The sequence below is a fragment of the Enterobacter cloacae complex sp. IR5422 genome, assembly GCF_049238165.1.
In the GTDB taxonomy this organism is placed as follows: domain Bacteria; phylum Pseudomonadota; class Gammaproteobacteria; order Enterobacterales; family Enterobacteriaceae; genus Enterobacter; species Enterobacter roggenkampii.
Genome location: NZ_JBMKHT010000017.1, coordinates 1 through 92,710, shown reverse-complemented (window position 1 = coordinate 92,710; position 92,710 = coordinate 1). Strand labels below are relative to the sequence as shown.

Here is a 92,710-nt window from a genome sequence, read left to right as displayed (position 1 = left end):
GTCTGGCGGCGTTTACTGGAAAACTCACTGTCGGCAAAAGTCAGTTGCTGGCTCATCCGGTTACTCATTCTGGGTTCAGGTTACAACACGATGATCTCACATCTCGGACTTATTCGCACCTTCCTTAGAGAAGTGACTTTTCTGCGATTGTTTTTTATTTATAATTAAAGACAGACATTGAATGATAGTCTACAGGAAGTCTTACTCATCAATGTGTGTATTGAGGGATGTCTAAAGCCAGAATACATCTATCGTTAATATAACAGCGCTATAAAACGAAGGCGGTCTTCTTTTCGCAGGATCGTTCTTGCTTTAATCTAAAAGGGATGGTTAGTGGCAACTTCAATAGTGTTAGTGACTCAGGATCGCTACCTTGTCAGGGGGATGCGGATATTTTTTCCGGATATTATCCTGCTCGATTCGATTGACAGAAACATATTTGATAACGGTGCAGATGAATATTCTGTATTGATTGATAGTCGTGCGCCGCTCCGTTTATATGATTACCTGATACGCCATCCGGCCAGAACGAAAAAAACGATTTGCTGCGTTATGCTTGATATGCGCCATCGCGAGGAGAATCTGCTCAGTATGAAGCTGTTTATGAACACGTCGCTGACGGCGCCGGACATGGCCTCGCTGTTTAACCTGGTGCTCAATATGAAGGGCCGTCGCCTGACCACGAAGTGGCTGCTGAATTTACGGCTGAGCACGCATGAAACGATCATGTTGCGGTTGCTGAGAGCAGGGATGTCAATGGAGGAGATTGCAGGCGAGCTGAATACGTCGGTGAAAAGTCTCTATCGCAAACGAATGGCGCTCTCGGAACGGCTGGGGGCGGAGAACTTCAACGAGGCGTGTTTGTTTATCTTCAAAAACAAACTGCTGGGCGCAGGTGGGAACGATCCCTGGGTTGGGGAGAGATCAAAAGCATAATTGCGGGCGGTATTCTGAGGTTTGAGAACGCTGGATGAGGACAACTTCCTGGCCTTGGGTTTGGATTTACTCTGGCTCAAAACGACACAAGGACGTTGTCATGGACACGATTGAAGAGTCTGGTCACCGCCACTGTAAGATATCTTCAACTATTTGATATAAATATAAATTTGACAAATATCGACAGGTAGCGATTTATCCGTCAAATTCAGTTAAACTTCGTCACATGTTTCAGTGAGTTATGGGATGGTTAGTAGAATGACCAGCGAAGAAGCACTTTTAAAATCAGGTTTTAGTAAACGAGATCTTCAAAAGCTAAAAAACAATATCGAGAATTACGGTGGTTCGTTTGATAGCGTAACTCATGATCTGGCCAATCGTTTTAAGGCAATGAAGTGGATAACTATTATTGCCTTTATCATACTGGCTTTAACTCTTTTACTTGCATCCAGGGATACAAGTCTGACACTTGCGCTCACGTTATTGATTGTACTACCTTTTATCTGGTATATAACGCCAGCAAAACTTGGCTACAAATCCTGGCGTTACCGTAAAATGCTGACTAATTCTGAGACGGGTCGCTGACGGACAACAGATCAAAAATAATCTTAGCTTTCACGCCGTAACCTGCTATTTTCATTGTAAGCTGCGGGCGGCTCAATGTGCTCACCTTTCGGTAATAGTCTGTGGGTAGATAACGAAACAGTCGCCAGGTACCAGGTCGCCGTAACAAGCCAAAAATGGTATACGCATTAGCGGCCAGTGAGATTGATTTGTAGACACCTAAACCATTCTCACGACTAAAGCCCATAAACTCAGCTGTAGACATCGCGGCATTCGCGACCAGCCCTTCACTGGTAGTGTTGTTCGTTGCGTAGCGAGCCACTTCTTTACTGATGCTGTTTGCCCCGTCAGTAACCAGAATCGCACCAGCAAGAACTCCGAGAGGGGTCATCGTGCCAATCAGTGTAAATCCTGCGGCTATTTCAGCACCGGCCAGGACAACACTAACTGCCGAGATAACATACCCAACAATTTTGTTATTCTCTCGGATGAACTCGACTTTCGCGTAAAGCTTCGCTGCCTTCGTTCGTAATAAACGAGCTTGTTCCAGGAGGTTATAGTTTTCTTCTCGAAGTATTTTAACGCAGTCCATGCATTCTTTATCTGATTTAGCCTGACGAGCTAGCGTAAACTGTTGTTCTATGAGGTCCCGAATTTCCTGAATGAACTTCATTCGAGTCAGACCATCGCTGAGATGAAAAGCCGACAGAGTGTTGGCTGTATTTACCAGTTTCCTGGCTTCCATATTCACCATCGTTTCCGCCCAGGCTTTATTTCTTCCACCTGATTGCATCATGTTAAGCAATGCTGCATCCATTGTAATTCCTCTCAATTGCTTTACCGGCGTCTGTTTAGACTGATAAACGGCTCCCTCTGACTGCCATGCGTGCCAACGCATGCACAATATAGTAGCAATGTGGTTACGGGGTCTGAAGCAGAAGTCGCTTTTTGCAGCTACACACCTCGGCCTACTAGACGGCTTTCACCGGGCATCACCGAAAGTATCAGGCCAGATTTTTGCTCAATGGCATCAATGAGAAGCCCGTTCTCGCTTGAGTGGCCGCTGTAGTAGGGAAAGGGCAACACCAGCGGAAAGCCAGCCGTTTTTGTCGGGAATTTCACCATCAATCAGGCCGGATGTGCAGCACGACTGGACGTTTTCGGAGGCCCTGGGCAATCCGGCATGTGTCCACTGTATAGTAGGTGCCGTTTCGGTCTTTGGTAGGCTTTATCATAATGCCCATTTTGTACCACCGGGAAGCGGGGCCGGAGGAAAGATAAGAGGGGTAACTACTGATAAACCAACAAGTTGTTGACTCAGAAAGCAAAAACCCGCCACGAGGGCGGGTTTTTTGAATAGTGGTGCCCGGACTCGGAATCGAACCAAGGACACGGGGATTTTCAATCCCCTGCTCTACCGACTGAGCTATCCGGGCAACGGGGCGCATTAAACCCGATCTGCCCGGTGTCGTCAACGAAAAATGTTGTTTTCGTTACGGACTGCGCAATCTCTCACCATTTCGCCGCATCCTTAAGCGAAAAAGTGCGTCCAGAGCGCGGAGAGCGGCATGGCGAGCAGCAGCGCGGGCAGCATGTTCACCACGGCAAACATCTTAATCCCACAGATGCGCAGCCCTGTTGCCAGCAGCAGCAGGCCGCCGACGGCGGTAAAGTCTGCCATCATCGCCGGCGTAGTGAGCGGGAGAATTAACGTGGCGCAGGTAGCCAGTGCCAGCTGGATAAGCAGCATCGGCACGCAAATCGCCGCGACGGCAATGCCGAGCGTGGTGGCAAAAATAGTGGCGGTGAAGAAATCCAGAAACGCTTTTGCAATTAAAATGCTCGGGTCGCCCGTCATCCCTTCCTGCATCGAACCGAAAATCCCGGTGCCGCTGGCGCAAAACAGAATAATGATGGCGACGTAGTTCTGAATAAACGTCTCGTGCGTGCCGTGCTTCGCCTTGCCCGGTCGGGCTATCAGGTTTTTGGCTTTGCCTACCGCATTATTGATGCCTTTTTCCAGATAGCAAAACTCGCCAATCAGCGCGCCGAGCAGGGTGGCCAACACCATCACCGGCAGGTTGGCGCATTTGACCACTAACAGAATACCGATCCCTAACGAGGCCAGGCCGAATATCGAGGGCATGGATGAGCGGATACGCTCCGGCAGCCGCTGGCTCAGCACTGCGCCGAGTACGCCGCCCAGCAATACGGCTCCTGCGTTGATAAATGGCCCGATAACCACGCTTAACTCCTGTTATTTAATCATTGATATTGCATTATTATGGCACGTCAGCGCTGCGCGGGCCTTAGCTTTGGGTGATATACGTGCATACTGATTCCTTCTTGCACCTCAAAATAAAAGGTGACATTATTGCGCGAATTTTCTCCTCCCTGTCTCACCGTTCGGTGAGGGTAATTGCGCTTATGAAAACCATGAAAATCGCCGTCAGCCGCGAGCTGCTCTCAACGGTGTCTACGCATCGCGAAAAGGTGACGCTGGACAGCACGGATTTCACCGATGTGGCAGCCGTCGTCATGACGACGACAGAGAGTCGCAGCGGCATCCTTGCCTTGCTGAAACGCACGGGCTTTCATTTACCGGTGTTTATTTTCTCTCAGGAGCCAACGGAGGTGCCTGACGGCGCCACCGCGGTCATCTCGGGTAAAGCTCAGGAGTTTCTGGAACTGGAGACTGCTGCCAGCCGTTACGAAGAGAACCTGCTGCCGCCGTTTTTCGACACCCTGAGTCAGTATGTGGAGATGGGCAACAGCACTTTCGCCTGTCCGGGCCACCAGCACGGCGCGTTTTTCAAAAAGCATCCGGCAGGGCGGCAGTTCTATGATTTCTTCGGTGAGAACGTGTTCCGCGCGGACATGTGCAACGCCGACGTGAAGCTGGGCGATCTGCTGATCCACGAAGGGTCCGCCAAGCATGCGCAAAAGTTTGCGGCGAAAGTCTTCAACGCGGATAAAACCTACTTCATGCTGAACGGCACGTCGGCGGCCAACAAGGTGGTGACCAACGCGCTGCTCACCCGCGGCGATCTGGTGCTGTTCGACCGCAACAACCATAAATCTAACCACCACGGGGCGCTGATCCAGGCGGGCGCCACGCCGGTTTACCTTGAGGCCGCACGTAACCCGTTTGGCTTTATTGGCGGGATTGACGACCACTGCTTTGACGACGCGTATCTGCGGGACCTGATCCGCGAGGCGGCGCCGGAGAAGGCCGACGAGGCGCGTCCGTTCCGCCTGGCGATCATTCAGCTAGGCACCTACGACGGGACGATCTACAACGCCCGTCAGGTGATCGACAAGATCGGCCATCTGTGCGACTACATTCTCTTTGACTCCGCCTGGGTAGGCTACGAGCAGTTTATTCCGATGATGGCGGAAACGTCCCCGCTCTTGCTGGAACTGAACGAGAACGATCCGGGCATTTTCGTGACCCAGTCGGTGCACAAACAGCAGGCCGGATTCTCGCAAACCTCGCAGATCCATAAAAAGGATAACCATATCCGCGGCCAAGCGCGTTTCTGCCCGCACAAGCGGCTGAACAACGCCTTTATGCTGCATGCCTCCACCAGCCCGTTTTACCCGCTGTTCGCGGCGCTGGATGTCAATGCGAAAATCCACGAAGGGGAAAGCGGGCGCAGGCTGTGGGCCGAGTGTGTGGAGCTGGGCATTGAGGCGCGCAAGGCCATCATCGCCAACTGCCATATGATCAAACCGTTTATCCCACCGGTGGTGGCGGGGCGGCCGTGGCAGGATCATCCGACGCACGCCATTGCCAGCGAGCTGCGCTTCTTCAGCTTCGAGCCGGGGGCCAAATGGCACGGATTTGAGGGCTATGCGAGCGAGCAGTACTTTGTTGACCCGTGCAAGCTGCTGCTGACCACGCCGGGCATTGATGCCGAAACCGGGGAGTACACCGATTTCGGGATCCCGGCGACGATTCTGGCGCACTACCTGCGTGAAAACGGCATCGTGCCGGAAAAATGCGACCTTAACTCGATCCTGTTCCTGCTGACGCCTGCCGAAAGCAGCGAGAAGCTGGCTCAGCTGGTGGCAATGCTGGGGCAGTTTGAACAGCATATTGAAGACGACACCCCGCTGGCCGACGTACTGCCGACGATCTTCCAGAAATACCCGGTGCGCTACCGGGATTATACCCTTCGCCAGCTGTGTCAGGAGATGCACGATCTCTACGTCAGCTTCGACGTGAAGGATTTGCAGAAGGCGATGTTCCGCAAGGAGAGCCTGCCTGAGGTGCTGATGAACCCGCAGGATGCCAATCAGGCGTATATTCGCGGGAACGTGGAGCTGGTTCGCATACGGGATGCCGAAGGGCGTATTGCTGCCGAAGGGGCGCTGCCCTATCCGCCGGGCGTGCTGTGCGTGGTGCCGGGTGAAGTCTGGGGCGGGGCGGTACAGCGTTACTTCCTGGCGCTGGAGGAGGGCATCAACCTGCTGCCGGGCTTCTCGCCGGAGCTGCAGGGCGTGTACAGCGAGAAGGATGCCGACGGGATTAAGCGGCTGTATGGATATGTGTTGAAGTAGACTCTCCCCCGAACGTAGGCCGGGTAAGCGTTAGCGCCACCCGGCGATTTGCCCGGTGGCGCAAGCTTACCGGGCCTACAATACAGCTTCAGGCTTCTGCGCGCCGGTACATCCTCCTCGGGTGCCCAATCTTGCCGTACAGCATCTCCACCGTCAGAAAACCCGCCTCCACGCAGTGCTCCAGATAGCGACGGGTGGTGGTTTTACTCAGTCCCGTCTCGCTCACCACTTCATCCACGGTAAAGCTGTGCGTTGCCTTGTCGTTAAACAGCGACTGCACCCGCGCCAGGGTATTTTCCTCAATGCCCTTGCTGCCGTTGTCCTGGCGGTAGTTTTTCGCCTGAAGCTGATAGAGCGAATCGACGTTCTGCTGGTCGACAATCTTCCAGACGCGCTGCTGTTCGGCAAACTGCACAAACCGCTCCAGCGACTGGCTGAGCCGCTTCCAGGAGACGGGTTTGAGGATGTAGTCGAACGCGCCGTTGCGGATCGCCTGGCTGCAGGTGTCCATATCGCTGGCGGCAGTAATAAAAATGACCGAGCAGTTGGCGCGGGCCAGCATGGGGTTATTGATCAGCGAGATCCCTTTGCCGTCCGGCAGATAGTTATCCAGCAGCACCAGCTGCGGCTGTTTGCTTACAAGCTCTGCCTGGGCCGCAGCCAGCGACGAGGCAATGCCCACCAGCCTCAGACGCGGATGCTTGCTTATCAGCTCCGCGTGCAGTTGCGCCAGCTCGTTCTCGTCTTCAACAATCAGTACGTCGATAAGTTCATGTTGCATAGTCGGTGTCTTCCAGTTGCCGGGCGGTTCCCGTGACCGGGATAAACAGGGAGAAAATGGCGCCGCGCGGGATATTATCGGCAACTTCTATCGCGCCGCCAGCCTGTGTGACATAGCTTTCGATCAGATACAGACCAATCCCATGATCGCCGCGCGTTTTGGTGGTGATGCCGCGCTCAAAGATCCGCTCACGGATCTCCGGCTTGATGCCAACGCCCTGGTCGGCCACTTCAATAATCAGCTCCTGTTCGCTGAGCTTTATCAGCACCTCCACCGGCGCGTGGGGAAGCGGCGACCGCTGCGTCGCTTCGATAGCGTTATCCAGCAGATTGCCAATAATCGAAATCAGCTCTTGTTCCCCCAACGGCAGGAACGGCCTGTCCAGCCGACAGGCCGGGTCGAAACTCAGCTCGACCCCTTTCTCCCGCGCGCGGGCGGCTTTCCCCAGCAGCAGGCCGCACAGGGTCGGGGAGCTGAAGCGCGAAGAGATAAAGTCCAGCAGCTCCTGAGCGTGTTCAGACTGCGCCTGAATGTAGCCAATCGCCTCCTCATAGCGGCCCATATGCAGCAGACCGGAGAGGGTGGTCATCCGGTTTAACTGCTCATGACGCATGATGCGAAGGTTATCGACGTAGCGTTTGACCTGGCTGAGCTGGGCGCTCAGCGAGTCGATCTCGTTGCGATCGCGGAAGGTGATCACCCAGCCCTGCAGCGACCCCTCAAGCATGATGTGGACCCGGCTGGCAATCACCGTGAGATCGTTAAAACGGCAAATCTCATCATGGGTATCTTTCGCCAGCATCGTCTGCGTGTCGAAGAACGGGACCGGATCGATCACCTGGCTTATCAGCTGCCCGCGCAGCTCGCGGGCCGGCTGGCTCAGCCCCAGCAGCTTGCGCGCCGCCTGGTTGATGACTTCAATCCGCCTTTGATCGTCAATGGCAATTACGCCTTCATAAATAGACTCCATCAGCGCCTTCTGCTGGCGCACCAGCAGGCCGATCTCGCGCGGCTCAAGGGAGAAGATCTGCTTCTTAATACTGCGGGTAAAGAACCAGGAGAAGATAAAGAGAGCAATCAGCAGCAGCACCGCGGCAATCAGGATATTGACCACTTTACTGACGGTAATGGTGTCCAGGTAGCTGGTGAGATAGCCGACCGAAACAATGCCGACCACCTGTCCGGCAGCGTTGAAGATGGGGGCCTTACTGCGCAGCGAAATACCCAACCCGCCTTTGCGGATGGTGGTGGTGCTTTTACCCTGCAATACGGCTTCGTTGTCACCGCCTACCAGCGTGGTGCCCACTCTGTCGGCGAAGACGGAGTGAAAAAGATGCTGGCCCTTATTATCACCAATCACAATAAAGCTGGCGTCACTGTGCGCAGAAATCTTCTGCATAAAATCATGGATGGCGGCGATATTCTTTTGTTCAACTTCATGTCGCAATGTTGGAATAAGCGCAATCTCTTCAGCCTGTATTTTGGCGCGCGTGCTCATTTCCTGATAAAGCTGTTTCCCGACATCGGCATAATAATATCCGCCCAGTAACGCAAAAAGCACTGAGAAAAAGGCAACCAGCGAAATAAACAGCTTTATCTGGAAAGAGACTTTCATAACTCTCACGCAAGGTAGCGACAAAGAACGCCAATATATCATCTTTTTTCACGCGGACGTCCGCTTTGCCGAAAACTTGTGATCCCTTGCACAGCGGGCGTTGTAAAAGCGTTATCCCAAAGACGGGTGGCCTCTGGCTGCACGAATAAATGTTATTTGTTTGTTCAATTCAGAAAAGAAACCATAAAAACCACGGCCATAAATAAGGCGTAAATCACATTAAATAAAAGAAACCATTAAAACCATAGCTGCCATTAAAACTTCGCTTTTAATATGCCATTCCTCACATAAAGTAAGCCTTTGTGACTCTAAGCTGAACGCACAAAATAACCAAGGGGCTTATTATGAGCACAACTGACGATTCTTTCTCTGTTACCCACGACCCGATTGAAATTCAGCGGCCTTCGCTTAAAGAGCGCTGGTGGCATATTATGGATACCTGGAAAATCGGGATTATTCCTCTGCCGCTGTTCGTTCTGGCGGGCGCGCTGATCGCCATTGATTGCCTGGGCGGAAAACTGCCGAGCGATATCGTGGTGATGGTGGCGACGCTGGCCTTCTTCGGCTTTGCCTGCGGTGAGTTTGGTAAACGCCTGCCGATTGTCGGCAAGCTCGGCGCGGCGGCGATTTGCGCCACCTTTATCCCTTCCGCGCTGGTCTATTATGGCCTGCTGCCGGACGTGGTGGTCGAGTCTACGACCAAGTTCTACAAATCCACCAACATTCTCTACCTCTATATCTGCTGCATTATTGTCGGCAGCATCATGAGCATGAACCGCACGGTGCTGATTCAGGGCTTCCTGCGCATCTTCTTCCCGATGCTGTGCGGCGAAATCGTCGGCATGCTGGTGGGGATGGGCGTCGGCCTGGCGCTGGGTCTTGAGCCATTCCAGATCTTCTTCTTTATCATCCTGCCGATCATGGCGGGCGGCGTCGGGGAAGGGGCAATCCCGCTTTCCATCGGCTATGCCACCCTGCTGCATATGGACCAGGGCGTGGCGCTCGGACGCGTGCTGCCGATGGTCATGCTCGGCGGTCTGACTGCCATCATCATCTCCGGCTGCCTGAACCAGCTGGGCAAGCGTTATCCGCACCTGACCGGTGAAGGCCAGCTGATGCCTAACCGCGCCAATGCCGATGCCACCGTCTCTCAGCCTGCGTTCTCCGGCAAAGCGGATGTGACCACCATCGCCTCCGGCGCGCTGCTGGCGGTGCTGCTCTACATGCTGGGCATGCTCGGCCACAAGCTGATTGGCCTGCCTGCGCCGGTCGGCATGCTGTTTATGGCGGTGCTGGTGAAGCTTTGCAACGGTGCTTCTCCACGTCTGCTGGAAGGCTCGCAGGTGGTGTACAAATTCTTCCAGACCTCTGTGACCTACCCGATTCTCTTTGCCGTTGGCGTGGCCATCACCCCATGGCATGAACTGGTGGCCGCCTTCACGCTGACCAATCTGCTGGTGATTATCAGCACCGTCTCCGCGCTGGTGGCGACCGGGTTCTTCGTCGGCAAAAAGATTGGCATGCACCCGATTGATGTCGCCATCGTCTCCTGCTGCCAGAGCGGCCAGGGCGGTACCGGCGACGTGGCTATCCTGACCGCAGGCAACCGCATGAGCCTGATGCCGTTCGCCCAGATTGCTACCCGTATCGGCGGGGCGATTAACGTCTCCATCTCTCTGCTGATTCTGGGCAACTTCCTCGTTTAAGTTTTCAGGAAAGAACAATGAAACTCGCAAGCTTTTTATACCAGGGAAAACGCAGCTACGGCATCGTCCAGGCCGACGGCGTGATTGATTTGGGCCGCCGTCTGGGCGACCGCTACAGCGACCTTAAGGCGCTGCTGCAGGGCAACGGGCTGGCGCAGGCCACCCGCTACCTGAACGATGCCGTGGACGTGCCGATGAGCGCCATCACCTTCTTACCGGTGATTGAGCAGCCGGAAAAAATCCTCTGCGTGGGCATGAACTACGCCGACAAGCGCAAGGAGTTTGACCAGCACAACCCGGCCCCGACGCTCTTTGTTCGCTTCCCGGATTCACAGACCGGCCACAACGAGCCGGTGCTGAAGCCGCGCCACTCCAGCGAATTCGACTACGAAGGCGAGCTGGCGGTGATCATCGGTAAAGGCGGGGAGAACATCAGCCGCGACGACGCCCTGCGCCACGTGGCCGGCTACAGCTGCTACATGGACGGCTCCGCCCGCGACTGGCAGCACACCTGGTTTACCGCCGGTAAAAACTGGCGCAAAACCGGCGCGTTTGGCCCGTGGATGGCGACGGTGGACGAGATCCCCGATCCGCACCAACTGGCAATCCGCACCTGGCTGAACGGCCGCATGGTGCAGGAAGACAACACCAGCAGCATGATCCACAAGGTGGCGGAGCTGATCGAATACATCAGCACCTTCACCCGCTTGAGTCCTGGCGATGTGATCATCACCGGATCCCCGGGCGGGGTGGGTAAAAAGCGTAACCCGCCGCTGTTTATGAAAGAGGGGGATCGCATTGAGGTGGAGATCGAGCATATCGGTCATCTGAGCAACGTGATCGTGGAAGCGCCAGCCGTCGGGCTCGCGGCAGCACATTAAGTAAGGCGGCAGCATGCACTCGCAACCCATCGATTTTCGCCACACGCTGGTGGCGAAACACCCGGAACGCTTGAGTCAGATCCGTTACCTGCTGGCAGACAGCGGCCTTGGCCTGGACAACGACATCACGCTGTTCGTCGAAGCCTGGTCCGGCCCGCAGCTGGTGGGTTGCGCAGGGCTTGCCGCCAACGTCGTCAAGTGCGTGGCGGTCAACGAGCAGCTTCGCGGCGAGAACCTCAGCGCGCGGCTGCTGGCGGAGGTGCAAAATGCGGCGCTGGAGCGCGGCCATTTTCACCTCTTCCTCTGCACCCGGCCGTGCAACCGGGAGCGCTTTGCCCGCAGCGGCTTCTGGCCGATTGCCCAGAGCGGGAGCAACGCCGTGCTGATGGAGAACACCCCGCAGGGGATCGCGCGCTACTGCCGTTCTCTGCGCGCGAGCCGCAAATGTGGAGAGAAGATTGGCGCCATCGTGATGAACGCCAATCCGTTTACCCTCGGCCACCGCCATCTGGTGGAGCAGGCGGCGGCGCGGTGTGACGCCCTGCATCTGTTCGTGGTGCGTGAAGACGCGTCGTTCTTCCCGTTCAGCGCGCGTCTCGAGATGGTGCGCGCGGGCGTGGCGCACCTGCCGAACGTGGTGGTGCATGAGGGCTCGCAGTACATCATTTCCCGCGCCACGTTTCCGGCCTACTTCCTGAAGGAGACCGGCAAGGTGCAGCAGGCGTGGAGCGAGATCGACGTGCTGATCTTCCGGGACTTCATCGCCCCGGCGCTCGGCATCACGCACCGCTTCATCGGCTCGGAGCCGTTCTGCGATATCACCCGCCAGTACAACCAGACGCTGCACGATCTGCTGGCCTCGCATATCGAGGTGGTGGAAATGCCGCGCATCAAGGCCACCGGTAACGCCATATCGGCGTCCGAAGTGCGCCGCTTACTGAAGACACAGCAGTTTTCCCGGATCCGGGAGATTGTCCCGGACTCCACCTTCACGCATCTCGAAACGCATTACCGTGCGAGTGCCGAAGTCGCTTAACTACCAGGAATTTATCATGAAAATTGTAAGGGAGGCGCTGGCCGGAACGCAGGAGTCCAGCGACCTGATGGTGAAAATTGCTCCCGCTCACGGCGAGCTGGAGATCGTCATCCACAGCGAAGTGATTAAGCAGTTTGGCGAGCAGATTCGCCAGGTGGTCAACGACACATTGCGCGCCATGAACGTGCACCAGGGACTCATCATTATTGAAGACAAAGGGGCGCTGGACTGTGTGATCCGCGCCCGCCTGCAAAGCGCGCTGATGCGTGCCGCCGATGAACAGGCCATCAACTGGGGGGCGCTGAAATGAGCAAACTCCGCCGCAGCATGCTGTTCCTGCCGGGCGCTAACGCCGCCATGCTCTCCACCGCCTTTATCTACCGTCCCGACTCTATCATGTTTGACCTTGAGGACGCCGTTGCCCTGCGCGAGAAGGATACGGCGCGCATGCTGGTGTTCCACGCGCTGCAGCACCCGATGTATCAGGATATCGAAACCGTGGTGCGCATTAACCCGCTGAGCACGCCGTTTGGTCTGCTGGATCTGGAAGCCGCCGTGCGGGCCGGCGTGGACGTGATCCGTCTGCCGAAAACCGATACCCCGGACGACATTTACGAGCTGGAGGGCCACCTCGAGCGCATCGAGCAGGCGTGCGGCCGCGAGGTCGGCTCCACCCGCGTGATGGCGGCGATTGAATCGGCCATTGGCGTCATCAACGCCGTGGCGATTGCCCGCAGCTCTCCGCGCCTCATCGGCATTGCGCTGGCCGCCTTTGACTACGTGATGGATATGCAGACCGAGCGCGGCGACGGCACCGAGCTGTTCTACGCCCGCTGTGCCGTGCTGCACGCCGCCCGCGCGGCGGGTATCGACGCTTTCGACGTGGTGTGGTCAGACGTTAACGACGAGGCCGGGTTCCTGCGCGAGGTCGATCTGATCCGCAAGATGGGCTTCAACGGCAAATCGCTGATTAACCCGCGCCAGATTGACCTGCTGCACAACGCCTACGCCCCGACGCAGGAAGAGGTGGATCACGCCAGAAGGGTGATTGAGGCGGCAGAAGAGGGCGAGCGTAACGGCCTGGGCGTGGTGTCGCTCAACGGCAAAATGGTGGATGCACCGATTATTAACCACGCGCAGGTGGTGCTGGAGCGCGCGGCGGCCTCCGGCGTGCGTCGGTAAGGATAAGACAATGAATCAGACTGAACTTCTTCACGTGAATTTTCCCCATCTGCGGGGCTTAAAACCGTTTGATACCGCCCACAGCGCCACGCCGTGGCTGGCGGACAGCGACGCGAAGCACAGCCGCAAGCTGTGTGCCTCCATTGAAGAGGCGGTTAAACGCTGCGGCCTGCAGGACGGGATGACCATCTCCTTCCACCACGCGTTTCGCGAAGGCGACCGGGTGATTAACACCGTCGTGGCGCTGCTGGCGCGGATGGGCTTCAAAAACCTGACGCTGGCCTCCAGCTCGCTGATGACCTGTAACGACGCCCTGATCGAGCATATCGAAAGCGGCGTCATCACCCGGATTTACACCTCGGGCATGCGCGGCAGGCTGGCAGACGCCATCTCCCACGGGCTGATGGACGAGCCGGTGCAAATTCACTCCCACGGCGGGCGCGTGAAGCTGCTCCAGGACGGCGAGCTGAATATCGACGTGGCGTTTCTCGGCGTGCCGTGCAGCGATGCGTTTGGCAACGCTAACGGCACGCACGGTAAATCGTGCTGCGGCTCGCTGGGCTACGCCATGGTGGACGCGCACTTTGCCCGAAAGGTGGTGCTGCTGACCGAAGCGCTGGTGCCGTTCCCCAATATGCCCGCCAGCCTGGTGCAGGACCAGGTGGACTACATCGTGCAGGTGGAGAGCGTAGGCGACCCGGCGAAAATCAGCGTCGGCGCGGCGCGCGTCACCAGCAACCCGCGCGAGCTGATGATTGCCCGCTATGCGGCGGATGTGATCGAGCATTCCGGCTACTTCAAACCGGGCTTCTCGATGCAGACCGGCTCCGGCGCGGCGGCCACCGCCTGCACCCGCTTTATGGAAGAGAAGATGGAGCGCAGCGGCGTGAAGGCGCGCTTTGCGCTCGGCGGCATCACCGGCAGCCTGGTGGATCTGCACGAGAAGGGGCTCATCGAAAAGCTGCTCGATACCCAGTGCTTTGACGGTCAGGCGGCGGCCTCGCTGGCGCGTAACCCGAACCACGTGGAGATCTCCACCAACGTCTACGCCAACCCCGGCAGCAAGGCGGCAAGCTGCGACCAGCTCGACGTGGTGATCCTCAGCGCCCTGGAGATCGACGTCGAGTTCAACGTCAACGTCATCACCGGATCCGACGGCGTGATGCGCGGCGCGTCCGGCGGGCACTGCGACGTGGCCGCCGCGGCGAACCTGACCATTGTGGTCGCGCCGCTGCTACGCAGCCGCATTCCGACGGTGGTGAAGCGGGTTACCACGCGCCTTACGCCGGGGGAGAGCATCGATGTCCTGGTTACCGATCACGGCATCGCGGTCAACCCGGCGCGCCCCGAAATCCGCGAGCGGCTGCTGGAAGCCGGGCTGAAGGTTGTGGATATCAACGCGCTGTATGAACGGGCGATCTCCCTGACCGGCGTCCCGAAACCGATTGAGTTCACCGACAAAATCGTCGGGGTGATCCGCTACCGCGACGGCAGCGTGATCGACACCGTGCGACAGGTAAAGGAGGATGTATGACTTTAGCGACACCCGTGCGGGCGGGTGTCAGCCTTGACGAACTGCTGGCGGCGAAAGAGCGCCGCGCAGCGCGCCAGGCTGACATGCTTGAGCACTATCAACAACCGGTGATCTCCCTCACGCTGGTCACGCCAGGGGAAATCAAGGACAGCCTGCGCTACCGCAATACCATGGGCGTGGCGCTGCAGATGTGCGACCAGTTGCTGTGGGAAAACCGCTGGCAGGTGCTGGACCGCCAGGTGCTGTGGCTCCCGACCGGGCCCGAAGCCCTGTGGTGCGTGGCCCATCCGGCGGTGGAAATCAAAGCGCACTGTGCGGATCTGGAGCAGACGCACCCGCTCGGCAGGCTGTGGGATCTGGACGTGATCTGCCCTCAGCACGGCCACGTCGGGCGTCAGTCGCTGGGGGGGAATCTCAGGCGCTGCCTGATCTGCGACGCGCCCGCCCACGCCTGTTCCCGTTCGCGCAATCACCCCGTTGAGCAGGTGGTTTCCCGCGTGGAGAAGACGATCGATGACTGGTTTGCTCGCGACTAAACCGCGCCCGGCTGACGTGCCCGCGCTTGCCGAGGCGGCGCTGTGGCAGGAGCTGGAGCTGACGCCCAAGCCGGGGCTGGTGGACAGGCTCAACAACGGTTCCCATCGCGATATGGACCACGCGCTGTTTGTCCGCAGCATTGCGGCGATTATGCCGTGGTTTTCGCGCTTTGCCGAGCTGGGCAGCGCGCATGCGGATAAACCGGCTGGGGAACAGCTACGACTTCTCCGCCCGATGGGGCTGGCCTGCGAGCAGGCGATGTATGCTGCGACGAACGGAGTAAACACCCACAAGGGCGGCATTTTTGCCCTGGGGTTACTGTGCTTCGCCGCCGGGCGTGTGAAAAATGTCTCCGCAGAGAGCCTCTGCTGTGAGGTGAGTAACATCTGCCGCGGGCTGGTGTCGCGGGAGCTGGCCGCACGCAGCGGACAGGCGACGGCGGGCGAGCGGCAGTTTAAGCAGTACGGCTTAACCGGCGCGCGCGGTGAGGCGGAGAGCGGCTTTGCGACGGTGCGTCAGGCGCTGGCGCAGTGGAATGGACATTCACTTCACGGCCTGCTGTTGCGCCTGATGGCGGTCAATCAGGACAGCAATCTGGTATCTCGCGGCGGCATGAAGGGGCTGCGCTACGTTCAGGGCTACGCGCGTGAATTGCTGGCAAGTGGCTGGGATCGCGAGGCGCTGTTTAAGATGGATAAGGCATTGATTGAACGAAATCTGAGCCCGGGCGGCAGCGCGGATTTGCTGTCGGTGGGGTGGGTGCTTTCTGCAATAAAATAGCCGGGTGGCGGCTTCGCCTTACCCGGCCTACGGTCTGGTTTTGTAGGCCCGGTAAGCGCAGCGCCACCGGGCACAACAATCAATGCGCGATCGGCTGCGCACCGTGCGGCTCACGCACGTGCTTGTACTTGAACAGTGCGATGAACGCGAAGAACAGCACCAGCGAGTACGCCGCGAAGATCAGCCACACCGGCTGCCAGTTGGTGATGCCGTTGGTGGTGTACATCTCAACCACTTTACCGCTCACCACGCCGCCCAGAATACAGCCGAAGCCGTTGGTCATCATCAGGAACATACCCTGCGCGCTGGCGCGGATTTCAGGCTTCACCTCTTTTTCCACGAACACGGAACCCGAGATGTTGAAGAAGTCGAAGGCGCAGCCGTAAACAATCATCGACAGCACCAGCAGCACGGTGCCGAACGGGCTTGGGTCGCCGTAGGCGAACAGGCCGAAGCGCAGCATCCACGCCGCGATACTGATCAGCATGACGTTCTTGATGCCGTAGCGGCTCAGGAAGAACGGGATGGTCAGGATGAACAGCGTCTCAGAGATCTGAGAGATGGACATCATCACCGACGCATGCTCAACGATAAAGCTGCCGGAGAACAGCGGGTTGTTATCGAAGCTGTGCAGGAAGGTGTTGCCGAACATGTTGGTGATCTGCAGCTCCGCGCCCAGCAGCATGGAGAAGATGAAAAAGATCGCCATGCGTTTGTTTTTGAACAGCGCGAAGGCATCCAGGCCGAGCATGGTGCTCCAGCTCTGGTTTTTCTGCTGGTTAGACACCGGAATGGTTGGCAGCGTCAGGGTGAAGATCGCCAGCAATACGGAGAGCGCCGCACCGATATAGAGCTGCATATGGCTCAGTTCGAAGCCCGCGAAGCTTACGCCCCACATCGCCATGATAAAGCCGATGGTGCCCCAGATACGGATTGGCGGGAAATCGGTCACGATATCCATATCCGCGGACTTCAGGCGGTAGTAGGAGATGGTGTTGATCAGCCCAAGCGTTGGCATATAGGCCAGCGAGTTGAGCAGAATCACCATGAACATCGCCCCCGGCGTGGTCACCTGGGCTGCCATAAACAGCGTCCCCGCGCCCACCAGGTGGCAAAGCATGTACAGCCATTTGGCGCTTAACCATTTATCCGCCACGATCCCCAGCAGCGTTGGCATGAAGACAGCCGCAATACCGAGCGAGCTGTAGACGGCACCGATTGACGCACCATCGAACTTGAGCGTCACAAACATATAGGAGCCGAGTGTAGTCAGCCAGCTACCCCACAGGCAGAACTGCAGAAACGACAATATTTTAAGCTGCAGCTTAAGGTTCATGTTACTTTCCTCACAAGTGAGCGGGAGATATGTTGTTATAGAAACATTCAGGGTTGTTATTTGATGCAATTCTATCAGTTGGCAACGATATGTTTTGTTACCTCCCGCAAAAAAATGCAATCCACATTAATTTGCAGTTTGGATTGTGATGCAAATAACATTTTCGTATGGGTGGGGGGAAGCAGAACACCTTCTCCTTGCAGGAGAAGGTGTGCGGATCACCGGCGACGGTAGTTCTTCTGCGCCGTATTCACCTTATACAGATAACGACGGGATTCCGCGGACGGGTGGCGGGTGGTCAGGGTGGCGTAGACATCCCCCGGCGCCATGCTGTTGATGATGTTTGCGGCCTGCACTTTGTCATTTGAGAAGACGCGCAGCACGCTGCCCGCGCCGCCGTTATAGGCGGTGATCACCGCATAGCGACGCGACGTCGGGTTGTCGATGCCGCCGAGGTAGACATTGTTCAGCATCGCCAGATAGGCCGTGCCGGTATCAATGTTGCTCTGCGGGTCGAACAGATAGCTGCGGCTCGGCGTGCCGGATTTGCCCTGCGCGCGGAACACGTCTTTACCGGCGCTGTGCTGCACCACCTGCATCAGCCCCAGGGCGTCGGAACGGCTTACCGCATACGGGTTAAACGAGGATTCGGTCTGCATAATCGCCAGGATCAGCGACTCATCCACGCCGTATTTACGCGAGGCCTGACGCACCATGCCCAGATACTTATGCGCACGCTTGTCGAGGTGGTTCGGGACGAGGTTGATGGTGACGCTGTAGATAATCTTCAGACCGTTAGAGCGGCTCTTCAGGCGCGTCTGCAGCAGGTAATCGGCAAATTTCGTGGCGCGACCTTCCCAGCGGATCGGCTGGCCGGTCTGATCGACGACCTGACCGTACAGGAACGGCTCTTTCGAGATGGTGATATCGTCGGCATCGGAGTAGAGATCGATAGAGCCCGGATCGTCACCCATCAGCAGGGTTTTGATAATGGCCTGACGGAGTCGAGCCGCAGGGTCCGTGCCTGCGATGGTCTCAATCGTGATCGTCCCCTCATCAAAGTTGATGTGGCTACGGGTCAGATAGGCGTCGGTGTACTTAACGTAGTCCTTAGGTCCGGCAATAAGAACTTCGTTAAATCCCCATATGTTCTCGATGTTGTGGGCAAACTGCCCCATCAAAATGTCAAAACCGTTGGTGTCCTTGATCCAGGCTTCGTTGTAATCATCGCCTTTTTTTGACGAACACGAGACAAGCAACGGCGCAACAAGGGCTAGCGCTAAAAGTTTTTTCATCATTCCGGGAGTGCGTGTTGTGTTTGCTTAGTCGTTGCTTTCGCCGGGTGGCGCTGCGCTTACCCGGCCTACAAAACCGTAGGCCCGTGCAAGCGAAGCGCCGCCGGGCAACAGCCGCTCGATGTTATTTTTCCGGTGGCGTATAGCCTTCGATGTGTACGTCTTTACCTTCGAACAGGAAGCTCACCATCTCCTGCTCCAGCAGCTTGCGGTGTTCCGGGTTCATCATGCTGAGTTTCTTCTCGTTGATCAGCATGGTCTGCTTTTTCTGCCACTGTCCCCAGGCTTCTTTGGAGATTTCATTGTAGATGCGTTTACCCAGCTCGCCCGGATAAAGCTGGAAATCCTGGCCCTCAGCGTCACGCTGCAGGAAAGTACAAAAAATCGTTCTGGCCATACTCATTCCTCTTTTTCTTGTCGATGCTAAACCATTGCACCGGCACGTAATTGCTGTAACAGGCGCTCCACGGGAGCCGCCAGCCCGACTGATGGCGGTTGCGCTAAGTTATACCAGAGAGCGGTGCCTTCATCCATGCACGAGGCGACGGAGGACACGGGAAGCCACATCGGCACAATATCCAGATGGAAATGGCTGAAGGTGTGGCGAAACGCGGTCAGCTGCGTCAGGTTATCGGCAGCAATCCCGCGCTGTTTAAGCCATTCACGCAGCAAGTCTTCATCTTCAAACTGTGGGAAGCAGTATAGACCACCCCACAGACCGCTCGGCGGACGCTGGGCGAGGAAGACCTCATCGCCGTGCTGCATCAGCAGCATATAGCCGGTGCGCTCCGGCAGCGTCTGTTTGGGTTTCTTGCCCGGATACTGCGCCCAGGAATGGTTGGCATACGCCACGCAGAGGTTATTCACCGGGCAGAGTTCGCATTTGGGTTTTGAGCGCGTGCAGACCATGGCGCCGAGATCCATCATCGCCTGGTTGAAACGCTCGACGCCGTTGGCTGGGGTAACCGCTTCACTGATTTCCCAAAGGCGTTTTTCAACATCCTTCTTCCCCGGCCAGCCGTCAACGGCATAGCAGCGTGCCAGCACGCGCTTCACGTTGCCGTCGAGGATCGGGAAATGCTTGCCTAAAGACAGGGAGAGAATAGCGCCTGCGGTTGAGCGTCCCACGCCGGGGAGATCGGCCACCTCATCGAAGGTTTCCGGGAATTTCCCGTTGTGGCGCGTCGCGACCTGCTGTGCGGCCTTGTGCAGGTTGCGCGCGCGGGCGTAATAGCCCAGCCCGGTCCACAGGTGCAGGACCTCGTCCAGCGGGGCATTGGCCAGATCGGTCACCGTCGGGAAGCGCGCCATAAAACGCTCGAAGTAAGGGATCACCGTGGCGACCTGCGTTTGTTGCAACATCACCTCGGAGAGCCATACTTTGTACGGCGTTTTTTCAATTTGCCAGGGCAGGGTTTTACGCCCGTATTTGTCGTACCAGTCCAGCACCTGGGCTGAAAATTGAGAGGCTTGCATGGTCATCGATTCGCATAATCAGGGACGCAGATTGCAGCACAGCGTCAATCTGCTGTAAACCGGATCTTTCCCATGCTTGCATAGAAGCCTTAACTTTGGATAATGCCCGTTTCCCGAACATTCTCACAAGCAGACAACTCTTTTATGAAAAACGACGTCATTTCACCGGAATTTGATGAAAACGGTCGCCCGCTGCGCCGTATTCGCAGCTTTGTCCGTCGTCAGGGCCGCCTGACAAAAGGTCAGCAACACGCGCTGGACAACTACTGGCCGGTGATGGGCGTTGAGTTCAGCGAGCAGCCTCTGGATTTTGCCGAGCTGTTTGGCCGCGACGCGCCGGTCACGCTGGAAATTGGCTTCGGTATGGGCGCCTCGCTGGTGACCATGGCGAAAGCGCGCCCGGAGCAGAACTTCCTTGGTATCGAAGTGCATTCGCCGGGCGTGGGCGCATGTCTGGCAACGGCCCATGAAGAGGGCGTTGAGAACCTGCGCGTGATGTGTCACGACGCGGTGGAAGTGCTGCACAAAATGATTCCTGACAATTCTTTAACCATGGTTCAGCTCTTTTTCCCTGACCCGTGGCATAAAGCGCGTCATAATAAACGCCGTATCGTTCAGGCGCCGTTTGCCGAGCTGGTTAAAAGCAAGCTGAAGCTGGGCGGTGTCTTCCATATGGCGACCGACTGGGAACCGTATGCGGAACATATGCTGGAAGTGATGTCGTCGCTCGACGGTTACAAAAACCAGTCTGCGAGCAACGACTATGTACCGCGTCCGGAATCGCGTCCGGTAACGAAATTTGAACAGCGTGGCCATCGTCTTGGTCACGGTGTATGGGACTTAATGTTCGAGAGGGTGAAATAATGGCAAAGAATCGTAGCCGTCGTCTGCGTAAAAAGATGCACATCGAAGAATTCCAGGAAGTGGGCTTCTCCGTTGCGTGGCGTTTCCCGGAAGGCACCAGCGTTGAGCAGATCGATCAGGACGTGGATGCGTTCATCAACGAGGTGATCGAGCCAAACAAACTGGCCTTCGACGGTAGCGGCTATCTGGCCTGGGAAGGTCTGATCTGCACCCAGGAAGTGGGTAAATGCACCGAAGAACATCAGGCTCTGGTCCGTAAATGGCTTGAAGACCACAAGCTCGAAGATGTCCGCGTCAGCGAACTTTTCGACGTTTGGTGGGACTAATTAAGCAGTAAGGGGCCAGCATTAGCTGGCCCGTTTTGTCTGAGGGAGTGTTTAAGATGCGCAAAACGTTGCTGGCAGTTGCTTTGATGGCAACCGGATTCACCGCCCATGCGGATTATCAATGTAGCGTCACCCCGCGTGATGACGTGGTGTTAAGCCCGCAAACCGTGCAGGTCAAAGGCGAGAACGGCAATCTGGTAATTACGCCAGAAGGGAACGTCACCTATAACGGCAAACAGTACAACCTGACTGCCGCACAGCGCGAGCAGGCGAAAGACTACCAGTCCGAATTGCGTACCGCGCTGCCGTGGATTAATGAAGGTGCCCTGACGCGCGTCGAAAAGAGCCGCGTGGCGCTGGATAAGATCATCACCAAAGAGGTGGGGGAGAGCAGCAACATGCGCACCCGCCTGACGAAGCTGGACAAGCAGCTTAAAGAACAGATGAACCGCATTATCGAGACGCGCTCCGACGGCCTGACGTTCCACTATAAGGCGATCGATCAGGTTCGTGCTGACGGGCAGCAGCTGGTGAACCAGGCGATGGGCGGCATCCTGCAGGACAGCATCAACGAGATGGGTGCCAAAGCGGTGCTGAAAGGCGGCGGTAACCCGCTGCAGGGCGTGCTGGGCAGTCTGGGCGGCCTGCAAACCTCCATTCAGAACGAGTGGAAAAACCAGGAAGATGATTTCCAGCAGTTCGGCAAAGACGTGTGTAAGCGCGTGGTGTCGCTGGAAGATAGCCGGAAGGCGCTGGTGGGGACGCTGAAGTAAGGTCCCCTAACCCTAACCCTCTCCCTTTTATTAGGGTGTACGGTCCGGGGACATGGTAGACAGGTGTTCGGGGACATGGTGAACACTTTTTAACATCCTTTACCCATGGTGATCGACTGTTTCTTCAGGTCGATCATCTCCACACTCTGCCAGCCTTTCCCTCAGCCGGCAGAACGGGATGCAAAATCCTGAATCAGCCTTCAGCTTCTTCGGCGAGGAACAGCTCAAGAAGGGAATTGAGGAACAGTTTGCCGTGCTCGGTGATCTGCCAGTATTCCGCACATTCCGTGAGATACCCCTGCGCCAGCGCTTCGTCGATCTGCGGGCGAATCACCGACTCCGGCAGCCCGGTGTACAGCGCAAACTCAGCGCGCGGCGCGGCTTCCAGCAGACGGAAGCGGTTCATAAAGAACTCAAACGGCTTATCCGCCGCCTCGACGTCGTGCTGACGCTCCAGGTAGCGGCCTTCCATATACCCGCGAGGGTGGCGGGTTTTGGCAGTACGCAGAATACGCCCGTCCGGGAAGGTCACCTTGCCGTGCGCGCCGCAGCCGATGCCGAGATAGTCGCCAAAGCGCCAGTAGTTCAGGTTGTGCTGACACTGGTAGCCCGGCTTTGCATATGCCGACGTTTCGTACTGCTGATAGCCCGCCGCGGTTAACAGCTGGTGACCCTGCTCGAAGATATCCCACAGCGCGTCGTCATCCGGCAGCACCGGCGGACGCGAGCCAAACAGGGTGTTGGGCTCGATGGTGAGTTGGTACCACGACAGATGAGGGGGATTCAGCGCAATGGCCTGGCGCAAATCGTCCAGCGCCTCTTCCAGAGACTGATCCGGCAGGCCGTGCATCAGATCCAGGTTAAAGCTGCGCAGGCCCAGGCCGGTCGCCAGGTTTGCCGCGCGCTTCGCCTCTTCCGGGCCGTGAATACGCCCCAGGCGCTTCAGCTTCGGCTCGCTAAAGCTCTGCACGCCGATGGAGATGCGGTTCACGCCCGCGCGCTGATAGTCGACAAAACGGTCGGCTTCAACGGTGCCGGGGTTGGCTTCCATCGTAATTTCAGCATCCGCTGCCAGGTTCAGGCGCACGCGCACGCCGTCCAGCAGCGTTTGCATCGCCGGGCCTGACAGTAGGCTCGGCGTACCGCCACCAATGAAAATGGTCTTAACTTCACGTCCCTGTGCGTAAGGTACATCGGCATCCAGGTCGGCCAGCAGATGCGCAACGTAGTCATCGTGCGGCACTTCGCCCTTAAGCGCGTGCGAGTTGAAATCGCAGTACGGGCATTTTTGCACGCACCACGGGATGTGAATATAAAGACTCAGAGGCGGCAAATTAGCCATTACGCAGTGCTTCCAGTAACAGTTTCAGCGCGCGTCCGCGGTGGGATATCGCGCTTTTTTCTTCGCGGGTCAGTTCCGCAGCGGTTTTGCCCTCGGAAGGGACAAAGAAAATCGGGTCATAGCCAAAGCCGCCTTTGCCCGCCGCTTCACGGGTAATCACGCCCGGCCAGCTGCCGTGGCAGACGATCGGCGTCGGGTCTTCCGCGTGACGCAGATAGACCAGCACGCAGTGGAACTGCGCGGTGCGCTGTTCGTCCGGGACGTCTTTCAGGGCGACAAGCAGCTTTTCCAGATTCTGCTGGTCGGTAGCGTCAACGCCGGAATAGCGGGCAGAGTAGATCCCCGGCGCGCCGCCGAGGGCGTCTACGGCCAGGCCGGAGTCGTCGGCAATCGCGGGGAGGCCAGTTACCTGCGCAGCGTGGCGCGCTTTAATGATCGCGTTTTCGATAAACGTCAGCCCCGTCTCTTCGGCGGAATCCACGCCAAGATCGGTCTGGGCGACCACGTCCAGACCAAAATCATTTAATAGCGAGGCCAGCTCGCGCACTTTACCGGCGTTGCCGGTCGCGAGAACAACTTTCTGCATGGTTTAGTCCTGTTCTGTCAGAGCCGCGACTTCCGTCGGGATAGATTGCGGATTAAGGATTTTTACCTGTTTATGTCGCCCCAGTTCGCCTTTTTCAATGATGACCTGGCTTTTGGCGACGCGAAACTGTTTTGCCAGATATTTGGTCAGATGCGCGTTCGCCTGGCCGTCAACCGGCGGGGCAGTGATGGCGACTTTTAACTCGTCGCCATGCAGTCCAACAATACCGTCACGGCTGGCTTTCGGCTGAATATACAGCCGTAAAACCAGCCCGTCAGCGCAGGTACTTACGGCACTCATAGCGCCATCCACAGCCCCGGCAGCAGCATATCGCCCGTGGACTGCAGCAGTTCAGCGACCCCCATGTTGATCACATAGAGCAGCAGAACCAGGATCATCGGCGAAAAATCGATGCCGCCCATAGACGGAAGCAGGTTACGGATCGGGCGCAGCAGCGGCTCGGTCAGCTGAATCAAGGCGTACTCCACCGGGCTACGGCCCTGGCTCACCCAGCTCATGATCGCCATGACCAGCAGCACCCAGAAGATCAGCAGACCGATGGTTTTGATCAAAATCAGGACGGCGACAATCCAGATAATCGGCTGGAAGGTGAAGACCATAAACAGCACAATCGCTTTGATAACGCTCAGAATAAACGCCACCAGCAGAGACGAACTGTCGATGGGCCCCATGGCCGGGATAATACGGCGCAGCGGTCCGACAACAGGCTGCGTGATTTTCACGACAAACTGCGAGAACGGATTGTAAAAATCACAGCGGGCCCACTGCATCCAGACGCGCAGCAAAAGCGCCATCGTGTACAGCTCAATGACCGTTGAGAGCAGGAAAGTCAACGTCTTCATGGCGTTCCTCAGGTTTCCTTATTATTTTGAGTAGTCGCGCGCACCGAAAATTGCCGTGCCGATGCGCACCATCGTGCTGCCTGCCGCAATGGCGGCTTCCATATCATCCGACATGCCCAGAGAAAGCGTGTCTACCGTGTTATAGCGCGCTTTAAGCGCCTCAAATGCTACAGCCATTTGCTGTGCCACGGCAAACTGCCTTTCATAACTTGACTCAGGCGCCGGGATTGCCATCAAACCACGCAGGCTTAAGCGCGGCAGTTCGGCCACCTCGGCTGCCAGCGCATCCAGCTCGCTCAGCGCAATACCGGACTTGCTGTTTTCATCGCTGATGTTGATTTGAATCAGCACGTTAAGCGCTGGCATCTCTGCCGGACGCTGGTCGTTCAGGCGTGTAGCAATGCGCAGACGGTCAACGGTATGGCACCAGTCGAAGTGCTCCGCCACCAGACGGCTTTTGTTCGACTGCAGTGGGCCGATAAAGTGCCACTGCAGATCCGTCTTCCCCTGTTCCTGGAAGTAGCGAATTTTATCCACGCCTTCCTGGACGTAGTTTTCACCAAACGCCCGCTGGCCTGCGTCAATGGCTTCTGCGATGGCGCTCGCAGGCTTGGTTTTGCTGACTGCAAGCAGCGTAATTTCTTCTGAAGCCCGGCCGCAACGCGTTGCGGCGGCTGAGATTTTGTCCCGGACCTGTGCCAGGTTATGCGCAATGTCGTTCATTTTCCGAGGAGTAGTCTATGGATGTGGAAGAAATTGTGGCCCTTAGTGTAAAGCATAACGTCTCCGATCTACACCTGTGCAGTGATTCGCCACCCCGCTGGCGCAGAACCGGCCGCCTTGAACCGGCACCGTTTCCTCCTCCCGACGTCGGGGCGTTGTTAAAAGCGTGGCTCAACGATGAGCAGCAGGGGATATGGTGGGCCAGCGGGCAGGTGGATTTTGCCGCGACGGTGGCGGGAGGCCAGCGCCTGCGCGGCAGTGCCTTTAAGCAGATGCGCGGAGTCTCTGTGACGCTGCGGCTGTTGCCGCGTACCTGTCCGCAGCTCGCTTCGCTGGGCGCGCCGAGGGTTATCCCGGAACTGTTAACCAATGCGTCCGGGTTGATTCTGGTGACGGGGGCGACCGGCAGCGGCAAATCCACGACGCTGGCGGCGATGGTCGATTTTCTCAACCACCATACTGACGGCCATATTCTCACGCTCGAAGATCCGGTGGAGTTTATCTATCAGAGCGCACGTTGCCTGATCCAGCAGCGGGAGATCGGCCAGCACAGCCCGTCATTTGCCGATGCGCTGCGCAGTGCCTTACGCCAGGATCCGGACGTGATTTTACTGGGAGAGCTGCGCGACAGCGAAACGATCCGCCTGGCGCTAACGGCAGCGGAGACCGGGCACCTGGTGCTGGCGACGCTGCATACGCGCGGGGCATCGCAGGCGATTGAGCGGCTGGTCGATACGTTCCCGGCGCAGGAGAAAGATCCGGTGCGTAACCAGCTGGCCGGCAGCCTGCGGGCGGTGCTGGCGCAGAAGCTGGTTCCTGACTTACAGGACGGGCGCGTCGCGCTGTATGAGCTGCTGGTGAATACCGCGGCGGCGGCAAATCTGATACGAGAAGGAAAAACGTGGCAGCTGCCCGGCATTATTCAAACCGGACAGCAGGCAGGCATGCAGAATTTTGACCAAAGCCTGGCGGAGAGACGGGCGCAGGGGCGGCTGTAGGCCCCTGTGCTTAAAAGCCCTGCTCGAAATAGCTTTCGAGGATGATGACGGCAGAAGCGGAGTCCACGCTGCCTTTATTGAGCGCCCGGAAGCCACCGTGCTCAAACAGACCCGCACGCGCTTCGACGGTGCTGAGACGCTCGTCGTGCAGCTTCACGGAGACACCAAAGCGACCATGGATTTTATTGGCGAACTTACGCGCCCGGGCAGTCAGCGGCTGTTCGGTACCGTCCATGTTGAGCGGTAATCCGACAATCACGTCATCCGGCTGCCACTCTTTGAGCAGACGCTCAATGAGGTTCCAGTCCGGCGTACCGTCGTTGGCCTTCAGGGCGGTAAGCGGACGCGCGGTACCGGTGATGCGCTGCCCCACGGCGACGCCGATGCTTTTGGTGCCAAAATCGAAGGCCAGAAGCGTTCCGCTCATCAGGCGTGCCCCGCTACGCCAGGCATGGTCAGGATATCAATGCCAATCAACTTCGCCGCGTCGCGCCAGCGATCGGCAATCGGCGTTTTAAACAGGATATTCATGTCCGCAGGGGCGGTGAGCCAGGCGTTATCGAGGATCTCCTGCTCAAGCTGGCCTTTCTCCCACGACGAATAGCCCAGCGCCACCAGCACTTCAGAAGGCTGCTCTGCGGTGCCCAGCGTTTCGAGCACGTCACGTGAGGTGGTGATGACGGTGTTATCCGAAATTCGAATACTGGAAGAGAACACCGGCGGCGTATGCAGGATAAAGCCGCGATCTTCTGCAAGAGGTCCACCCAGCATCACGGGCTTATCAAGCCGGATCTCCGGCAGTCGGGCTTCAGCCGGGATTTTCAGCTTGTCCAGAATCCCTTCAACCTGAAGATTTTCCAGCGGTTTATTAATGATAATACCCATCGCGCCGTCTTCATTGTATTCACAAATATAAACCACGGCGCGGCGAAAAATCGGGTCCTGGAGAGCAGGCATGGCAATAAGAAAGTGATGCTGTAAATTCATTGTCAGAGGTACTGTTTCCTGGTTTAAAAAGCGACAGCGACCAGTATGCGGAGAAACCCGGGCGCTGTCACTCATTGGTGGGTTATTTCTGCAGGCGTTTTTCGATGGCGTCCATCAGCATTCCGGTGATCGAGACCGGGAATTCCGCTTCAATTTCACGAATGCAGGTCGGGCTGGTGACGTTCACTTCGGTCAGACGATCGCCGATGATATCCAGTCCGACGAAGATCAGGCCTTTGGCTTTCAGCGTCGGGCCTACGCGGCGGGCAATTTCCCAGTCGCTTTCGGTCAACGGGCGCGGCTCACCGCGACCGCCGGCCGCCAGGTTACCACGGGTTTCGCCACCCTGCGGGATACGCGCCAGGCAGTAAGGGACCGGTTCGCCATCCACCACCAGCACGCGTTTGTCGCCGTCCTTGATCGCCGGAATATAGTTCTGTGCCATGCAGTAACGGGTGCCCAGTTCGGTCAGGGTTTCGGCAATCACGCCAATGTTCGGGTCGCCTTCTTTCACGCGGAAAATCGACGCGCCGCCCATGCCGTCCAGCGGCTTCATGATGATGTCGCCGTGCTTCTGCCAGAATGCTTTCAACTGGGCTTTGCTGCGGGTCACCAGGGTTTCTGGCGTCAGGTCAGAGAACCAGGCGGTATAGAGCTTCTCGTTACAGTCGCGCAGGCTCTGCGGTTTGTTAACGATCAGCGTGCCTTTCTCTTCTGCACGTTCAAGGATATAGGTGCAGTAAATGTACTCGGTGTCGAATGGCGGATCTTTACGCATCAGAATGACGTTGAGATCGGCCAGGGCAATGTCCTGCTCTGTGCCAAATTCATACCATTTGTCGTAGTTCTGCTCGACGTTAACGATGCGGGTGCGGGCGCGGGCTTCACCGTTGATCAGGTAAAGATCGTTCATCTCCATATAGTGGAGTTCATAGCCGCGACGCTGCGCTTCCAGCAGCATGGCGAAGCTGGAATCTTTCTTGATGTTGATGTTTGCGATGGGGTCCATCACGATGCCGAGCTTGATCATCTTTCTCTCCAATAATGCGTCAACCCAGATCGCCAAACCGTACCTGTAGCGCGGTAATGGCCGTGAGTGCCGTTGTCTCAGTGCGCAGAACGCGAGGTCCCAACAGAATATCAGTAAACTGGTAACGTGCCGTCATCGCAATTTCGTCCGCCGACAGGCCGCCTTCAGGGCCAATCAGCAGGCGAACGCGCTCAACGGGCTGCGGCAGCGTATTGATGCTGGCGCTGGCGCGCGGATGAAGATTGAGCTTCAGCCCACTGTCCTCTTCTGCACACCACTCCTCCAGATCCATCGCCGGGCGGATCTCCGGAATACGGTTGCGGCCACTCTGTTCGCAAGCCGCGATGGCAATTTTCTGCCACTGCTGGATCTTTTTGTTCAGACGTTCCGCATCCAGTTTAACGCCACAGCGCTCAGAAAAAAGTGGCGTAATGAGGCTTACACCCAGTTCAATGGATTTCTGAATCGTGAACTCCATTTTCTCGCCGCGCGACATCACCTGGCCCAGATGGATATGCAGCGGTGATTCCCGGTCATCCACTTCACCGCGCAGGACATTCACGTGTACGCTTTTTTTATCCGCCCTCGTGATTTCCGCGTCGAAAACCTGGTTAGAGCCGTCGAACAATTGTATTGCCTGGCCGGCGCCCATGCGCAGCACGCGGCCAACGTGGTTGGCGGCGTCATCAGACAGGGCGATTTCACGGCCTGCGGTAATCAGTTCAGGATGGTAAATGCGGGGAATGCGCATAGTCAGAAATTCCATGTGTCATGCGATATAAGCGAATTGCCGTAGTGTAGGTTAGCTCTTTTGCGCCTGGCAAGCCCGCTGGACATAAGGGTTGTGATTCCCCTGGACTCTGGCGATACGCTCGTCGCGCTGGCATTCCCACTCCGTCACCGGGTACTGCTTGTCCCAGGCGTTGAACAACTGGGTCTGCTGGCGGGAGAGGTTGAGATCGTAACGGTCACGCATATAGAAATAGGTGCGGGCAATGCTGCCGCGCGCGCGGGCAGGGGGCTCGGCGACTTTCTCTTTAAAATCAATCTTCATACCGCACTGGCCGTACTGACCTTCGCCACCGTTCCACTGGCTGTACATGAAGTTGCCGCGATCGCCGTTCACTTCGCCCACCGCGGGCTGCAGGTTATGCATGTCGCTTTCCATCTGGCGGTAAACCGGATCTTTGGCGCAGTTTTTACGTCCACCATCCTGCCAGCACTGGCGCTGGTGGCCAAACTGCCATGCCGGAACGACATGTTCCCATTCAATACGGCTGGCGCGGTTTTCGTTTTTACGCACCTTGTAGCCGCAGGACTCAAGGTCAACGACCCCTTTTTTACCCTGCCAGTTAATTTTACAGCCGCAGTAGAAATCGCCCGGTACGTCAGCGTTGACCTTTACACCGGCCGCTTTGGCCTGAGAGAAACTGTTGATACCGTCGGCCAGGGCGTGGCCTGAGAGCGCCGTCGTCAGAAAGGCGACCGCGAGAGAAAAATTACGGGACATCTTACACTCCGTGTCAAAACGAGCCCGCAACGTAACGAATGTTGTTCCTGTATGCAATCAGTCAGATCAGGAAAGTTCCTGAACGTTCAGATAATTATTCCGCCACCAGCGGCTCGCCGCATTTCACGCAGCGGTAGGTTGCCTCGCCGCGCACCACGCGATTATGGCGGCGGACGGTAAGCTGATGTTGCTGACACTGGCAGCGGTAGGGGAAGGTATTGCGGCGCACCGATTCCAGCTCGAACTGATGGGTTCTGCGCGCCGGAACGCCGAGCACCGCTTCCATCATCCACTTCCACTCCTTGCCGTGGGGGGCGACGCGTCCGAAGTGTTTCCACACCAGCAGGTGCGCCAGCTCGTGCGGCACCACCTCATCAATAAATGCCTGCTGGTTTTCCATCATCAGAACCGGGTTCAGGCGGATCTCATAGGATTCCAGCCAGGCGGTACCGGCCGAGGTGCCACGCTGCTGGTAGACGAGTTTGGGTTCAGGGTAATTGCGACCAAGCTTCAGGTTCGCCTGGGCGAGTTTTTCCCGCAGGCTGCGCATAACGGCTTGCTGAATGGCGATGGGGAGACGGGGAGCTTTCATAGGGGCAGAGCATAAAGCGGGAAGCGGGGAGGCGCAAGAGGCGCCTCCCGCAAGAGGATCAGTCGTGAGCGCCGATTTCGCGCAGCGGGCGACCTTTCATCAGGTTACGTTCAATATGTTCCAGCGAAACGTGTTTGGTTTCCGGAACCAGCCAGATAGTCAGCACAATAAAGAAGATGTTCAGACCGGCGTAGACCCAGAAGGTATTGGCATTACCCAGAGTGTTGAGCATGGTCAGGAACGTTGCGCCGACGATCATGTTGGCAATCCAGTTGGTTGCGGTAGAGCAGGTGATACCAAAATCACGCCCCTTCAGCGGCTGGATCTCAGAGCACAGCACCCAGATCAGCGGCCCGGCGCTCATCGCAAACCCGACGATAAACATCAGCAGCATGCCTACCGCAAAGTACTGGGCGGTTGGGGAGTGAATGCCCAGATGCATCATGGTACCGAGGACGCCCATACCGGCCGCCATCACCAGGAAGCCCAGCGTCAGGGTTGGCTTACGTCCCCAGCGGTCCACCAGACCGATGGCGATAAAGGTCGCCAGCACGTTGGTCAGACCCACGATGACGGTCCCCCACATCTGCTCGGTGGTGTTGGTATAACCCGCCAGCTCAAAGATTTTGGGCGCGTAGTACATGATGACGTTCATCCCGGTGAACTGCTGCATCACCTGGAGCAGCACGCCGAGGAACACCGCCCGGCGGAAGTTGCTGTTCTCTTTAAACAGCGCCCAGCCGGACTGTTTGACCTTCAGGCTTTCGCGGATCTCTTCCAGCTCGTTTTTCGCCTCTGCGCTGGTATCACGCAGGCGCATCAGCACGCGTTCGGCATCGTGGAAGCGACGTTTTGCAGCAAACCAGCGAGGGCTGTCCGGCAGGAAGAAGACGCCAATCAGCAGCAGAACTGCAGGGATGATGATCACGCCGAGCATCCAGCGCCATGCGCCGCTGTAGCTAAACGCGGTATCGGAAAGGTATGCACCGAGAATACCGATGGTGATCATCAGCTGGTACATCGAAATCATACTGCCGCGGATTTTCTCCGGCGCGATTTCAGACAGGTAGAGCGGGGCGGTATAGGACGCCACGCCCACGGCCAGACCGAGCAGCACGCGGGAAACCAGCAGAACCTCAACGTTAGGCGCTGCGGCAGAGAAGAGTGAGCCGGCCACGAACAGGATCGCGCCAATCATCAGGCTCTTTTTACGTCCGAGTTTGAAGGAGAGCCAGCCGCTGCCGACGGCCCCAACGGCCGCACCGAACATCATGGAGCTGACCACCCATTCCTGGGTGTGAGCGCTAATCTGGAACTCGTCAGTGATGAAAGGTAATGCACCGGCAATCACGCCGATATCCAGGCCAAAAAGTAATCCTGCCAGGGCGGCGAGGAAACAGACGAAGAATGTCATCGCCTTGTTGGACGTACGCCCCTGTTTTTTATTGTCAGGCATTATGCCCTCCAGTTGGGTTATCAGTTTTATTGATAGTAAGGGTAGGTGAGCGACCCGTAAAAATATGTGAGATTAATCACATAGGTGTAATCGGTTACACTCGTGTGCAACCGTAAATAAAATTAAAGCTTTGAAAATATAGAGGTAAATGAAGTGAGGCGCATCGCGAAAGGAGATATTTCAGACTTAACTGAAAGGGAATGTAACAGCAGAAGAATGGCGATCATGCAAAGAGAATAGTCTGAAAGCGGAGGGTTACCGGTGCGGTGTAATCGGTTCCAAAGGGTACACCTTTCAGCCGGGTGGCGGCTGCGCCTTACCCGGCCTACAAATGCCCAAAACCCGTAGGCCCGTGCAAGCGAAGCGCCGCCGGGCAAGGATGATCGCACAAATGCAAAAGGCCAGCCCGAAGGCTGGCCTTTTAAAAGCGATGTCAGTCGATTACTTGAGACCGGCAGCTTCACGCAGCAGGGCGGCTTTGTCGGTTTTTTCCCATGGGAAATGTTCACGACCAAAATGACCGTATGCAGCGGTTTCTTTGTAGATTGGGTGCAGCAGATCCAGCATCTGTATCAGGCCGTATGGACGCAGGTCGAAGAACTCGCGCACCAGCAGGGTCAGCTGTTCTGAAGGCACTTTCTCGGTACCAAAGGTTTCCACCATGATGGAGGTGGGTTCAGCCACGCCGATGGCGTAGGAAACCTGAATCTCACAGCGGTCAGCCAGGCCGGCAGCCACGATGTTTTTCGCCACATAACGTGCCGCGTACGCTGCAGAACGGTCCACTTTTGATGGATCTTTACCGGAGAATGCACCGCCACCGTGACGCGCCATGCCGCCGTAGGTATCAACGATGATTTTACGACCGGTCAGGCCGCAGTCACCCATTGGGCCGCCGATAACAAAGCGTCCGGTCGGGTTGATGAAGAATTTGGTGGCGCTGCTCAGCCATTCGGTTGGCAGAACCGGCTTGATGATCTCTTCCATCACTGCTTCCTGCAGGGATTTCTGATCGATATCTTCGGCATGCTGGGTAGACAGAACCACCGCGTCAATACCGACAATTTTACCGTCGTCGTACTGGAAGGTGACCTGACTCTTCGCATCCGGGCGCAGCCACGGCAGGGTGCCGTTTTTACGCACTTCAGCCTGACGCTGCACCAGACGGTGTGCGTAGGTGACCGGCGCTGGCATCAGCACGTCGGTTTCGTTGGTTGCATAGCCGAACATCAGGCCCTGGTCGCCCGCGCCCTGTTCCAGCGGATCGGCACGGTCAACGCCCTGGTTGATGTCTGGAGACTGTTTGCCAATTGCGCTCAGTACCGCGCAGGAGTTGGCATCAAAGCCCATATCAGAATGCACATAACCGATCTCACGCACCGTGTTACGGGTGATCTCTTCGATATCAACCCATGCGCTGGTGGTGATCTCACCGCCAACCAGAACCATGCCGGTTTTGACATAGGTTTCACACGCGACGCGTGCTTTTGGATCCTGCGCGAGGATCGCATCCAGCACCGCATCGGAGATTTGGTCAGCAATTTTATCAGGATGTCCTTCTGATACGGACTCGGACGTAAACAGGTGTTTTGCCATGTTTTATTTCACCTAAGAGGAATTTGGTTAGCTCAAGCTGCTGTGTGGAATAGCCAAAGGAGATAATTCTACCAAGGCCTGCAGGTTTTTGACACTGGCAGTATGAGTGTTAATCAGTATAGATGGATTAACATCTGGATGGCTATTTTAGGTCACTTCTTCACCCGATTTCCAGTTTTTTTTGACTCATCTCTCACTCAGTTGAAATTGGTGCTGGCAAAAATTCCTGACGGTGCTGGCAACACGCGCATTTTTGTTTTGCTTTTTAGCCCCCTTCTCGGTATAAAACGCGGCGCGCGGCTCATATAAAATAAGCGCTCGATGAACTCATCGTGTCGCCACTTCCAGCCGGGTAAAGCAGTGAACTTTTAGCTTTGGCTTGGGGTCCGTTTCAGCAGAGGCGGCCGTGGAGGTGATACGAGATAATGAACCATCGTTTTCCGCTAATTCAGCGCAGCCGTTCTGGCGCGCATTTGATTCCCGCAACCCGCATTTCTAGTCTGCAAACCTGCCGATGTTATACCCATCTCGGCGCTTCTCAGGATTCCAGGGCCGGTCACGCTTTGTGAAAACTGAACAAGGGCGCTCTTGTTAATACAAGAGTTTTCTCGTGGTTTCGCCGAACCTTGTCATACAGAGTTCGGATACGTGTTTTACAATGATATGAATAAGAAACCGGTCGCACGGTCTGGATTTCAGCATACTCTGCTGGGAAACGGAGCCGTTTATGGGTTGTTATCGCCGTATAACGCTGCGATAGTAGTCAACTGTTTTACACTTAATACAAAGAGTTGAGGTTCGCTATGTCTGACGACATGTCTTCTTTTTCGCCTTCGTCAGCGGGCGAACAGGGTGTACTACGTTCTATGCAGGAGGTTGCGATGAGCTCCGAGGAAGCCAGCAAGATGCTGCGCACTTACAATATTGCCTGGTGGGGCAATAACTACTACGACGTCAACGAACTGGGCCACATCAGCGTCTGCCCGGATCCCGACGTCCCTGAAGCGCGCGTGGATCTCGCCAAACTGGTGAAAGCCCGTGAGGCTCAGGGCCAGCGTTTGCCTGCACTGTTCTGCTTCCCGCAGATCCTGCAACATCGCCTGCGTTCGATTAACGCCGCGTTCAAACGCGCGCGTGAATCCTACGGCTATAAAGGCGACTACTTCCTGGTTTACCCGATCAAGGTTAACCAGCACCGCCGCGTGATTGAATCCCTGATCCACTCCGGCGAGCCGCTGGGGCTGGAGGCAGGTTCCAAAGCCGAGCTGATGGCCGTGCTGGCGCATGCGGGGATGACCCGTTCAGTGATCGTCTGTAACGGCTATAAAGACCGTGAATACATTCGTCTGGCGCTGATTGGCGAGAAGATGGGCCACAAGGTCTATCTGGTTATCGAGAAGATGACTGAAATCGCCATCGTGCTGGAAGAGGCCGAGCGTCTGAACGTGGTGCCGCGCCTTGGCGTACGTGCGCGTCTGGCGTCACAGGGTTCCGGAAAATGGCAGTCCTCCGGCGGTGAAAAATCCAAGTTCGGCCTGGCGGCAAACCAGGTGCTGCAGCTGGTAGAAATTCTGCGCGAGCGTGGTCGTCTGGACAGCATTCAGCTGCTGCACTTCCACCTCGGCTCGCAGATGGCCAACATTCGTGATATCGCCACCGGCGTGCGTGAATCGGCGCGTTTCTACGTTGAACTGCACAAGCTTGGCGTGAATATTCAGTGCTTCGACGTGGGCGGCGGCCTGGGCGTGGACTATGAAGGGACTCGCTCGCAGTCCGACTGCTCCGTAAACTACGGCCTGAACGAATACGCGAACAACATCATCTGGGCGATCGGCGACGCCTGTGAAGAGAACGGCCTGCCGCACCCGACGGTGATTACCGAATCCGGTCGCGCGGTGACCGCGCACCATACGGTGCTGGTCTCTAACATTATCGGCGTTGAGCGCAGCGAAACCACCGAAGCGACGCCGCCGGCAGACGATGCCCCGCGTTCCCTGCAAAGCATGTGGGAAACCTGGCAGGAGATGCACGAGCCCGGCACGCGTCGTTCCCTGCGCGAATGGCTGCACGACAGCCAGATGGATCTGCACGATATTCACGTCGGCTACTCTTCAGGCACCTTCAGCCTGCAGGAGCGCGCGTGGGCAGAGCAGCTCTATCTGAATATGTGCCATGAAGTGCAGAAGCAGCTCGACCCGAGCAACCGCGCCCACCGTCCGATAATCGACGAGCTGCAGGAGCGTATGGCGGATAAGATTTACGTCAACTTCTCGCTGTTCCAGTCGATGCCGGATGCCTGGGGTATCGATCAGCTGTTCCCGGTTCTGCCGCTGGAAGGATTGAATCACGCCCCGGAACGTCGCGCGGTGCTGCTGGACATCACCTGCGACTCTGACGGCGCCATCGACCACTACGTGGACGGCGACGGTATCGCCACGACGATGCCAATGCCGGAATACGACCCGGAGAACCCGCCAATGCTGGGCTTCTTTATGGTCGGCGCGTATCAGGAGATCCTCGGCAACATGCACAACCTGTTCGGCGATACCGAGGCGGTTGACGTGTTTGTCTTCCCTGACGGCAGCGTGGAAGTTGAGCTGTCTGACGAAGGGGATACCGTGGCGGACATGCTGGAATACGTTCAGCTGGATCCGAAAACCCTGCTCACGCAGTTCCGCGACCAGGTGAAAAACACCGGGCTGGACGATGCGCTGCAGCAGCAGTTCCTGGAAGAGTTTGAAGCGGGTCTGTACGGATATACGTATCTGGAAGACGAATAACGTTCGAAAGGGGCGTTAAAAAAAGGGTCTGACGAAAGTCAGACCCTTTTGTTTTAGCTGTACTGCTCGTCGGTGAAGGTAATGGTTACCGGAGCATAGATATCAATCGGTCGATCGATTTGCAACGCCTTCCACTGTGGACGCGCGTTCATCGCACCTTTGCTCATGTCGCCATTCCACTTCTTGTGTTCCGGCGTTTTCGGCATGTCCATCCCGGTCTGACCGGTGGACGACCCCGGAGAAAGCTTAACGTCATTCCCTTTGGTGTTGCTGGATGGCGCAACGCCGTTGGTCATGTCGCCATTCCACTGCTTGTGTTCCGGCGTTTTCGGCATATCCATCCCGGTCTGACCGGTGGACGAACCCGGCGAGAGCTTGACGTCATCACCTTTGGTGTTGCTGGATGGCGCAACGCCGTTGGTCATGTCGCCGTTCCACTTCCTGTGGTCCGGTGTTTTCGGCATGTCTTTACCGGTTTTACCCGTTGCAGAGCCCGGAGAGAGCACAGGATAGTTAGTTTCCGGTACGGCCCATTTCTTCACTGGCGTAACCGTTGTGGCTTCTGGTTTCGCTTTTGGTGTAACCGTTGCGGCCTCTGGTTTCGCTTTTGGCGTCAGCGGCTGGGACGTTGACGGCGCAACGTTTGGCACGGCTTCACTGCGTGCGGTTTCAGACGCGACGGCCTCCTTATGGACCACCGAAGAGGCGGACGTGGAGGTCGTTGTCGCCGTCGTTTTCTCAATCGTCATATGCTGAGAATCAGACGTTGTACGCGTCGTGGTTGTCGTCTGCTGCTGCGTTGAGCCTGGCTTAGTCGGCGTACACTTCTGAGGGCAGCCGCCATCGTCCGTATGGCCGTCATCCGGCTTCGCTGGAGTATCGCTGTCTGCGTCAGCGCCGCTTTTCTTCTTCTTACGAATCCCCGGATCGGCAAGCGTGTAGGAAATGTTATTTCCTGCTTCTTTCTCATCACGCGTGACAACCGACATTTCATCTTTATTGGTATTGAGATCGCCATTCACTGCCGCACTGGTGGTGTCACCCACGGCGATAGTGGATTTCTGCGTTTCGTTGTAGTGAATTTCATCCACGGTGTCGACGTAGATGTTACCGGAAGGCACTACGCCATTGCTCAGGCCAATGCCGCCACCGCCGTACAGACAATCCTGCTCAACGTGGTCTTCCAGCGTTTTCGCATTGATATCACCCGCAACGTTCACCGATCCGGTGCCATCCTGAGATACCAGATTAGCCCCGGTCATATTGAGGTCGCCTCCGGTTTTCACATTCAGCTCGCCGCTGGTATTGATACCGGATTGCTTCGCTGTTTTAGACGAATCGTAACTTTCAGAGCCGCCGCCCCCGTTGACGGACGCGTTCGGGATGATGCCCGCTGCCGAGACGGAGATGCCCACAGAAGCGCCCCAGTTACCGCGGCTACTTTCGGTGTGCTCGGTATTCTGCACGGAGGTGATATTCATATCGCCTGCAACGTTAACATCCGCTTTTTCTGCATCGATGTTAGCGCCCTTCATGTTCATATCACCGCCAGCGTTCACTGTCACCGTGTTGCCGTTGATAGTACTGTTCTTATACGACGTAGAGTTACCCGAGCCGTGTTCCGTACTGCCGTTGTAATCGACTGAAATACCGCCGCTTGCGCCGGTTATATCCACTCCCACGCCTGCGGTAAGACCGCCTTTGTGTTTTTCGGTTTCATTGGTGTAAGAGGTTGTTGATTTCGCTGCGTTAATGTCCACATTACCACCCGCATTGATCTCCGTATTCTGCGAGTTCACGTTCACGCCGTTGAGCGTGGTATCGTTGGTCGAATTAATGCTGACGTTTTTAGCATTAATATTGGTGGTATTCTCCGCCGTTGCGGTGCGCGTTTCTTTCGTTTTTGTCGTGTTGCCGCCGAAAGTGACGGAGCCGCCAGCAAGATCGTTTAGCATGATGTTGGACACATCGCCCAGCACTTCCGCCGTCGTGGTTCCGCTGTTAATCGACTGGCCTTGCTGCGATTTATCAATGAGATTCCCGGTTTTGTCGATCGCATCAACTACCGCACTGTGGGCCTCACCTGAAACACCGACAAAGCGGTCTTTATGTGTGACGGTGGTTTTGGTTTCATCCTCGTATTTGGTGCTTGCGACATCCTTCGCGTTAATGCTGAGCTTATCTCCGGCGGAGAGGTCAGCGCCGCCAATATCCGCCGTTTTTCCTGCATTTACGGAACCGGAATCGGTAAAATTAATGGACGCGTTGGTGTTCTGCTTGCTCTGGGTCGACACGGTATCGGTTGTGTCTTCCATACCCACCTTGAAACCGGCAGTATCGGTGATCGGTGCGCGGCCCGGTTTGGCACCAATCGCGGAGGTTTCAGAATTACCGCCTGCGCTGGTGTAGTCGCCAGAGGTGGTATTTTTTGTGGTGCCGTCGTTTTTGCCGTAGGAAGCCGAGGCGGATTTACCGGCGCCGCTGATGCCGGCCTCAGCAACAAACTGGCGAGACTGTGTGGTGTGTTCCTCAGCGGACACGTTTTCAGACGTCTTTATCTCAACGTTTTCTGCCGCGTTGATGGAGCCGCTTTTCGCGTCAATGCTGCCGCCTTCGATGACCACATTCTTGCTGGCATCAATCTGCACATTGCCGCCAGCCTTGACGGTTGCGCCGATAGCTTCGCCGGTCACCGTTTTGGTGTCGGTGGTGGTATAGCTGGACAGACCGTTGATCTCGGTATTGATGGTACGGTTAGAATCAATCTGATGCAGGTCGTTGAAGGTGACGTCACCTTCGCTCGCCTTCATATTCACGTCCTGGCCTGCCGTAATATCAGCCGCGTTGGAAGTGATGGTTTTCGCCTGCATGTTGATACTGCCGCCTGCGGTGACGCCATCATCGTGCGCATGAATCTTCTGCTTGCCGTCTTCGCCGTGTCCGACAGATGCGGTCAGGGTGATGTCGCCCTTTTCAGCCTTCATGTCAATGTCGCCACCGGCGTTCACTGCCGCGCCGTTTGAGGCAATGCTGCCATTTTCCGACGTCATTGAGACGTTACCGCCCGCCGAGATGCCAGCATCTGTCGCATTGCTGATGTTGTTAATATCCCCTTTGGATTTCAGCGTGACGTCACCCTTAGAGGAGAGGGTACCGTTCACGTTGTTAATGGCGGTGGCATCAACTGAAAGGCTATTTCCGGCTGCAATGGACGCTGTGCCTTTACTGATATCACCGTTAGCCAGCTGGCTAAGGGTTTCAGGGCAAAGGTAGACCACCGGCACCAGCACTTCCGTCCCTTTGATGTTCTGGCTCACGAACCAGACGATATCCTGGGTTAGCCCATTGCGCTGCTCTTCGCTCAGAGGCTGCCCCACCACCAGATTTAGATCGCTGTTTTTCGCCGCAATACCGGCGTTATCCATCAGGTTTTGTACCAGCGCATCGCCTTCAAGACCGTCTCGTATCGCAAACATGCTGCCTACGGAGCGGCTGATCTCTCGACGAATCAGTTCGGAGATAAAGTAGTTATCGCCAATGACGTTAACGGTTTCGGTGGTAGTGTAATCCACCTTGTCGAAATAGTAGTCAGAGCCGCTGTACTTGCTCTGATCGATCATTTCCGGGCGCGTTTCGAAAATCGGAATGATGTGGTTGGCCGGGCCGCTGTATTCGGTACCGTTTTTCGCCGCCTCAGAGGCTTTTTTGAATTCGTCAGTGACTTCAAACATGCCCGGCAGAGAGACCAAATCCTTGATGGTCGGCAGTGGGCTGATCCCCATGGCCAGTTCATTCAGCTTTTTGGTATTGATGGCAACATCATAGCCCGCGACGGCGGTGTCGATGGTGTAGTCACCCACGTCGATATTCTCAATTTTGGCGTTTTCTTTGATTGTGCCAGCGTTAGCCAGGCCGTTATCCAGCGTGCCGCCATTGTGCGTAAAGTTACGACCCGCCGTGATTTCACCTTTTTCTGAAGGCACGAAGTAGATCATATTCGTCTTCAGAGGGGTAATGCTGGTGTCATTGCTTACCAGGTTATGCCATGCCGTGTTCAGGGTCGCGTAATCTTGCGAATTCCACGTTTCACCAAACACTTTGCTCATGACGTAGTTGAGCTGGGTTGAGTCATTCGCGGCGTCGAGAAGCGATTTATAGCTACGCTCTCTGTTTGGATCCTGGGTACCGCTTTTGGTTGCAGGTGCGCCGTCACCAAAGATGAAATCAAGGTATTGATAGAGCGAGTTGAAGGTCAGCGTCGTGTAGTGCTCTGCTGCCACCTTCCAGTAGTCGGTCAGTACTATCGGTTGCTCAAGGATGAGATTCAGATAGTCATACATGGATTCGGAGGTATAGGTTGGCGAGTTCAGCAGATTACCCGTGATGGTGATATCACGTCCCGCCTGGATCAGGCCGCCGTTATTTTTAACCTCTTTTTCGTCGAAAATGCCGCGCTGGTTAATATTAATATCTTTCCCGGCGCTGATTTCGCCGAGCTTACTCATAGCGATATCTGACGCCAGAACCGGGATGTGCAGAACCGTGGTAATCCTGACCTGCGTCATCACATTATCAATACCGGCCCATTGACCCACGGCATCCTGCGTTTGGGTTTGCGAAATGGAGCCACCCGTATAGGTGCTCTGGTTTTCCAGAGAGGCCGCATCAATATTGATGTTCTGTTCGGAGCGAATGATCCCGGCGGAGTTGATAATCGTTTTCGCGATGAGCGACATGTCACCCATGCTCAGCACGTTACCGTTATAGTCATTAACAAAGGCACCGTCGTGGGCATTAATATCCATCTTCCCTAACGACCAGAGCAGGCTGTTGCTGTTGTTCATTACCTCATTAGCGTTGATGTGTAAATCACCCCCCGTGACCACAGACTTGCTGTTGATCACCTTACCGTCTGCCTGGAGCGTCAGGTTGCCGATGGCTTCCATCATGGTGTTGTTGTACAGCGTACCTTCCGTGCTTAGCGTCATATCATGACCTGCACGAATACTGCGGTTATTGTCATTCAGCGCGATGGAGTCTTTTACCTTGAGCAATAAATCATGACCCGCTTCGAGGATGCCATTGATGTTATTGAATGAACCGGTATGGATGTTGAGGTCGTTTCTGGCAGAGGTCGTGCCGGAATCATGATTATTCAGCTGCGAGGCATTAATCGTGATGTTATTCCCGGCGATCAGGGCATTTTTTTCGTTGCTAATCGTCCCGCCCGCTACGTTAAGGTTCGTATTGTTGACACCCGATAGTACCGCTGCATTGGCGTTGATCAGATTATTAGCGACATTAACTGACAGATCGCTCTGCGTCGACACAATCACCGCCTGTTCGGTGTTAAGCATGTTTTGCGCATTGATCGTAATGTCGCCGCCCGCCACGAGAGTGGACACCGACTGCTGCCCGTCCTCTGCGGTGAGGCTGCCAATGTTGCTCAACGTGTTGGCGACAATCTCCAGCGGGCCGTTTACAGCCTGAATGACACCGGCCGTGCGGTTGGTCAGAACGCCGATGGCGTTCAGCACCGTCTGCATATTGGCGGATATGACCGCGCCGTCGCTGTTGATGAGCGACTCAACGTCTTCAATCGTCAGGTTACGCAGTGCAGCTAAAACATGCCCTTCACCTGTGTTGGCCAGGTTTTTGACGTTGCGAATAATCAGATCCAGACCTGCCTGGACCACACCGTCGTTTTTCAGCTCCTCAACGGCATCGATCGCGATATTGCCATTGCCGATAATCACCGAGCGGTTGTTTAACGTCTTCACGCCGCTGATATTCAGATTGCCCTCAGAGGCAATCACTGCATCGCTGCTGTTATTAAGCGTCGTGGTCGTCGCGATCGAGAGCGCATTATCCGATTTAATCATCGATGCGCCGCTGTTATTAAGGGTACCTACGTTTCTCAGCGTGGTATTTCCAGCACCGAATAGCGTTGCACCTTCAGTGTTATTGAGGGTGTTCACATCGGACAGTGACAGCGTGCCGTCAGAAATCACAAAACTGCCGGTGTTATTCAGCGTGTTGAGATGGGTAAGTTGCAGCGTCTTGCTGGCATACAGCGTGGCGGCGTTAAGGTTATCGACGGTGCTGACGCGATCGAGCGTCAGGCTACCGGCCTGAATGGTTGAGGCGTCGTTAAGCAACGATGTCGCTGTAACGGAGAGGTTTTCTCTTGCCGCGATCAGCGCGTCATGGGTGTTAGAGAGGGTGGAAATTCCGCTGGCATTGATATTATCGCCCTGGATCAGCCCATCGTCATTGTGTACTGCCAGCGCGCCGTCACCCTTTATGGTGAGGTTCTTCCCGGCAATAATGCTGCCTTTTTGACTATTCTGTAGCTCTTTTTTGACATCAAGCTGCATGTCAGTGGTCGCACTCAGCGTGCCGGCCTGGTTTTTCAGATTCGCGGTTGCGATGGCCAGTTTCTCGCTGGCACTGATGGTGCCGCTGTTACTGACGGTTGCACTGGCTTTACGGGTCTGGGTGGAGACATTACGTCCTGCAATACGTCCGGTATTGCAGAGCGTGTCGCCGCCGGATGCCAGCGTCACGTCATGCTTGTTGCTGGCAATGGTGCCGTCGTTGACGATGTTGCCGTCGGCATCAATGAAGATCAGCGCATCGTTACCGCTCAGGGTGCCGCTGTTTGAAACCTCACCGTTGACCTTAATGCGCATCTCACCGCTATTAGCGCCAATATGACCACTGTTGTTCAGGGCGCTGGCGGTCATAACCAGGTTTTTATCCGCGTAGAGGCGGCCTGCGTTGTCGAGATGGCCGACAGACAGCGTCTGGGCGTTGCTGGCATACAGGATGCCATTGTTCTTCATCGAACCTGATGCAATCCAGATATCCCCTGTGGCGCTGACGGAACCCTTGTTTTCAAACGCACCGGTCAGGTTGAACTGCAGCGTCCCTTTCTTCGCGAGAATAACGCCTTCATTGTTAGTCATGCTGCCCGCGGTAACGTTGACATTACCACTGTTGCTGACGATCTCCGCATCGGAGACGAGGGTGCTGAAGGGCACCTGCTGGCCATTCTGGATGACGACAAAATCGCCATTTTTTAACGTCACGACGCCACCGGAAATGACAGCGCCGTTAGCATCCAGCGCTTTTAGTTTTCCGGAAAGGGTGTACTGCCCGGCAACATTAATCTGAATGGCGGGTACCGCTGTTGTGGCACTGTTTTGCGCAATGATAGCAGCCGTATTTTGCAGCAGGGTTGAGGCATCAATTCGGATCGTGCCGTTACGGGAGATAACGTCGTTATTCACCGTCATGCCAGAGAGCGCATGCAGGATAATATTATTTTGCGCTTCTGTACTTCCGGTGCCGCTGCTGTTTTTGTTCAGGGCAATATTGTTGCCGCTGACAGTGACATTTTTATCGCTGCGTAAACCTGTCAGCGTCACGTCGCCGTTCGCACTGATCTCAATGTCACCCGTGGCAATAATACTGCCCTCATGACGGACGCCTGCGCCGGATTCGGTGCTGATAAGTTGAATTTTACCACCGTACATTGACCCCATCGCCCGACCGTCAATCGCGACATCCGGCGTATGGCCGTCACCCGTGGCGCGAGTCGTGTGCTGGCGGCTGGAGAGATCGTAATCGTTCTGCCCGGCAACTACCTTAACGTCCGCCTGGCCGGCAATTTCACCTTCCAGTTTTGCACTTCGGCTGACAATGTCGAAGTAGCTTAGCCCTTCGGTAGAAATGCCTTGCCCTGTGAGAGACACGGTGCCTTTTTCAACAGCTAGTTTATAGTTGCCGTCCTCTTTCATCTGCACCTTACCGGTACTCAGCGTCAGGCTGTTGGCATTAATGGTGGTGGCGCCGTTAACGCTAATACCGTTTTGGTTAGCAACGATCACGTCCGCTTTTCTGCCGAAGACTTCCATCGTCCCGTTAATATAGGACGCCTGGGCTCCCGTCACTTCACTGATAATTGCTTTTGCTTCATGCTCAAGCTGGGCGTTTTTAACCGTGTAACCCCCGATCTTAGACACACCATCCTGCATGCTGTTGTTAAAAATAAGGCCATTTTTATCAACGTTAAACTGGTCGAATTTATTATGCGAGACGCCTTTCGCATTCGGATCGGTGATATTTACGACTGGCGTGCCGTTAGCCGCCTGACCCATTGTTGGCCCTTTACTCTGGCTGGCATCCGGCACCGTTGCGGCTTCGGCATTAGCTGCGAGAATACCCGCTATTGAAATAAAAAGTGGGCAAAGGTGTTTATGCAAATTCCCTGCGGTTAGCTTCGTTTTTGAGGTTTTATTATTGCTCATAAAAATTCCTTAAATTAGAACGTTACTTCCATCTTGTAATAAACGACCGTGTTATCGACGGTATTCTCTTCCAGTGAATCTGGTTTTTTTATAGGCCAGCCCGCGAGGACATACGTTGAAAAATGGCTACCGGTAGCTTTAATCCCGACAGAGCCACCCATCATGAATTGGCTATCACATACGTTGACGCCTTTAGGGCAATTATCTTTGGCAAAGCCCAGGTCATAACCTACATAGGGAATAAGCTGATAGATACCGCCGACGCCAACATCGAATGGAAACTGCAGGGTATTGGCGATCCAGCCGCCGCTATCAACCAGCAGGCTATCGTCCTTGAAGCCGCGTACGGTGAATTCATCGCCCAGCGTTAATTTTGCATCGCTAACCAGTACGTTCGGGGTGTACTGGAACCCTGCGTTGAGTTCATACACGCCACCTAAACGGCCAGACTGAAAAAGCGGACGCGTCCAGCTGGCAATGCCGTTGTACTTGACGTAATCAAGGTCAAACCCTTTAAGGTCGGCATCGTTTTTCCAGGCGGAACCAAACCAGGGAACCGCTGCCGTCACGCCCACATCGCCATAGAACCAGCCGTTCATCAGAGCGCCGACCCAGGTAGCGCCCGACGAAATCGAGGTATAGGTTTTAGAGCTGACGTCTATACGCTGGTTTTCAATGCTGTTGTTGCTATTACGTCTTTCAACTTTTGCCCACCAGCTGGTTTTACCCGTGGCGTTACGGCCGAGCATGCGGCTGACACGCAGAGAAGCACGGTCAGAATCTCCGTCAGAAGCGTAGCTGGCGTTATTGCCGGCAAGCGTTTTGTCGTAGCTGGATTTGTAATAAAGCGCGTCAAACGACCAATAACCCAGTGGGATGCTGTAACTCGTTGACCACGAATCCTGATTATCCTGGTTATTCTTCAGGTTATTCCATGAATAATAAACGTTGAAAATATCATTGATGCCGGCAATGTTTTTAGCGGTTACGCTGCCATAATACTGCTGCCAGCCGTCAGCCTTAAAGCCAGAGTTGTTAAGACCCGCGGTGACCGAAAGAGGGAATGCAGGCACGTGCAGCAGATTAAGATCGGAATAGCTATTTATAACAGACGGTTGAATTTCAATATTGTCGTTAGGGTAAACGCGCAGCAGGTTTTCGACCATTTGATCGACATCCTGCATGTTCAGAATCTTGTCTTTCGCAAAAGGATAGGCAGTGAACATGCGCGTGCGTTCACGGAAGGACGGCGCTTGCCCGTTAACCTTAAGATCGTGTATTTTTCCCCACATCACCCGCAGAGAGAGTGTGCCCGTTTTGATATTACCGGGCTCAACACCAATCAGCGTCGTGGCATAACCACGAGAAATATAAAAATCGGTCAGTTCTTTGGCCAGTTCAAATATTTCTGTTCGACCGAGCATTTTGCCCTCATAGCGATCGATAATCGCCTGACGCTGCGGTGAGTTGTCAAACTGCGTATCATCAAGGATGACAATATGATTGACCTGAAATTTCCAGTTCGAGTCGCTGCTGGCCAGGGTTTCATCTCCGGCTTCGCGCATTTTTTTTTGTTGCTGGATTAACTGCTCGGTCCGCTTGGCTTCTTCTATTAATGCCTGGCTGGTTTGTCTTTCGAGACGATCCAGTTCCTGTTTATTTTGCTGACCAGGGAGTGCCGCCGTAGCGTGAGCCACAGGAATGAACGGCACTAATAAAAGTGCATATTTTGAAAAACGCTGAAGCACGAATCTCTCCTTGATAATTATCTTAAAGCCATGGTGTATTGAATTGCGCCGACCACCCTGCCAGCACTTAATGAGTTTTCGCGATTAACCTCGGCAGGAACGAATATCTGGGCCTGATAGTTTTTAGTTAAGCGGGATGAAACCTGGAAAGGGTATTCTTTTCCAAGAACAAGGGCCGATGAGACATAAGGGCTGGATTTTTCGTAAACCATAATCGCGAAATTTTTCGCGTAGCCTTCGCCGGTCTCGACGCCCAAAAGACCGTTCATTGATGCGAATTTGGTATTGATCAGGGAAGAGAAAGTTAAGCCAACTTGTGCCTGTTCCGGGCATGTGATGGTAATAGAAAAGTCCTTTTTATCACCTTGATAATTTAGCGTATTCTGGAATGAGGCAATACTGTAGGTCCCCAAATCGACGTTGGTCGACGAGGGATAAATGGAACATGAACGCGTATTTACTTTAATTGGCGCTGAGAAATTGATAGTAAGAATACGAAGCGCATCCTCTGGCGTGAGCAAAGGTTTGACTTTTACGTTAACCATTTCGCCGGCAGGGATCTCGGATTCTCCCTGATTAATATTACCTATCTGCACGAATTCTACCAATACGGTGCTGTTGTCGATAGAACAGCTCGGGCTGCAGGTCACCGGAGAGCCGGAGTTACCCGGCACCCAGGTGTTCCCTGCGTTGGCTGGCCATTTCATCCGAATACCGATACCCGGAATTTCGGTTGTATAGACTTTATCTACCGAGGAAGAGAGATAATTTCGGCTGTAAGCGGTGTGCCACTGCGTTTGCGTTGTTTCATCACAGATATATTTGATGTTAGGTGCAGTATACGTTTTCGACCATAAGACCGTTCCAGTGGAGCCTTTATCCGCAGGGTTTAACGTAATGTCGTCTGTAATATTTAAAACCTTTTCCACGCCTTCGAGTCTGCACGCTGAGGCTTTTGCTTCAAGGGTAAACATCCATAAAACGGATAATAAAACGAGATAAAGCAGAGTAGTAATGTATTTATTCATTTTCTGTTAAAGGCCTTTGCAGAGAATATCTATCGCATTAAAGGAGGCGGCTTTATTCATGTTGCGGGTGTTTCTGTTATCAGAAAGGTGATTGACATCTGCTGAGCACGCGTTCATCACCTTATTACTATTCCATTTAATAACGATCGGCTTGCCAGGTTCAGGTAAGGTCAGCATTGCCAGGCCACCCTGTCCGACCATACCGAGCGTGGTATTGCTACCATCGGTAATGGATGCGCCGAAGGGGATCTTTTGCCCGGAGGCATGTGTGAAGCGCACAAAGGTCTGTTGCTTCTGCTGTGTTTCCATTTTGATATGCACGGCGGCACCGGCGGTTGGCACAATGCTCTTACGCGTATCCTCTACATCGACACTCATTGATGTACCTTTTGGATCAATGAAGACATCGTTGTATCTGTAAGGCGTCAGATAGCCGACAATCCCGTAGCCGTTATCTTTAATGACCGCATTTGAATCAGGGTAAACTCTTGCCCCTTCAGCGCCTTTGGCCTCTATCACGCCAATGGTGTCGCCTAACGTTGGGGTCAAATTGATACCGCCACGGTGCACAACCACGCCACCGTTCATGTTCAAACCGCCCATGAAGCTATGGAGGGACTGGCTGAACGCGACGCCGCCGGAAGCGCTATCGCCCACATAAGACAGGTTGGTACCGAAGTTGGTTTCTGGCCTGCTGGACTCGCTGAAGTAGCCGCTAAAGCCATACTGCGATCGCTCGCCGGCCGAGCCGCTGAGTGAGGTGCGGATGGTGGCCTCATCACTGTTGTAGCTAAAGTTTGCTCCCAGGCGAGCCTGTTTTTCATAACGATGGCCGAGCGGCATAGATACGCTCAGGTAGATCGTATCGTCGTGACCACCGTCTTCATTGTTGGTTCGGCCAAGCGAAATGCCCCAGGTCGACGAGCCAAACCGGTTGTTGTATCCCAGCGCGTAGTTGGATTTTTCCGTGCGGCCCAGTTCATCGTTCCAGATGTTGCCGATGAAACCACTGACGTAGAAACTTCCCCAACCCGCAGGCAGCATCTGGTTGATGTTTGCTTCCAGGCGTTCACGATAGCGTTCGGGTAAATATCGGTCGTTACCATGCTCCAGCGCCTGCTTCACGCTGACGGCATCCGACAGCGAGTAGTAATTTTTACTGGAGTAGCGGTAACCCACCAGGCTGAAATTTGTCCCGGTTTCGGAAAGATTTTTAGCAAGGCTGATACGCAGGGACATGTCACACAGTGAGCCGCAGTCATCGCTCCCGGTGCTGGAGTTAAAGTTCGTATAAGAGCGGGTAACGTCCAGGCCTAATGCCCCCAGCGGGGTATTGATAGCCACACCACCCAGCAGGGCGTTGTAATCGCCATCAAACGCGGTTTGAGCGCCTACGTAACCGGTCAGATTATTAAGCAAACCGTACTGAAGCGTGCCTTCCGTCATCCACGGATCATCGGCAAGAAATGTGTTGCGGATTTCACCCGAGGAGACCGAATAGCGAAAATAGCCTTCGCGCAGCAGCTGCGGAACGCTGGAGTAGGGGACGGTAAAGTTATTGATGGTGCCATCGGTCTCTTTGACGGTGACTTCCAGATCGCCGTTGTAGCCCGTTGCATAGAGATCGCTGATGGCAAACTCGCCAGGGGGAACCACTTTTTCATAGAGGGTACTGCCAGACTGCTTGATGGTGACCGTCGCGTTGCTGTTGGCAAAACCACGAACGACAGGCGCATAGCTGCGCACGGAATCCGGCAGCATGCGATCGTCGGTGGCGAGTCTGACGCCGCGAATGGCCGTTGTATCAAACATCTCCCCGCTGGTGTTGAGATCGCCCAGCACCACTTCAGATTGCCAGGCCGCAATTCCCCGGCTGGCAAATGCCTGCAGATGATCGACCCCTTCATCCTCAATATCATTGCCGAGGTTCAGGGTGTCATAGGTTACAAAACGCCACGCACCGAGCGTCATAGCGGTTTGCAGGTTACCAAAGAGATAGTTGCTGGTTTCACCTAACTCACGGTTGCGCGTGCTTGAACCACTCAGCGCGTAGGAGGCCATGAGGGTAGGTTCACCGTCATCCCATAGTTCAGGGCTGATATAACCCTCTGGTGTATTGAGCAGCATCGCCTGCGGAACGGTGACATCCAGGCGCTCATCATCCTGGTTGTAGGTGACGGTCGCGCCGGGGATAAGCGTTTCGAGGATCAGGCAGCGGCCCGTCTTCCAGTTTTCCGGCAGTTTGCTGGTATCGACATCAAAGCGGATAATCATTTCCGGCGTCATGCAGGCATTTACGCCCTGCGTATTGTTTGCCGGAATAAATGAAATGGGCCAGGTTCCTAATTTCCGCAAGTTGCTAAATACTTCCAGTTTGTAATCACCTGGCTGGATTTTATCTACCCCGTCGAACTGGCTAAGGTCTAATCCACTGTCATAGAAATTCATAAAGCCGCGAGAAAAGTTTACCGCTTTTTTTTCTGTTTCTGCGTTAACCTGGCCTGAAATGCACAATGCCAGAATCATTATCTGGCCAAGGGTACTTTTCGCTTTTTTGAGAAGCCTGTATTTATTATGGCGTGCGGACATTTGACCTTCCGAAAGGTAGAACGTATAAAAAGTTAAAAGTTATAGGTGCGCTTAATATATGCGCCTAAATCAGTGATATAATTGTATTTAAATATGCCGCGTCCACTCACTGCGCTCACCTGCGGAAAGTGATAAACCAGCGTTCCATAAGGGACAATCATGTCACCGGGGATCTCAATGTCTTTATTGTCGGCATTCGTTAGCCACACGCTCGTCATGCTCACGTGGAAAGGCGAGTTATTGGTTCCCACCACGTCGTAGCCCTTTGCCACTTTACGCAGTTCCCACTTCAGATCGTCGCCCGCCTGCATGGGATTGCCTTTCAGGCCCGCAGGGCGATAGAAAAATTTGATCATCGTGCGGAACGCCATTTTTATCTGATTCCGATCCGCCTCTTCCGGCAGTTCAGGTGGAATATCCAGCACGTTTAGCCAGAGCAGGGTTTCGCGATCTTTCGGGTATTTTCCTGCGGCTTCCTCTGTCTGGAATATACGGAAAACTTTCCCTTTCTGACCGTTAACGCGCGCAGCGGGAGGGTTGATAAAGAACGGAAGATTCTCCTTCTCCGTCCCATCGGTTTTGTCGGTGCTGGAAAGCCAGACCTGCACCAGCTCCGGGTTTTTACTGAGGTTATTTACGCGAACGGTTTGTTCACTCTCGTTTGCATTGAATGCCACACGAGTTGTTAAAATTTGTATAGTGGCGTTGGCGCAGGGGAACCACGTCAATGTCACCATTAACATTACTTTGAGAATATTACTGACCATCAGGCTCAACGTTCCTAAATGTGGCAGGGAAAGCAGTGGGATCACTCCCACTGCTCAAAGGTCTTACTGGTACTTAATGGAATAAATGACGTCAGTGGTGACTTTACCGGCCGTTGCCGCACCGCCGGTGGCAACGTACTGCGCCCAGTAGTCGAAGCGAGCGGTATTACCCGAAATGACCGCTGTTTTCGGGTTATTGTTTGCGGTATTCAGATCCAAAACAGCTTTGCTGGAATCTAACAGACCGATTTCAACTTTATCGGCACCACCCGTGGTAACGGTGTTTTTCAGGTTACCGGTCGCGGTGTTGATATTGGTGCTCTGTGCCAGTTCGAAGAAGACGCTGGCGACTTTGTTGTTGGTGCAATTTGAGCCGCTCAGTTTAATGAAGAATGGCGTGTCTCCCGCGCGCTGACCCGCAGTGGCCAGCGCGGTGGTGCTGACGCTTGGCAGATGCACGGTGAAATCAGGAGAGGTGGATTCACCCTGTGCGTCACCGCCTGTAATAATACAGGTGGCGTCACTGATCGTTCCGTCAAAGGTAATTGTGCCATCTTCTGCCGCTGCTGCAGAACCCGCTCCCGCCAGAATGGTAAAAAGACCAATTTTTAAATATTTGTTCATAGATAATTCCATTTAGACATAAATTTTAATAAAGCGGCGGGATTGTAGGGAGTAAAAAAAGAGAAAACCACAGGATGAAACTAAATAAATTCCGAATTGAGACTGTCTCATGCTGTTTATGTATGTATGAATATGGTATGAGGCGTTTTTTCCTTTGAATTACAAGGGCGAAATAGATGGTGGGATGAATTGAATATTCACTTGGAAAATATATGGATTGTAAAGATTATAATATTTTTATGGCTATGATTTTATTTGATGAATAGGATGGGTTGTCTATATATGTTGTATTTATGAGTCGCTTGAATTTAATGGATTCAGGCGCTATTCTTAGCGCCATACAGCATTACGATATGAAACGATCCCTTCCTCGTCGGGCTTAACGACGCGGAAGGGATTTTTTTTCACCTTTAGCAACGATCGTCTATCTATGATACGAGGACAGGACATGAGCACTTTAGGTCATCAGTACGATAACTCTCTGGTATCTAACGCGTTTGGTTTTTTACGCCTTCCGATGAACTTCCAGCCGTACGACAGTGACGCGGACTGGGTGATCACCGGCGTGCCGTTCGACATGGCAACGTCAGGCCGTGCGGGTGGGCGTCATGGCCCGGCGGCGATCCGTCAGGTTTCCACTAACCTGGCCTGGGAGCACAACCGCTTCCCGTGGAACTTCGACATGCGCGAGCGTCTGAACGTGGTGGACTGCGGTGACCTGGTGTACGCCTTTGGCGACGCGCGTGAGATGAGCGAAAAGCTGCAGGCCCACGCCGAGAAGCTGCTGGCTGCCGGTAAGCGCATGCTCTCCTTCGGCGGCGACCACTTCGTGACCCTGCCGCTGCTGCGCGCCCACGCGAAGCACTTTGGTAAAATGGCGCTGGTGCACTTCGATGCCCACACCGACACCTACGCCAACGGCTGTGAGTTTGACCACGGCACCATGTTCTTCACCGCGCCGAACGAAGGTCTGATCGACCCGAACCACTCCGTGCAGATCGGTATTCGCACTGAATTCGACAAAGACAACGGCTTCACCGTGCTGGATGCGGGTCAGGTTAACGATCGCGGTGTTGATGACATCCTCGCGCAGGTGAAGCAGATCGTGGGTGATATGCCTGTGTATCTGACCTTCGACATCGACTGCCTGGATCCGGCATTTGCACCGGGTACCGGTACGCCGGTGATCGGCGGCCTGACCTCAGACCGTGCCATCAAGCTGGTGCGCGGCCTGAAGGATCTTAACATTGTCGGGATGGACGTGGTGGAAGTGGCGCCTGCGTATGACCAGTCCGAGATCACTGCGCTGGCCGCAGCGACCCTGGCACTGGAAATGCTCTACATCCAGGCAGCCAAAAAAGGCGAATAAGCCTCTTCTGGCGTAAAAAAAACCTCTCCCTGGAGAGGTTTTTTATTGCCTTTAAAACACGTTAAACGGGTATTCCACGTAAGCGCGGATCTCGTCCCCGCCCACGTTATAATCGCTGGCGTTGCTGGAGACGCGCAGTACGGAATAGCGCAGTTTCAGTTTCAGATCCTTCGCCGGGCCTTCCTGCACCTGGTACTGGATCTGATTAAACCACTCGTGCTCTTTGCCGTTGCTGGTTTCTGCGGTTTTGATGTTGTCCCCGCGCACGTAGGCGGTGGTCCAGCTGAGACCCGGCAGGCCAAGGCCACCAAAGTCCAGACCGTAGGATGCCTGCCAGGAACGTTCATCTTCGCCGTTAAAATCAGACCAGTAGGAATTTGCCAGCCAGATGGTGTTACCGCCATCACCCACGCCGCCCTGGTCGCGGTAGCCGCCGTAGTTGTAGCCGGTGCTGCCGCTGCTCTGCTGGTACGCCACTTTGAACGTGTGAATATCCCAGATGTAGCTCGCCGCCAGGCTCCAGATAGCGTTGCTGCGGCCCGTGTCGAGGCTGTCCGCATAACTCTGGTCCAGACGGGAGTTATAACCGTTGAAGTCGAGCACCAGCTGCTGCCCGGTGCTGAACGGCTGTTTGAAGTTCAGGCCCAGATATTGCTTGTTCATTACCTCTTCATTGTGAGAGGCGTAAAACGCGCCGCTGAACTGGTCGTTGAACTGGTAGCTCGCGCCGCCGAAGGAGAGGCTCTTCAGCCCGCTGTCGTGGCGGTCGTCACTTTTACGCTGCTCGTCCGTGAAATAACCGGCGTTGATTTCCAGACCATCGATCTCTTTTGAGGTCAGCATGGTGCCGGTATAGCTTTCAAACAGCAGGCGGGAGCTGTCGGCATTCACGATAGGCAATTCTGGTCGCTGATTCCCGTAGCTCAGTACGGTATTCGAGATGCGCATTTTGGCGGTTGCGCCAAACTTTGCCAGATAGGATTTTGCCCGGCCGTCGTCTTCCTGCTTAAAGAAGTCGATGCCGCCCGCGCCGCTCTTGCCGCGGCCGCCGTCCAGGCGCACGCCGTATTGAGCAATACCGTCCACACCAAAGCCAACCGGTCCTTCAGTATAGCCGGATGCAAACGTGGCGATGATCCCCTGACCCCATTCGGCTTTGTCCTGCTGGCCCTGATGATAATCACGGCTGATATACGCATTGCGTAAAAAAAGGTCCAGATGGCTGTCGTCAATAAAACCCTGGCTGTCGGATTGCTGACTTGCAGCGGCAGGTAATGCGGCAAATAAACTTAAAGCAATTAATGATAATTCTTTTTTCACGGAGGGAACGTCTCTGTCTGGATATATTAATTGAATAACTGCAGGGGGGATAATTACCGGAAAAAGTGACCTTTGCAATAATTATGTGACCAGGTGTTTCGATGTGACAGGGCAGATTTTGCGGGGCTTTCAGGGGTGTTATCGATACGTGCTGTTAAGTTAACAATTCATGCGAAATAAAAAGGAGGCAAAACTGCCTCCTTCTGAAATTATTTAATTCCGTCTGCGGCCATACGGTCGCGAATATGCTGTGCGCGTTCTTCAGAGGCAGGGTGATCGTCAAACATGGAGCTTTGACGTCCCGCTTCCAGCTTGGCCAGTTTTTCTAAGCTGGTGGCTAAACCGGATGGATTAATGCCGCGTTTGCGCAACAGATCGTAGGAGTAGTCATCCGCTTCGGACTCCTGACGCTGGGAGAACTGAGAGTTCACCAGCTTTTCACCTACGTCGCCCAGCTGTGACTGCGACAGGCTGCCAACGATACCGCCCGCTGAGGCTGCCGCTGCGCGGATGGCATTGGTGCCCAGGGCTACCTGCATCCCTTTCTTCACGTGGCCCAGGGCAACGTGGCCCATTTCATGGCCGATAACCGCTTCCACTTCGTTGTCGGTCATCATGTCCATCAGCCCGCTGTAGACGCGGATACAGCCGTTTGCCATCGCGAAGGCGTTGACGTCTTTCGCCATGTACACCTTGTAGTTCACCGGCTGGCCGTTGATGTTATCGCCCAGCGCGGAAGCAATCTTATTCAGACGCTGCGTGTAGGTACTGTTAGCCGGCGCAAGGGTGGCTTTTCCGTCCATATCTTTACAGGCCTGGTCGCTCAGCGCTTTTACCTGCGCATCGCTCAGGGAATAGGCCTGAAAGGCCTCTGCGCCTGACGTCATCAGACCGTTAGAGTCCATATTCTGACAGCCGCTCAGCAGGAGCGTTGTACCCAGGGCCAGCACTATTGCACGCATTTTCATGAGGTTGCTTCCGTACTCGTTAATCTGAATAAAATCCGAAAAGTGCACCGTCAGCGAAGCCGGTGTCGGGCTAAGTATAAGGAATATCTACAGGGCCGGGCGAGCAGATTGCGCAACATGCGAGCATGATCCAGAGATTTCTTAACAAGCAAAAGAATGCTCCATGTACATGACTTGCGGCTTGGGTTACATTGTTGGCACTTTTTTCCGGCGTAGCCCAAAACGCGCTGTCGTCAAGGGCATGGCCTTTAACAGTCCGATCTGGAGTTAAAATGTCCTCACGTAAAGAGCTTGCTAATGCTATTCGTGCGCTGAGCATGGACGCAGTACAGAAAGCCAAATCCGGCCACCCAGGGGCCCCTATGGGTATGGCTGATATCGCCGAAGTTCTGTGGCGCGATTTCCTGAACCACAACCCGCAGAACCCATCATGGGCTGACCGCGACCGCTTCGTGCTGTCAAACGGCCACGGCTCTATGCTGATCTATAGCCTGCTGCACCTCACCGGCTACGATCTGCCTATCGAAGAGCTGAAAAACTTCCGTCAGCTGCACTCCAAAACTCCAGGTCACCCGGAAGTGGGCTACACCGCTGGCGTAGAAACCACCACCGGCCCGCTGGGTCAGGGTATTGCAAACGCTGTGGGTATGGCGATTGCTGAGAAGACCCTGGCGGCGCAGTTCAACCGTCCTGGCCACGACATCGTTGACCACTTCACCTATGCGTTCATGGGCGATGGCTGCATGATGGAAGGCATTTCTCACGAAGTGTGCTCCCTGGCAGGTACCCTGAAGCTGGGTAAACTGGTTGCGTTCTATGACGACAACGGTATCTCCATCGACGGTCACGTTGAAGGCTGGTTCACTGACGACACCGCTGCACGTTTCGAAGCCTACGGCTGGCACGTTGTGCGTGGCGTTGATGGCCACGATGCTGACTCGATTAAACGTGCAGTAGAAGAAGCGCGCGCTGTGACGGACAAACCGTCCCTGCTGATGTGCAAAACCATCATCGGCTTCGGTTCTCCGAACAAAGCGGGTACGCACGACTCCCACGGCGCGCCGCTGGGCGACGCGGAAATCGCACTGACCCGCGAAGCGCTGGGCTGGAAATACCCTGCATTCGAAATCCCATCTGAGATCTATGCTCAGTGGGATGCAAAAGAAGTAGGCCAGGCGAAAGAAGCGGCATGGAACGAGAAGTTCGCTGCTTACGCGAAAGCCTTCCCACAGGAAGCGGCTGAATTCACCCGTCGTATGAAAGGTGACATGCCGTCTGACTTCGACGCGAAAGCGAACGAATTCATCGCTAAGCTGCAGGCGAACCCGTCTAAAATCGCGAGCCGTAAAGCGTCTCAGAATGCCATTGAAGCGTTCGGTCCTCTGCTGCCTGAATTCCTTGGCGGCTCCGCTGACCTGGCGCCATCTAACCTGACCCTGTGGTCCGGTTCTAAGCCAATCAACGAAGACACTGCCGGTAACTACATCCATTACGGTGTACGTGAATTCGGTATGACTGCGATTGCCAACGGTATCTCCCTGCACGGTGGTTTCCTGCCGTACACCTCTACCTTCCTGATGTTCGTTGAATATGCGCGTAACGCCGTGCGTATGGCGGCGCTGATGAAACAGCGTCAGGTGATGGTTTACACCCACGACTCCATCGGTCTGGGCGAAGACGGTCCAACTCACCAGCCGGTAGAGCAGGTGGCTTCCCTGCGCGTGACCCCGAACATGAGCACATGGCGTCCATGTGACCAGGTTGAATCCGCGGTGGCGTGGAAATACGGCGTTGAGCGTCAGGACGGTCCTACCGCGCTGATCCTCTCCCGTCAGAACCTGGCGCAGCAGGAACGTACCCCAGAGCAGCTGGCGAACATCGCGCGCGGCGGTTATGTGCTGAAAGATTGCGCGGGCCAGCCAGAGCTGATCTTCATCGCTACCGGTTCTGAAGTTGAACTGGCCGTTGCTGCATGGGAAAAACTGACTGCCGAAGGCGTGAAGGCGCGCGTGGTTTCCATGCCGTCTACCGACGCGTTCGACAAGCAGGATGCTGCTTACCGTGAATCTGTACTGCCTAAAGCGGTTTCCGCGCGTGTGGCAGTGGAAGCGGGTATCGCTGACTACTGGTTCAAATACGTGGGCCTGAACGGCGCTATCGTCGGTATGACCACCTTCGGTGAATCTGCTCCGGCAGAACTGCTGTTCGAAGAGTTCGGCTTCACCGTTGAGAACGTTGTCGCGAAGGCGAAAGAACTGCTGTAATCACCATTTTGCCCGGTGGCGCTTATGCTTACCGGGCCTACAAATGGCTCGAAAGTAGGCCGGGTAAGCGCTAGCGCGCCACCCGGCTTTTTTGTAAGCATTATTCCACCTAAAATGTGACGCAAGTCATATAGCTCGCTTATTCATCTGGACAGACATTCCTTTTATTCCCCGATTCGCTTATTCTTGCTGAAGCGTTTCAGTCGATTAAATGTTCGACAAATGACCAATCAATCGCAGTTTGTGACAGCAAGGATTCCCCTTCGGGCGTAGCTGGATTACTCTTTCAGCCACCTCAAACTCAGGGATTGCTTTGCAGGAGATCTATGACCGTACGCGTAGCGATTAACGGCTTCGGTCGCATCGGGCGTAATGTGGTTCGTGCTTTGTATGAATCCGGACGTCGGGCGGAAATGACCGTGGTGGCAATCAATGAACTGGCGGATGCTGCGGGTATGGCGCATTTGTTGAAGTATGACACCAGCCACGGACGCTTTGCCTGGGATGTGCGCCAGGAAAGAGATCAGCTTTTTGTGGGTGATGACGCTATTCGTGTGCTGCATGAGAACAGCATCTCCGGGCTACCCTGGCGTGAACTGGGTGTGGATGTCGTGCTTGACTGTACCGGTGTGTATGGCAACCGCGAACATGGCGAAGCGCATCTGACAGCCGGTGCGAAAAAAGTCCTGTTTTCTCATCCCGGCAGTAACGACCTCGACGCGACCGTCGTGTTTGGCGTCAACCAGCATGAGCTGCAAGCCGAACACCGCATTGTTTCCAACGCCTCCTGTACCACCAACTGCATTATTCCGGTCATCAAACTGTTAGACGATGCGTATGGCATTGAGTCCGGCACCGTGACCACGATTCACTCCGCCATGCACGATCAACAGGTCATTGACGCTTACCACCCGGATTTACGGCGCACGCGTGCAGCGAGCCAGTCAATTATTCCGGTGGATACAAAGCTGGCTGCAGGGATCACGCGAATTTTTCCGCAGTTCAACGATCGTTTTGAGGCGATTGCCGTGCGCGTCCCGACGATCAACGTCACCGCGATCGACCTTAGCGTGACGGTGAAAAAACCGGTAAAAGCCTGTGAAGTCAACCTGTTGCTGCAAAAAGCGGCACAGGGGGCATTTCATGGTATAGTTGACTATACGGAATTACCGTTGGTCTCAGTAGATTTTAACCACGACCCGCACAGCGCCATCGTCGATGGCACGCAAACGAGGGTCAGTGGCGCACACCTTATCAAGACGCTGGTCTGGTGTGATAACGAATGGGGCTTTGCTAACCGAATGCTCGACACCACGTTAGCAATGGCTGCTCAAGGTTTCAGGTAAGGCGCATCGTGCGTCTGCAAAACTTTAAGAATCAACGAGAGGATTCACCATGTCTGTAATTAAGATGACCGATCTGGATCTGGCTGGTAAACGCGTTTTCATCCGTGCCGATCTGAACGTACCGGTTAAAGATGGCAAAGTGACCAGCGACGCGCGTATCCGTGCATCTCTGCCAACCATCGAGCTGGCTCTGAAGCAGGGCGCGAAAGTGATGGTCACCTCCCACCTGGGTCGTCCAACTGAAGGCGAGTACAACGAAGAGTTCTCTCTGCTGCCAGTGGTTAATTACCTGAAAGACAAACTGTCCAACCCGGTTCGCCTGGTGAAAGATTACCTGGACGGCGTTGACGTTGCAGCCGGTGAGCTGGTTGTGCTGGAAAACGTTCGCTTCAACAAAGGCGAGAAGAAAGACGACGAAACCCTGTCCAAAAAATACGCTGCACTGTGCGACGTATTCGTGATGGATGCATTCGGTACGGCTCACCGTGCTCAGGCGTCTACCCATGGTATCGGTAAATTCGCAGACGTAGCGTGTGCCGGTCCTCTGCTGGCTGACGAACTGGAAGCGCTGGGTAAAGCACTGAAAGAGCCTGCTCGTCCGATGGTCGCTATCGTTGGTGGTTCTAAAGTTTCTACCAAACTGACCGTTCTGGATTCTCTGTCTAAAATCGCTGACCAGCTGATCGTTGGCGGTGGTATCGCGAACACCTTCGTTGCCGCTCAAGGCCACAACGTCGGTAAATCCCTGTACGAAGCAGACCTGGTTGACGAAGCCAAACGCCTGCTGGGTACCTGTGATATCCCGGTTCCAACTGACGTTCGCGTCGCGACCGAGTTCTCCGAAACCGCAACCGCGACCCTGAAATCTGTAAACGACATCAAAGACGAAGAGCAGATTCTGGACCTGGGCGACGTTTCTGCACAGAAACTGGCTGAAATCCTCAAAAACGCAAAAACTATCCTGTGGAACGGTCCTGTTGGCGTGTTCGAATTCCCGAACTTCCGCAAAGGGACTGAAATCGTGGCTAACGCAATCGCAGACAGCGAAGCGTTCTCTATCGCAGGCGGTGGTGACACCCTGGCAGCAATCGACCTGTTCGGTATCGCTGACAAGATCTCCTACATCTCCACTGGTGGCGGCGCATTCCTCGAATTCGTGGAAGGCAAAGTACTGCCAGCAGTAGCAATGCTCGAAGAGCGCGCTAAGAAGTAAGCCATTCAAGGGCAGGGAAACCTGCCCAATTTTCAGCGCGCTTTTAAGAGCTCGCACCTTTTCTAACGGCCGAAGATACAGGACTAAGCAACATGTCTAAAATTTTTGATTTCGTAAAACCTGGCGTTATCACTGGTGATGACGTACAGAAAGTGTTCCAGGTAGCTAAAGAAAACAACTTCGCTCTGCCAGCAGTTAACTGCGTGGGTACCGACTCCATCAACGCCGTACTGGAAACTGCTGCTAAAGTTAAAGCTCCAGTTATCGTTCAGTTCTCTAACGGCGGCGCTGCGTTCATCGCAGGTAAAGGCGTGAAAACTGACATTCCTCAGGGTGCTGCAATCCTGGGTGCTATCTCTGGTGCGCACCACGTACACCAGATGGCTGAGCACTACGGTGTTCCAGTTATCCTGCACACTGACCACTGCGCGAAGAAACTGCTGCCGTGGATCGACGGTCTGCTGGACGCGGGTGAAAAACACTTCGCGGCAACCGGTAAGCCACTGTTCTCTTCTCACATGATCGACCTATCTGAAGAGTCACTGCACGAAAACATCGAAATCTGCTCCAAGTACCTGGCGCGCATGGCCAAAATGGACATGACCCTGGAAATCGAACTGGGTTGCACCGGCGGTGAAGAAGACGGCGTGGACAACAGCCACATGGACGCTTCTGCACTGTACACCCAGCCAGAAGACGTTGATTACGCTTACACCGAGCTGAGCAAAATCAGCCCACGCTTCACCATTGCAGCGTCCTTCGGTAACGTACACGGCGTTTACAAACCAGGTAACGTGGTTCTGACCCCAACCATCCTGCGTGATTCTCAGGAATACGTTTCCAAGAAACACAACCTGCCGCACAACAGCCTGAACTTCGTCTTCCACGGCGGTTCCGGTTCTTCTGCTCAGGAAATCAAAGACTCCGTAAGCTACGGCGTTGTGAAAATGAACATCGATACCGACACCCAGTGGGCAACCTGGGACGGTATCCTGCAGTACTACAAAGCGAACGAAGCTTACCTGCAGGGCCAGCTGGGCAACCCGAAAGGCGAAGACCAGCCGAACAAGAAATACTACGATCCACGCGTATGGCTGCGCGCAGCGCAGACGTCCATGGTGACCCGTCTGGAGCAGGCTTTCAAAGAACTGAACGCGATCGACGTTCTGTAATTTGAGCTGCTAACAGCATCAGAAGGCCCGCAAATGCGGGCCTTTTTTTATGCTTTTTCAATACCCTGCCAGCCCTGTTTTTGTGATCTGTTTGGCAAAGCCGGTGCTTTTTGTTTACCCTTTACTGACCTGCCTGTCTCCATGGGGGATGGATTTTGTGTTTTGGTTTAACAAAAGGAAGAATAAATGGAACAACTCGATGTTGTAGACAGCATCAATAACGCCGGTAACTGGCTGGTGCGCAACCAGGCCCTGCTGCTGAGCTATGCCGTGAACATCGTCGCGGCGATAGCCATCATCATCGTCGGGATGATCGTGGCGCGTATTGTCTCGAATACGGTTAACCGCGTAATGCTGGCCCGTCACATTGACGCCACGGTGGCAGACTTCCTCTCCGCACTGGTGCGCTACGGCATTATCGCCTTCACGCTGATTGCCGCGCTGGGTCGTGTGGGGGTGCAAACCGCCTCCGTCATTGCCGTTCTCGGTGCCGCCGGTCTGGCCATTGGTCTGGCACTGCAGGGCTCGCTTTCAAACCTGGCGGCAGGCGTGCTGCTGGTGACCTTCCGTCCGTTCCGCTCCGGCGAATACGTTGACCTTGGCGGCATTGCCGGAACCGTGCTGCAGGTGCAGATTTTCTCAACGACTATGCGTACCGTCGATGGCCGCATCGTGGTCGTGCCGAACGGGAAAATTATCGCGGGCAACATTATCAACTTCTCCCGTGAACCGGTGCGTCGTAACGAACTGATTATCAGCGTGGCATACGACTCCGACATCGATCAGGTGAAGTCGCTGATTACCAACATCATTGCTTCTGACGATCGCATTCTGAAAGACAAAGAGCAGACGGTTCGCCTGAATGAACTCGGCGCTTCCTCCATTAACTTTGTGGTGCGTATCTGGAGCAAAAGCAGCGATCTGCAAAACGTATACTGGGACGTGCTGGAACGCATTAAGCGCGACTTCGACGCCAACGGCATCAGTTTCCCGTATCCGCAGATGGACGTGAATCTTAAACGCGAGAAAGCCGCCGAGTAATCCCCCGACGTTGTAGGCCCGGTAAGCGCTAGCGCCACCGGGCTTTACCTTCATAAGCTCCGCTAATACCCAATTAATATTATCCATTTCATCTAATGTGATTCGCGCAGTATAGTCAGCTTCCAGAACAACTCTGCGAGAAAATCATCATGCTATCTTATTATTTTCAAGGGCTTGCCTTAGGTGCAGCCATGATCCTTCCCCTCGGCCCGCAAAATGCGTTCGTGATGAATCAGGGCATCCGCCGCCAGTACCATCTGATGATTGCCCTGCTGTGCGCGGTAAGTGATTTACTGCTTATCTGTGCCGGGATTTTTGGCGGCAGCGCGCTGCTGATGCAGTCTCCGTGGCTGCTGGCGTTGGTCACCTGGGGCGGCGTGGCGTTTCTGCTCTGGTACGGATTCGGCGCGCTGAAAACGGCGATGAGCAGTAACCTCGAACTGGCGAGCGCGGAGGTCATGAAGCAGGGCCGCTGGAAGATTATCGTCACCATGCTGGCGGTGACCTGGCTTAACCCGCATGTGTATCTCGACACCTTCGTCGTGCTGGGCAGCCTGGGCGGTCAACTGGAGGTTGAGCCGAAACGCTGGTTTGCGCTCGGTACGGTCAGCGCCTCTTTCCTGTGGTTCTTCGGTCTCGCCATTCTGGCGGCATGGCTGGCGCCCCGCCTGCGTACGGCCAAAGCCCAGCGCATCATTAATACCCTGGTCGGCCTGGTGATGTGGTTTATCGCTTTCCAGCTGGCGAAAGAGGGGATTCATCATGTCCAGGAATTGTTCAACTAATCCTTGTCTTATGGACAACTGAATAAGACCCGCTAAGCTTGCTGGCATGCGCCCTGTTATTGGGGCACTCTTCGCAACATGGAGGAATGACAGTGAAGTTTAAAGTGATGGCCCTGGCGGCATTAGTGAGTTTCGGTGCGGTGTCGGTGCAGGCAAGCGAATTGCCGGATGGCCCGCACATCGTCACGTCAGGCACCGCAAGCGTGGACGCGGTACCCGATGTTGCAACCCTGGCAATTGAGGTGAATGTGGCGGCGAAAGATGCAGCGACGGCCAAGAAGCAGGCTGACGATCGCGTTGCGCAATACCTCTCTTTCCTCGAGCAGAACGGTGTCGGTAAAAAAGATATCAACTCTGCGAACCTGCGTACTCAACCCGATTACGACTACCAGAATGGCAAAAGCATCCTGAAAGGCTACCGTGCGGTGCGTACCGTTGAAGTGACCGTGCGTCAGCTGGATAAGCTTAACTCGCTGCTGGACGGTGCGCTGAAGGCGGGCCTGAACGAGATCCGTTCCGTGTCACTGGGCGTTGCGCAACCGGAGAAGTACAAAGACGAAGCGCGTAAAGCGGCGATTGATGATGCCATTCACCAGGCGGAACAGCTGGCTTCTGGCTTTAAGAGCAAGCTCGGTCCGGTTTACAGCGTGCGTTACCACGTCTCTAACTACCAGCCAAGCCCGATGGTTCGTATGATGAAGGCTGACGCAGCGCCGGTATCCGCTCAGGAAACTTACGAGCAGCCGACAATCCAGTTCGACGATCAGGTGGATGTGGTGTTCCAGCTTGAACCTGTTGCAGCACAGCCGAAACCGGCTCAGTAATCTATAGGCCGGGTAAGGCGTAGCCGCCACCCGGCTTTTCTTTTTAATCCTGTCTCAATACCTTATGCCCGTACGCCAGCAGCGCGTCAGTGACGTTGCGCATCATGCGGCTTTCCGGCGCAAAACGGTGCCAGTAGAGCATCCGACGCTGATAAAGCCCCGGCGTTAAGTCAATCAGCTCACCGCTTTTCAACTCTTTCTCAATCTGCAGGTGCGGGATCATGCAGCAGGTGGTGCCCTGGCGTGCAAGCTGCACGAAGGCTTCTGACGAGTTCACGATATGGCACGGCACGCTGCCCGGCGGCAGGTCGAAGTTTTGCTGCAGGAACGCCTGATGCATATCGTCCAGATGGTCGAAGGCCACGGCAGGGGCTTTCAGCAGCGCCGCGCGGGTGACGCCGTTGGGGAAGTAGCGTTCCGCAAAGGCTTTTGAACCCACAAACAGATAGTCCAGGGCGCCTAACTGATCGACAAGGCAGCTTGGCAGCGCCTGAGGCTGAATACTGACCGCCCCAACCACTTCACCGCGACGCAGGCGTTCCTGGGTGCGGGTTTCGTCTTCAACCTGCAAATTCAGACGGATAGGGGAGTCCGCGAGGACCGGCGCCAGGGCCGGCAGCAGCCAGGTTGCCAGACTGTCGGCGTTGACCGCCAGAGAGAGCAGCAGCGGCGTAGAGCCCGTTTGTTCGTCACCCAGCCACTCGTCTTCCAGCAGTTCAACCTGACGCAGCAGAGCGAGGAGCTTTTGCCCTTGCTCTGTTGGACGTGGCGGCACGGTACGCACCAGCAGCGGCTGGCCGAACATGTTTTCAAGCTGTTTGATACGCTGAGAGACGGCGGACTGCGTGATGCAAAGCTTTTGCGCCGCGCGCTCAAAGCCTCGTTCACGAATAACTGCATCAAGTGCCTGTAGTGTTCTGTAGTCCGGACGTTTCATTGCTCTGGCTGGCTCCTTAATTTTGCTTATTCTGCACTATGACACAATTTTCCCTTTGTGGCAGACGAATTCCATTCGACGTGTTCTATAATGCGCCCTGAGTTTTCACACCACAGGCAAAACGATCATGACGCAGGATGAACTGAAAAAAGCAGTAGGATGGGCCGCTCTCCAGTACGTACAGCCGGGTACCATTGTCGGTGTCGGTACGGGATCAACCGCGGCACACTTTATCGATGCGCTGGGCACGATGAAGGGGCAGATCGAGGGCGCGGTTTCCAGCTCTGATGCTTCCACGGAAAAGCTGAAAAGCCTCGGCATTACCGTTTTCGATCTTAACGAAGTGGATCGTCTGGGGATTTACGTTGATGGCGCGGATGAAATCAACGGCCACATGCAGATGATCAAAGGCGGCGGCGCGGCGCTGACGCGTGAAAAGATCATCGCCTCCGTTGCGGACAAGTTTATCTGCATCGCCGACGCCTCCAAGCAGGTCGACATTCTGGGTAACTTCCCGCTGCCGGTTGAAGTGATTCCGATGGCCCGCAGCGCGGTTGCCCGTCAGCTGGTCAAGCTGGGCGGTCGTCCGGAATATCGTCAGGGCGTAGTGACCGACAACGGCAACGTGATCCTCGACGTTCACGGTCTGGAAATTCTTGACGCGATTGCGCTGGAAAACGCCATCAACGGCATTCCAGGCGTAGTGACCGTAGGGCTATTCGCCAACCGTGGCGCGGATGTGGCGCTGATCGGCACCGCTGACGGCGTGAAAACCATCGTAAAATGATCTGACGGGGGGAGTCCTCCCCCCGCTAAAAAATTTTTGAAACGCTAAATTCGGTGACTTGTGTCACGTTTTTATGCCTCTTTTGCCGATCCTTCCGCGTTTGTAAATTTCCATAGCATTTTCCTCTGCCATTTTGCGCTGTATGACTTTCCTTCAGCGTACTGACGCAAACGTTCATATTGCTGCAATAGTTTTTTTTGATATGTTGGCTACAGCGGATTTATATCCAGCACAACATCAGTTCAGACAAAAACAGGGTCGGGTAAATGGCAAAGGTATCACTGGAGAAAGACAAGATTAAATTCCTGCTGGTCGAGGGCGTGCATCAAAAAGCAATCGATAGCCTTCGTGCGGCAGGTTACACCAACATCGAATTTCACAAAGGCGCGCTCGATACCGAAGAGCTGAAAGCGTCCATCCGTGATGCCCATTTCATTGGCCTGCGATCCCGTACTCACCTGACTGAAGATGTGATTGCCGCGGCGGAAAAGCTGGTGGCTATCGGCTGCTTCTGCATCGGTACCAACCAGGTTGACCTGAATGCTGCTGCGAAACGCGGTATTCCTGTCTTCAACGCCCCGTTCTCTAACACCCGTTCCGTGGCGGAGCTGGTGATTGGCGAACTGCTGCTGCTCCTGCGCGGCATTCCGGAGGCTAACGCCAAAGCACACCGCGGCGTCTGGAACAAACTGGCTGCGGGCTCCTACGAAGCCCGTGGGAAAAAACTGGGTATCATCGGCTATGGTCACATCGGTACCCAGCTGGGGATTCTGGCGGAATCTCTCGGTATGCATGTCTATTTTTACGATATCGAAAGCAAGCTGCCTTTAGGCAATGCCACCCAGGTTCAACACCTGTCTGACCTGCTGAACATGAGTGACGTGGTAAGTCTGCACGTGCCGGAAAATGCGTCCACCAAAAACATGATGGGCGCAGAAGAGCTGGCGCTGATGAAGCCGGGCTCACTGCTGATTAACGCCGCGCGCGGCACGGTGGTCGATATCCCTGCGCTGTGCGATGCGCTGAAGCGTAAGCATCTGGCAGGGGCGGCCATCGACGTTTTCCCAACGGAGCCCGCCACCAACAGCGATCCGTTCACCTCTCCGCTGTGCGAGTTCGACAACGTGATCCTGACGCCGCACATCGGCGGGTCTACGCAGGAAGCGCAGGAGAATATCGGTCTGGAAGTGGCAGGTAAGCTGAGCAAATACTCCGACAACGGTTCTACGCTCTCTGCGGTGAACTTCCCGGAAGTGTCTCTGCCGCTGCACGGCGGTCGTCGTCTGCTGCACATCCACGAAAACCGTCCAGGCGTGCTCACCGCGATCAACCAGATCTTTGCCGAGCAGGGCGTCAACATTGCCGCGCAGTATCTGCAGACCAACTCGCAGATGGGCTATGTGGTCATTGATATCGAAGCGGATGACGATGTGGCCGAGAAAGCGTTGCTGAGCATGAAGGCCATTCCAGGGACGATTCGCGCGCGTCTGCTTTACTGATGGTGCGGTCTGTGGTGTCGGGTGGCGCTGACGCTTACCCGACCTACAATGTTTGAGGATTTATGTAGGCCGGGTAAGGCGCAGCCGCCACCCGGCTTTATGCTACCAAAGCCACGTTTTACTGGGCGTCACTACCGCCGGCAACGGCACATCCCATTTCTCCACCGGCAACGCCTCCACGCCCTGGCAATCATGCGCGTAGCCTACCGGCTGCAACCCATACTGCTGCCAGTTTTGTAGCGTTCTGTCGTAAAAACCACCGCCCATTCCCAGGCGCTGTCCCTGCTCATCAAACGCCACCAGCGGCGTAATCAGCACATCCAGCTGTGACAGCGGAAGCACGTCACGCACATCGAGTTTCGGCTCGGTGATTTTCAGACGATTCACCACCAGCTCGCTGTGCGGGTGATAGTGCAAAAACAGCAGATTGCCTTCGCTGAACGGGTGCAGCACCGGCAGGTATACCTTCTTCCCGGCGCGCCAGAGCTGCTCTATCAGCGGTTGGGTGTCCAGTTCGCCGTCAAACGACAGAAACAGGGCAACCGTGCGCGCCATCACGACAGGGGGATACGCCATCATACGGGCGGCGGCCTGCTGGGCAAAATGCGCTTGCTGTTCTGGGGTTAACGCACGACGGCGTTGACGAATGAGCTGACGAATGTCCTGGCGTGAAGCTGAAACTTCAGGGAATTGAGTCATGGTAGTCGGTAGAAGAAAAGAGAGGGAATCTCCGAGATGCCGCCGCAGGCTGTAACCCTTGAACCCTTGGTTCAAGGTGAATGTGTCGTCATAGTTTTAAGGCTTCTCGGACGGACCGAGCATGCTCACCAACCATGGAGCGCCACATTCTTGTGGTATGAAATATCGGCTCAGGGGACTGGCCCGCTTGCGAACATCTCAGAGAAATTTTGTCTTCACAGTTACTCTACCATAGTCAACTGAGAAGTGTTATTCAAACTTGGGTCCCGGTCTTTCGGGATTGCGACCTTGATCAAGCAATGCTTGTTCTATGGTCTGCTGGAGCATTTTTATGCGCTGCTCCATGCTTGCCGCGTAGTCGCGGGTCTTCGCTTTTTCCTGAGTCAGTTCATAGCTGATGTTCAACGCGGCGATGAAAACCAGCTGCTCAGTATTTGTGACTCTAGTGCGTTCTTTTAGATCTTGCAACCGCTGATTCAAATCGTCCGCAGCCTGATTCAAAGCATCCCTTTGTTCAGGCGGACAATTCACTCGCAGTGAACGGCCAAAAATCTGGAGATCGACGGGTTGTGCAGACATGCCACCTTCCTGCTGATTGACTGCGCTGCCTTCGCTTACTGCCCCGGGGGCTGCGAAGGGGCGACACTATAGCTACCCTGATGTGAAGATACAAGCCCTTTTCTGGTATCACCAGGGTCCAAAGTGGTAGCATATCATGAAACTTCCCCCCAATGATGACGAATGCGCATGTCTATACAGAACGAAATGCCTGGTTACAAGGATTTAAACCAGTTACTGAACCAGCAGGGAGTCGGTTTAACCCCTGCCGAAATGCACGGTCTGATCAGTGGCATGCTGTGCGGCGGAAACAGCGACAGCTCCTGGCAGCCGCTGATCCACGACCTCACGAATGAAGGGCTGGCGTTTGGTCACGAGCTGGCGGAAGCGCTGCGTAAAATGCACGCCGCCATCAGCGATTCGCTGGAAGACGATGGCTTCCTTTTTCAGCTTTATCTGCCTGACGGCGACGACGTCAGCGTGTTCGATCGCGCCGATGCGCTGGCCGGCTGGGTAAACCACTATCTGCTGGGGCTGGGCGTCACGCAGCCTAAACTGGATAAAGTGACCGGCGAAGCGGGTGAAGCGATCGACGACCTGCGCAACATTGCCCAGCTTGGCTACGATGAAGACGAAGACCAGGAAGAGCTGGAAATGTCTCTCGAAGAGATCATCGAGTACGTGCGCGTGGCGGCACTGCTGTGCCACGACAACTTTACGCGCTCACAGCCGACCGCACCGGAAGTTCGTAAGCCAACCTTACATTAAGAAAAATAACGCACAGGAGGGTGTCATGGTTATCTCGAGTCAAGAGTATTCGCGCCGCCGTCAGGCGCTGCTGGCGAAAATGCAGCCGGGCAGCGCCGCGCTGATTTTTGCCGCGCCCGAAGTGACGCGCAGCGCCGACAGCGAATATCCCTATCGCCAGAGCAGCGATTTCTGGTACTTCACCGGCTTTAACGAGCCGGAAGCGATACTGGTGCTGATTAAAAGCAATGACACCCACAACCACAGCGTGATATTCAACCGCGTGCGCGACCTGACGGCCGAAATCTGGTTTGGCCGCCGCCTGGGCCAGGAGGCCGCGCCGGCGAAGCTGGGCGTTGACCGGGCGCTGGCGTTTAGCGAAATCAACCAGCAACTCTACCAGCTGCTTAACGGCCTCGACGTGCTCTATCACGCGCAGGGCGAATATGCCTACGCCGATGAGATTGTCTTCACCGCGCTGGATAAGCTGCGCAAAGGCTCGCGCCAGAACCTGTCCGCACCGGCCACGCTGACGGACTGGCGTCCGGTGGTGCATGAGATGCGCCTGTTCAAGTCTGAGGAAGAGCTAAAAGTGATGCGCCGCGCGGGCGAAATCAGCGCGCTGGCACACACCCGCGCCATGGAGAAATGCCGTCCCGGGATGTTCGAATACCAGCTGGAAGGCGAAATTCACCACGAATTTAACCGCCACGGCGCGCGCTATCCCTCCTACAACACCATTGTCGGCGGCGGGGAAAACGGCTGCATTCTGCACTACACCGAAAACGAAAGTGCGCTGCGCGACGGCGATCTGGTGCTGATTGACGCCGGTTGCGAATATCAGGGCTATGCGGGGGACATCACCCGTACCTTCCCGGTGAACGGTAAATTCTCACCGGCACAGCGCGCGATTTACGACATTGTTCTCGAATCCCTTGAGACAGCGCTCAAACTGTATCGTCCGGGGACTTCCATGCAGGAAGTGACCGGCGAAGTGGTGCGCATCATGATTACCGGTCTGGTCAGGCTCGGGATCCTGAAAGGGGATGTCGACACCCTGATTGCTGAAAATGCGCACCGACCGTATTTCATGCACGGCCTGAGCCACTGGCTGGGGCTGGATGTGCATGACGTTGGCGCATACGGCGCCGACCGTTCGCGCGTGCTGGAGCCGGGCATGGTGTTAACCGTGGAGCCGGGTCTCTACATCGCGCCGGATGCCGACGTGCCAGAAGAATACCGCGGGATTGGCATTCGTATTGAAGACGATATCGTGATTACCGAAACCGGTAACGAAAACCTGACCGCCAGCGTCGTGAAAAACGCTGACGATATCGAGGCGCTGATGGCAGCGGCGCGCGCATGAGCGTGATTATCGTGGGCGGCGGCATGACCGGGGCCACGCTGGCGCTGGCCATTTCGCATATGACGCAGGGCCAGCTTCCGGTGCACCTGGTAGAAGCCGTTGCGCCAGAGGCGTCGAACCACCCCGGTTTTGATGCCCGCGCCATTGCGCTGGCGCAGGGCACCTGCCAGCAGCTTTCCCGCATTGGGATCTGGCAGGCGATTGCCGACCGTGCTACGGCGATCGGTACCGTTCACGTCAGCGATCGCGGACATGCAGGCTTTGTCACGCTGGACGCGCAGGATTACCGGATTGATGCCTTGGGTCAGGTTGTTGAGCTGCACGACGTCGGATTGCGTCTGTTCCGCCTGCTCCAGGACGCGCCGGGCGTCACGCTGCATTGCCCCGCGCGCGTGGCCAGCGTGAGTCGGAGTGACGCGTCGGTCAGCGTGACCCTGGAAAACGGCACCGTCCTTGAAGGCCAGCTTCTGGTCGCTGCGGACGGTTCGCGCTCGTCGCTCGGCACCCAGTGTGGCGTGGAGTGGCGCCAGCAGCCTTACGGCCAGGTGGCGGTCATTGCGAACGTCGCTACCGCAGCTGACCACAACGGCAGGGCCTTTGAGCGCTTTACGCAGCATGGCCCGCTGGCGATGCTGCCGATGTCGGACGGGCGCTGTTCCCTGGTCTGGTGTCACCCGCAGGATAAGGCGGAAGAGGTTAAGGCCTGGTCCGACGAACGTTTTTGTACCGAGCTGCAGAAAGCCTTTGGCTGGCGGCTGGGGCGTATTACCCATGCCGGCAAGCGGACGGTCTACCCGCTTTCGCTGACCACGGCGTCTCAGTCTGTCTCCCATCGTCTGGCGCTTGTCGGTAACGCTGCGCAGACGCTGCACCCCATCGCGGGGCAAGGTTTCAACCTTGGCTTACGCGATGTCATGAGCCTGGCCGAATCTCTGGCGCAGGCGTGGGGCGAGCAAAAAGACTGTGGGGCCTATTCGGTGCTGAGTCATTACCAGAAGCGCCGACAGGTGGATAAAGAGGCCACCATCGGTGTGACCGATGGTCTGGTTCATCTTTTTGCCAATCGCTGGGCACCGCTGGTTGCGGGTCGCAACCTTGGGCTGATGGCGATGGAATTATTCATTCCGGCACGTGACGTGCTGGCGCAGCGGACCCTGGGTTGGGTCGCGCGTTAAGGAGTTATCACCGTGCAAAATGTTGATGTCGCCATCGTTGGCGGCGGAATGGTTGGACTGGCATTGGCCTGCGGATTACAGGGCAGCGGCCTGCGCGTGGCGGTGCTGGAGCAAAAGCAGCCTCAGCCCGTTGCACCGGATGCGCCGCCGGAACTCCGCGTCTCGGCGATCAATGCGGCCAGCGAAAAGCTGCTGACGCACCTTGGCGTCTGGGCAGATATTGTGGCGCACCGTGCCAGCTGCTATCACGGCATGGAAGTGTGGGATAAAGACAGCTTTGGTCATATTGCTTTTGACGATGAAAGCATGGGCTATAGCCATCTGGGGCACATCGTTGAAAACGCGGTGATCCACCACGCGCTCTGGCAGAAAGCACAGCAGTGCGGCGACGTGACGCTGATTGCGCCTGCGCAGATCCAGCAGGTGGCGTGGGGCGAAAACGAGGCGTTTATCACCCTGCAGAGTGGCGACATGCTGACCGCGCGTCTGGTGGTCGGTGCTGACGGTGCCAACTCCTGGCTGCGTAATAAAGCCGATATCCCGCTGACATACTGGGATTACCGCCATCATGCTCTGGTCGCGACGATCCGTACCGAAGAGGCGCACGGAGGCGTGGCGCGCCAGATTTTCCACAACGATGGCATACTGGCGTTCCTGCCGCTTGCCGATCCGCACCTGTGCTCAATTGTCTGGTCCCTGGTGCCGGAAAAAGCCCAGCAGATGCATGAGGCGACGCCGGAGGCCTTTAACCAGGCGCTGTGCGTGGCCTTTGATAACCGCCTTGGCCTGTGCACGCTTGAAAGCGAGCGTCAGGTGTTCCCGTTAACCGGCCGCTACGCGCGTCAGTTTGCGGCGCACCGTCTGGCGCTGGTGGGGGATGCGGCGCATACCATTCATCCGCTGGCCGGACAGGGCGTCAACCTTGGTTTTATGGACGCGGCGGAGCTGGTTGAGGAGCTGCGTCGCCTGCATCGTGAAGGCAAAGATATCGGCCAGCATCTCTACCTGCGTCGCTACGAGCGCAGCCGCAAGCACAGCGCGGCGATGATGCTGGCGGGCATGCAGGGCTTCCGCGAGCTGTTTGCCGGCGCGAATCCGGCAAAAAAACTGCTGCGCGACATCGGCCTTAAGCTTGCTGACACCCTTCCGGGTGTTAAACCTCAACTCCTCCGTCAGGCGATGGGTCTGAACGACCTCCCGGACTGGCTGCGATAATGTAGACCCCTGTCACACTTTCTTTTCCCGGCCTCTGCGCCGGGGAAATTCCCTCGTTTGAAATATTCTAATTTCACGTCATTTTTCGCATTAGATAATCTAATGTCGTGTTTTTCTCGTTACGGAAATTCGGCCCGTTTTTCCGCACGAAATATCACCATGTGCTAAATCCTGTTAGATCATTGTTAATTTTGTGCGGGGTTAATCGCATTTTTCCAGTGGATAACTCTGTAGGCTTTTCAGCGTTTTTTGGTCATAAGCTAATGTGATGACCTGTTTTGCCTTATGGTTAACCGCCGTTTTCGGTGGTAAGTTCAGGTAAAAGAGAACGTTTGCGTCGGTGCCCGAACGCGGGGCCGATACCGGGTTTCACGGTGAATTTTTCAACGAGGACAAGATGGCTCAACAGACTCCTTTGTACGAACAACACGTGTTATGCGGCGCCCGCATGGTGGACTTCCACGGCTGGATGATGCCGCTGCACTACGGCTCGCAGATTGATGAGCACCACGCGGTGCGCACCGATGCCGGTATGTTCGACGTGTCCCACATGACGATTGTCGATCTGCGCGGTAGCCGCACCCGGGAGTTTTTGCGTTATCTGCTGGCAAACGACGTCGCCAAACTGAAGACGCCGGGTAAAGCGCTCTATACCGGCATGCTGAATGCCTCGGGCGGCGTGATTGATGACCTTATCGTCTACTACTTCACCGAAGATTTCTTCCGCCTCGTTGTAAACTCCGCCACCCGCGAAAAAGACCTCTCCTGGATCACCCAACACGCCGAACCGTATGCCATCGACATCACCGTCCGTGATGACCTGTCGCTGATCGCCGTGCAGGGGCCTAACGCGCAGGCGAAAGCCGCGTCTCTGTTCAACGATGAGCAACGTAAAGCCACCGAAGGCATGAAGCCGTTCTTCGGCGTGCAGGCGGGCGATCTGTTTATCGCCACCACCGGCTACACCGGTGAAGCGGGTTACGAAATTGCGATGCCGAACGAAAAGGCCGCTGATTTCTGGCGTGCGCTGGTGGAGGCGGGCGTGAAGCCTGCGGGCCTGGGCGCGCGCGATACGCTGCGTCTGGAAGCGGGCATGAACCTCTACGGTCAGGAGATGGACGAAGGCGTCTCTCCGCTGGCCGCCAACATGGGCTGGACCATCGCGTGGGAACCGGCTGACCGTGACTTTATTGGCCGTGAAGCGCTGGAGATGCAGCGCGAGAAGGGCACTGAACAGCTGGTGGGCCTGGTGATGAAGGAAAAAGGCGTACTGCGCGGCGAACTGCCTGTACGTTTTACCGATGCAGACGGCAATCCTCGCAAAGGCGTGATCACCAGCGGAACCTTCTCACCGACGCTGGGCTACAGTATTGCACTGGCACGCGTGCCGGCAGGCATTGGCGAAACGGCGGTGGTGCAAATCCGCAACCGCGAAATGCCGGTCAACGTGACCAAACCGATTTTTGTTCGCGCCGGTAAGCCGGTCGCCTAACTATTTTTATCAGGAGAACTTCAATGAGCAATGTGCCAGCAGAACTGAAATACAGCAAAGAACACGAGTGGCTGCGCAAAGAGGCGGACGGCACTTACACCGTCGGGATCACCGAGCACGCGCAGGAGCTGCTGGGCGACATGGTGTTTGTTGACCTGCCTGACGTGGGCACGACCGTGAGCGCGGGCGACGACTGCGCCGTGGCGGAGTCCGTAAAAGCGGCATCAGACATCTACGCACCAGTAAGCGGTGAGATTGTTGCGGTCAACGACGCGCTGAGCGACTCCCCTGAGCTGGTCAACAGCGAGCCTTATGAAGGCGGCTGGATCTTCAAGATCAAAGCCAGCGACGAATCCCAGGTTGCCGCGCTGCTGGATGCGACCGCATACGAAGCACTACTGGAAGACGAATAACGTTGTGCCGGATGGCGCTGCGCTTATCCGGCCTGGAGATCAACGTAGGCCCGGTAAGCGTTAGCGCCACCGGGCAACAGCGTTACAGATAACTACGATTCACTGCACGTTTCAGGAACCATCGCTCATGACACAGACTTTAAGCCAGCTTGAAAACCGTGGCGCCTTCATTGAACGTCACATTGGGCCGGATGCTCAGCAACAGCAGGAGATGCTGAAGACGGTTGGCGCGGATTCATTAAACGCACTGATCGGCCAGATTGTGCCAAAAGACATCCAGCTAGCCACGCCGCCTCAGGTGGGGGAAGCCACCACGGAGTTCGCCGCGCTGGCGGAGCTGAAGGCTATCGCCGGCCTGAACAAGCGCTATAAGTCTTACATTGGCATGGGCTACACCAACGTGCAGTTGCCGCCGGTGATCCTGCGCAACATGCTGGAAAACCCGGGCTGGTACACCGCCTATACGCCGTATCAGCCAGAAGTGTCCCAGGGTCGTCTGGAAGCGCTGCTGAACTTCCAGCAGGTAACGCTGGATCTGACCGGTATGGATATCGCCTCTGCGTCTCTGCTGGATGAAGCGACCGCCGCCGCCGAAGCGATGGCGATGGCGAAGCGCGTGAGCAAGCTGAAAAATGCCAACCGCTTCTTCGTGGCGGCGGACGTGCATCCGCAGACGCTGGACGTGGTGCGCACCCGTGCGGAAACCTTCGGCTTTGACGTGATCGTCGATGACGCTGACAAAGTGCTGGATCACCAGGACGTCTTCGGCGTGCTGCTGCAGCAGGTGGGCACCACCGGCGAAGTGCACGACTACGGCACGCTGATTGCCGAGCTGAAATCCCGCAAGGTTGTTGTCAGCGTTGCCGCCGATTTTATGGCGCTGGTGCTGCTGACGGCCCCGGGCAAACAGGGCGCGGATATCGTATTCGGCTCAGCACAGCGCTTCGGCGTACCGATGGGCTACGGCGGCCCGCACGCGGCGTTCTTCGGCGCGAAAGATGAATTCAAACGTTCCATGCCTGGCCGTATTATCGGCGTCTCCAAAGACGCTGCCGGTAATACCGCGCTGCGCATGGCGATGCAGACCCGCGAGCAGCATATCCGCCGCGAGAAAGCGAACTCCAACATCTGTACCTCACAGGTGCTGCTGGCTAACATCGCCAGCCTGTACGCCGTGTTCCACGGTCCGGCAGGCCTGAAACGCATTGCCAGCCGCATTCACCGCCTGGCCGATATCCTGGCCTGCGGCCTGCAGCAAAAAGGTCTTAAGCTGCGCCATACCCACTATTTCGACACGCTGTGCGTGGACGTGGCGGACAAAGCCGCCGTGCTGGCCCGCGCGGACGCGGCAAAGATCAACCTGCGCAGCGACATCCACAACGCCGTCGGCATTACGCTGGATGAAAGCACCACCCGCGACGATATCCTGAATCTGTTCAGCGTGCTGCTGGGTGACGCGCACGGTCTGGACATTGACGCGCTCGACAAAGAAGTTGCGCTCGACAGCCGCTCCATTCAGGACAGCATGCTGCGTAACGACGCCATCCTGACGCACCCGGTCTTCAATCGCTACCACAGCGAGACCGAGATGATGCGTTACATGCACTCTCTGGAGCGCAAGGATTTGGCGCTGAACCAGGCGATGATCCCGCTGGGATCCTGCACCATGAAGCTGAATGCTGCAGCAGAGATGATCCCGATCACCTGGCCTGAATTCTCCGAGCTGCACCCGTTCTGCCCGCCGGAGCAGGCGGAAGGTTATCACGTGATGATTAACCAGCTTTCCGACTGGCTGGTGAAGCTGACCGGTTACGACGCGCTCTGCATGCAGCCGAACTCTGGCGCGCAGGGTGAATATGCCGGCCTGCTGGCGATCCGTCACTATCACGAAAGCCGTAACGAAGGCCATCGCGATATCTGCCTGATCCCAAGCTCTGCCCACGGCACCAACCCGGCCTCAGCCCAGATGGCGGGCATGGAAGTCGTGGTGGTCGCGTGCGATAAGAACGGCAACATCGACCTGGCTGACCTGCGCGCGAAAGCCGAACAGGCGGGCGACAAGCTCTCCTGCATCATGGTGACCTATCCGTCCACCCACGGCGTGTACGAAGAGACCATCCGTGAAGTGTGCGAAGTGGTGCACCAGTTCGGCGGTCAGGTATACCTCGACGGCGCGAACATGAACGCGCAGGTGGGCATTACCTCTCCGGGCTTTATCGGCGCGGACGTGTCGCACCTTAACCTGCACAAAACCTTCTGCATCCCGCACGGCGGTGGCGGCCCGGGCATGGGGCCAATCGGCGTGAAGGCGCACCTGGCACCGTTTGTCCCAGGCCACAGCGTGGTGCAGATCGAAGGCATGCTGACCCGTCAGGGCGCGGTCTCTGCGGCACCGTTCGGTAGCGCCTCTATCCTGCCAATCAGCTGGATGTACATCCGCATGATGGGCGCGGAAGGGCTGAAGCAGGCGAGCCAGGTGGCCATTCTGAACGCCAACTACATTGCGACGCGCCTGAAGTCTGCCTTCCCGGTGCTCTATACCGGCCGCGACGGTCGCGTGGCGCACGAGTGCATCCTCGATATTCGTCCACTTAAAGAGCAGACCGGCATTAGCGAGCTGGATATTGCCAAGCGTCTGATCGACTACGGCTTCCACGCGCCTACCATGTCGTTCCCGGTTGCGGGCACGCTGATGGTGGAGCCAACGGAGTCCGAAAGTAAAGCCGAGCTGGACCGCTTTATCGACGCGATGCTGGCCATCCGCATGGAAATTGACCGCGTGCAGGACGGCGAGTGGACGCTGGAAGATAACCCGCTGGTCAACGCTCCGCACACCCAGCACGAGCTGGTGGCCGAGTGGAACCACGGCTATTCCCGCGAGCTGGCCGTCTTCCCGGCAGGCGTGGCGAACAAATACTGGCCGACCGTGAAGCGTCTTGATGATGTCTACGGCGACCGTAACCTGTTCTGCTCCTGCGTGCCGATGAGCGAATACCAGTAACATTGCTGATGTAGTAACGTAGGCCGGGTAAGGCGAAGCCGCCACCCGGCTTTTTTATTGGGAGAAGAAAATGGGCATTGCACTTGTGACCGGCGCCAGCCGGGGCATAGGGAAGGCCACTGCGCTGCAGCTGGCCCGCGAAGGCTACACCGTGGCGGTGAACTATCATCACAACATTAAGGCCGCAACGGATGTGATCAACCAGATTGTTGAGGCGGGCGGTAAAGCCTTTGCCGTTCGGGCAGACATCAGTGATGAAGCTCAGGTGCTGGCGATGTTTGAAAGCCTCGATCGTGAAGGCGAGCAGCTGACCGCGCTGGTCAATAATGCGGGGATTCTGTTTGAGCAATCCACCATCGAGAATCTCTCCGCTGAGCGCATTAACCGCGTCCTGGCGACCAACGTCACGGGCTACTTCCTCTGCTGCCGGGAAGCGGTAAAACGCATGTCCTTCAAACATGGCGGCAAGGGCGGGGCGATAGTGAATGTCTCTTCCGCGGCGTCCCGCCTGGGCGCACCGGGTGAATATGTGGATTACGCCGCGTCCAAGGGGGCGGTGGATTCGCTGACAACGGGGCTGTCGCTGGAGGTGGCGGCGCAGGGCATTCGCGTCAACTGCGTCCGTCCGGGCCTGATCTATACCGATATTCATGCTTCCGGCGGAGAACCGGGGCGAGTGGACCGCGTGAAAGCGTTACTGCCGATGCAGCGCGGCGGCCAGCCGGAAGAGGTCGCCCAGGCGATTGTCTGGCTGCTGAGCGAAAAGGCGTCGTACGTGACGGGGAGTTTTATTGAGTTAGCGGGCGGGAAATAAGCCGGGTGGCAGCCCGGCCTCCTATTCGTGTAGGCCCGGTAACCGCAGCGCCACCGGGCAAAAAATCACAGCGCCTCGCCGTTGCTGGCAATCACGCCTTTATACCACTCGAAGCTCTTCTTGCGGGAACGCGACATGTCGCCCGTGCCGTCGTCGTGCTTGTTCACGTAGATAAAGCCGTAGCGCTTGCTGTACTGGCCGGTGGTGAACGACACGCAGTCGATACAGCCCCATGGCGTATAGCCCATCAGATCGACGCCATCGTGGGTGACGGCTTTGATCATCTCCTCCACGTGGGCACGCAGGTAGTCGATGCGATAGTCATCGTTGATGCTGCCGTCTTCTTCCACCTTGTCGTAGGCACCGAAGCCGTTTTCAACGATAAACAGCGGCTTCTGGTAACGCTCGTACAGTTCGCACAGGGAATAGCGCAGGCCCACCGGGTCAATCTGCCAGCCCCAGTCGGAGGCCTTCACGTGCGGGTTCGGCACGCTGCCTTCGAAACCGGAAATGGCATCGCCGGTGCCGCCTTCCGCCTTCACCGCGTTGGTCATGTAGTAGCTGAAGCCCAGGTAGTCGCAGGTGCCTTCGCGCAGGATCTGCTCGTCACCCGCTTCCATTTTGATGGAGAAGCCACGACGCTCCCATTCGTTCAGCACGTAGGACGGGTAGTAGCCGCGCAGCTGGACGTCGGTAAAGACGTAGCGCTCGCGCATCGATTCCTGGGCGAACATCACGTCTTCCGGTTTGCAGGAGAACGGATAGAGCGCCACCATCGCCAGCATGCAGCCGACTTTCATCTCCGGGTTGATGCGGCGCGCGGCTTTCACCGCCAGGGCGCTGGCCACAAACTGGTGGTGCAGGACCTGGTACATGGTCTCTTCCGGATTTTCATGTTCCGTATAGACCACGCCCGAGCAGCAGTAGCCGAACAGCGGGGCGCGCCAGTTGCGCTGGTTGTTGATTTCGTTGAAGGTCATCCAGTATTTGACCTTATTTTTGTAGCGCTCAAAGACCACTTCCGCGAAGCGCACAAAGAAATCGACCACTTTACGGTTGGTCCAGCTGCCGTACTCCTTCACCAGGTGCAGCGGCATTTCGAAGTGGGAGAGGGTGATCACCGGTTCGATGTTGTATTTCAGCAGCTCATCGAACATGTCGTCGTAGAACTTAAGCCCTTCTTCGTTTGGCTGCGTTTCGTCACCGTTCGGGAAGATACGCGTCCAGGCAATAGAGGTGCGGAAACACTTGAAGCCCATCTCGGCAAACAGCTTGATGTCTTCCTTGTAATGGCCGTGGAAATCAATCGCTTCATGGTTGGGATAGTATTTTCCCGGCACCACGTCCTGCGTGATTTCGCGCGGCACGCCGTGTGCGCCGCCGGTTAATACGTCGCAAATGCTTGGCCCTTTGCCGCCTTTGTTCCAGCCGCCTTCAACCTGGTGAGCGGCAACCGCGCCACCCCATAAAAAATCTTTTGGTAAGGTCAATTTTTTCATCGCTGCTATTCTCAATAAATGGCTTATTGGCATCGAGTCTAGCAAAGCGAAATTAAATGTCACGATATAACAAATTGGGCATAATGTGATTTGTCACATCAAAAAAACAGGATGTTTTATTCTGCAAGTTTCTTCGCCAGCTTACGGCCGAGAGATTCCAGAATATAGATGACGGGAATTTGCGTGGTGATATCGTAGACGCCTGCAATACGCGTCTGGGGAACGTGCCAGGAGAGATTAAAGTCCGCCAGTTTTGCGAGACGCGAGTGCTCGTGGCTGGTAATGGAGAGCACCTTGCAGTGATGCAGGCTAAACTGGCTGGCGAAGCGCAGGATCTCCTCGGTCTCACCCGAGACGGAGAGCACAATCGCCAGCGCATTTTTCGCCATGTCATTGGTGACCGGGAAATAAGGGTCATCAATATGGTTACTGAATTTTCCGATATTAGAAAAGAAACGTGCGCCATATTTTGCCAGCGAGCCTGACGTTCCTGCGCCGACAAATATAATGCGTTCCGACGATAAAATAATATCGACCGCACTATCTAATAACGCGTCGAACTCTTCATTATTTACGCTTTTAAAGAAGCTGATTATTTCGCTGGTGCCGAAATTCGCCTGCTGGGGCTCGTTTTGTTCAAGATAAAGCTTAAAGCGAACGCGAAACTCCGAGTAGCCTTCGCAGTTAAGCTTGCGGCAAAAGCGCAGGATAGTGGTCGTCGAGACACCCGCCGCATCCGCCAGCTCGCGGATGGTCATGTACATGACTTTGTCACGGTTTTTAATGACATAGTTGTAAACCATCATCTCCAGGTTATTGAGACTGGCAATGGCGGAGTGGGTGAACATACTCACAGTGGCATAACTCTTATTCAGACCTGATGTATTCATCATAACATGGGGCCTGACGACAGGATCCATTTTTATGCTCTTGATTTTTAATGGTTAAATTTTAATGTGAACAAATGTTAGGTGAAAAATTTATTTATGCCTATGATTTATAGTCATAAATTCTGATGTGAAATTATTTTAGCTAACAGGTGTTCACTGGAATCATTCTCAGTTAGCATAGTGATGCGATGAATAATCATCTTTTGTTTTCCCGGAGTTTTGTATGGTGAGTAGACCATTAATCGCACAGGGATATTCGCTGGCTGAGGAAATAGCCAACAGCATCAGCCACGGCATTGGCCTGGTGTTTGGGATTGTCGGTTTGGTGTTATTGCTGGTGCAGGCGGTAGACGCCAATGCCAGCGCGATGGCTATTACCAGCTACAGTCTCTATGGCGGGAGCATGATCCTGCTGTTTCTGGCCTCGACGCTGTATCACGCGATCCCGCATCAGCGGGCCAAGATGTGGCTCAAGAAATTTGACCACTGCGCTATCTATCTTCTCATTGCAGGTACCTATACGCCGTTTCTGCTGGTGGGGCTCAACTCACCGCTGTCGCGCGGGCTGATGATCGTTATCTGGAGCCTGGCGCTGCTCGGGATCCTGTTTAAGCTCACCATCGCGCACCGGTTTAAGGTGCTGTCGCTGGTCACCTATCTGACCATGGGCTGGCTGTCGCTGATCGTGGTGTACCAGCTGGCAATCAAACTGTCGATTGGGGGCGTGACGCTTCTGGCCTTAGGCGGCGTGGTGTATTCGCTCGGCGTCATTTTCTACGTCTGCAAGCGCATTCCCTACAACCATGCCATCTGGCACGGCTTCGTGCTGGGCGGCAGCGTGTGCCACTTTTTGGCGATTTATTTGTACGTGGGGCAGGTGTAGTTTTTCGTCGGGTGGCGGCTTCGCCTTACCCGACCTACGGGATAAGTAGGCCCGGTAAGCGCAGCGCCACCGGGCGATACAGCATCACTCTTCCAGAGAATACGGCAGCGGCTCGATGCTCAGCGTGTTCACATCGTCACGCACGCGGAACACGCTGTCCGCTTCCATGTCGTTGTTCATAACGGCCTGCACCAAAAGACGTCCATCATCCAGCTGTACGGCGGCTAATACGGTGCCGGTTCGGCGCCAGTTTTCACCCATCTTCAGCTCTAAATCTTCCCCCGCTTCAGGGACGCGGCTGGCATGTCCCGCCAGCGTCCACAGCGCGCGTTTGTTTGCCCCGCGGAATTTCGCACGCGCGACCATCTCCTGGCCGGTGTAGCAGCCTTTTTTAAAGCTGATGCCGCCCAGCGCCTGCAGGTTCGTTGCCTGAGGAATAAACTGCGCGCTGTTTGCAGCGTCAATGATCGGCAGGCCCGCTTCGATGTTCAGCGCCAGCCACTGCTGGCTGTTGTTGAGCTGCGCTTCGCCGCGCAGCGCCTCGGTGACGCGTTCGGCAGTTGCCGCATCCGTGACTAACAGGAAACGCTCCGCCGGGTGTTCAAACCACAGGATTGAGGTGGCGCCTTCGCTGACGAGCGGCTTTTCGGCATCCGGCAGTTCGCTGAACAGGTTTTTCAGCGCCGCACGCGCCTGGAAGCCGGCCACACCCAGCAGGACATGTTCGTCGTCTGCGGCAATGGTGACTTTGGAAAAGACCGCGTATTTTTTCAGCTCTTTGAGCTGGGCGTCTCGCAGGCTGCGGCGCTCAATAAAGGCAAAGCCGTCCTGACGGCGGAACAGACGCAGGTTGCTCCACATTTTGCCTTTTGGATCGCAATGGGCGGCCAGCAGGTGCTGGTGTTCGGTCATCTGGCTGACGTCGGCGGTCACCTGGCCCTGCAGATATTTTTCGGCGTCGGCACCGGTGAGCGTTGCCAGCGCCCAGTCATCAAGAGAAATAAGCGTCAGCGGCAGACGCGCAGAGGCGGCGGGCTGGCGAGGAGAAAATGGTGTAAAGGCCATAACGATATCCTGAATTGCTTAACGCTTTGATAATGCCTAATGGTAAAAGAGCCTGCAGGCAATGCAAGCGCTTTCAACAGGCCATTTGTGCCATAAACCGGTTCTGCGTAGCGCCACGCAAAATAGTGTAATCCGCTGTGTTTGTAGGGATTATTCTGGAAGCCTGCTTGTTGATCGCAATATTCCAGTAATGAAACGGTCAAAAACACGTTACACTAGCTGGTGTCCCCGTAGAGAAATAAAGAACACCGAATGGGGTACCGACTGTGCCAAACGTAATGCAGGAAACTGAACATGGATATTAACAACAAGGCCCGTATTCACTGGGCGTGCCGTCGCGGCATGCGTGAACTTGATATTTCCATCATGCCTTTCTTCGAATATGAGTATGACACCTTAAGCGACGACGATAAGCGTCTGTTTGTTCGCCTGCTTGAGTCTGACGATCCGGATTTATTCAACTGGCTGATGAACCACGGCAAACCCGCCGACACCGAGTTGCAACGGATGGTGCAATTAATTCAAACACGGAATCGGGAACGTGGTCCTGTGGCAATCTGATCTTCGCGTCTCGTGGCGCTCGCAGTGGATGTCTTTATTGCTCCACGGTCTGGTTGCGGCCTTTGTGTTACTGATGCCGTGGCCGCTGAGCTATACGCCGCTGTGGCTGCTGTTACTGTCGTTTGTCGTTTTTGACAGCGTACGCAGCCAGCGTCGTATTAATGCCCGTCAGGGAGAGATTAAATTACTGATGGATTCCCGCCTGCGCTGGCAGGGTAAAGAGTGGGATATTCTCGGTATGCCCTGGATGCTCAACTGCGGCATGATGTTACGGTTACGCAAGGTGGACGGCGGGCGTTGCCAGCATCTGTGGCTGGCGGCTGACAGTATGGATGCTGCCGAATGGCGAGACCTGCGCCGGATGCTGTTGCAACAGACGACGCAGGGGTAGCGCGCGTTAGCTAAACTTTTCTGCCATTTCACCCAGGATCTGCTCGCACCAGGTTTGCAAACGTTCATCGCTAAGATCGTACTGGTTGGTTTCGTCCAGCGCGAGCCCAACAAACAGCTCGCCGTCGGCAATAATCGGTTTTTTACTGGTGAACTCGTAACCTTCGGTTGGCCAGTAGCCGATGAACGACACCCCTTTCGGCGCCAGCTTGTCGTGCAGCATGCCGAGCGCGTCCAGGAACCATTCCCCGTAACCCAGCTGATCTCCCATGCCGTACATGGCAATGATCTTGCCGTCGAGATTGACTGAATCGAGTTGATCCCAGATGGCTTCCCAGTCTTCCTGTATCTCACCAAAATCCCAGGTTGGGATGCCCAGGATCAGCACATCGTACTGTTCCATCAGCGCGACCGCGTCATCTTTCAGGTTATGCAACGTCACCAGTTCCGGGCCAATGATGTCGCGAATTTTCTCTGCCGCCATTTCGGTGTAGCAGGTGCTGGAACCATAGAACAGACCAATATTCATCGCGTAACTATCTCAATTCATGCTTTGACTTTGCGCGTAGTGTACCAGAAACCGGTCACAATCAGGCATAATGGCCTGACTGCAGAATCAAAGGGGCTGATGTGGAAAAGGATCTCGCACTCGTTGAACAGTTTCTCGACGCGCTGTGGCTGGAAAAAAATCTGGCCGAGAATACGCTCAGCGCCTACCGGCGCGATCTTACCATGCTGGTGGAGTGGCTGGCCCGTCGGCAGCTCTCGCTGGCGAGCGCGCAAAGCGACGACCTGCAGGCGCTGCTCTGTGAACGTGTAGAAGGGGGCTACAAAGCCACCAGTTCCGCACGCTTGCTCAGCGCCATGCGTCGGCTGTTCCAGCATCTCTACCGTGAGAAGATCCGCGAAGACGATCCCAGCGCGCTGCTGGCATCCCCTAAGCTCCCGCAGCGGCTGCCAAAAGATCTCAGCGAAGCACAAGTTGAGAGATTATTACAGTCACCGGCTGTTGACCTGCCGCTGGAGTTACGCGATAAAGCGATGCTTGAGCTATTGTATGCTACCGGCCTGCGCGTTTCGGAGCTGGTTGGCCTGACGATGAGCGACATCAGCCTGCGTCAGGGCGTGGTGCGCGTCATCGGTAAAGGAAACAAGGAAAGGCTGGTTCCGCTGGGCGAAGAGGCGGTTTACTGGCTGGAAACGTATCTGGAGCACGGTCGCCCGTGGTTGCTCAACGGCGCGTCTATCGACGTTCTGTTTCCGAGCCAGCGCGCACAGCAGATGACGCGGCAAACGTTCTGGCATCGCATCAAGCATTACGCCACACTGGCCGGTATCGACAGTGAAAAGCTTTCGCCGCACGTATTGCGTCATGCCTTCGCGACGCATCTGCTCAACCACGGCGCGGATTTACGCGTGGTGCAGATGCTGCTGGGACATAGCGATCTTTCCACGACGCAAATTTACACCCATGTCGCGACGGAACGCCTGCGGCAGCTACACCAACAGCACCACCCTCGTGCGTGAGTGCCGACGAATTGTAACAGGATCAACTATGAAAAAGAGTTTCGCGCTGTTCACCCTGCTGGCAGCCTCCTTCACCGGTTTCGCCCATGCTGACGACGCCGCTATCAAACAGTCGCTCGCTAAGCTTGGCGTCACCGGCAGCGATATTCAGCCAGCACCGGTCGCCGGGATGAAAACGGTACTGACCAACAGCGGCGTGCTGTACGTCACCGAAGACGGCAAACACATTATTCAGGGGCCGATGTACGACGTGAGCGGCGCGCAGCCGGTCAACGTGACCAACCAGCTGCTGATGAAAAACCTGAACGCGCTCGAAAAAGAGATGATCGTCTATAAGGCGGCGCAGGAAAAACACGTTATTACCGTCTTCACCGATATCACCTGCGGCTACTGCCACAAGCTGCATGAAGAGATGAAAGACTACAACGCGCTGGGTATTACCGTGCGTTACCTGGCCTTCCCGCGCGCGGGCGTGCAGAGCCAGCCGGAGCAGGATATGAAGGCGATCTGGTGTGCAAAAGACCGCAACAAAGCGTTTGACGACGCGATGAACGGCAAAGGCGTTAAGCCGGCCTCCTGCGACATTGATATCGCTAACCACTACGCGCTGGGCGTGCAGTTTGGCGTGAGCGGTACGCCAGCGATTGTCCTGAGCAACGGGTACGTCGTTCCGGGCTATCAGGGACCAAAAGAGATGAAAGAGTTCCTCGACGCGCACCAGAAACAGGTTAGTGGTAAATAATCCGCGTGAAAGCCCCGATAAAATTGCGCCGCCGCGAGGCGGTTGAACCGATTGATTTGCCGGACGATCTCCCGCCGCTGCTGAAGCGCCTCTACGCCAGCCGCGGCGTGCGTCGTGCTGAGGATCTTGAACGTAGCGTAAAAGGGATGCTGCCCTGGCAGCAGCTGAACGGCATCGAAAAAGCCACTGAAATGCTCTACAACGCCCTGCGTGAGAACACGCGTATTGTGGTAGTAGGGGATTTCGATGCCGACGGCGCAACCAGCACCGCGCTGAGCGTGCTCAGCCTGCGCGCGCTGGGCTGCGATAACGTCACGTATCTGGTGCCGAACCGTTTTGAAGACGGCTACGGACTCAGCCCGGAAGTGGTCGATCAGGCCCACGCCCGCGGTGCGCAGATGATCATGACCGTCGATAACGGGATCTCTTCCCATGCGGGGGTCGATCATGCCCACGCGCTGGGGATCCCGGTGCTGGTTACCGATCACCATCTCCCCGGTGAAACGCTGCCTGCCGCCGACGCGATTATTAACCCCAACCTGCGCGACTGTGATTTTCCGTCGAAATCCCTCGCGGGCGTAGGCGTGGCGTTTTATCTGATGCTGGCGCTGCGTACCCTGTTACGCGACAAGGGCTGGTTCGACTCCCGCGGTATTGCCGCACCGAACCTGGCCGAATATCTCGATCTGGTGGCGCTGGGTACCGTCGCTGACGTGGTGCCGCTCGATACCAATAACCGTATTTTGACCTGGCAGGGCTTGAGCCGTATCCGGGCGGGCAAGTGCCGTCCGGGGATCAAGGCGCTGCTGGAAATTGCCAACCGCGACCCGCTCAAGCTGGCGGCAAGCGATTTGGGCTTTGCGCTCGGGCCGCGCCTGAATGCGGCCGGAAGACTGGACGATATGTCCGTTGGCGTCGCGCTGCTGCTGTGCGACAACATCGGTGAGGCGCGCGTGCTGGCCAACGAGCTGGACGCCCTGAACCAGACACGTAAAGAGATTGAGCAGGGAATGCAGGCCGAAGCGCTGACCCTGTGTGAAAAGCTTGAACGCAGCGGCGATACGCTGCCGGGCGGCCTGGCAATGTACCATCCCGAGTGGCATCAGGGCGTGGTCGGCATTCTGGCGTCGCGCATCAAAGAGCGCTTCCACCGCCCGGTGATCGCCTTCGCCCCCGCGGGCGACGGCACGCTGAAAGGCTCTGGCCGCTCGATTCAGGGGCTGCACATGCGCGACGCGCTGGAGCGTCTCGATACGCTGTATCCGGGCCTGATGATCAAGTTCGGCGGCCATGCGATGGCGGCAGGCCTGTCGCTGGAAGAGGCGAAATTCGACGAGTTTCAGCGCCTGTTCGGCGAGCTGGTCACCGACTGGATTGACCCGGCCCTGCTGCAGGGGGAAGTGGTGTCCGATGGCGAGCTTTCACCGCTTGAGATGACGATGGACGTGGCGCAAATGCTCCGCGATGCCGGTCCATGGGGGCAGATGTTCCCGGAACCGCTGTTCGATGGCCGTTTCCGCCTGCTGCAGCAGCGCATCGTCGGCGAGCGTCATCTGAAGGTGATGGTTGAACCGGTCGGCGGCGGCCCGCTGCTGGATGGCATTGCCTTTAACGTTGACACGGCGGTATGGCCGGACAACGGCGTGCGCGAGGTCGAGCTGGCGTACAAACTGGACATCAACGAGTTTCGCGGTAACCGCACCCTTCAGATCATCATCGACAATATCTGGCCAATTTAGCGGCAGTAATCTCTATAAAAAAGGGCGTGGATTCGGTACAATCCCGCTCTTATCACCGCATTTTGACAAGTCCATAAAAGAAAACAGACCATGTTTGAAATTAATCCGGTAAAAAACCGTATTCAGGACCTCACGGAGCGCTCTGACGTTCTTAGGGGGTATCTTTGACTACGATGCCAAGAAAGAGCGTCTTGAAGAAGTAAACGCCGAGCTGGAACAGCCGGACGTCTGGAACGAACCTGAACGCGCACAGGCGCTGGGTAAAGAGCGTTCCTCTCTCGAAGCTATCGTAGATACGCTGGATCAAATGGCCCAGGGGCTGGAAGATGTTTCCGGTTTGCTGGAGCTGGCCGTCGAAGCCGACGACGAAGAGACCTTTAACGAAGCCGTGGCAGAACTCGACGTGCTGGAAGAGAAGCTGGCGCAGCTTGAATTCCGTCGCATGTTCTCCGGCGAATACGACAGCGCTGACTGCTATCTTGATATTCAGGCAGGTTCTGGTGGTACCGAAGCGCAGGACTGGGCCAGCATGCTGATGCGTATGTATCTGCGCTGGGCCGAAGCGCGCGGCTTCAAAACCGAAATTATCGAAGAGTCTGAAGGTGAAGTGGCCGGTATTAAATCCGTCACCATCAAGATCATCGGTGATTACGCCTACGGCTGGCTGCGCACTGAAACCGGCGTTCACCGCCTGGTGCGTAAGAGCCCGTTCGACTCCGGCGGCCGTCGTCATACCTCCTTCAGCTCCGCGTTTGTTTACCCGGAAGTTGATGAAGATATCGATATCGAAATTAACCCGGCGGACCTGCGTATCGACGTTTACCGCGCATCCGGCGCGGGCGGCCAGCACGTTAACCGTACGGAATCGGCGGTGCGTATTACCCACATTCCAACCGGGCTGGTAACACAGTGCCAGAACGACCGTTCCCAGCATAAGAACAAAGACCAGGCCATGAAGCAGATGAAAGCGAAGCTTTATGAGCTGGAGATGCAGAAGAAAAATGCTGAGAAACAGGCGATGGAAGACAACAAGTCTGACATCGGCTGGGGCAGCCAGATCCGTTCTTACGTCCTTGATGACTCCCGCATCAAAGACCTGCGTACCGGGGTTGAAACCCGCAACACGCAGGCGGTGCTGGACGGCAGCCTGGACCAATTTATCGAAGCAAGTTTGAAAGCAGGGTTATGAGGAACCAACATGTCTGAACAACAAGCACAGGGCGCTGACGCGGTAGTCGATCTTAACAACGAACTGAAAACCCGCCGCGAGAAGCTGGCAGCGCTGCGCGAGCAGGGCGTGCCGTTCCCGAACGATTTTCGTCGTGACCACACCTCAGACCAACTGCACGCTGACTTCGACGCGAAAGAGAACGAAGAGCTGGAAGCGCTGAACGTTGAAGTGGCCGTTGCGGGCCGCATGATGACCCGTCGTATCATGGGTAAAGCCTCCTTCGTGACCCTGCAGGACGTTGGCGGCCGCATTCAGCTGTACGTTTCCCGTGACGATCTGCCGGAAGGCATCTACAACGAGCAGTTCAAGAAGTGGGATTTGGGCGATATCCTGGGCGCAAAAGGTAAACTGTTCAAAACCAAAACCGGTGAACTGTCTATCCACTGCACCGAGCTGCGTCTGCTGACCAAAGCCCTGCGCCCGCTGCCGGACAAATTCCACGGCCTGCAGGATCAGGAAGCGCGCTATCGTCAGCGCTACCTGGATCTCATCTCTAACGATGAATCCCGCAAGACCTTCAAAATTCGCTCCCAGATCATGGCCGGTATCCGCCAGTTCATGGTGAACCGCGACTTTATGGAAGTGGAAACCCCAATGATGCAGGTGATCCCTGGCGGCGCGTCTGCGCGTCCGTTCATCACCCATCACAACGCCCTGGACCTGGACATGTACCTGCGTATCGCGCCGGAACTGTACCTGAAGCGTCTGGTGGTCGGTGGTTTCGATCGCGTGTTCGAAATTAACCGTAACTTCCGTAACGAAGGGATCTCCGTTCGTCATAACCCAGAGTTCACCATGATGGAACTCTATATGGCGTATGCGGATTACAAAGATCTGATCGAGCTGACCGAATCCCTGTTCCGTACCCTGGCGCAGGATATTCTGGGCACCACGCAGGTCCCTTACGGTGAAGAAGTCTTCGACTTCGGCAAGCCGTTCGAAAAACTGACCATGCGCGAAGCGATCAAGAAGTACCGTCCGGAAACCAACATGGCCGATCTGGATAACTTCGATTCTGCGAAAGCGATCGCCGAAAGCATCGGTATCAAGGTTGAGAAGAGCTGGGGGCTGGGCCGTATCGTGACCGAGATCTTCGAAGAAGTGGCCGAAGCGCACCTGATTCAGCCGACCTTCATTACCGAGTACCCGGCTGAAGTCTCTCCGCTGGCGCGTCGTAATGACCAGAACCCGGAGATCACCGATCGCTTCGAATTCTTCATCGGCGGCCGTGAAATCGGCAACGGCTTTAGCGAGCTGAACGATGCGGAAGACCAGGCTCAGCGCTTCCAGGATCAGGTTGACGCGAAGGCGGCAGGCGACGACGAAGCGATGTTCTTCGACGAAGACTACGTGACCGCGCTGGAGCACGGCCTGCCACCGACGGCGGGTCTGGGTATTGGTATCGACCGTATGGTGATGCTTTTCACTAACAGCCATACCATCCGCGACGTGATCCTGTTCCCGGCGATGCGCCCGGTGAAGTAAGACGTTAAGATGTAAAAAAAGCCCCGAAAGGGGCTTTTTTATTGCGCCGCGAAGGCTTTGAGTTTTTCGCGGGCGGTTGTCGCTTCCATGACCATCCACGGGCTAAAGGCCCAGGGCGTCGCGTCCAGCGCGCGGAATAGCGCGTCCAGCTCAACCCACTGATAGTCCATCACTTCATCTTCGTTTATCGTCACGTCATTGGTGATGCGGGCGGCGAAGACCGGGCAAATTTCGTTTTCCACGATCCCGGACGGATCGGTTTCCCGATAGCGAAATTCAGGGGCGACGGCGGTGATATCGGTCAGTTCTGCGCCCACTTCAAAGCGGCAGCGGCGGATTATCGCCTGGACTGTCTCTTCGCCCGACTGCGGGTGGCCGCACACGGAGTTGGTCCAGACGCCGGGCCAGGCTTTTTTGCTTAAGGCGCGTCGGGTGATCAGACATTCGCCTTTTGCGTTAAAAAGCCAGGAAGAGAACGCCAGATGCAGCGGGGTATGTAACGTGTGAGCGGCATATTTTTCCTGAGTGCCAATCACCATTCCCTGGTCGTTTACCAAAATAACGTGTTCTTGAATACTCATTGATGCTCCAGTGCCAAATTGCCGAGTGGTTCAGCACCATCAGCCGAAGCATTATACTGCATTCTTATACGAACGGTTTGGCTCGTAGAGCGGAAAAGGGCATGACCCCTGTTCGTTTTGGCTGTTATCATAGTGCGCCATTCACGCTGACCGAGGATCTGTTTTGTTTGCAGGAAGCCTGACGAGAAAACCCCTTACCGCTATTTTTTGCCTGACGCTGACGCTATTACTGGCGGGCTGTTCAGGGAGCAAATCTTCGGATACGGGAAGCTATTCCGGTTCGGTCTACACCGTCAAACGCGGGGACACTCTGTACCGGATTTCGCGCGCAACGGGAACCAGCGTGAAGGATCTGGCGCGTCTGAATAACCTTTCTCCGCCCTACACCATCGAGGTGGGGCAGCAGCTGAAGGTTAGCGGCGGATCGTCCTCCGGTAAAAAATCCTCTTCGAAAGGCAAAACCGCCAAAGTGACGCCGTCCTATCAGGTGCCACAATCGTCATGGCCGCCGGTTGGACAGCGCTGCTGGATTTGGCCTGCCAGCGGTAAAGTGGTCGCCCCTTACTCACTCTCTGAAGGTGGCAACAAGGGTATTGATATCGCCGCTGCGCGCGGTACGCCGGTTTATGCCTCCGGGGCCGGGAAGGTGGTTTACGTGGGTAACCAGCTGCGCGGCTACGGTAACCTGATCATGATTAAGCATGGCGAAGACTACATCACGGCCTATGCGCACAACGACACGATGCTGGTCAACAACGGGCAGAACGTCAAAGCAGGGCAGAAGATTGCCACCATGGGCAGTACCGGTACGGATTCAGTGAAGCTGCATTTCCAGATTCGCTACAAGGCGACGGCCATCGATCCGCAGCGTTATCTTCCTGCGCCCGGCAGCAAACCGAAGTGCTAAGTGATTATTTAATCGCCGGTTAGTTGTGAAGAGGCTTGTATGAAGGTGCGTAAGGTCTATAATGCCTTACGCACCTCAAAGCGGGCGTAGTTCAATGGTAGAACGAGAGCTTCCCAAGCTCTATACGAGGGTTCGATTCCCTTCGCCCGCTCCAGAATTTTTTGATGTGATCCTCCTCTGTCTATTTTTTAACCAGCCTATCCTTTTCCATCCAGGTATCGTCATGCTGTTGTTTGATCGCTTCAACGAAGTTATCACGCATGCCTTCATATTCAGCACTGAGTTATCAGGTGTCATCAGAATTTTCAGCACGATGAATGCAACGGATAATTTAATCTGCGCTGCTAGCTGATGTTTATATCTAAGGAAGTTGCGATTAAGTGGTCCGCAGCTCCCGATATGACGCCCCAAACCGTCCTTTATCGACGTCCTGTGGCTCAATTTTCCAATTTTCAGCCCAAAATCGTCTCTTCGTGGCTGATTTTGGCC

At 55.7% G+C, this 92,710-nt stretch carries 83 protein-coding genes, 2 tRNA genes and 1 other RNA gene; 47 read left to right on the top strand and 39 right to left on the bottom strand.

The window, feature by feature from the left end; genetic code table 11:
* Positions 1-384 precede the first annotated feature (384 nt).
* Positions 385-936, top strand: coding sequence for a LuxR C-terminal-related transcriptional regulator (locus ACOTXT_RS10895; RefSeq protein ID WP_044597653.1), 552 nt, complete (start codon positions 385-387; stop codon positions 934-936).
* 258 nt (positions 937-1,194) lie between these two features.
* Complete coding sequence (locus ACOTXT_RS10890) at positions 1,195-1,521, top strand: hypothetical protein (RefSeq protein WP_039265473.1); 327 nt, start codon at positions 1,195-1,197, stop codon at positions 1,519-1,521.
* On the opposite strand, the gene ACOTXT_RS10885 is transcribed toward ACOTXT_RS10890, so the two are convergent.
* From ACOTXT_RS10885 to ACOTXT_RS10875, 3 genes are all read right to left on the bottom strand, one after another.
* Positions 1,499-2,317: a DUF4225 domain-containing protein gene (locus ACOTXT_RS10885; RefSeq protein ID WP_023326053.1), complete on the bottom strand. Its 819-nt coding sequence runs from the start codon at positions 2,315-2,317 to the stop codon at positions 1,499-1,501. The genes ACOTXT_RS10890 and ACOTXT_RS10885 overlap by 23 nt on opposite strands.
* A 543-nt stretch (positions 2,318-2,860) precedes the next feature.
* Positions 2,861-2,936, bottom strand: a tRNA-Phe gene (locus ACOTXT_RS10880).
* 95 nt (positions 2,937-3,031) lie between these two features.
* Positions 3,032-3,745, bottom strand: a complete 714-nt coding sequence (locus ACOTXT_RS10875) for a DUF554 domain-containing protein (protein ID WP_008499781.1) — start codon at positions 3,743-3,745, stop codon at positions 3,032-3,034.
* A 182-nt stretch (positions 3,746-3,927) separates the two neighbouring features.
* Here ACOTXT_RS10875 and ACOTXT_RS10870 point away from each other — a divergent pair, with 182 nt between their 5' ends.
* Positions 3,928-6,063 carry an ornithine decarboxylase gene (locus ACOTXT_RS10870; RefSeq protein WP_421625312.1) on the top strand — a complete coding sequence of 712 codons (2,136 nt, stop codon included), beginning with the start codon at positions 3,928-3,930 and terminating at the stop codon, positions 6,061-6,063.
* A gap of 88 nt (positions 6,064-6,151) precedes the next feature.
* On the opposite strand, the gene ACOTXT_RS10865 is transcribed toward ACOTXT_RS10870, so the two are convergent.
* Both ACOTXT_RS10865 and ACOTXT_RS10860 read right to left on the bottom strand, forming a co-directional pair.
* Positions 6,152-6,844 (bottom strand): response regulator, encoded by a 693-nt coding sequence (locus tag ACOTXT_RS10865; RefSeq protein WP_333164700.1) that lies wholly within the window; start codon positions 6,842-6,844, stop codon positions 6,152-6,154.
* On the bottom strand, positions 6,834-8,459 hold the full coding sequence (locus ACOTXT_RS10860) for a sensor histidine kinase (protein WP_333164697.1): 1,626 nt from the start codon (positions 8,457-8,459) through the stop codon (positions 6,834-6,836). The genes ACOTXT_RS10865 and ACOTXT_RS10860 overlap by 11 nt, the downstream gene beginning before the upstream one ends.
* Positions 8,460-8,803: 344 nt before the next feature.
* Between ACOTXT_RS10860 and ACOTXT_RS10855 the strand changes: the two genes are divergently transcribed.
* From ACOTXT_RS10855 to citG, 8 genes are read left to right on the top strand one after another with little or no spacing between them, the layout of a single operon-like run.
* The gene (locus ACOTXT_RS10855) at positions 8,804-10,165 is read left to right on the top strand and encodes a 2-hydroxycarboxylate transporter family protein (RefSeq protein WP_021242090.1); all 1,362 of its coding nucleotides are present in this window, start codon (positions 8,804-8,806) and stop codon (positions 10,163-10,165) included.
* A gap of 17 nt (positions 10,166-10,182) precedes the next feature.
* Complete coding sequence (locus ACOTXT_RS10850; protein WP_333164694.1) at positions 10,183-11,046, top strand: fumarylacetoacetate hydrolase family protein; 864 nt, start codon at positions 10,183-10,185, stop codon at positions 11,044-11,046.
* 13 nt (positions 11,047-11,059) lie between these two features.
* The gene (citC, locus tag ACOTXT_RS10845; protein WP_333164691.1) at positions 11,060-12,082 is read left to right on the top strand and encodes a [citrate (pro-3S)-lyase] ligase; all 1,023 of its coding nucleotides are present in this window, start codon (positions 11,060-11,062) and stop codon (positions 12,080-12,082) included.
* Between the two features lie 16 nt (positions 12,083-12,098).
* Positions 12,099-12,392: a citrate lyase acyl carrier protein gene (gene citD, locus ACOTXT_RS10840; protein WP_008499773.1), complete on the top strand. Its 294-nt coding sequence runs from the start codon at positions 12,099-12,101 to the stop codon at positions 12,390-12,392.
* A complete protein-coding gene (gene citE / locus ACOTXT_RS10835) occupies positions 12,389-13,264 on the top strand; it encodes a citrate (pro-3S)-lyase subunit beta (RefSeq protein WP_023326048.1) in 876 nt (291 codons plus the stop codon). The genes citD and citE overlap by 4 nt, the downstream gene beginning before the upstream one ends.
* Positions 13,265-13,274: 10 nt before the next feature.
* On the top strand, positions 13,275-14,798 hold the full coding sequence (gene citF, locus ACOTXT_RS10830) for a citrate lyase subunit alpha (protein ID WP_333164688.1): 1,524 nt from the start codon (positions 13,275-13,277) through the stop codon (positions 14,796-14,798).
* A complete protein-coding gene (gene citX, locus ACOTXT_RS10825; protein WP_032664362.1) occupies positions 14,795-15,334 on the top strand; it encodes a citrate lyase holo-[acyl-carrier protein] synthase in 540 nt (179 codons plus the stop codon). Before citF ends, citX begins: the two co-directional genes overlap by 4 nt.
* The gene (citG, locus tag ACOTXT_RS10820) at positions 15,312-16,115 is read left to right on the top strand and encodes a triphosphoribosyl-dephospho-CoA synthase CitG (RefSeq protein WP_333164685.1); all 804 of its coding nucleotides are present in this window, start codon (positions 15,312-15,314) and stop codon (positions 16,113-16,115) included. The genes citX and citG overlap by 23 nt, the downstream gene beginning before the upstream one ends.
* 79 nt (positions 16,116-16,194) lie before the next feature.
* Here the strand turns inward: citG and ACOTXT_RS10815 are convergent, their stop codons facing one another.
* From ACOTXT_RS10815 to mutY, 4 genes are all read right to left on the bottom strand, one after another.
* A complete protein-coding gene (locus ACOTXT_RS10815) occupies positions 16,195-17,451 on the bottom strand; it encodes a nucleoside permease (protein ID WP_008499767.1) in 1,257 nt (418 codons plus the stop codon).
* Positions 17,452-17,669: 218 nt separating this feature from the next.
* Positions 17,670-18,746: a membrane-bound lytic murein transglycosylase MltC gene (gene mltC / locus ACOTXT_RS10810; protein ID WP_021242082.1), complete on the bottom strand. Its 1,077-nt coding sequence runs from the start codon at positions 18,744-18,746 to the stop codon at positions 17,670-17,672.
* Between the two features lie 124 nt (positions 18,747-18,870).
* Positions 18,871-19,143 (bottom strand): oxidative damage protection protein, encoded by a 273-nt coding sequence (locus ACOTXT_RS10805; protein ID WP_008499765.1) that lies wholly within the window; start codon positions 19,141-19,143, stop codon positions 18,871-18,873.
* Positions 19,144-19,169: 26 nt separating this feature from the next.
* On the bottom strand, positions 19,170-20,222 hold the full coding sequence (gene mutY, locus ACOTXT_RS10800) for an A/G-specific adenine glycosylase (RefSeq protein WP_169809165.1): 1,053 nt from the start codon (positions 20,220-20,222) through the stop codon (positions 19,170-19,172).
* Positions 20,223-20,366: 144 nt separating this feature from the next.
* Here mutY and trmB point away from each other — a divergent pair, with 144 nt between their 5' ends.
* The 3 genes from trmB to ACOTXT_RS10785 are packed head-to-tail and all read left to right on the top strand — an operon-like array spanning position 20,367 to position 22,185.
* On the top strand, positions 20,367-21,086 hold the full coding sequence (gene trmB, locus ACOTXT_RS10795; RefSeq protein WP_025912470.1) for a tRNA (guanosine(46)-N7)-methyltransferase TrmB: 720 nt from the start codon (positions 20,367-20,369) through the stop codon (positions 21,084-21,086).
* On the top strand, positions 21,086-21,412 hold the full coding sequence (locus tag ACOTXT_RS10790) for a YggL family protein (RefSeq protein ID WP_003862421.1): 327 nt from the start codon (positions 21,086-21,088) through the stop codon (positions 21,410-21,412). Before trmB ends, ACOTXT_RS10790 begins: the two co-directional genes overlap by 1 nt.
* 56 nt (positions 21,413-21,468) lie before the next feature.
* On the top strand, positions 21,469-22,185 hold the full coding sequence (locus ACOTXT_RS10785) for a DUF2884 domain-containing protein (RefSeq protein ID WP_008499762.1): 717 nt from the start codon (positions 21,469-21,471) through the stop codon (positions 22,183-22,185).
* A 193-nt stretch (positions 22,186-22,378) separates the two neighbouring features.
* Here ACOTXT_RS10785 and hemW read toward each other — a convergent pair whose 3' ends face one another.
* The 5 genes from hemW to ACOTXT_RS10760 are packed head-to-tail and all read right to left on the bottom strand — an operon-like array spanning position 22,379 to position 25,699.
* Entirely contained in the window at positions 22,379-23,527 is a 1,149-nt protein-coding gene (hemW, locus tag ACOTXT_RS10780; RefSeq protein WP_055322224.1) for a radical SAM family heme chaperone HemW, read from the bottom strand.
* Positions 23,520-24,113 (bottom strand): XTP/dITP diphosphatase, encoded by a 594-nt coding sequence (locus ACOTXT_RS10775; RefSeq protein WP_032653325.1) that lies wholly within the window; start codon positions 24,111-24,113, stop codon positions 23,520-23,522. Before ACOTXT_RS10775 ends, hemW begins: the two co-directional genes overlap by 8 nt.
* A gap of 3 nt (positions 24,114-24,116) precedes the next feature.
* Positions 24,117-24,413: a DUF167 family protein YggU gene (gene yggU / locus ACOTXT_RS10770; protein ID WP_008499758.1), complete on the bottom strand. Its 297-nt coding sequence runs from the start codon at positions 24,411-24,413 to the stop codon at positions 24,117-24,119.
* On the bottom strand, positions 24,410-24,976 hold the full coding sequence (locus tag ACOTXT_RS10765) for a YggT family protein (RefSeq protein ID WP_008499757.1): 567 nt from the start codon (positions 24,974-24,976) through the stop codon (positions 24,410-24,412). The genes yggU and ACOTXT_RS10765 overlap by 4 nt, the downstream gene beginning before the upstream one ends.
* 21 nt (positions 24,977-24,997) lie before the next feature.
* The gene (locus ACOTXT_RS10760) at positions 24,998-25,699 is read right to left on the bottom strand and encodes a YggS family pyridoxal phosphate-dependent enzyme (protein WP_008499756.1); all 702 of its coding nucleotides are present in this window, start codon (positions 25,697-25,699) and stop codon (positions 24,998-25,000) included.
* 17 nt (positions 25,700-25,716) lie between these two features.
* On the opposite strand from ACOTXT_RS10760, the gene ACOTXT_RS10755 reads away from it, so the two are divergent.
* Positions 25,717-26,697, top strand: coding sequence for a type IV pilus twitching motility protein PilT (locus ACOTXT_RS10755; protein WP_055322223.1), 981 nt, complete (start codon positions 25,717-25,719; stop codon positions 26,695-26,697).
* Between the two features lie 10 nt (positions 26,698-26,707).
* Here the strand turns inward: ACOTXT_RS10755 and ruvX are convergent, their stop codons facing one another.
* The 8 genes from ruvX to metK all read right to left on the bottom strand — a co-directional run bounded on the left by ruvX (position 26,708) and on the right by metK (position 33,868).
* Positions 26,708-27,124: a Holliday junction resolvase RuvX gene (gene ruvX / locus ACOTXT_RS10750; protein ID WP_021242076.1), complete on the bottom strand. Its 417-nt coding sequence runs from the start codon at positions 27,122-27,124 to the stop codon at positions 26,708-26,710.
* The gene (locus ACOTXT_RS10745) at positions 27,124-27,684 is read right to left on the bottom strand and encodes a YqgE/AlgH family protein (RefSeq protein ID WP_008499752.1); all 561 of its coding nucleotides are present in this window, start codon (positions 27,682-27,684) and stop codon (positions 27,124-27,126) included. The genes ruvX and ACOTXT_RS10745 overlap by 1 nt, the downstream gene beginning before the upstream one ends.
* An 82-nt stretch (positions 27,685-27,766) precedes the next feature.
* Positions 27,767-28,714: a glutathione synthase gene (gene gshB / locus ACOTXT_RS10740; protein WP_008499751.1), complete on the bottom strand. Its 948-nt coding sequence runs from the start codon at positions 28,712-28,714 to the stop codon at positions 27,767-27,769.
* Between the two features lie 19 nt (positions 28,715-28,733).
* On the bottom strand, positions 28,734-29,465 hold the full coding sequence (gene rsmE / locus ACOTXT_RS10735; RefSeq protein WP_055322222.1) for a 16S rRNA (uracil(1498)-N(3))-methyltransferase: 732 nt from the start codon (positions 29,463-29,465) through the stop codon (positions 28,734-28,736).
* Between the two features lie 51 nt (positions 29,466-29,516).
* The gene (endA, locus tag ACOTXT_RS10730) at positions 29,517-30,224 is read right to left on the bottom strand and encodes a deoxyribonuclease I (RefSeq protein ID WP_021242074.1); all 708 of its coding nucleotides are present in this window, start codon (positions 30,222-30,224) and stop codon (positions 29,517-29,519) included.
* Positions 30,225-30,318: 94 nt separating this feature from the next.
* Entirely contained in the window at positions 30,319-30,816 is a 498-nt protein-coding gene (locus ACOTXT_RS10725; protein WP_021242073.1) for a SprT family zinc-dependent metalloprotease, read from the bottom strand.
* Between the two features lie 58 nt (positions 30,817-30,874).
* On the bottom strand, positions 30,875-32,272 hold the full coding sequence (gene galP, locus ACOTXT_RS10720) for a galactose/proton symporter (RefSeq protein ID WP_055322221.1): 1,398 nt from the start codon (positions 32,270-32,272) through the stop codon (positions 30,875-30,877).
* Positions 32,273-32,713: 441 nt separating this feature from the next.
* Entirely contained in the window at positions 32,714-33,868 is a 1,155-nt protein-coding gene (gene metK / locus ACOTXT_RS10715) for a methionine adenosyltransferase (protein WP_008499745.1), read from the bottom strand.
* Between the two features lie 138 nt (positions 33,869-34,006).
* Between metK and ACOTXT_RS10710 the strand changes: the two genes are divergently transcribed.
* The 4 genes from ACOTXT_RS10710 (at position 34,007) to speA (ending at position 36,648) form a co-directional block, all read left to right on the top strand.
* Positions 34,007-34,177 (top strand): hypothetical protein, encoded by a 171-nt coding sequence (locus ACOTXT_RS10710; protein WP_044597671.1) that lies wholly within the window; start codon positions 34,007-34,009, stop codon positions 34,175-34,177.
* Between the two features lie 116 nt (positions 34,178-34,293).
* On the top strand, positions 34,294-34,437 hold the full coding sequence (locus ACOTXT_RS10705; RefSeq protein WP_418250466.1) for a hypothetical protein: 144 nt from the start codon (positions 34,294-34,296) through the stop codon (positions 34,435-34,437).
* A 94-nt stretch (positions 34,438-34,531) separates the two neighbouring features.
* Complete coding sequence (gene yqgB, locus ACOTXT_RS10700) at positions 34,532-34,663, top strand: acid stress response protein YqgB (protein WP_127312443.1); 132 nt, start codon at positions 34,532-34,534, stop codon at positions 34,661-34,663.
* Between the two features lie 8 nt (positions 34,664-34,671).
* Positions 34,672-36,648 carry a biosynthetic arginine decarboxylase gene (speA, locus tag ACOTXT_RS10695; protein WP_008499744.1) on the top strand — a complete coding sequence of 659 codons (1,977 nt, stop codon included), beginning with the start codon at positions 34,672-34,674 and terminating at the stop codon, positions 36,646-36,648.
* A gap of 53 nt (positions 36,649-36,701) precedes the next feature.
* Here the strand turns inward: speA and ACOTXT_RS10690 are convergent, their stop codons facing one another.
* The 6 genes from ACOTXT_RS10690 to ACOTXT_RS10665 form a co-directional block, all read right to left on the bottom strand.
* A complete protein-coding gene (locus tag ACOTXT_RS10690; RefSeq protein WP_333164674.1) occupies positions 36,702-44,960 on the bottom strand; it encodes a hemagglutinin repeat-containing protein in 8,259 nt (2,752 codons plus the stop codon).
* Between the two features lie 14 nt (positions 44,961-44,974).
* Positions 44,975-46,708, bottom strand: a complete 1,734-nt coding sequence (locus tag ACOTXT_RS10685) for a ShlB/FhaC/HecB family hemolysin secretion/activation protein (protein WP_023294519.1) — start codon at positions 46,706-46,708, stop codon at positions 44,975-44,977.
* 17 nt (positions 46,709-46,725) lie between these two features.
* Complete coding sequence (locus tag ACOTXT_RS10680) at positions 46,726-47,736, bottom strand: fimbrial protein (RefSeq protein ID WP_063930145.1); 1,011 nt, start codon at positions 47,734-47,736, stop codon at positions 46,726-46,728.
* Positions 47,737-47,742: 6 nt separating this feature from the next.
* On the bottom strand, positions 47,743-50,325 hold the full coding sequence (locus ACOTXT_RS10675; protein ID WP_063930144.1) for a fimbria/pilus outer membrane usher protein: 2,583 nt from the start codon (positions 50,323-50,325) through the stop codon (positions 47,743-47,745).
* 32 nt (positions 50,326-50,357) lie between these two features.
* Entirely contained in the window at positions 50,358-51,062 is a 705-nt protein-coding gene (locus ACOTXT_RS10670) for a fimbrial biogenesis chaperone (protein WP_225828762.1), read from the bottom strand.
* A gap of 93 nt (positions 51,063-51,155) precedes the next feature.
* Positions 51,156-51,716 (bottom strand): fimbrial protein, encoded by a 561-nt coding sequence (locus tag ACOTXT_RS10665; RefSeq protein WP_008499738.1) that lies wholly within the window; start codon positions 51,714-51,716, stop codon positions 51,156-51,158.
* A 448-nt stretch (positions 51,717-52,164) separates the two neighbouring features.
* Here ACOTXT_RS10665 and speB point away from each other — a divergent pair, with 448 nt between their 5' ends.
* Positions 52,165-53,085 (top strand): agmatinase, encoded by a 921-nt coding sequence (gene speB, locus ACOTXT_RS10660; RefSeq protein ID WP_008499737.1) that lies wholly within the window; start codon positions 52,165-52,167, stop codon positions 53,083-53,085.
* A 51-nt stretch (positions 53,086-53,136) separates the two neighbouring features.
* Here speB and ACOTXT_RS10655 read toward each other — a convergent pair whose 3' ends face one another.
* Together ACOTXT_RS10655 and ACOTXT_RS10650 are read right to left on the bottom strand one after the other, a co-directional pair.
* A complete protein-coding gene (locus tag ACOTXT_RS10655; RefSeq protein WP_055322116.1) occupies positions 53,137-54,405 on the bottom strand; it encodes an OprD family outer membrane porin in 1,269 nt (422 codons plus the stop codon).
* Between the two features lie 209 nt (positions 54,406-54,614).
* On the bottom strand, positions 54,615-55,373 hold the full coding sequence (locus ACOTXT_RS10650; RefSeq protein ID WP_421625311.1) for a M48 family metallopeptidase: 759 nt from the start codon (positions 55,371-55,373) through the stop codon (positions 54,615-54,617).
* A 272-nt stretch (positions 55,374-55,645) separates the two neighbouring features.
* On the opposite strand from ACOTXT_RS10650, the gene tkt reads away from it, so the two are divergent.
* The 7 genes from tkt to ACOTXT_RS10615 all read left to right on the top strand — a co-directional run bounded on the left by tkt (position 55,646) and on the right by ACOTXT_RS10615 (position 64,018).
* Positions 55,646-57,637, top strand: coding sequence for a transketolase (tkt, locus tag ACOTXT_RS10645; protein ID WP_021242065.1), 1,992 nt, complete (start codon positions 55,646-55,648; stop codon positions 57,635-57,637).
* Positions 57,638-57,963: 326 nt separating this feature from the next.
* The gene (gene epd, locus ACOTXT_RS10640) at positions 57,964-58,983 is read left to right on the top strand and encodes an erythrose-4-phosphate dehydrogenase (protein WP_023618219.1); all 1,020 of its coding nucleotides are present in this window, start codon (positions 57,964-57,966) and stop codon (positions 58,981-58,983) included.
* Between the two features lie 49 nt (positions 58,984-59,032).
* The gene (pgk, locus tag ACOTXT_RS10635) at positions 59,033-60,196 is read left to right on the top strand and encodes a phosphoglycerate kinase (protein WP_008499732.1); all 1,164 of its coding nucleotides are present in this window, start codon (positions 59,033-59,035) and stop codon (positions 60,194-60,196) included.
* A 92-nt stretch (positions 60,197-60,288) separates the two neighbouring features.
* Complete coding sequence (gene fbaA, locus ACOTXT_RS10630) at positions 60,289-61,368, top strand: class II fructose-bisphosphate aldolase (RefSeq protein WP_008499731.1); 1,080 nt, start codon at positions 60,289-60,291, stop codon at positions 61,366-61,368.
* A gap of 186 nt (positions 61,369-61,554) precedes the next feature.
* Positions 61,555-62,409: a small-conductance mechanosensitive channel MscS gene (gene mscS, locus ACOTXT_RS10625; protein WP_008499730.1), complete on the top strand. Its 855-nt coding sequence runs from the start codon at positions 61,555-61,557 to the stop codon at positions 62,407-62,409.
* Between the two features lie 149 nt (positions 62,410-62,558).
* Positions 62,559-63,194, top strand: a complete 636-nt coding sequence (argO, locus tag ACOTXT_RS10620) for an arginine exporter ArgO (RefSeq protein WP_055322115.1) — start codon at positions 62,559-62,561, stop codon at positions 63,192-63,194.
* A gap of 92 nt (positions 63,195-63,286) precedes the next feature.
* On the top strand, positions 63,287-64,018 hold the full coding sequence (locus ACOTXT_RS10615; RefSeq protein ID WP_008499728.1) for an oxidative stress defense protein: 732 nt from the start codon (positions 63,287-63,289) through the stop codon (positions 64,016-64,018).
* A gap of 43 nt (positions 64,019-64,061) precedes the next feature.
* Here ACOTXT_RS10615 and argP read toward each other — a convergent pair whose 3' ends face one another.
* A complete protein-coding gene (argP, locus tag ACOTXT_RS10610; RefSeq protein ID WP_008499727.1) occupies positions 64,062-64,955 on the bottom strand; it encodes a DNA-binding transcriptional regulator ArgP in 894 nt (297 codons plus the stop codon).
* A 127-nt stretch (positions 64,956-65,082) separates the two neighbouring features.
* Between argP and rpiA the strand changes: the two genes are divergently transcribed.
* Both rpiA and serA read left to right on the top strand, forming a co-directional pair.
* A complete protein-coding gene (gene rpiA, locus ACOTXT_RS10605; RefSeq protein ID WP_003860091.1) occupies positions 65,083-65,742 on the top strand; it encodes a ribose-5-phosphate isomerase RpiA in 660 nt (219 codons plus the stop codon).
* 266 nt (positions 65,743-66,008) lie between these two features.
* Positions 66,009-67,241, top strand: coding sequence for a phosphoglycerate dehydrogenase (serA, locus tag ACOTXT_RS10600; protein ID WP_021242062.1), 1,233 nt, complete (start codon positions 66,009-66,011; stop codon positions 67,239-67,241).
* A 102-nt stretch (positions 67,242-67,343) separates the two neighbouring features.
* Here the strand turns inward: serA and ACOTXT_RS10595 are convergent, their stop codons facing one another.
* From ACOTXT_RS10595 to zapA, 3 genes are all read right to left on the bottom strand, one after another.
* Complete coding sequence (locus ACOTXT_RS10595) at positions 67,344-67,940, bottom strand: 5-formyltetrahydrofolate cyclo-ligase (RefSeq protein ID WP_021242061.1); 597 nt, start codon at positions 67,938-67,940, stop codon at positions 67,344-67,346.
* Positions 67,941-67,964: 24 nt separating this feature from the next.
* A non-coding RNA gene (ssrS, locus tag ACOTXT_RS10590) (6S RNA) lies at positions 67,965-68,148 on the bottom strand.
* Positions 68,149-68,189: 41 nt separating this feature from the next.
* Positions 68,190-68,519 carry a cell division protein ZapA gene (zapA, locus tag ACOTXT_RS10585; protein WP_006811891.1) on the bottom strand — a complete coding sequence of 110 codons (330 nt, stop codon included), beginning with the start codon at positions 68,517-68,519 and terminating at the stop codon, positions 68,190-68,192.
* 168 nt (positions 68,520-68,687) lie between these two features.
* Here zapA and ACOTXT_RS10580 point away from each other — a divergent pair, with 168 nt between their 5' ends.
* The 8 genes from ACOTXT_RS10580 (at position 68,688) to ACOTXT_RS10545 (ending at position 78,721) form a co-directional block, all read left to right on the top strand.
* Complete coding sequence (locus tag ACOTXT_RS10580) at positions 68,688-69,266, top strand: YecA family protein (protein WP_025912457.1); 579 nt, start codon at positions 68,688-68,690, stop codon at positions 69,264-69,266.
* Between the two features lie 31 nt (positions 69,267-69,297).
* Positions 69,298-70,611, top strand: a complete 1,314-nt coding sequence (pepP, locus tag ACOTXT_RS10575; protein WP_100245867.1) for a Xaa-Pro aminopeptidase — start codon at positions 69,298-69,300, stop codon at positions 70,609-70,611.
* Positions 70,608-71,786, top strand: a complete 1,179-nt coding sequence (gene ubiH, locus ACOTXT_RS10570) for a 2-octaprenyl-6-methoxyphenyl hydroxylase (RefSeq protein ID WP_055322113.1) — start codon at positions 70,608-70,610, stop codon at positions 71,784-71,786. The genes pepP and ubiH overlap by 4 nt, the downstream gene beginning before the upstream one ends.
* Before the next feature lie 12 nt (positions 71,787-71,798).
* Complete coding sequence (gene ubiI, locus ACOTXT_RS10565) at positions 71,799-73,001, top strand: FAD-dependent 2-octaprenylphenol hydroxylase (RefSeq protein ID WP_032653307.1); 1,203 nt, start codon at positions 71,799-71,801, stop codon at positions 72,999-73,001.
* Between the two features lie 397 nt (positions 73,002-73,398).
* The gene (gcvT, locus tag ACOTXT_RS10560) at positions 73,399-74,493 is read left to right on the top strand and encodes a glycine cleavage system aminomethyltransferase GcvT (protein ID WP_333164658.1); all 1,095 of its coding nucleotides are present in this window, start codon (positions 73,399-73,401) and stop codon (positions 74,491-74,493) included.
* Positions 74,494-74,516: 23 nt separating this feature from the next.
* Positions 74,517-74,906 carry a glycine cleavage system protein GcvH gene (gene gcvH / locus ACOTXT_RS10555; protein WP_008499718.1) on the top strand — a complete coding sequence of 130 codons (390 nt, stop codon included), beginning with the start codon at positions 74,517-74,519 and terminating at the stop codon, positions 74,904-74,906.
* Positions 74,907-75,033: 127 nt separating this feature from the next.
* Entirely contained in the window at positions 75,034-77,907 is a 2,874-nt protein-coding gene (gene gcvP, locus ACOTXT_RS10550) for an aminomethyl-transferring glycine dehydrogenase (protein ID WP_055322112.1), read from the top strand.
* Positions 77,908-77,977: 70 nt separating this feature from the next.
* Complete coding sequence (locus ACOTXT_RS10545) at positions 77,978-78,721, top strand: SDR family oxidoreductase (RefSeq protein WP_055322111.1); 744 nt, start codon at positions 77,978-77,980, stop codon at positions 78,719-78,721.
* A gap of 65 nt (positions 78,722-78,786) precedes the next feature.
* Here the strand turns inward: ACOTXT_RS10545 and bglA are convergent, their stop codons facing one another.
* Together bglA and ACOTXT_RS10535 are read right to left on the bottom strand one after the other, a co-directional pair.
* A complete protein-coding gene (gene bglA / locus ACOTXT_RS10540) occupies positions 78,787-80,220 on the bottom strand; it encodes a 6-phospho-beta-glucosidase BglA (RefSeq protein WP_023294510.1) in 1,434 nt (477 codons plus the stop codon).
* A 116-nt stretch (positions 80,221-80,336) separates the two neighbouring features.
* Positions 80,337-81,068 carry a MurR/RpiR family transcriptional regulator gene (locus tag ACOTXT_RS10535; RefSeq protein ID WP_059364524.1) on the bottom strand — a complete coding sequence of 244 codons (732 nt, stop codon included), beginning with the start codon at positions 81,066-81,068 and terminating at the stop codon, positions 80,337-80,339.
* A 265-nt stretch (positions 81,069-81,333) separates the two neighbouring features.
* On the opposite strand from ACOTXT_RS10535, the gene trhA reads away from it, so the two are divergent.
* Entirely contained in the window at positions 81,334-81,993 is a 660-nt protein-coding gene (trhA, locus tag ACOTXT_RS10530; RefSeq protein WP_021242052.1) for a PAQR family membrane homeostasis protein TrhA, read from the top strand.
* Positions 81,994-82,077: 84 nt separating this feature from the next.
* Here the strand turns inward: trhA and ygfZ are convergent, their stop codons facing one another.
* A complete protein-coding gene (gene ygfZ / locus ACOTXT_RS10525) occupies positions 82,078-83,058 on the bottom strand; it encodes a tRNA-modifying protein YgfZ (protein ID WP_047745992.1) in 981 nt (326 codons plus the stop codon).
* Between the two features lie 294 nt (positions 83,059-83,352).
* Between ygfZ and sdhE the strand changes: the two genes are divergently transcribed.
* Both sdhE and ACOTXT_RS10515 read left to right on the top strand, forming a co-directional pair.
* Positions 83,353-83,619: an FAD assembly factor SdhE gene (sdhE, locus tag ACOTXT_RS10520; protein WP_006178375.1), complete on the top strand. Its 267-nt coding sequence runs from the start codon at positions 83,353-83,355 to the stop codon at positions 83,617-83,619.
* Positions 83,600-84,010 carry a protein YgfX gene (locus tag ACOTXT_RS10515; protein WP_021242050.1) on the top strand — a complete coding sequence of 137 codons (411 nt, stop codon included), beginning with the start codon at positions 83,600-83,602 and terminating at the stop codon, positions 84,008-84,010. Before sdhE ends, ACOTXT_RS10515 begins: the two co-directional genes overlap by 20 nt.
* A gap of 6 nt (positions 84,011-84,016) precedes the next feature.
* On the opposite strand, the gene fldB is transcribed toward ACOTXT_RS10515, so the two are convergent.
* Positions 84,017-84,538, bottom strand: coding sequence for a flavodoxin FldB (fldB, locus tag ACOTXT_RS10510; RefSeq protein WP_008499710.1), 522 nt, complete (start codon positions 84,536-84,538; stop codon positions 84,017-84,019).
* Between the two features lie 101 nt (positions 84,539-84,639).
* Between fldB and xerD the strand changes: the two genes are divergently transcribed.
* From xerD to lysS, 5 genes are all read left to right on the top strand, one after another.
* Complete coding sequence (gene xerD, locus ACOTXT_RS10505) at positions 84,640-85,536, top strand: site-specific tyrosine recombinase XerD (RefSeq protein WP_219369011.1); 897 nt, start codon at positions 84,640-84,642, stop codon at positions 85,534-85,536.
* Positions 85,537-85,564: 28 nt separating this feature from the next.
* Positions 85,565-86,278, top strand: a complete 714-nt coding sequence (dsbC, locus tag ACOTXT_RS10500) for a bifunctional protein-disulfide isomerase/oxidoreductase DsbC (protein ID WP_008499708.1) — start codon at positions 85,565-85,567, stop codon at positions 86,276-86,278.
* 5 nt (positions 86,279-86,283) lie between these two features.
* Positions 86,284-88,017, top strand: coding sequence for a single-stranded-DNA-specific exonuclease RecJ (gene recJ, locus ACOTXT_RS10495; RefSeq protein WP_055322108.1), 1,734 nt, complete (start codon positions 86,284-86,286; stop codon positions 88,015-88,017).
* A gap of 90 nt (positions 88,018-88,107) precedes the next feature.
* Positions 88,108-89,206, top strand: a protein-coding gene (prfB, locus tag ACOTXT_RS10490; RefSeq protein WP_095908218.1) for a peptide chain release factor 2 whose coding sequence is annotated in 2 segments (ribosomal slippage) — positions 88,108-88,182 and positions 88,184-89,206 — 1,098 coding nt in all. Because the reading frame shifts where the segments join, the coding sequence is not laid out codon by codon here.
* Between the two features lie 9 nt (positions 89,207-89,215).
* Complete coding sequence (gene lysS / locus ACOTXT_RS10485; protein WP_021242046.1) at positions 89,216-90,733, top strand: lysine--tRNA ligase; 1,518 nt, start codon at positions 89,216-89,218, stop codon at positions 90,731-90,733.
* A 38-nt stretch (positions 90,734-90,771) separates the two neighbouring features.
* Here the strand turns inward: lysS and idi are convergent, their stop codons facing one another.
* A complete protein-coding gene (gene idi / locus ACOTXT_RS10480) occupies positions 90,772-91,314 on the bottom strand; it encodes an isopentenyl-diphosphate Delta-isomerase (RefSeq protein WP_039265495.1) in 543 nt (180 codons plus the stop codon).
* A 163-nt stretch (positions 91,315-91,477) separates the two neighbouring features.
* On the opposite strand from idi, the gene actS reads away from it, so the two are divergent.
* Positions 91,478-92,221, top strand: a complete 744-nt coding sequence (actS, locus tag ACOTXT_RS10475; protein ID WP_023294504.1) for an amidase activator ActS — start codon at positions 91,478-91,480, stop codon at positions 92,219-92,221.
* Between the two features lie 80 nt (positions 92,222-92,301).
* Positions 92,302-92,375, top strand: a tRNA-Gly gene (locus ACOTXT_RS10470).
* Positions 92,376-92,710 lie beyond the last annotated feature (335 nt).

Excerpts from the sequence above, each read along its gene's own strand:
- ACOTXT_RS10895 (WP_044597653.1), top strand. The coding sequence starts at position 385 with ATGCGGATATTTTTTCCGGATATTATCCTGCTCGATTCGATTGACAGA.
- ACOTXT_RS10890 (WP_039265473.1), top strand. The coding sequence starts at position 1,195 with ATGACCAGCGAAGAAGCACTTTTAAAATCAGGTTTTAGTAAACGAGAT.
- ACOTXT_RS10885 (WP_023326053.1), bottom strand. The coding sequence starts at position 2,317 with ATGGATGCAGCATTGCTTAACATGATGCAATCAGGTGGAAGAAATAAA.
- ACOTXT_RS10870 (WP_421625312.1), top strand. The coding sequence starts at position 3,928 with ATGAAAACCATGAAAATCGCCGTCAGCCGCGAGCTGCTCTCAACGGTG.
- ACOTXT_RS10865 (WP_333164700.1), bottom strand. The coding sequence starts at position 6,844 with ATGCAACATGAACTTATCGACGTACTGATTGTTGAAGACGAGAACGAG.
- ACOTXT_RS10860 (WP_333164697.1), bottom strand. The coding sequence starts at position 8,459 with ATGAAAGTCTCTTTCCAGATAAAGCTGTTTATTTCGCTGGTTGCCTTT.
- ACOTXT_RS10855 (WP_021242090.1), top strand. The coding sequence starts at position 8,804 with ATGAGCACAACTGACGATTCTTTCTCTGTTACCCACGACCCGATTGAA.
- ACOTXT_RS10850 (WP_333164694.1), top strand. The coding sequence starts at position 10,183 with ATGAAACTCGCAAGCTTTTTATACCAGGGAAAACGCAGCTACGGCATC.
- citC (WP_333164691.1), top strand. The coding sequence starts at position 11,060 with ATGCACTCGCAACCCATCGATTTTCGCCACACGCTGGTGGCGAAACAC.
- citD (WP_008499773.1), top strand. The coding sequence starts at position 12,099 with ATGAAAATTGTAAGGGAGGCGCTGGCCGGAACGCAGGAGTCCAGCGAC.
- citE (WP_023326048.1), top strand. The coding sequence starts at position 12,389 with ATGAGCAAACTCCGCCGCAGCATGCTGTTCCTGCCGGGCGCTAACGCC.
- citF (WP_333164688.1), top strand. The coding sequence starts at position 13,275 with ATGAATCAGACTGAACTTCTTCACGTGAATTTTCCCCATCTGCGGGGC.
- citX (WP_032664362.1), top strand. The coding sequence starts at position 14,795 with ATGACTTTAGCGACACCCGTGCGGGCGGGTGTCAGCCTTGACGAACTG.
- citG (WP_333164685.1), top strand. The coding sequence starts at position 15,312 with ATGACTGGTTTGCTCGCGACTAAACCGCGCCCGGCTGACGTGCCCGCG.
- ACOTXT_RS10815 (WP_008499767.1), bottom strand. The coding sequence starts at position 17,451 with ATGAACCTTAAGCTGCAGCTTAAAATATTGTCGTTTCTGCAGTTCTGC.
- mltC (WP_021242082.1), bottom strand. The coding sequence starts at position 18,746 with ATGAAAAAACTTTTAGCGCTAGCCCTTGTTGCGCCGTTGCTTGTCTCG.
- ACOTXT_RS10805 (WP_008499765.1), bottom strand. The coding sequence starts at position 19,143 with ATGGCCAGAACGATTTTTTGTACTTTCCTGCAGCGTGACGCTGAGGGC.
- mutY (WP_169809165.1), bottom strand. The coding sequence starts at position 20,222 with ATGCAAGCCTCTCAATTTTCAGCCCAGGTGCTGGACTGGTACGACAAA.
- trmB (WP_025912470.1), top strand. The coding sequence starts at position 20,367 with ATGAAAAACGACGTCATTTCACCGGAATTTGATGAAAACGGTCGCCCG.
- ACOTXT_RS10790 (WP_003862421.1), top strand. The coding sequence starts at position 21,086 with ATGGCAAAGAATCGTAGCCGTCGTCTGCGTAAAAAGATGCACATCGAA.
- ACOTXT_RS10785 (WP_008499762.1), top strand. The coding sequence starts at position 21,469 with ATGCGCAAAACGTTGCTGGCAGTTGCTTTGATGGCAACCGGATTCACC.
- hemW (WP_055322224.1), bottom strand. The coding sequence starts at position 23,527 with ATGGCTAATTTGCCGCCTCTGAGTCTTTATATTCACATCCCGTGGTGC.
- ACOTXT_RS10775 (WP_032653325.1), bottom strand. The coding sequence starts at position 24,113 with ATGCAGAAAGTTGTTCTCGCGACCGGCAACGCCGGTAAAGTGCGCGAG.
- yggU (WP_008499758.1), bottom strand. The coding sequence starts at position 24,413 with ATGAGTGCCGTAAGTACCTGCGCTGACGGGCTGGTTTTACGGCTGTAT.
- ACOTXT_RS10765 (WP_008499757.1), bottom strand. The coding sequence starts at position 24,976 with ATGAAGACGTTGACTTTCCTGCTCTCAACGGTCATTGAGCTGTACACG.
- ACOTXT_RS10760 (WP_008499756.1), bottom strand. The coding sequence starts at position 25,699 with ATGAACGACATTGCGCATAACCTGGCACAGGTCCGGGACAAAATCTCA.
- ACOTXT_RS10755 (WP_055322223.1), top strand. The coding sequence starts at position 25,717 with ATGGATGTGGAAGAAATTGTGGCCCTTAGTGTAAAGCATAACGTCTCC.
- ruvX (WP_021242076.1), bottom strand. The coding sequence starts at position 27,124 with ATGAGCGGAACGCTTCTGGCCTTCGATTTTGGCACCAAAAGCATCGGC.
- ACOTXT_RS10745 (WP_008499752.1), bottom strand. The coding sequence starts at position 27,684 with ATGAATTTACAGCATCACTTTCTTATTGCCATGCCTGCTCTCCAGGAC.
- gshB (WP_008499751.1), bottom strand. The coding sequence starts at position 28,714 with ATGATCAAGCTCGGCATCGTGATGGACCCCATCGCAAACATCAACATC.
- rsmE (WP_055322222.1), bottom strand. The coding sequence starts at position 29,465 with ATGCGCATTCCCCGCATTTACCATCCTGAACTGATTACCGCAGGCCGT.
- endA (WP_021242074.1), bottom strand. The coding sequence starts at position 30,224 with ATGTCCCGTAATTTTTCTCTCGCGGTCGCCTTTCTGACGACGGCGCTC.
- ACOTXT_RS10725 (WP_021242073.1), bottom strand. The coding sequence starts at position 30,816 with ATGAAAGCTCCCCGTCTCCCCATCGCCATTCAGCAAGCCGTTATGCGC.
- galP (WP_055322221.1), bottom strand. The coding sequence starts at position 32,272 with ATGCCTGACAATAAAAAACAGGGGCGTACGTCCAACAAGGCGATGACA.
- metK (WP_008499745.1), bottom strand. The coding sequence starts at position 33,868 with ATGGCAAAACACCTGTTTACGTCCGAGTCCGTATCAGAAGGACATCCT.
- ACOTXT_RS10710 (WP_044597671.1), top strand. The coding sequence starts at position 34,007 with ATGGCTATTTTAGGTCACTTCTTCACCCGATTTCCAGTTTTTTTTGAC.
- ACOTXT_RS10705 (WP_418250466.1), top strand. The coding sequence starts at position 34,294 with ATGAACCATCGTTTTCCGCTAATTCAGCGCAGCCGTTCTGGCGCGCAT.
- yqgB (WP_127312443.1), top strand. The coding sequence starts at position 34,532 with ATGAATAAGAAACCGGTCGCACGGTCTGGATTTCAGCATACTCTGCTG.
- speA (WP_008499744.1), top strand. The coding sequence starts at position 34,672 with ATGTCTGACGACATGTCTTCTTTTTCGCCTTCGTCAGCGGGCGAACAG.
- ACOTXT_RS10690 (WP_333164674.1), bottom strand. The coding sequence starts at position 44,960 with ATGAGCAATAATAAAACCTCAAAAACGAAGCTAACCGCAGGGAATTTG.
- ACOTXT_RS10680 (WP_063930145.1), bottom strand. The coding sequence starts at position 47,736 with ATGAATAAATACATTACTACTCTGCTTTATCTCGTTTTATTATCCGTT.
- ACOTXT_RS10675 (WP_063930144.1), bottom strand. The coding sequence starts at position 50,325 with ATGTCCGCACGCCATAATAAATACAGGCTTCTCAAAAAAGCGAAAAGT.
- ACOTXT_RS10670 (WP_225828762.1), bottom strand. The coding sequence starts at position 51,062 with ATGGTGACATTGACGTGGTTCCCCTGCGCCAACGCCACTATACAAATT.
- ACOTXT_RS10665 (WP_008499738.1), bottom strand. The coding sequence starts at position 51,716 with ATGAACAAATATTTAAAAATTGGTCTTTTTACCATTCTGGCGGGAGCG.
- speB (WP_008499737.1), top strand. The coding sequence starts at position 52,165 with ATGAGCACTTTAGGTCATCAGTACGATAACTCTCTGGTATCTAACGCG.
- ACOTXT_RS10650 (WP_421625311.1), bottom strand. The coding sequence starts at position 55,373 with ATGAAAATGCGTGCAATAGTGCTGGCCCTGGGTACAACGCTCCTGCTG.
- tkt (WP_021242065.1), top strand. The coding sequence starts at position 55,646 with ATGTCCTCACGTAAAGAGCTTGCTAATGCTATTCGTGCGCTGAGCATG.
- epd (WP_023618219.1), top strand. The coding sequence starts at position 57,964 with ATGACCGTACGCGTAGCGATTAACGGCTTCGGTCGCATCGGGCGTAAT.
- pgk (WP_008499732.1), top strand. The coding sequence starts at position 59,033 with ATGTCTGTAATTAAGATGACCGATCTGGATCTGGCTGGTAAACGCGTT.
- fbaA (WP_008499731.1), top strand. The coding sequence starts at position 60,289 with ATGTCTAAAATTTTTGATTTCGTAAAACCTGGCGTTATCACTGGTGAT.
- mscS (WP_008499730.1), top strand. The coding sequence starts at position 61,555 with ATGGAACAACTCGATGTTGTAGACAGCATCAATAACGCCGGTAACTGG.
- argO (WP_055322115.1), top strand. The coding sequence starts at position 62,559 with ATGCTATCTTATTATTTTCAAGGGCTTGCCTTAGGTGCAGCCATGATC.
- argP (WP_008499727.1), bottom strand. The coding sequence starts at position 64,955 with ATGAAACGTCCGGACTACAGAACACTACAGGCACTTGATGCAGTTATT.
- rpiA (WP_003860091.1), top strand. The coding sequence starts at position 65,083 with ATGACGCAGGATGAACTGAAAAAAGCAGTAGGATGGGCCGCTCTCCAG.
- serA (WP_021242062.1), top strand. The coding sequence starts at position 66,009 with ATGGCAAAGGTATCACTGGAGAAAGACAAGATTAAATTCCTGCTGGTC.
- ACOTXT_RS10595 (WP_021242061.1), bottom strand. The coding sequence starts at position 67,940 with ATGACTCAATTCCCTGAAGTTTCAGCTTCACGCCAGGACATTCGTCAG.
- zapA (WP_006811891.1), bottom strand. The coding sequence starts at position 68,519 with ATGTCTGCACAACCCGTCGATCTCCAGATTTTTGGCCGTTCACTGCGA.
- ACOTXT_RS10580 (WP_025912457.1), top strand. The coding sequence starts at position 68,688 with ATGTCTATACAGAACGAAATGCCTGGTTACAAGGATTTAAACCAGTTA.
- ubiH (WP_055322113.1), top strand. The coding sequence starts at position 70,608 with ATGAGCGTGATTATCGTGGGCGGCGGCATGACCGGGGCCACGCTGGCG.
- gcvT (WP_333164658.1), top strand. The coding sequence starts at position 73,399 with ATGGCTCAACAGACTCCTTTGTACGAACAACACGTGTTATGCGGCGCC.
- gcvH (WP_008499718.1), top strand. The coding sequence starts at position 74,517 with ATGAGCAATGTGCCAGCAGAACTGAAATACAGCAAAGAACACGAGTGG.
- gcvP (WP_055322112.1), top strand. The coding sequence starts at position 75,034 with ATGACACAGACTTTAAGCCAGCTTGAAAACCGTGGCGCCTTCATTGAA.
- ACOTXT_RS10545 (WP_055322111.1), top strand. The coding sequence starts at position 77,978 with ATGGGCATTGCACTTGTGACCGGCGCCAGCCGGGGCATAGGGAAGGCC.
- bglA (WP_023294510.1), bottom strand. The coding sequence starts at position 80,220 with ATGAAAAAATTGACCTTACCAAAAGATTTTTTATGGGGTGGCGCGGTT.
- ACOTXT_RS10535 (WP_059364524.1), bottom strand. The coding sequence starts at position 81,068 with ATGTTCACCCACTCCGCCATTGCCAGTCTCAATAACCTGGAGATGATG.
- trhA (WP_021242052.1), top strand. The coding sequence starts at position 81,334 with ATGGTGAGTAGACCATTAATCGCACAGGGATATTCGCTGGCTGAGGAA.
- ygfZ (WP_047745992.1), bottom strand. The coding sequence starts at position 83,058 with ATGGCCTTTACACCATTTTCTCCTCGCCAGCCCGCCGCCTCTGCGCGT.
- sdhE (WP_006178375.1), top strand. The coding sequence starts at position 83,353 with ATGGATATTAACAACAAGGCCCGTATTCACTGGGCGTGCCGTCGCGGC.
- fldB (WP_008499710.1), bottom strand. The coding sequence starts at position 84,538 with ATGAATATTGGTCTGTTCTATGGTTCCAGCACCTGCTACACCGAAATG.
- dsbC (WP_008499708.1), top strand. The coding sequence starts at position 85,565 with ATGAAAAAGAGTTTCGCGCTGTTCACCCTGCTGGCAGCCTCCTTCACC.
- lysS (WP_021242046.1), top strand. The coding sequence starts at position 89,216 with ATGTCTGAACAACAAGCACAGGGCGCTGACGCGGTAGTCGATCTTAAC.
- idi (WP_039265495.1), bottom strand. The coding sequence starts at position 91,314 with ATGAGTATTCAAGAACACGTTATTTTGGTAAACGACCAGGGAATGGTG.